This window comes from Flavobacterium tructae (assembly GCF_002217475.1).
In the GTDB taxonomy this organism is placed as follows: Bacteria; Bacteroidota; Bacteroidia; order Flavobacteriales; family Flavobacteriaceae; genus Flavobacterium; species Flavobacterium tructae.
Genome location: NZ_MUHH01000034.1, coordinates 1 through 106,037, shown reverse-complemented (window position 1 = coordinate 106,037; position 106,037 = coordinate 1). Strand labels below are relative to the sequence as shown.

The window sequence follows — 106,037 nt, the reverse complement described above, 5'->3', positions numbered from 1 at the left end:
TCAAATCTAAAAATTACCCTTTTTTATGGAAGACGATTATACTGAAGTTAGAAAAAGCTGGTGGGACAGAAACTGGAAATGGTTTGTTCCAACCGGATGTTTAAGTCTTGTGGTGCTGTTTGGTTTGTTTATAGCTGCACTTGTCTTTGGAGTTACCACCATGCTCAAAGAATCTGATTCTTATAAATCTGCCATGAACGAAGCGCAGCATAATGCAATAGTGCTGGAGAAATTGGGCAGTCCTATTGAAGACAACGGAGTTGCCTCAGGTAGTGTTAATTCAAGCAATAGTGTTGAACATTGCAACTTACAAATTCCAATAAGGGGGTCTAAAAGCAGAGGAACTTTATACGTCGTGGGAACCAAAAAAGGAACATGGAAATACGATGAAATGAGTCTTTATGTGGAAGACACTAAAGAAAAAATTGATTTGCTAAAAAAATAAAAAACAAACAAAATACCTTCACCTAAATCCCGTTTACGATACTACATTATGAATCTACGTCCGTTTTTTTTCTTGTTCTTTCTGAGTTTCTATTCCTGTACTTTCTCTCAGACATCTCCATCAAACACTGAAAAACAAAAACAAGAAATCAAAACAACTGCAAATCAGGTTGATTATGTTAAGATACTCTGGCTAGACAAAAAAGGCGTTCTAAAGCTCAATGAAGATTACATCAAAACGCTTACCGATCCACAACGGGCGGCACTTGGATTCACTACTACACGTGTTGGCAATGAGTGTCATTGGGATGGTGACAAAAAAGCCGATGAAAGCAATTTAAAATGTAAATTTCTTTGGGCGCTTAATTTAGGCTATCAATGCTCAGAAACTCATTTAAGTTATCTAAAGCAATGGTTCAAAGAGGATCCGGAAGTTCTAGAGAATTTACAAGGTTGTATCAAAATAGAAAGCTTACCACACTCTAAGCAATTCTTCCTCTGGCTAAAAATGGCTACTACCGAGAATAGCATAAAAATTATCTACTCGGCAGTTGGCATAGGTGGTGATACTAAACTTACCTGGAAATGGACGGAAGCGTCCAGCTATTCTTATACCGATACCGGAATTAAACGAATATCCCGAAAAAATCTTGATGGAGGTTTTTTCTAGAAAAAACACTGAGGCTCTGAAATCCTGAATTACTAAGGTGCTAAGTTTTATTTTCAGAAGAAATATTTTAATTCTAAAAAACTCCCTAGAGTCATTATCCTATTCAAATAAAACCTTTGCGCCTCTATTCCTTAGCACCTTAGTAACTCAGCATCTTAGAACCTCAAAAAAACTGTTAAACCTCCAACAAATTGTTTGTTCTCCGAAAATAAAATTGTGGCTTTATTTTTGAATAAGTAGTATTTTTGAAAACTTATAAAATTATACTTTAATGAAAAAGATTCTACTTCTGTTACTTACACTTACATTTTCTTTCACTTCTAATGCTCAGATACAAAAAACTTTAGATCAGTTATCTCAATTATCGTCAAAGATTAATGGCACCGGAAATGTTGATATTGCCTCGGGATTAAAAGAAGCCCTGAACAAAGGAATTACAAAGCAAGTAAGCAAATTAACCACTGAGGATGGTTTTTATAAAAATGAAGCGGTAAAAATTTTAATGCCGGAAGAACTGCAAAGGGTTGATGCTACCTTACGAAAAATTGGTTTATCCTCTCTTGCCGATGAAGGCATAAAAGCAATGAATCGTGCTGCTGAAGATGCCGTTAAAGAAGCTACACCAATCTTTGTTTCTGCGGTTAAAAACATGTCGTTTACCGATGCCAAAAACATTTTATTGGGGAACGAAAGTGCTGCAACCAGTTATTTACAAAACAGCACTACAACCGCTTTGTACAGCAAATTCAATCCCGTAATCAAAACTTCTTTTGAAAAAGTAGGTGCTGATGTAATCTGGACAAACATAATCAAGAAATACAACACCATTCCATTAGTTCGAAAAGTAAACCCGGATTTGACTGATTATACCACAAATCAGGCTTTAGCAGGTGTTTTTAAAATGATTGCTGTAGAAGAAAAAGACATTCGTACCAACATCAATGCAAGAACATCTCCTTTATTGAAGAAAGTATTTGCTATGCAGGACAAAAAATAGCTTTTGTTGTTAAATTGTTGATTGGTTAATCGCTTAATCGAATTAACCAATCAACGATTAACCGATTAACCAATAACCTAAACCAAAATGCAAAAAATAACCATTCTGATGCACTGCAAGGATCAAAAAGGAATCATTGCCGCAGTGACCACTTTTATTGCTAAAGTCGAAGGAAATATTACCTATATCGATCAGCATGTTGATGTAGAGCAAAATGTCTTTTTTATGCGACTGGAATGTGAGCTCACCAATCAACATGTGAGTGCCGAATCGATAAAAGAAGATTTTTCAAAAACGATTGCAACCGACTTTAATATGTCGTGGGAATTGTACAATCAGGAACACAAACCTAAAATGGCTTTGTTTGTCTCCAAATACGATCATTGTCTGTTTGATATTCTTGGGCGTTACAGTGCTAACGAATTAAATATAGAAATTCCTGTCATCATTAGTAATCATAACGAGTTGCGATCAGTTGCCGAACGATTTAATATTCCGTTTCACTGTGTTCCATTTACAAAAGACAATAAAGAAGAAGGTGAAGCCAAACAAATTGAACTGTTAAAAAAATACCAGATTAACTTCATTGTCCTGGCGCGTTATATGCAGATCGTTACGCCTAAATTGATTTCGCTTTACGAGAATAAAATCATTAATATCCATCATTCGTTTTTACCGGCCTTCCCGGGTGCCAAACCTTATCACTCGGCTTTTAAGCGAGGGGTAAAAATTATTGGAGCAACCAGCCACTACGTGACGGAACAACTGGATGAAGGGCCAATTATTGAACAGGATATTGCGAGAGTTTCACACATACATTCCGTTGAAGATTTTATTATGAAAGGGCGTGATTTAGAACGCATCGTTTTAGCCAGAGCCATAAAATTACATGCCGAAAGAAAAACAATAGTTTACAGTAACAAAACAGTTGTTTTTTCTTAAGTGCAAAGTTGCAAAGGCTCAAAGAAACAAAGATTTTCCTCTTAAATAAACAAACCCGACAGGTTTTAAAAACCTGTCGGGTTAATTTTTTAAAAATATACGTTCAAAACTCAGAACCTTTGTCCCTTTGTCTCTGAGAACCTCAGAAACTTAGAACCTTTATATTAACGTACATCAAATCGGTCCAGATTCATTACTTTAGTCCATGCTGAGACAAAATCTTTAACAAATTTCCCTTTGGCATCACTGCTTGCGTATACCTCAGCTAAAGCACGAAGTTCAGAATTAGAGCCAAATATAAGATCGGCACGGGTTGCTGTCCATTTAACCTCTCCCGTAGTACGATTACGTCCTTCAAAAACTTCACCGGTTTCATCACTGGCTTTCCAGGCCGTTCTTAAATCTAGCAGATTTATGAAGAAATCATTACTTAATGTTTCTTTATTTGCGGTAAACACACCATGTTTAGAACCGTCATAGTTAGCATTCAACACTCTCAAACCTCCCACCAACACTGTCATTTCAGGTACAGATAAGGTTAATAATTGTGCTTTGTCTATTAAAAGTTCTTCGGTAATGGCTCCTGTTTTTGCACTTTTATAGTTTCGGAATCCATCTGCTTTTGGCTCTAATACTTCAAACGAATGTACATCTGTCTGCTCTAAAGTAGCATCACCTCTTCCTTGTGTAAAAGGAACATCAACAGATAAACCGGCATTTGATGCTGCTTTTTCAATAGCAGCAGATCCTCCTAAAACAATTAAATCGGCAATCGATACTGATTTTCCTGAATTAGCAAAATCATTTTGTATGGCTTCTAAAGCAGCCAATACCTTTTTTACTTGTCCACCTCCATTAACTTCCCAGCTAATTTGCGGTTCAAAACGAATACGGGCGCCATTAGCTCCTCCACGTTTATCAGAACCTCGGAATGTAGAAGCTGATGCCCAAGCCGTATTTACCAATTCTGAAATAGAAAGTCCGCTGGAAAGAATTTTATCTTTTAAAGCAGCAATATCATTATAACTCAACTCGCCTTTAGCGGCAGGAATCGGGTCTTGCCAAATTAATATTTCACTTGGAACTTCAGGCCCTAAATAACGGGAAACAGGCCCCAAATCTCTGTGCGTCAGTTTGTACCATGCTCTCGCAAAAGCATCAGCAAATTTGTCGAAATTCTCGAAATAGTCTCTTGAAATTGGTGCGTAAATAGGATCTAATTTCAGTGCCATATCAGCTGTTGTCATCATCGGAGCATGTCGTTTGGCCGGATTGTGAGCATCTTCTACTGTTGTAGCAGCGCTTTCATCTGTTGGTGTCCACTGATGTGCTCCTGCAGGACTTTTGGTTAATTTCCAATCGTACTTAAACAACGTTTCAAAAAAACCATTATCCCAGGTAGTCGGATTTGGTTTCCAGGCTCCTTCAATCCCACTGGTAATAGCATCTCCGCCTACTCCGCTACCAAAACTGCTTTTCCAGCCCATTCCCATTTGTTCTATGCTGGCACCTTCCGGCTCAGCTCCGACTAATGCTGCATCACCGGCACCATGCGCTTTTCCGAATGTATGACCTCCCGCCACTAATGCCACAGTTTCTGCATCATCCATAGCCATTCTTGCAAAAGTCTCTCTAATATCTCTACCGGAACCTAGTGGATCCGGGTTACCATCCGGGCCTTCAGGGTTTACATATATTAATCCCATTTGTACAGCCGCAAGCGGATTCTCCAGATTTCTATCACCGGTATACCTGCTAAATGGTTTATCACTGGTAGCCAACCATTCTATTTCTGAGCCCCAGTTCACATCCTGTTCCGGTTCCCAAACATCTTCCCTTCCACCTGCAAATCCAAAAGTCTTAAATCCCATAGATTCTAAAGCGCAGTTACCTGTTAAGATCATCAAATCGGCCCAGGAGATTTTGTTCCCATACTTCTGTTTGATTGGCCAAAGTAAAAAACGTGCTTTATCTAAATTCCCGTTGTCCGGCCAGCTGTTTAGAGGAGCAAAACGCTGATTCCCCGAACTCGCACCTCCACGACCGTCTGATATACGATACGTTCCCGCGCTGTGCCAAGCCATACGAATAAATAAAGGACCATAATGACCATAATCTGCCGGCCACCAATCCTGCGAATCTTTCATCAGGTCAAAAAGATCTTTTTTAACTGCATTCAGATCTAACGTTTTAAATGCTTCCGCATAGTTAAAATCTTTTTCCATCGGATCCGACAAACTAGAATGCTGACGCAGTATATTTAAATTTAAACGATTTGGCCACCAATCTTTATTAGAGGTTCCTGTACCAGCAGTTTCTTTCATTTGTCCATTATGGAAAGGACATTTACTTTCGTTTGAATCACTCATTGTTTTCTGTTTTTTTTGATTAGAACTAACTGTTTTATATCAAATGCTAATTTTTTTAAGAAATCACACACCCTTGATATCTAACACTTTATCAAATATACAAACTTATCTTTGCGATATTAATAAACAAAATTGATTGTTTTTATATTTTAATAATCAAAAATTATTTAACACTACAGAAAGCTCAAAACGGCACATTAAAGAATCTTAACTTATGTCCAACAAAGTAATAACAAAACCTTAACAGCAAAACATCCATATAAGTTGGATCTTTGTAGTGTAATAAACTGGTTATTTATTATTTTGGTTTTGGTTAGTTAAATGATGCCGGCGTCTTCGAGATGCCGGCATTTTTTTTTGGCTAATTTGTTACCTTTTTTGTTTCAGGTTTCAGGTTTCAAGTTGCTACACTTTGAACATAGTTTAACCGCAAATTTGCTAAAGTTTTTGCGCCAAAATATACGCTCCAACAACTTGAAACAAAGAAAACCTGAAACTTGAAACCTGAAACTAATTTCTAAGTCTTTCGTGCAGTAATTTGAAGTATGGAAAAGCTTTTAACAATCGGCTTCCGTGCCAGGAGAACATTTCGCCATCGACGAAAATAGTTTTGGCATGATGGGTAAAACGTCCTATTTCAAAAGCATCTTCTTCTTTGAACGGATAAGGTTCTGAAGAAAGAAAAACCAAATCAGGATCGCCTTCCAGACGCATTTTTCTGAGTTCAATTTCCGGATAGCGGCCTTTATCACCGTAGATATTCTGAAAGTGATTGAGTTTTAATAACTCATTAATATAGGTATCATTTCCTGCTACCATATAAGGGTTCTTCCAAATAAAGTAAGCCGTTTTTTTCTCAGGAATGTCCTGAACGTATTTTTTAAAATCGTCTAAAGCGAAGAGCAGTTTATTGTTCCATTTCTGAGCTTCGGTTCTGCAATTGAAAAGCTGTCCGAAATCAGAAATCATTTGAAAATTATCCTCAATTGAAACAATATTGGTCACCCAAACCGGACAAATAGTACTTAACTGCGCTACAATCTCGGGCGTATTTTCTTCCTTGTTACAAATGATAATATCGGGTTGGAGTAGTTTTATTTTTTCAAAATGAATCTTCTTCGTTCCTCCAACCATTTTTTTAGTTGACTTAAAATGATACGGATGCACGCAGAACTTTGTTATCCCCACTATTTTTTCTTCTAAACCTAAATCGTATAGCAATTCAGTTTGAGAAGGAACTAACGAAATAATTCGTTTTGGAGCTGTTTCGAAAGTATGTAAGGTACCAAGCTGATCTTGTAACTGTTTCATGTTTATTTTGTTTCAGGTTTCAAGTTCTTTAACCGCAAAGTTCGCAAAGGATTACGCTGTGAACGCAAAGCTTTTTTTTTGCGAACCTTGCGAAAAACCTTTGCGAACTTTGCGGTTAATCTATTTATAAAGTTATTTAAACCTTAGAGTTAATAATCTCTTCCATTTCTTTTTGAACTTTCAGAGCTTCTTCTCTTGCTTTTTCAGCAAAGTCTGTTCCTTTTGAAGCATAGATAATGGCTCTCGCTGAATTGACCAATAAACCTACTTTATCATTCATTCCGTATTTGCAAACTTCAGATAAACTTCCGCCCTGGGCTCCAATTCCCGGTACCAGTAAGAAATTATCCGGGACAATTTTCCTGATTTCAGTAAAGTATTCCGCTTTTGTAGCGCCTACCACATACATAAGGTTGTGACTGTTTTTCCAGGTTTTAGACGTTTCCAAAACTTGTTTGTATAATTCTTTTCCGTTAACGTTTAACGTCTGAAAATCAAATGCTCCTTCGTTTGAAGTCAAAGCCAGCATAATCGTATGTTTGTTTTCAAAAGCCAGGAAAGGCTCTACCGAATCTTTCCCCATATAAGGAGCAACGGTTACACTGTCGAAATTCAAATCTTCAAAAAAAGCTTTGGCATACATGCTTGATGTATTACCTATATCACCACGTTTTGCATCGGCAATGGTAAACATTTCCGGAAAATTCTCGTTGATGTAGTTTATGGTTTTCTGAAGTGAAAGCCATCCTTTTAATCCGTAAGCCTCAAAAAAAGCAGTGTTCGGCTTATAGCCTACCGCTAAATCGTGCGTTGCATCAATTATTGCTTTATTGAACTCAAAAATTGGATCTTCGGTTTCTAATAAATGTGGCGGGATTTTAGTCAGATCAGGATCTAATCCAACGCATAAAAATGATTTTTTTAAAAGAATTTGTTCGTGTAGTTGTTGTGTTGTCATTCTTGATTTTTTAGTTCTCCAAACAGAGTAGAAATAATTCTATTTTAGAAGTATGCAAAAATAAAAAAAGCCATTCAATTACGAATGGCTTTTTGGTTTTATATTCTGTTTAGGCTTACAAATTACCTAAATATACAATTTCTGTTCTTCTGTTTTCTGCTCTTCCTTTAGCCGTTTTATTAGACTGAACCGGTTTTGCAGATCCAAATCCTTGTGAACTTAAGTTAGCCGGATTTACTCCTTTTTCAATCAAAGCATCCATTACTACTTTTGCTCTTGCCTCAGATAATTTCTTGTTGGCTTTTGGATTTCCTATGTTATCTGTATGTCCGTTGATTGCAAACTTAGCATTTGGATAGTTCTTCAGAATCTCTTTGATCGCATCTAATCTACCTGAAGTTTCTCCTTTTCTGGCATCACTTAAAGTTGCTTTTCCGGTTGTAAAGAAGATAGACTTCGCCTCTACTTTCAATTGTGCTAATGTTTCTTTTGTAACTTTAGGACAACCATTATTTTCTGCAGGACCATATACTAACGGACAAGCGTCATCTTTATCTAAAACTCCATCTTTATCAGCATCTAAAACAGGGCATCCTTTATTTTCTGCAGGACCAGCAACATCCGGACAAGCATCGTCTTTGTCTAAAACACCATCTTTGTCAGTATCCGGCCAAGGACAACCTTTGTTTTCTACCGGACCGGCAACTGCAGGACAAGCATCTACATTGTCTAATAAAGTATCTCCATCACTATCTTTCCAAGGGCATCCCTTATTTTCTGCAGGACCTGCAACACTTGGGCAAACATCATCTTTATCAAAAACTTTGTCTCCATCTGTATCCGGCCATGGACAACCGTTATTTTCTTCCGGACCTGCTACTTTTCGGCAAGAGTCTTCTTTATCAATTACTCCGTCTTCATCCGTATCTTTGAATTTCTTCTGATAAACCGGAATTTTTACCCCAAGATGAAAATCAACCGCTTTGGATTCTTTTGAAACCAGATTCGTCAAAACAGAACCTGAACCAATAAAGAAAGCTCCTAAACGAATTCCTGATCCTACCTGCATTCCGCTGTATTCCATCCAGGTCATCGGTACATAAAAGCTAAACCATCTGCTTTCGTAACGAGGCGTTAAACTCACACGATTGGCAATACTGCTTCCGTTTAATTTAGAGTCGCTCACCATACTGATATCTCCATTTAAATTTAAATAGAATTTTCTGTACATGTTCCAATCTACATCAGCGTGAATTGCTGTTGGTAAACTGGTTCTAACTCCTTTTGAAGTCGAAACTTTTGTATAATGCTCGTTTAGAAAATCATATAAGTTATCAGCATCGTTGATCATTTTCTCTGTTACCACTCCGGTAACATTATAGGTATCTAATTTTGAGTTCTTGTAATTGATCGAACCAATATCGGTAACCGAAAGACCAAAACGTACTTTGTATTTGTTCAAATCACGAAAGTTATTGTCGGCTCTAGTTGCCTTGTTTAAATCGTACTTTTTGTATTCAGGTCTCCATTCATAAACAAGTCCGAAATCAAAACCGAAACCATTTGAATTCGCGTCAAATTTGTAGTCTTTATTAGCATCAAAGTCCTGGCTTGCTCCTACAGTTACTTCTCCTTCAGAAAAAAGCGTGCTGGCTCTCGGATTGGCTTTGTTCTCCACAAATGCAACTTTCACACCTCTGCCCTGAGTATAACCGTTTACACCACCCTGAAGATATTTTGCTGTTAAACCTCCTTTTAAGAAATGTTGATCGTTCTGCCATAAAACTGCAGCATACGAAACACCAAGCTCTCCCCATGAATGCGAAACTGCATTTGGATTGCCTAAGTTGAAATTAAAGTTACTGGCATGATCTAAACCATCTTTCACTTCATTTACAAGGCTACCATTAACATTATAAGCATTAGTGACAGATCTGGCTCTTGTAAAAACAGCGATTGTATGTTTTGGAGCAATATTAAACATGAATGAAGGCCCCATGATATCAAAATTAACCAAACCATTGTTGGAGTTAGCTGGTGTCATGATCGACTGCTTGTCAAAATCATATCCTTTTTTATACACGTCAAAAAGGCGAACACCATACAGATCATTTGCTACTGTCCCACTGACTGAAAACAGATTAATATCGGTTTTAAAACGAGAATCGGCGATAGAAGCCGGATTAAAAAGAACGCTTTGAACCCCTGCATAATTATCATGCGTATATCCCAAATAAGACTGAGATTTGGCTGAAAAAGTAATCGCAATAAGTAATAAACTGAGTAAAGTTTTTTTCATTAAAATTTGTTTTGTTTTAGGTAAATTCGGCGGCAAAACTACACTATTTGAATTACAAACAGGTTACGTAAACATTGAATTCCTGTAACTTTTTTAACATTTTTTTCACATGAATCTAAAGACTCTCTTTCTGCTTTTCATAAGTACCCTTTAATCAAATAATTATAACAGTATAAATTAAATTTCTTTATCACCTTTAAAAGTGTAAAATGTGAATTATGCAACACTTCTTTAAATAGATATAACAGAAAAAAGGCAAATAATTCGCAATTTTACATTACTATTACTGCTTAATCATTTTGCAGTAATAGCATAAAAGCGGAATGAGTTTTAAAAGGAATACTGAAGCAAAATACGCAACTCTGAAGCATGATGATTTGATGTTTGCCGGAGCTAAAATGGATAGTAAACTTTAGCAAAAGCAGGGAAAAGCAGAAGAAGAAGAATTTCATCAGATCCGTTCAGATTTGTAACCCTTTCTGACTCAATCGGAATACCGTCTAGTATAAATATTAGACGGTATTTTTTTATACTAAAAACGATGTTTTGATGTGTCGGATATTATTTTTCCGGATTACACCCAACGAGTTAGTTTAAATATTTAGTAAATTTCTAACAATTGTTAAACGATATAACCAAAATTAAATTAAGTATCTTTAACCAAATTTTCATTAAATGAAACTATTTATAAAGTTCGACATTAACACCATTTGTTCGCTTTTTTTAAAACACAATCTGGACCAGCACAATGTAAGCTTTACCACTTTGGGTTTTGGTGAAATTGAGCTCAATAACAACCTTGACGCTGAGGCACTCGAGGCTTTAAAAGAGAAACTGAGCCCTTGTGGTTTTGAAGTGGTAGAAAACCAAAAAAGTGTTTTGGTACAGAAAATAAAGGATGCTATTATTGAACTTGTCTTTATGGAGGACAGTAACAATTACAAAAGTTCTGTGTTTTTGGCCGAAAAACTCAATCATAGCTATGGGTATCTATCGAATGTATTTTCGGAAGTAACCTATTCGTCTATCGAGAATTTTATTATTTTACAAAAAATTGAAAGAGCAAAACAATTAATTATTATCAACGAAATGAGCCTGACCGAAATTGCTTTTTTACTCAACTACTCCAGTGTAGCACACCTGAGTACACAGTTTAAAAACACCACCGGAATTACGCCATCGGCTTTTCAGCGAATTATTAAGAAACGAAGAGAGAATTTAAAATAAAATACAAATACCTATATTAAAATGCAAAAAAACGCATTACACATTTTATTGGCTGACGATGATGAGGACGATCGCCTTTTTTTTAAAGATGCTTTTGAAGAGATAAAGATTCAGACTAAAGTAGAATTTGCGCATGACGGAATGCAATTAATGGACCATTTGATGAATCCTGACAATGCTTTACCTGATATTTTATTTCTGGATTTGAACATGCCGAAAAAAACCGGAAAAGAATGCCTGATCGAGATTAAAAAAACAGAGCGTTTAAAAGATATTATCATTGCAATCTACTCTACTTCTTCTTCTGAAGAAGACATTGAAGATACTTTTATTCAGGGCGCCAATATTTACATTAAAAAACCAAGTGATTTTAACAATCTGAAAAAAATAATTAATGAAGTCGTTACTGTAAACTGGCACTATCATACCTCAGGGTTAAATCGTGATAATTTTCTGTTGCGACTAAAATAGTAGGAAATCAATGAAGTGGATCCCAAATTTTAATTCCTCAAACTCACTGAGAGTTATTTTTGTAATCGCAGTTTTCATTCTGTTATTTCTTTCTTCTATTGCTCACAAGCACAATCAGGACCTGAATGAGTCCAGTAAGCTGGTGATGCATACGTATGAAATTAACATTCAGTTAGAACGGTTAATGTCGGCTATTAAGGATGCCGAAACGGGACAGCGCGGCTATATCATCACCCGCAATGCCCGTTTCCTGACTCCTTACATTTATTCGCGCGACAAGGTAAACACTTCGTTCATTAATTTAAAAAAGTTAACAAAAGACAATCCGCGACAGCAGAAAAATCTTCAAAACTTATTCAAGCTCATCATTCAGCGTTTTGTTTCGTTTGAAAATTGCCTTAAATACAGCGATCCCAAAACCTACGATAAACGAAAACTCGACAATCATTTGTTTGGCGGACGAATTTTGATGGAAAACATTCGTTTTAAAGTAGACGAAATGAATGATATCGAAAAAACTGATTTGGCCAAAAGACTAAAAATCTACGATGCCGAAATTTCCCTGAGTCCGCTTTTTTCTATTTCACTGTTTCTGGTTGCTTTAAGCTTTATTCTATTGGCTTACCGACAAATTAGTCGTGATTTCGAACGTCTGAAAGTCTTCAACAAGCAGCTTTTAATCTCCGGAAAACTGATGGCTGAATCTGAAGCTATTGGTAAATTCAGTACCTGGCAATGGGATTTAGACACCAACAAAATAGACTATTCCGACAATCAATATCGCTTGCTGGGCTACGAACCTAATGCTTTTGTTCCCGAAAAAGGCACCTTTTTAAACTTTGTTCATCCGGATGATAAAGAAATAGTAGCGAAGTCGATGAAAGGAATCCTAAACTATAAACAACTGCCTTTTGTTTATTATAAAATTGTACTTCCTACCCAAGAAGTAAGACATTTTAAAACAACAGGGAAATTATTGACTGACGAACAGGGAAGTAAAATTTTGCTGGGAATCAACTTTGATATTACCGACGAGCACTTACTCAACATAGAACTTCAGGCACGAAACGTCGAACTCGAAAACAGTAATAAAGAACTGGCTTCTTTCAACCATGTTGCGAGTCACGATTTACAGGAACCTCTTCGAAAAATTCAGACTTTTATTTCCCGAATTTCAGATGCCGACAAAGCTGTTATGTCTCAAAATGCCAATGATTATATTGCTAAAATTGAGATTTCGGCCAAAAGAATGCGTGTTTTAATTGATGATTTATTGTTGTTTTCAAGAACAAATACCACCAAAAAAGAATTCATTAAATCAAATTTAAATGAATTACTTAAAAATGCCGAAGCTGAATTAACCGAAATGATCGACGAGAAAAAAGCGGTTATTACGTCTACAAAATTACCTAAACTGGCCGTCATTCCGTATCAAATCGAACAGCTTTTTATCAATCTCATCGGGAATTCTTTAAAATACAACCGTCCGAATGTTGCTCCCGAAATTACCATTGAAAGTCAAAAAGTATTTTCGGTAGATTATCGCGAACTATTGGATCCGAATGTAAAAAAATACCATAAAATAACTTTTACAGATAACGGAATGGGCTTTGACCCTCAGTTTAAGGAAACTATTTTTGTACTATTTCAGCGTCTTCATTCTAAAACAGATTATCCCGGAACAGGAATTGGTCTGGCCATTTGCAAAAAAATTGTAGACAATCACAAAGGATATATCATGGCCGACAGTCAACCTGACCAGGGTTCAATATTTACGATTTTTCTTCCGGATTAACCCCTCAAAAAAATCTTTAAAAACCACATAACAAACGTTATATAAATCTTTTATGGGAATTATATAACGTTTCTTTTTTTTGGTGTAAAGCAAAATCCTCCATTCGTTGCCATCTTTGTAAAGTAATACTTTATGAAGTAATAATGAAAGCAATTCCCCGAGTAAAAGCATTTTTTTTAAGAACAATATTCCTATTGTGTGTACTAGTTTTTGTTTCGTCCTGTAAAAAAAACTACCCAGTAGCAACTTCTTTAAAAAATGAGGCTTTTACCAAAAATGAAAAAGAAGAAATTGAAGCCTTTTTTTTTATCGCAGCGGCAAATGCAAGTCAAACCATTATTTCTAAAAGTCAAATTGCACAACAAAAAAGTTCTGACAACAACATACTGGAAGTAAGCAAACAAATCGAAATCAATCAAAATCAGCTGTTACAGGAGATCACAACTCTGGCCAATAAAAAGTTGATCATTATTACCGAAATCAATGCCACTCACAAGCGGGATTTATACGATTTAATCGATGCCAACGAAACCAATTTCAATGCGGCTTATCTGAATTCTATGAATGCCTCTTTAGAAGAAGAGATCAGATTGCTCGAATCGATTTCAAAGGAAACGAACGATCAGATTATTTTAGAAATGGTACTGCAATACCTGCCAAAACAATATGAGTTTGTCAGAGAAATTCAAAAATCAAGAATAGTAATCTAAACGCCTGTATACGCTATTATTAACTAAACTATCTAACTATGAAAATGTACCCAAATTTTTTATGCGCCTTAACCCTTTTCTTAACAGCATCATTTGGAATGCTGCACGCTCAGAACAATAATGTAAATCCTGAGTATGGAATCAAAGGAGGGTTCAACATGTCGAATTTGTACTCTAGTGATGCCAATGACGAAAACATATTATACGGTTTCAATGCCGGTCTTTACGCCACTTTACCCATCTCTGATTTCATTGCCATTCAGCCTGAAATCCTATTCACTACAAAAGGAGCCAAACTGGAATACAATAACGCTCTTGCCAGCGGAGAATCAAAATTCAGACTCAACTACATCGAAGTTCCTTTATTGGTTAGAGTAAATATCACCAGAAACTTTAACGTTCATGCCGGTGGTTATGCCTCTTATTTGGTAAGCTCAAAAGTAACCGGCAGGGGAGATTTTAACTTCGAACAAGAAATTGACACCAATGACCTGAACAAGTTTGACGCCGGTTTATCTGCGGGAGTTGGAGTCGATTTTGACCCAATAAGCATCGGATTACGTTACAACTACGGGCTAACTACTATTGGAAAAGAAAGAACGGTAGCCGGAACAACCTATACTTTTCCGGATGCCAAAAACAGCAACCTTACTTTATACCTTTCGTATAAATTAAACTAAGAAAACGATTCAATTAAACCTAAATACAAAAAATCATGTCAAATCTACTATACACAATCGCGTTGGTACTGGTCATTCTTTGGGCATTGGGCTTTTTTGTTTACAGCCTTGGAAGTATCATTCATATTTTATTGGTCATTGCAGTTATTGCCATATTATTGAGGCTCATTAAAGGCCGTGAAATTTAATAAACACTATTAAGCACTATATATTAATTACTAAATCGAATATTATGAAAACGAGCACCACAATTTTAGGAATATTAGGAGCCGCAGCAGCGGGAGCAGTTTTAGGAGTTTTATTTGCACCGGACAAAGGATCAAATACCAGAAAAAAAATATCAGACAAGTCTAAAGATTACGGAGATAATATAAAAACCAAATTTGACGGAATCGTTAGTACTATTAAGTCAAACGGGAAAGAAATTATCGAAGAGGGAAAGGCAAAATTCAGCCAGGCAAAAGAGGACTTCAACACCCTTAAGGACGAAGCCAAAGCGGTAAAATCGAACTATTAAAAGGTGAAATTTAAATCCTAAACACCCCCTTTATTATGGAATCAAATGCAACAACAAACGAGAACTTAAATCTTTACGAGAAAGCAGAGAACTATACCAAAACGAGTTTAGAATTAATTAAACTCAAAACGGTATCAGCATCGGCAGATGTTTTATCAACATTGACCTCCAGGATCGCAGTTGGCGCTGTTGTTGCATTTTTTACTTTGTTCCTTAATATTGGAATCAGTTTATGGATTGGAAAAAAACTTGGAGAAAGCTATTACGGTTTTTTTATACTGGCCCTGTTTTACTTAATTGTTGCCATTGTACTGCACAAATCGCATCACAAGCTTATTAAAACCCCTATCGGAAACATGATTGTTTCGAGCATTTTAAAAGAAACGAAACAAGAAGTTCCTTGTGATTCAGGTCAATCAAAAAACTAAAAAAGACTGTCATGGAAACTATTTACACCCTTGATTCACTAGACCGAAAAATTCAGCTTTTAGAACACCAACAAAATGCCGAGTGGTGCGCCATTAAAGACGAAATCGATGAAATTAACGAGCATTTAAAACCTCTTAACCTGATTCGTAGCACCGTTGAAGAAATCAACGAAACAGTTGGATTTAAGAGCGATCTCGCACAGTCGGCTATTAGTATCGGAATTGGTTATCTGGTCAAAAGATTTGTCGTTGGCAAAAGCACCTCGACTTTCAAAAACATCTTCGGGTCTGTGTTACAGCTTTTTGTGACCAATGTGGTTTCGAAATCGGGGAATTCCTAAGATACTGAGGTTCTGAGATGCTAAGATTCTAAGATCTGTGACCTATATTTTAGGTTCAAAGGGACAAAGGTTTTTTGGATGTGTTTACATCCTTCACGAAAAATGCTGAGAGACTTAGAAAACCTAATTTTCTGCTAAATCCCACAAATTATTTCATTTTACAGCAACAATTTTCAAGCTGTAATCCATATAAACAATAAAAAAAGGAGTGTTTCAAAAACAATGAAACACTCCTTTTTTATATATCTATTTTCAGAAACCTTTATATCTCTGCACCTAAAACCTTAGAAACTTAGCGTCTCAGAATCTTAGTATCTTAGAACACCTCCGACGCTTCCTTCAATTTCTCCATATTGTTTACCAATTGAAGCTCGGCAACAATTTTCTGAATATCACCATTCATGATGTTTCCTAAATCGTATAATGTTAGTCCCACACGATGATCGGTTACACGACCTTGTGCGTAGTTGTACGTACGAATCTTAGCCGAACGGTCACCCGAACTTACCTGAGAACTACGTTTTGTAGCGTCTTCCTCTTGTTTTTTAGCCAATTCCATTTCGTACAAACGAGAACGTAAAACTGTTAACGCTTTGTCTTTATTTTTATGCTGTGATTTCTGATCCTGACATTGCGCCACCAATCCTGTAGGAATGTGCGTTAAACGTACCGCCGATTTCGTCGTATTTACCGACTGTCCTCCAGGTCCTGACGAACAGAAGAAATCTACACGAACATCGTTCATATCAATCTGTACATCAAACTCTTCCGCTTCCGGTAAAACCATTACCGTTGCTGCCGAAGTATGCACACGACCTTGAGTTTCGGTTTGCGGAACACGCTGTACACGGTGCACACCTGCTTCAAATTTCAGGGTCCCGTATACATCTTCTCCGGTAACTTCAAAAATAACCTCTTTGAAACCTCCCGAAGTACCTTCGTTCATATCCACCACAGAAGTTCTCCAACCTTGTGACTCACAGTATTTCGTATACATTCTGAATAAATCCCCTGCAAAAATACTCGCTTCGTCCCCACCCGTTCCGGCGCGGATCTCCACCATGACATTTTTAGCATCTTCAGGATCTTTAGGAATCAACATAAATTTGATTTCCTCCTCCAGTTGCGGCAAGCGTTCTTTTGCTTCGTCCAATTGCATTTTGGCCATTTCAACCATATCTGCATCGCTTCCGTCAGCAATAATTTCGTTTGCTTCGTCAATATTCGCTAAAACAAGAATGTATTCTTCTCTTTTTTCAACCAAAGCTTTGATGCTTTTATATTCCTGGTTGAGTTGCACATAACGCTTTTGATCAGCAATAACATCCGGCTGAATAATCAAATCCGAAATCTCATCAAAACGCTGCTTTACATATTGAAGTCTATCTAACATTTTCTAATTCCTTTTATTGGACCGCAAAATTACAAAATTTTTACCGAAAATTCTAGTGTTGTTTTCTTGTGTTTTTTCAGATCGAAATTTAGCGGAATTAGGATGGTTTTTAGGAGCTTGTTCCTGCTATCCGCTATATCTTTTTAGGCAGAACTTTTACGGTTTAATTTTAGAAATTTTCGTTTGCCTAAAAAGGATGCCGCTGCTATCAGGGCTAGGGGTTTTATGTTTTTTGATTAGCTTTTATGGATTTCCGTAATATCAGTTACTTAGAACAATTTACTTTTATCAAAAATCAGGTGTTTTTACGTGGTGGCAAATTAAAATTAAAAACGATGTTTGTTTTTAGAGAGTTAATTCATGCTTTTAATTTATGCCTGAAACAGTTAAAACTAAAATTTCTCAAACAAAGAGAAACAAATAGTGCGATAAGTTGAAATATGATAATACCTATTGCAAGAATATCGCTAAAAAATATAAGTTCAAAACATATAAATATCAATACCAATGGAAGATTTAAAATTAAAATTGCAACAATTACATCAAAGAGTTGACTCTTTAAAGGATCAGATAAATACTGAGGAAGCCACAAAAAATGCTTTTGTAATGCCTTTTATACAAATTCTTGGTTATGATATTTTTAATCCGACAGAAGTAATTCCTGAGTTCATCTGTGATATTGGAACTAAAAAAGGAGAAAAAATAGATTACGTAATTAAAAAAAATGGTGAGCCAATTTTAATCATTGAATGCAAAAACTGGAAAGAAAATGTTGACGCTCATAATTCTCAGCTTCATAGATATTATCATCTTTCAAAATCACGTTTTGGTGTACTCACAAACGGGCATATTTATAACTTTTATGCAGATTTAGAGAAACCAAACATAATGGATGAAAAACCATTCTTTACTTTAGATATATCAAACCTGAAAGATACAAGTTTACAAATTTTAGAGAACTTCTCTAAAAACGGATATAATCTTGAAGAAATTTTGGATTCCGCAGAAGCTTTAAAATATATAAAAGCAATCAGAGCTGAATTTGAAAGAGAAATACAAGACCCTTCTGACGAAATAGTTCGTCTTTTAGTCAACAGATTTTTCAACAAGCCATTGACAGCACCTAGAATGGTAACCTTCAAAGAGTATACTAAAAAAGCCATTTCTAATTCAATAAATGAATCAATACATTTTCGTTTAAAAAATGCTTTAAACATAACTGACAACGTCCCTTCAAAAACAACTGAACAAATTACCGCAATTGATGATAATGCTGAAACACCAAAATTTATAACAACCGAAGAAGAAATTGAAGGCTCTCAAATAATCAAAGCCATTATAAGAGAGATTTTACCTGCTTCAAGGATCGCATTTAGAGATACACAGTCTTATTTTGGTATTTTACTAGATGATAACAATCGAAAACCTATTTGTCGTTTACATTTTAATTCATCAAATAAATACATTGAACTTTTCAACAATGGAAAAGATAATGGAGAGAAAAAGCTTATTTCCTCTTTAGATGATATTTATAACTATAAAACTGAATTGTTAACAACAATAAAAAACTATGACTAAAATTTGAAACATATCATGCAAATGATAGTCCCTTCCCCCGCTAGCGCTAGCATCTCACACGTAAACGCAATTCAAATAAAGTCTAACAATGAAAATAGTCACAAGCGGAACCCACACTCTAACAGATTAAAAAGATAAAAATATGCACGTAGTAAAAAATTATGACGAGTTAAAAGAAGTAGTTGGATATTCTTTTGAGCGTGAAAAGAATAATTCAAAAATCGTTGGGTTATTATTTGCACAACAGGACAGCTTCACTGAAGATGAAATTTTAAAAAAATTTGATTATTATAATAATCGTTCCGAAGAAACAATTGACTTTTTTTGTGCTGGCTATCAACCTCAAATACTTGAACCTACTCTCCCTGTTGCTACTACAGTTGATGGAGAAGCTTGGACATTTGATCCAAAAATATTTAATCAATTAAGGATTCAAACTGAGGAAGCAACAAATTGGGAATACTCCGGAAGTGTCGAATTAGTTTTATTCAATGCATATTTAGACGATTCAGACAATAAAGTTAAACTTGATTTTTCAGATGCAATTTCAATTGATTTATTAAAAGCAAAAAATGAAGATTTAATAAATAGTGTCAGCGAAATATTTGAAAGAATCTTTAAAATTTCTGAGACGCTAACAACTGATAATCCAACCAAAGAAATGAGTTTAAAATTAATAGGAAACACTGGCAGAAAATCTTTCGTCAATATACTTTTCAATCTTTTACCAGAAGCAATTAGAAAAGATACTAAGAAAGTCTATTTATATGGAACAAGTAATTATGGTAAATACCCCCCTGTCTCGTCCTGAAAAAAGTTTACATATTTAGACTTAATCCTAAAATAGATTTACATCTATATTTTAGCTCTCCATTTTAGAAAATCAGGTATTTTTACTTGCTCCTTTGTTAAAATTAAAAACGAGGTTTGTTCAATAAAACCAAAATAAATCATATGGACATCATCTTACAAACTACGACTGAAAACGAACAAATCTTAGAGCAAAATTTTACAACAGAAAGCATAGATTTTCAAAAAATTGAATCATCTTTATGGGATGGAGAAATCCTAACCAACTATATTATTCCTCTTTCTTCAACAATTATTGGTTCTTTAACGACAATCATAGTCCAAAACATACGCTCTCGAAAACATGTCAAAATTATTGACAATGGAGTTGAAGTACATGGTGTATCTGAGAAAAATGCAAAAGAAATTTTAGAAACTATTTATGCTAACAAATCTAAAAAAAAATCAAAATAATTTTCTAGAATATCTTTCTGATTCTATTACTTATATACACAAAAATATTTTTAATACAGCAGCATATAAGCAGTATAAAGTAGATGAACCATATCTGCAAAAATACATTGATACTTCTCGGTTACAAAAAGAAAATGCAAATATTAATCATATCTATTATGATAGTATTTATTTACATGTCAAAAATGCACTTAAAAAACATAATATACATGTTACTTTTCAGACCGTCTATTCGCTTAACCGTAAAAATGAAACATTAGAAATTAATAATAAAAACTTCATAATTTATGACCAATATTTAGGAAAGACAATAAACTTATTTAACAAAGCATTTTTACAATTAAACGATCCACATGTTATTAATCACTATTGCTTTCGATATTTAGTAGAGTCTTTTAGAGTTAAAGGAATGGGGATTGAAGCTGACATGTTTATTGAATTAGGAAAAAAAACTAATTCATTTGAAAAACTGAACTCTGCTTATAGGGCGGAAAGTCTTATATCTTCATACACATACATTCAGGAAACATTTATAATTTTTCATGAAATTGCTCATTTAATAGTAAAAAAAAATCCTAGATATTTAAATTTCAGATTTAATAAAATCAGCAAATATATTGATGATCAGACTTTTTCTATATTGAATAAGTTGAGCAAACAAAAAAATGAAAATATAGAAAATTTTGAATTCAATTTAGATGACAAAAGACGAAAAAATTTAGTCGAAGAAATTACTTGCGACTACATTGCTACTAAATATACTTTTGAAGCTTTATTGGAATTAAATTTATTAGAACCAGCACAATTTTGTGAAGCTATTTATTTAGGTTTACGTTCAATGAGATCTCTTAATTTATTAGATGGATATATCACATCATATTCAAATCGTAGAGATACAAAAAAGACAAATAATTTAAGTCAATTATTCAAAGAATCAAGCATTCGATTTTGGCTAATAAAGGATAGCATTTCATTGATGTATAAAGGAAAATATCGTAAGAAATTCTCCGAAGACCCTTTGCTAAGCTTACTGGAAAAAGACATGAAGGAATGCAGTAAATTTTATGAAGATCCTTTCCATAAAATTAATTCTATATTAGATGAGCTTTCAGAAATGATTACACCAGAAGTAATCGAAAAAGTTAGTTATGCAGAACAACAAGAAACTCTCGAATATGTTGACAAAGTACTTCAGAGGGTTTCAAATTAGAATAAATATAAACTAGCTCCCCCCAGTACGAGCATCTAAATCCAGATAAAACCTTAAAACAAACTCCAATCAAAAGATAAACCATCATGAAACATTTTCTTTTACTTTCTTTTTTATTCGTTTTCAATATCAGTTTTGCACAAGAAGCCAAAATAAAAAAAGAAAAATGGCATTGGAACAACGGACCCAAACAAGATACCGTTATTGGTTATGCTCAGGTTTTAAAAGTAGACAATGTGCTTTACATTTCGGGGGCTGTAACAACGGAACTAACTCCGGCAGGAATAACAACGGTCTATAACGATTTAAAGGCTTCGCTAGCGAGTTATGGTGCCACATTTGCCAATGTGGTAAAAGAAAATCTATATACAACCGATATTGAGACCATGAAAAAGTACAACAACGTTAGAAAAAAATTCTACAATGGTGACTTTCCTGCTGCTACATGGGTACAAATCGTACAATTATACATGCCAACTGCAAAATTAGAGGTTGAATTGGTCGCACATCTACCAAAATAAGTGGATTCCCTGTACGCATGAGCGAAACGCTCGCACTAACAAACGGGGTATATAATTATAAAGAAAAGAGATTTGAAGAAGATTTTTTTTTTATAACTTTTAATCTTATGGTTTGTAATTTATTATACAACAAAACTAAGATTAAATAAGCTAACCGCTAATACTAATATCCTGACTGCTAACAAAATCATATATATCAATCAAAATTAAATAACTCACGTAAAATGGCAAGTAAGATCTTTAACGCACTACTAGAAGAACAAACCGAAATATTTAAAAATGGCTTTCTGAATGTGTCAAAAGTAGTATTTTATAATGATGATCAGAAAAGAATGATCCATAACCAAGAGTATGGTGTATACAGAGAAAAAATATGTAAAGATTTTATAAAATTTTTTATTCCTCAAAACTATGCCATTTCAGATGGATTTGTAATTAATAATAATGACGAAGTAAGCCATCAATGTGATATCATTATTTATGATAAAAATTTTACACCTCTACTTCAAAGTGAAAATAAACAGCGCTTCTTCCCAGTAGAAACTATTGCTGCAGTTGGAGAAGTGAAATCTGACATGAATTTTTCGCAATTAAAAGAAGCATTAATTAAACTTTCCAATCTAAAAAAAATAAGAAAAAACATACTAAGTCCGGAAATATTTAGCAGACAGTTCAAGTCGGAAGATGACTATCAATATGCCCCTGACATACTCGGATTTGACCAAATAAACACATTTCTCATTTGCAGAAAATTCACTTTCGATCTAACAGATATAGAAAATAAAATGAATGAGATTTATGATGGAATTGAAGACAGTTTTAGACATAATCTTATACTTAGTATTGAAGATGGATTATTACATTATGCTGTACCTTCTGGATCAGACTTATGCTACCCAATTGGAATAAATGATGATAAGGATGAACTAGAACTTTCTAAAAATCAATTCATAACTCCGCATGAAAAAAATAATTCACATATAAATTTTTTCATTAACTCATTGTTTAAATCTGTATCACTTACTACCATACTACATCCTAATATTTTAAGTTATATTGAACCAAAAAATTTAGAACATAATTTATCTACAGAAAAAGAATTTTATTAATACTAACCAATATGATCATATTGCTTATTCCTCCGCTAGTGCAAGCATCTCGCTAGTTAACACAGGAAAGACTTATCTCGAACACACGCAATTTACCTGTAAGTTATTGAAATCAAGAGAAACAAAACTTATCCAATAATAATATGCAAAAAACTGTACAAAAACTCATTACTCCAGATGATAAAACTATTGAAGGAGTTTTTAATACTTCAAATTCTTACTATATTGATATCTATCAAAGAGAGTATAAATGGTCACATAAACAAGTTCAAACTTTATTAAATGATATACAAGTAAGATTTGATGTTGGAACGATAAAAGAAGATGATCCACCAAGAATTCGAGAAGACGTTTTAAGTAATTTTGAACCATATTTTGTAAATACATTCCTTACTAACGAAGTTCCTGGCAAAAAAAATATAGTTGATGGTCAACAGAGATTGACAACTTTTTTAATTATCTTAATTAAATTATACCAGATTGCTAAATCTGAAAAAGAGAAAAATCAAGATTTAAAAATCTATGAAGCAGGTTATATTGAGGATAGGATTTTTGAATCAGGCGCTTTTGGAGAAAAAAAATTTAAAATTCATAATGATAACAGAGAAAAAGCATTTGCAGCAATACTTGCTTTAAAACATGAAGGATTTATAAATGCAGACGAAACACAATATAGGATAATTGAAAACTATAAATTTATAAGCACATATTACGACAAATTGTTCTTTGAAGGCGACAATAAATTTGATGCAACAAAATTTAATTACTATTTGACATATTTATTAAACAGAATAAGTATAGTAGAAATTCAAATTACAAGCTCACATAATGTCGCAATGATTTTTGAAGTAGTTAATGATCGCGGACTTGGATTGAAGCCTTTCGAAATCTTAAAAGGAAAATTTCTAGGTATTCTTGATGAAAAACAAAAGGAAGGGGCAAATAAGGCTTGGTCGGAAATTTTAGATGATCATTACAAAGCTAATTCTGATGTAGATGATTTTTTTAAATTATATTTTCGTTCAAAATTCGCCAAAAACCTTAGCGAGTATGAAAGAATGGAAAATGAATATCATTATGAAGTATACAAAAACAGTAGTATTAGAAAATATTTAAATGACTTTAAGGATAAACAAAAATTATTTGACTTTGTAACTCAAGAACTGAAATTCTTTTCAGCATTATATTTAGAACTACAAAAAACAATAAATTATCGATTTGTATTATATAATAGAATGTTGGATCAAAAACAGCAATACATGTTAATAATGTCTGCCACAAAATACAATGATCCAACAAGAAGTGAAAAAATTGATTTGGTTTCTAAAAAATTTGACCAAATGCATATATTACTTAGACTAAAAAATTTATATGACTCGTCGTCTTTTTTACCAACATATATAATAGACATCTGTACACGAATAAGAGAATTAGATTTGGATAAAATTACCTCACAATTTGATGCTGTAGTAATTGGAAAAATGGAAGAAAATGAAACTATTCCTAAATCTACATTAACCAAGATTAGCGATCTATTTAGTACTTTTAACTACCAAAGTCTTATCCATCAAAATAAAAATTTATCTAAATATATTCTGTTACGTATCGATGAAACACTTTCGAAACTTATGGGTAGAGCTTCATTAGTTACAAATTCTACAATAGATATCGAAAATTTATTCAATCGAACTAATCGTAAATCGTACGAGTTACATCTTGAACATATGTACGCTCATAATGAAAAAAACGAATCATTGTTTTTAAATTCTGAAGGAGATTTTGATTATTATTTGTTTGATAAATTACGAAATCAATTTGGTGCCTTGCTAATTTTGAAAGATCAACATAATTTAAGTAGTGGAGCAGATATATACAAGGACAAGATGGAACTTTATGGTCAAAGTAACATCATTTGGAATGAAATGCTGGCTGGTCAAATTCCTGCTATTGATTTGAGAAAATTGCCATTTGATTTTACATTTTCAATTCATCAACCCAATAATGAAGGTTTACTTGAGATAGCAGCAATTGAAGAAAGACAAAAAGAACTATATGAACTTATAAAATATACATGGTCGCAAGCTTTTTAGAAAATGATCACTCGCTTTATCCTCGTTTCGTCCTGAAAAAAACACCTATTTACACTTAATCCTAAAAAGATTTACAAGGAAATTTTTGTTGTGACAAAATGAAAACAAAAAATTATTTTGTCACACTTTCTGTAACAAAATAAAAATAAATTCAACTTTGTAACAACTTCTGTAACAAAATGAAAATAAATTAAAATTTGTTACAGCTTTTGTGGCAAAACAAAAATATAAATCAAATTTGCCACAAGAATACAATGTGCTTCTCCTGACTATCGCGAGCGTACAAGTAATTGGCAATTAAAACAAAAATGCGCAAATGTCTCCAAAAGACATTTGCGCATTCTTACTATAAAAATTCTCTTTCGAGACTATTACTTTCCTTTAAGTACTTTCTCTAAATATTCGACTTTTTCTTTTTCGGCTTTCACCAATTCTTTTTCAGCCTGAACCAAACGTTCGTAAAATTCAACCACTTTATCTAGAGGATTGAAAGTACAGTGGTAATTACCTGTCGTAATTGAACCATGATCTTGAAAAGTATTCCCAATAATATTAAAAAATGCTTCTTCCGAAAAATTTTTAATTGCCTCTACACTTACCCCCAGTGCCTTTGCCACTGCTATTAGTTTTTCGTCATCAATAGTTTCGCTGTTTTCCATAATTGAAACGGCCTGTTGGTTGGTTCCTAAAGCCTGTGCCAAAGCTTCCTGCTTCATGTCTTTCAGTTCACGAATACGGCTAATTTTTCGCCCTATGTGATTTGGTTTTGTTGCTGTACTCATAATTCAAAGATATTTAAAATTCTTTTAAAAAATAATGATCTGTAAAAAACAGAATTGTTTCTGTAAGATACTATTTGAACTGCTTGTTAAAAAGGGCTTGAAAATACGCTTTTTCTTACACATCTTGCAAATGTGCTTTGTTTTTCTTGTACTAAAAATGCATCAACAAAATAAAGCAGCGGTACGGAACCTATAAAGACTGCAAATAGGTGTCGTTCCTATGGAACTTTGCAAAACGAAAATCCTTTTTTAAACGGATTAAAATCCGTCGCTACAAAATATTTCATTCCTAGCGGAATTAAAATTATGCAAAAAGACAGGTCTAAAACTCCTGTCTGCAAAGAAATTTAAAGACATATTATCAAGGTAAAGAGCCATAGGCTCGACCAATATTGTAGGGTTGGATTTTAATCCAATTTGAATATATGCGGTTACAAAAGAACCAGCGGTTCGAAACATATAAAAAACGATAAATATGTACCCTTCCTATGGAACTTTGTAAAAACGGAAATCCTTTTTTAAACGGATTAAAATCCGTTGCTACAAAATGAACCATTCCTAGCGGAATTAAAATTATGTAAAAAGACAGGTCTAAAACTCCTGCCTGCAAAGAAATTTAAAGACACATTATCAAGGTAAAGAGCCATAGGCCCGACCAATATTGTAGGGTTGGATTTTAATCCAATTTGAATACACGCGTTTACAAAATAGCCAGCGGTTCGGAACCTATAAAGACGATAAATATGTACCGTTCCTATGGAACTTTGTAAAACGGAAATCCTTTTTTCAACGGATTAAAATCCGTTGCTACAAAATATTTCATTCCTAGCGGAATTAAAATTATAAAAAATACAGACGTAAAAACTCCTGCCTCCAAAGGAATTAAAAAACACTACTCTCTCTTCCTTTTTTATCAAAACTTAGCTCAAAAAGTATTTTCTACTCTAAAATTATAATGCTTTTGGATTATTATCCTAATTACGGATTTCCGTAAAATAACTGAGTCATAAGAAGTTAGTTTTGGATAAATATTTAATTCTAAAACCAACTACCATGAGTAAAAAATCAATTAATGTTACAGACCTTTTCCTGGCAATACTTGCCTTTTTATTAATCAGTGTCAGTTTTTATCAAACCTGGCTTGGATTAGATCAAATTTTTGGTCCGGCATCCTTTATAATCGCTTTGGTCCTATCGCTTTTACTATTGTTTTTAGTTTGGATGATCCGATCTGCAAAAGCAAATGGTAAATCAACTTCCAGCTATGTGGGTATTTACATCTTCATAGCCTCATTTTGTTTCATCGCCAATTTTAATGCTTTGTATACCAGATTTATGAAAACAGACATTTATACTGCCGAATTGAGAGATATCAACGAACGTTTCAATAATCTGGAAGCCGACATTCAGTCCAAATTAAGCTATAAATACAATCGGGAGACTTCGCAAAACATTGAAATCAAGAAAAAACAAATGATGGAGCAAATTAAAGATCCCGGAAATAAAGGAATTGGAACAAGAGCACAAACCTTAATAAGAGATATAGAAGGATTAACAGGACAAAATGTTGATCTTCTGACTCCTGTTGCCAATGATTATGATGATTTGGCAGAACGAATGGGGCGCCAGATCGACAATATGATTTCTGATCTTTCTCCGGAAGAAAAAGCTTTAAAAACGGATGTAAACAATGCCGCCCTAAAATGGAATAAAAGGATTCAGGATTTATTACTGCTTTCTAAAAAAGAAAAGGATGATATCTCTCAAGGCTTAATTGATGAATCATTGGCCGAGTATAATAAACTGGGAAATCGCGCTCATACTGTACTGGGCGATACTAAATTTAAGTTTACACCTGAAATTTCAAAAACACAAGATGTTGGAAAAATAGGTTTTGCTTTTGACCATGCCGTTAAAAACTTTGGAATGTATCAATTTGTAGTATTAATGGGTTGTATTTTATTAGATTTTGTTATTGTTATCATAGTCTTATTAGCGACTACAAGCAATGAAAACAGCAACAATAGTTCGAGTGTCTTTAGTGGAAACAAAAGAAGTGGTAAAGTATTAATTGCAAAAAACTAAACTGAAATGAGCAGCGAGATCAAAAATCTGAAACCATTGTCTTTTGATGACGAAAAATTGAAACCTATTTCATTTGAAACAAAAAATGAAGTAAAACCTGACTTTGTTCCATTGGCAAATGCTAATACAAATGATATTAAAAATAAAGACAGCAATTTTGTTTTCTTTTTTGGTGTTGGAGAATCTGGTAAATCAGTTATTCTGTCTTCAATGCTTTATTATTTAAGTTCGCATGCCGGGGTTTTGCGTCCAAAACTAGGAACTCCCAATTCAAAAGAAGCGCAGGTTTTATTGTCTGATTTTTTTGAAAACATCAGACAAGGAATCTTACCAAACAGAACAACCCGCGATCAGGTAACCCGATTAGATTTAATATTTGAACCTAATAATAAATCTAAAAAAGTGCCCTCTATCAATTTAACTTTTTTAGAAACTTCCGGAGAGAATCACAAAGATATCAGCAAAGGCGGCACATATCACAGTAGCATCGAAGCTTATTTGAATGCAAACATACCGCTTACTTTTATCATTGTAACCAGTTTTGACAATGCACATCTGGAAGATACTTTAATAAATGAATTTCTTGATGAACTCGAAAGAAAAGGGAAAAATTTAAAATCAATAAATGTGATTTTAGTGATTTCTAAATGGGACAAATCAGGCCGAACAGATGTATCTAATGAAAATGAATTAGAAAATTTCATTAACGAAAGACTTCCCAGAACCAATAACCGAATAAATTCATATGAATTAAATAAAACCTATTTCACCATTGGCAGCATAGAAAATAACGGAAACGGAGAAAGGATAACACTATTAAATTTAGCGCAGGCAGAAGTCTTGTCTAATTGGCTTTATGAAAGTATTATAGGATATTCGTTAGATTATGAAGGCACTTTCTGGGAACGTTTAAAATTTAGCTTCTAAAACAAATGACACAAAACATATACTTGTTGGCCTTTGGTACATTTGGAAATCCGTACGGCTTCAGACAGACATTTTTTAAAATGGGAAATGAAAATGTTGCAAAATCAATCAAAACGTTTGATTTAAATACAAATGCCATAAAACTATTTGAGAACAGCTCCTTATACGCTATACGCAAAGAGTCGGCAAATGGATTAAACTCAATTTCATATTCAAAATATTCGTTTGCAAAAGAGAAGAATTCCGATAGAGGAGGAACTTTTATAGGGGCAAGTATTCTTTTTACAAATGAAATTGCAGAAGAAAATGTTACTATCAATAAATTAAATGAATTTCATAAAATACTAGTTAGTAAAAACATTGAAGACAAAACCCTGATGGTTAATCATTCGGATAATTTTACTGTAGATCTGCCTCAAGACTTTGATAAACTTAGTTATAATCTTAAAAGTTTTAACGAACCATCCAGCTTTTATGCGTCAAATTCTAATCTGGTTGTGTATTCTAAAATAAATATTGATAAACTACAGCATAACTTTAAAAAGTCTTTAGAGCTATTAAACCGTTTTGATACCATATTTTTTACGGATAATGAAGAAATTGCAAGCTTCAGTCACGGCAAAGGTCTCTATAGAACGACTAACGAAGAAGGATTTGATAATGAAATACAAATTGCAAAAGAAGAAAAAAAGAAACAATTACAGTTAATTCTAAATGATTACGAAAAAGAAATTTCTGAACTCGAAGAAAACAAGATAATCTCTATCAAGAAACTTAAAGAAAGTATCGAACAAAATGTGCGATTGCACCAGGAAAACGGCAGAAAAATTGAAGAATCTAAAAAACAGATTGCTGCTACTGAAAATAAATACGCTGAGTTTTCAAAAAAAATAAGAGAGGCTATAAATTTCATCAAATCGAATAGAAAAATTGACGAAGTAAAATCATTTCATCAGGAAAACAAACGTGAGTTTCTCAACTTCATTAATGAAAACACTAAACCGCAATATTTGAATCAATTGAATAATGTACAGCCAAAAACCAACATAACAACCCAATACGCGTCAGGCTATGATTTTCTGCAACCGAATGATACATTTCAAACGAGAGGATCAGAAAAGACAAGGAAAACGTATAAAATTTTCAAACCGCTGTCTATTTTGTTTTTCACTTTATGGATTTTAACCTTGCTTTATTTTTTATTTTCTGTCGAAATTTTAGAAATGCTAAGAATGAATTAATCTATAAACCTTGTTTTACTTTTTTCTTGTGCCAAAAATTACATTATAACAATAAAGAACCAAAAAAGACAACGAACAGTTCAGAACCTATAAAAACGGCAAATAGGTGTCATTCCTACGGAACTTTTAGAAACAACCTTTTTCTTTTCAACGGATTAAAATCCGTTGCTACACCGTATTTCATTTCTACGGAATTAAAGCATGCAACTTCTCATGATTTTTTTAATAAGAAATTATAGAGATAATGATTAAACTGTTTTGCTTATTGACATTAATTTATATTCTTTGCATACACAATCGGGATGCTGAAACCAAAGCTCTCAGTAGGATTTCCGCATTTTAAATCCTATAGTAAACAGTTAATACCATCAATAAAATAAACATGAAAAAACATTTTTTAACCAGCCTAGCATTATTTAGTTTCATTTTGACAGCTAATGCACAATGGAGCGGAACAACCTTTATTTATACAGATCTTTCTGTGGGTATTGGAACAAGTTCTGTCACTTCTCCTTTAACGATTAGCAAACCGACATGGAATTTAATCCCTACCGTTGAAATAAAACACATTTCCGGGAATTTTGGTTGCGACGGCTGTTTAAATGTAGCGCAAAAAATTTCAGTTTTAGACGATCAGGGAATTAATAAAAGTAATATTGGGCTTTGGGTAACTGCTAAAAATGCAACAAATAATTATGCCGCAATATTTGAAAATGGATATGTTGGCATCGGAACAACTACCCCTACCGCAAAACTGCACATAAACAACGGTGCCAATTCCGATGCCGCTGTATTAGCAACCAGTTCAGAAGATAATAAATTGGTAGTCAGTAGTGGTGTAACCCAACCTATAAATGTACCAACCTTTACAATAACTCAAGAGTTCGCGAACAATCGAAATAATGGCTATATAAGTTTTCATAGAGGGCATTCTGTACATGGTGGCTTTTTAACATTTGGGGCTTCCGGAAAGGAGAGGCTTCGAATAGACAGTGACGGGAATATAGGAATTGGAATAGCATCTCCTCTATATAAATTGGATGTTTGCGGAACAATAAGAGCAAGAGAAGTAAAAGTTGATTTACAAGGAACCTGTATCCCTGACTTTGTATTCAAAAAAGAGTACAAATTAATGACTTTAAACGAACTTGAAAAATTTGTAACAACCAACCATCATCTTCCTGAAATTGCATCTGAAAAGGAAATGCTTGAAAATGGACTCAATATGAAAGATTTTCAAATGAAATTGTTACAGAAAATGGAAGAAATGACGCTCTATATTATCGACCAAAATAAAAAGAATGAGAAGCAGGAACAAGAAATAAAATTACTCAAAGCCGAAATTAAGAAAATAAAATCAGCTAAAAAGTAAGACTCCTTATTCAGCAACTCTATTTCCGGCTCTGCGAAGCCTTAATTTTTCAAAGCCATGTGACTTCGTAAAGTAAATATAAACTCGTAGCCTTCGAACAACATAATTTTAATCCAATTTAAATAGGTACGTTTATAAAAAAAATCAGCGGTTCGGCACCAGTAAAGACGATAAATAGGTGTCGTTCCTATGGAACTTTGGAAACCCAAAATCTTTTCTTCAACGGATTAAAATCCGTTGCTACAAATGAATCATTCCTAGCGGAATTAAATTGATACGACAGCGAGAGCGCGATGCACACATTGTAATAGAAAAAACCTAAATAGATGGAAAAACATTCTCATTCTGGAATAATTTTTGTCTAACCAATTGAATTATCAATTTAAAATAACCATGGAAAATAAAATAACTGTACTAAAACCCTGTAATGAAAACTGGAACTCAATGTCACCCAATAAAAATGGTAGATTTTGTGGTTCGTGTAGTAAAACTGTAGTTGATTTTACAAAAATGAATACTACCGAAATTCAGAACTATTTTATTGAAAATTCGGGTAAAGAAAATATCTGTGGCTATTTTAAATCTACTCAAATAGAAACTGAAAAAAATACGAAATACGATCATTTAAAAAATCGATTTAACCGAATTAGAATCAAACCCATTAAAAAAATGGCTTTATTTTCTTTGAGTTTAGTTTTCTCCCTAACCAGTTGTATGGGAAAAGCTATGGTAAATGGTGAAACTGCCGTAATCGATAATGACACAATAAATGAAACCAAAGTAACTAAGCCGGAAGATACCATAAAACCAAAAGATTCTATAAAAACCGAAAACATTCGGTTAAAAGAAAAAAATACATCATCAAGGTAAAGAGCCATAGGCTCGGCCAATATTGTAGATTGGATTAAAATCCAATCTACAATATATTTGTTTACAAATAATCTAGATTTTATGAAAAAAGTATATATTTTTCTTTTACTTGGCTTTCTATCTATTAAATGCCATTCACAAGAATCGAATTGTGAAAAATTTAAAACTGGAAAATTTCTTTATACAAGCGAAGGACTTCCGGATACATTTATAACTCGAACCGAAACAACCCAAATTGAGACTATTAAAGAATCGAAAGACGAAATTCAAGGTAAAATTATCTGGAAATCAAACTGCAATTATGAATTTACCTTTACGAAATGTCAGAGACCTTATTTTTTAGGAAAAACTATAGCTGTCGAAATATTTGAGATAAATGGTAATACCTCTAAAGGAAAAGCTTTGTTTGAAGGAATGACTCTCGATTTCAAAATAGAAAAATTGAATTAATACTCTTTGCGCTTCTTTCTAAAAATCAAGCAACAGCACATTCCAAGTTTTTTTGCTCAACGATCTGCATGTCAATTATTTTTTGAGCAACTGTACCTCTTTCGAATAAACGAATGAATTTGAAAACGGCACTCACAAAATATCCCGGGTTCGAAACCAAGCGGGCTATTTCTGTTATTCTCACATCTCTTTCATGCGCACAGGTCACTCTTTTATCCTCGGGAACCGCTACAAATTCATTGGCAAATTTCCAAGCGCCGTCTCTGGCGGTTTCCATGCTAAAGTCAATAAAAAAGGTATCTGCTTTGCCTGTTAATTTTAATATCCAGGTAAGCGTTGGCCAAATTTTAATCAAACACTTTTCTACGCTTCCTACGAGACTGCTTAAAATGGTATTTATTTTATCGAAATCAGCTTTTAAACTTCCTATATCTTCAACCGTACTGATCTCTGCAGCGGCTATACCTAAGTCCAGGTTGATATGAGCATTCATTCCGAGTAATAGGTGTTGCAGTACTATTGGCCAAAACTTTTCGGCTTGTTCAAAGGCAAAACCCCAACATTCCGATGGTTTTTCTTTGGCTTTATATTCATAATAGGCCTTTAGATACCGATTGGCAAAAATGACATCCAATTTTTCCATTCGCTCCCCATTTTGAAAGGCTCCATTTTGAATACCTTCTTTTACCTTCACCGTCACTTCACGGTATAGCGTTGCAAATAAACCTATATTACTCTGTTCTATTTTTGATAACTCGATTATTTCATCTAATAGCTGAATGACTTCACCTATAGTTGCAGCTTGTTTCACACTCATGGTAGTTGACTTTGGTTGAATTAGTTACAAGCGAATATAATTATTTTAATCGTTAAAAAAAGGAATATTTTGAAGTATTATCTTGTTATTTATTCTGTTTTACTTTTAAAACCAATCCACTAACTAAATGAATACTTCTTCGCTTGAAATGACTCATCCAGATCAGCCGTCGACAAAAGTATCTCCCTCTGCAAAGTCTTTCTCATAAAATATAATTCTCCTTCTTGAATCCACAAATCTTTAGTACAAATTCATTTTCAAAAGTTCTACTTCTGTTCACCATCAAAAGCAATTGTTAAAACAATTTAATCCTTCAGACTCTAATCGCAAACTTTTTCTTATTTTTGATTTCATAAGAATCACATTTTCAACAGTATAACATACCTGAAAATGTAAATTTCAAAAACAATTTCATCATCATCAAAAAAAGTAAATTATGATTAAAAAAAACGTATTATCCGTTTTAGTTGTTTTGGCTGTTCTTTTAAGTTCGTGCAAACAGGAGCCAAAAGAAACACCTGCTCCATTGATTGACGTAAAAACATTCTTTAAAAATGGAGAAAAAAGCACCTTCCGAATTTCGCCCGATGGAAATTATTTTAGTTATCGTGCCGATTATAAAGGAAAATCAAACATTTTTGTTCAGAAAGTAGGCGAACAAAAGGCCGTTCGCGTTACCAACGATACTTTGCGAAGTATTTCCGGTTATTTCTGGAAAGGCGACAGAATTGTATATGCACAAGACATAGGCGGAGATGAAAATTTCCAGCTATTTTCGGTAAAAGCAGATGGAAAGGATTTAAAAGCACTAACCCCTTTCCCGGGTGTAAGAAGCGATATTACAGACGCGCTCATTGATATTAAAGGAAAAGAAAAAGAACTCATCGTACAGATCAACAAAAGAGTAAAAGAATATTTTGATCCTTATCTTCTTAATGTCGAAACAGGAACACTAACACTACTTTACGACAACAAAGAAAACTTCGATGGTTGGTTTACAGACAACAATGGTATAATTCGTCTGGCTTCAAAAACCGATGGCGTAAACATTACCTGGAACTACCGAAATTCAGAAAAAGAGCCTTTTACTCCTTTAGTTACAACCACTTTCAAAGATATTTTTACGCCTGCTTCTTTCGATAAAAACAATAAAAATATCTACGCGCTTAGCAATATCGGAAAAGACAAAGTAATCTTGGTTGAATACGATCCTGTTAGCAAGAAAAATGTAAAAGAATTATTTTCTGACCCTAATTACGATCTAAGTACTCTTGATTACGACAGAAAAAAACAAGTCTTAACTTCTGTTGGCTGGGAAGCAGAAAAACAGGAAAAACACTTTTTTGATAAAGACTGGGAAACCATTCAAAACAATCTTGAAAAGAAACTGGAAGGCTACGAAACCGAAATTGTAAGTTATGATGATGCCCGAACCAAAGCTATTGCCTGGGCGGGGAACGACCGAACTCCCGGGAAATTTTATCTGTATGATTTTAAAACTGCAGAAATTAAAGAAGTCGCAAATCCATATCCCTGGATTGAGGAAAAACAAATGAGCCACATCAAACCTGTTACTTATAAATCGAGAGACGGTCTGGAAATTCATGGTTATCTAACACTTCCCCTTGGAATTGAGCCTAAAAACCTGCCTGTTGTTATCAATCCGCATGGTGGACCTTGGGCAAGAGACGGCTGGTATTACAATCCGGAGGTTCAGTTTTTAGCGAATCGCGGTTATGCAGTTTTACAAATGAATTTCAGAGGAAGTACAGGCTACGGAAAGAAATTTTGGGAAGCAAGTTTTAAACAATGGGGGAAAACAATGCAGGACGATATTACCGATGGTGTGGAATGGCTGAAAAAAGAAGGCATTGCCGATGAAAAACGAATTGCTATTTATGGTGGCAGTTACGGCGGTTATGCAACTCTTGCAGGGGTTGCCTTTACACCCGATTTGTATGCCGCAGCGGTAGATTATGTTGGTGTAAGTAACCTATTTACGTTTATGAATACGATTCCGCCTTATTGGAAGCCTTACTTAGATCAATTTCACGAAATGGTAGGCGATCCTAAAAAAGACAGTTTACTGCTTGCATCGACATCACCGGCTTTACACGCAGACAAAATAAAAACGCCTTTATTTGTAGCACAGGGAGCTAACGATCCGAGGGTAAACAAAGCCGAAAGCGATCAGATGGTTGAAGCCTTAAAAAAACGCGGTGTTACTGTAGAATATATGGTAAAAAATGATGAAGGACATGGTTTCCATAATCAGAACAATCGTTATGATTTTTATGGTGCTATGGAAAAATTCCTTGACAAACATTTGAAACAGGCGAAATAATCGATAACTGAGAATCTAAAAAGCGGCAAGAATTTTTTTGCCGCTTTTTTAATTTAACGCTGTTTCATTTTTGTAATGAAGTAGTGACAGTCAATAAAATTAAGATCTCAACACTCTTAAATTCAAAGGTAAAAGTCCTGATTTAGATGATAAGCGGAACAATGAAAAACAAAACAAACCTCCTCATACTAATATTGACCTTTACATTTAGAACAAACCCTTAAAAACTTTGTCGCTTTGTTCCCAAGAACCTTTGCCCCTTTCTTATAAAAAATCGCTAATTTCGCTTTTCGAATAAGAAAGAGAAAAATGAAGGTCTGTATTGCTGAAAAACCAAGTGTCGCACGTGAAATCGCATCCGTTTTGGGAGCCAATACCAAACACGATGGTTATTTTGAAGGCAATGGTTATGCTGTAACCTACACTTTCGGGCATTTATGTACCTTAAAAGAACCCAACGATTACAAACCGCACTGGAAAAGCTGGGATTTGAACAATTTACCCATGCTTCCTGAGAAATTTGAAACCAAAGTAGTTCAAAATTCAGGAATCGAAAAGCAATTTAAAATCGTAAAAAGTCTGTTCGACAAAGCCGAAGTAGTCATCAACTGCGGGGATGCCGGGCAAGAAGGGGAACTTATTCAGCGATGGGTAATGAACGAGGCGAATTACAAAGGTGAAGTGCAGCGTTTGTGGATTTCGTCCCTAACCACCGAAGCTATCAAAGAAGGTTTTGAAAACCTGAAACCCTCTGAAAACTACGATAATTTATTCTATGCCGGATTCTCAAGAGCCATTGGCGACTGGTTACTCGGAATGAATGCTACACGTTTATATACCGTAAAACATGGCGGTTACAAGCAAGTCTTGTCTATTGGACGCGTACAAACACCAACATTGGCCATGGTTGTCGACCGATTTAAAGAAATCGAAAATTTTAAACCTCAGCCGTATTGGGAACTGCAGACTTTGTACCGAGAAACTCTTTTCAGTTATGAAGAAGGACGTTTTCTGAAAAAAGAAGACGGGGAACTTCTGGCCAATAAAGTCAAAGAAAGCGAATTCGAAATTGTTTCGGTTGAAAAAAAGAACGGAAACGAATACGCTCCAAAACTATTTGACTTAACTGGTCTGCAAGTATACTGCAATACCAAATTTGGATTTTCGGCAGATGAAACGCTTAAAATCGTACAAACTCTATACGAACAAAAAGTGGTCACGTATCCCAGAGTAGATACCACCTTTTTACCAAATGATATCTATCCAAAAGTACCCGGAATTCTGCAAAAATTAACTAAATATGCCGAGTTAACTCAACCGCTTTTAGAGAAAAAAATAAAAAAATCACCAAAGGTTTTCAACGATAAAAAAGTTACAGATCACCATGCGATTATCCCAACCGGAATAGAAGCTCATTTGCAATTCAACCAGCAGCAGGTCTATGACATTATTACCAAACGTTTTATTGCCGTATTTTATGACGACTGTCTCGTAGCCAATACCACAGTAATTGGTAAAGCAGCTGACGTAACTTTTAGAGCCACAGGAAAAGAGATCTTAAAAAAAGGATTTCGCATCGTATTCGAAGACCCGAACGCTAAAGAAAGAGAAGCGGATTTGTTACCCAGTTTTGTGGTGGGAGAAAAAGGCCCGCATGAACCTTCTTTTCTGCAAAAAGAAACCAAACCACCCAACCAGTTTACCGAAGCGACTTTACTGCGTGCCATGGAAACTGCCGGAAAACAAGTCGATGATGAAGATCTGCGCGAATTGATGAAGGAAAACGGTATTGGTCGTCCGTCAACAAGGGCTAATATTATCGAGACACTTTTCAAACGTCAGTATATCGTTCGAAACAAAAAACAGGTTTTGCCAACGCCTACTGGAATTCAGCTTATTGATACGATTCAGAACGAACTTATCAAATCGGCTGAGCTAACTGGTTCCTGGGAAAAGCAACTGAAAGATATCGAAAAAGGGACTTTTACTGCCGGAGCTTTTATTAAAAACATGAAACGCATGGTAGAAGCTTTGGTTACTGAAGTACGAAGCGAAACCAGACATGCTAACATTTCGCATGCAGCAACGGTTGAAAAACCAGTTGTAAAAGCAGAGAAAAAGAAAACTGCGGGAATTTTAGCCGAAACCTGTCCAAAATGCCAAAAAGCTACTTTAATAAAAGGAAAATCTGCTTTTGGGTGCGGTAATTATAAATCGGGCTGTGATTTTCTGCTGCCTTATACTTTTGCAGAGAAAAAAATATCAGAAAATCAATATTTAAGATTGGTTCAGAAAGGATCTACTGTAAATATAAAGGGGTTTAAAACCGAAGAAGGAACTGTTGAAGGTTTGATTCGCTTTGAAGAAAATTACAAACTTAAATTAGAGACGAAGAAAACCACTGCGAAAGCAAAATCAGTGACAACAGCGTCAGATGCCTTAACGTGTCCAAAATGTCAAAAAGGAACAATTCTCAAGGGTAAAACGGCCTACGGCTGCAGTGAATACAAATCAGGTTGTGATTTTAAAGTTACTTTTGACGATGTCCGAGCCAAATTAAAAGATCAGAAACCAACAAAGGAATTGGTTTATTCTATTTTACAGAACAATGTTTAATATTTAGCCACAGATTAAAAGGATTAGCGCAGATTTTTAGTTTTATAAAGATTTTGTTAATTTGAACAAATTTAATTTCAATTCTGAATTATAAAAATTTGCTTAAATCTTTATAAATCTCTGTGAAAAAAATCATTTAAATCCATTAATCTGTAGCAACTATTTTTTTTATACTTTAGTGCGATCAAAACTCAAAAATATGTTTCAGAAAATTACTCTTTTAGCTCTTGTTTTAGTTGCTGTTTCTTGTCAAAAAAAGGATTCTACCGAAAAAGATAAAATCAAAGTTGCAGACTGGCTCATTGGGAACTGGGAAAACAAATCTCCAGAGGGGGTTCTGACCGAAAACTGGCAAAAACTAAACGATAGTACTTTTAGTGCTTCCTCCTATTTCATAAAAGAAAAAGATACTATTCATTTAGAAAACATCGTGTTATCTCAAAAGGAAGAAACCTTAACTTATTTTGCTACCGTGAAAGGCCAGAATGATGATAAACCAGTAGCTTTTCAATCGACTGCTGAATCAGACAAACAATTGGTTTTTGAAAATCCTAAACACGATTATCCACAAAAAATAACGTATACAAAAGGAGCGAATAATACTTTAACTGCTGAGATTTCAGGGAATTTGAATGGGAAACCGAGTTCAGAGAAATTTGTGATGACGAAGAAATAGCCAATTAAGTTTTTTTCAAAAGTAAGCTAAGTTCAATTTGAAATATAAATACAACTATATAAAATCCACAATGATTTTTTGTGTCATTGGGTTTATTATTCCAGGTTTTACAGCAATCCTACTATTTGGAACCCAGTTTATTCTACAACGTTTAGGAGTTGAATGCACTACTACTTGGAAAGCACTTTGGCTACTTTCTTGGATAGGAATGCTCCTTTTACCTGTTTTATTTTACAAAAGTTTAAAGAAAAAAGAAACAGAAAGTTATGAAAAATTAAAAACTAATCTGATTTTCTTTAATTTTCTCGAATACATTTTTATGCAAACGGCACTGAGTATCTTTTTCACAAAAGCAAATACATTGTGCTACGTTTCAGATGGTCAGAATGGAATAGAACTTGTCTTTACTGCATGGCTTAGCTTACCAGTCCTTATGATCTTTAGTTACATTTTTGAGTATCATACTGAAACTACAATTTCTTCTGATAAATGAAAAATATATTTTTAATAATTTTATTTTCTATTTTAATAATAAGCTGTGAAAAAAAAACTCAAACTGTAATTAATAACATTTGGGATAACATTTCTTTTAATAATACATTATCAAATAGTACTCAAATTATAATAAAAGTGTACGATTCAACATTAACAAATAAAAGAATTAACGTGGAGTCATATACTCCAGTGAAAGAACTTAAAACTGTAATAAAAAAGCAAGTTGAAAACTTTGAAACTATCTTTATAAAATCCGAAAAAACAGGCTATTGTTGTTGTCCAAAAAGCACCTATTCTATTCATTTTCGTAATCAAAAAGAAGAACTCGATTTCTTTTATGTTGATACTCTTGAATTCAAAAATAAGATACGAATTTTCGAAAAAAGTTACCAATATTCATACATCATTGAAAAACAAAAATGGAAGAATTTTATAAACGAAATAGATAAAAAATGAATGTTCTTCTCAAATAATAAAACTTTATGCCTTCGTAAAAAAAACTCAGAACCTTAGCCCCTCAAAAAAAATCACTCCTTCTCTCCGATCTTATTCACCATAAAGATCATCAGTATCCCCAGAAGTGCCATTATTAAAAATGCCCATTTCATACTTAAATATTCAGAGATAAAACCAACCATAGGCGGAACCAGTAAAAATCCAAGATAACCAATAGTAGAGATAGACGTTAAGGCAGAACCGCTGCTTAATTTGGATGATCTTCCTGCAATACTAAATACAAGCGGAACGACACAGGAAACTCCAAATCCAATCAAGACATAACCAAAAATTGTTGGATAAGCATACGGCAGGGCAAAACAAATTGTAAAACCAGCTGTGATTAAAACTCCGCTGTAAAACAAAATCCGTTTTGTACCAAATTTCATTACACCATAATCCCCAAACAAACGTCCTAAAGTTACTGCTGTTGCAAAAAACACAAAGGCGGCGCTGGTTAGTTTTGGAGAAGCTTTTAGTATATTTTTAAAATAAATACCACTCCAATCGTACATGGTATTTTCACAGGCCATAGACACAAAACAAATGAGGGCAAACTTTATCAGATTTTTTTCCGGCATCGAAAAGAACTTCTTTTTTACCGGTACAGGCTCATTGTGAATACTCATCGGATAAAAGCAAGCGGTAAGTCCCATCATAAAAACACTAACGCCAAGTAAATGATGAACCGGTGCAATATGCTGTGTCACCATTACATAACCCAAGCCTGCTCCCGAAAAAACAGCTATACTCCATACGGCATGAAAACGGGTTATAATTGATTTTGGATACAATTTCTGAACCTCCAACGATTGTGCATTAATAGATAAGTTGAAAATATTCCTCGAAGCTCCGAAAATTAAAAGTATGACGACCAACTGCCATACAAAAGCTGCTAAACCGGGCAACGCCAGAGCAATATTAAACATGATGGCTCCCAAAAGCATAACATAACGACTGCTGTATTTATTTAACAGCATTCCTGTAAAAGGCATGGTCAGCATCAGGCCAATCGGAAAGGCAAATAAAACAGCTCCAAACTCAGCTTCAGACAGATGCAATTGTGCCTGTATATGCGGAATACGGGACACCCAGGAAGAATATCCAAATCCCGAAAGGAAAAAAAATACAGTATTAGCCAAACGGAATCCCTTAGGAGAATTCTGCAGTTTTTTCAAGAAAGGTAAAATCATGAGGAGGGTTTCAATTTGGATACAAAATTAAGGCTTTCAACATGTAACTTCTACTCTTTTTAACTTTTTTAATAAACGTCAGAAATTTAATTCATTCCGATCATTGCTCAAAGAAATTTTAAAAAAGTACCCCAGATTTAACTCAAAGTTCATGAAATCAAACTAAACATTATTTGTTAAAGAAATATTAATTTTTACATTTGCACTGTTTTTATTGATTCTAAATAAAAACAGTTACTTTAACCAAACTCAATGTAAAATGAAATATTCTATTATGAAAACCTATCGTTTTCTACTTACAATCAGTTTTCTTTTCTCTTTTTTCGGTTCGTTTGCCCAGCAAAACTTTGGAAAAATAAAAGGAACGATTACTACATCTGATGGCGATCCTGCTGCCGGTGTAAATGTCATTCTTAAAAACTCAAAATACGGTACCGTAACCAACGACGATGGCAGTTTTGATCTCAACAGAGTACGAACTAATACCTATACCTTACAAGTATCTTTAACCGGTTATGAAACTACTGAACAAGAGGTAGTGGTAACTGAAAGTGAAACAACAGTTCTCAATTTGCAATTAAAAGTTTCCAACAAAGAGCTGCATGAAGTTGTAGTAAACGGTAAGAAAAGCATCCTCTCTAAAAAAACAGATTATGTTGCGAGAATGCCGCTGAAAAATCTTGAAAACCCTCAAGTCTATAATGTGATTCCCAAAGAACTTTTGCAGGAACAAATTGCAATAGATATTAGAAGTGCAGCTGTAAATGCGCCTGGTGTCACCACAAAAATTTATCCATCAGGAGGGCTTGAAATTTCATTTAGAGGATTCAGTACCGGAGTTAATGCCCGAAACGGAATGGAAAATATGACAGGTCGAAGCTCTATTTCTATTGATAATGCCGAACGTATCGAAGTTCTAAAAGGACCTTCGGGAACTTTATTCGGGTCGTCTGTCTCTTCTTTTGGTGGTGTTGTGAATTTAGTTACCAAAAAACCTTTTGAGACTAAAAAAACAGAAGTATCCTATACCGGAGGAAGTTTTGGATTAAACCGACTAGCGCTTGATGTTAATACTCCACTAACAGCTGATAACAACGTATTGTTTCGATTAAACGCTGCGGTAAATACCGAAAAGAGTTTCTTAGACTATGGTTTTAGCAAAACATTCCTGATCGCGCCAAGCCTTACTTACAAAGCAACGGATAAATTAACCTTAAGTATTGATACCGAAATTTACAATGTAAACAACACACGTCCTACTTACGGACGTTCGTATGCTTCGGGAATTACAAACCCAACAGATTTAAAGGTAGACTATAGAAAAAGTTTGTTTCACGATGATCTTGATGCCAAAACTTCATCAACAAAAGTTTTTGTTCAGGCCGAATATCAATTGGCAGAAAACTGGAAATCTACTACTGTTTTCTCTTTTATTGATGAAAATGTAGATCGCAGTTATCAATATTACACACAATGGATTTCACCAACAGAAGTAAAAAGAAGCGTATCGCGTTTTGGCCCAATATTTAATCAGTTTACCAACATACAAGAAAATATTAACGGTCAGTTTTCTACCGGAAGTATCAAACATAAACTTTTATTAGGTACCAATTACAGATTTTCAAAAGGTACTTTTAATTATGGCGCAACGCCGGTTCTGGACACTATCGATGTCACAAAACCTTTTGATCCTATCCGAAAAAAACAAGTTGATGCCGTGGTATCTCAACTTACATGGGCAGTTCCGGACGAACAAATATTTAGTGTTTATGCCTCAGATGTGATAAGCTTTACAGACCGTTTATCAGCTATGCTAAGTCTTCGTTTAGACAACTTCGTTCAGAAAAAACTGGAAGACACAAAAGGCTACAATCAAACTGCCCTATCTCCTAAATTAGGTTTGGTTTATGAAGTGGTTAAAAATCAGGTTTCTTTATTTGGAAATTATATGAATGGTTTTCAAAATTCGGGTCCCGTAAATCAACCCGATGGAAGCTTGTTAGTATTAAAACCGGTTTATGCCAACCAATACGAAGGTGGGGTAAAAGTAGAAGCGTTCAATAAAAAATTAAGTACTACATTAAGTTACTACAACATTACGATTGATAATGCTACAAGAACAACTTCTGACGGTTTTAATGTTCAGGATGGTAAACAAGTGAGTAAAGGAATTGACTTTGAATTTATTGCCACTCCGGTTGCAGGTTTAAATGCTATGCTTGGGTATGCTTATAATGACAATCGCATCGTAAAATCATCAGATGCCGCTATTGAAGGAAATAAAGCCAGCGGAGCTCCGGAAAATGTAGTTAATTATTGGATATCGTATAAGTTTCAAAACAAATTAAAAGATTTAGGACTTGGTTTTGGAGGCAACTACGTAGACAAGCAATACAAGTTTGAAGATGAAAGTTTTTACAGCCCGTCTTATTCTGTTTACAATGCGACCCTATTTTATGATAAGCCAACATGGAGAATCGGCGTTAAATTCAACAACATAAACAATAAAAAATACTGGGATTCTTACGGAATGGCGCAAGCTCCTGCCAACTTGTTAGTAAACTTAACTCTTAAGTTTTAACAGCATCTGCAATAAAAAAACACCTCTGCTTTAGAGGTGTTTGCATTTAAAAGAAAATTAGTCGCTTATTATTTTCCTACAATTATTCACTGATAACATTAACCAATCAAAAAAATCATGAACTACTTTAAAAAACGAATTAAAAATTCGCAATTCGTAATCTATCTCTTTTTACTCTTTTCTTTCAGTGCTTTTGCTCAGCAAAACACCGGAAAAATTAAAGGAACGATAACAACATCAGATGGAGAACTGGCTGTTGGTGTTAACATTATCCTGAAAAGTTCAAAATACGGTACCACCAGTAATGAAGACGGCGCTTTTGAATTTAACAGGGTAAGACCAAACACCTATACTTTGCAAGTTTCTTTAGCCGGTTATGAAACTCTGGAACAGGTAGTAATTGTTTCGATCAATGAAACTACAACACTTAACTTACAGTTGAAGGTTTCAAACAAACAGTTAAAAGAGGTAATCATTACCAATAATCGAGGAAAAGCTTTTCCTAAGCAAAGTACTTATGTTTCAAAAATGCCTTTAAAAAATGTCGAAAATCCACAGGTTTACAACATTGTTTCATCTGAACTAATTAAGGAGCAAGCCATTACAAATTATGAGGATGCCTTAAAAAATGTACCCGGAATTCAAAAATTATGGGAATCTACAGGTCGTGGCGGTGATGGTGGTTCGTATTATAGCCTTCGTGGATTTGAAGTCCAGGCCAATATTGTAAACGGATTACCGGGTTTAACAAACGGAAGTTTAGATCCGGCAAACGTTGAACGCATCGAAGTCATAAAAGGTCCATCCGGAACTTTATTTGGCAGCAGTTTAGTGAGCTATGGCGGATTAATTAATACCGTTACCAAAAAACCATATAGTGGCTTTGGCGGTGAAGTATCTTATCTGGCCGGAAGTTTTGGATTAAACAGGGTCACTGCCGATATCAATACACCGCTAGACGATGCCGATAATGTTCTTTTTAGAATTAATACTGCTTATCAAACCGAAAACAGTTTTCAGGATGCCGGATTTCGTACTTCCTTTTTTGTAGCTCCTTCCCTTTCTTATAAAGTAAACGATAAGCTTTCCTTTTTGATCAATACGGAATTAATGCTGGAAGAAAAAACAACGCCGTCAATGCTATTTTTAGGCAGAGATTCCGCTTTGCAATATGCTAACTTGGCTGAATTAAACTATAATACCGATTTATCATTTTACAGCAACGATCTATCGATAAAAAATCCAAGATACAGTCTCCAGGGACAGATGACTTATAAAATTTCCGATCAATGGACTTCGCAAACGGTTTTATCCAGAAGTTCATCAAAATCAAGAGGTTATTACACTTATATCTATGACAATGAAGATGGAAATAAAGATTTTGGATTTAATATCACCAAAGAACAATCACAAACTGTAACAACTGATATTCAACAGAATTTCATTGGCGATTTTAAAATTGGATCAATGCGCAATCGTCTTGTTGCCGGTTTCGATTATTTTGAAAGAAATGTAATGTATGGCGGATCCGGTTATGGTAAACTTTACAACATCACAGCACAGGGTGAAGTGAGACAATTAAATGCTGCCAATCCTTACTATCTGACCCAAACATCTGTTGATAAACTTCTGGCAAATGAACCGGCCGGAAACTTCAATCCGCAGGATGCAACTTATAGCGTCTATGCGTCTGATGTGCTTAACATCACTTCTAAATTGTTGGCCATGGCTAGTTTAAGAATTGATTATTTTGATACGAAGGGTGACATCAAAAATAAAAATGACGATTATACACAAACGGCTTTATCGCCAAAATTCGGATTATTATACCAGCCAGTTGAAGATAAGTTAGCCGTATTTGCTAATTACATGAATGGCTTCAGAAACATTGCTCCAGCTGTAAGTTATGATACTGATGGCAATTTAATCGGTTCCAAAACTTTCGAAGCGGAACATGCCAATCAATTGGAATTTGGAGTTAAAGCAACTATTTTTGAAGATAAATTAAATGCTACTGTGAGTTACTATAATATTAATGTAGCCAATTTAGTGACCAGTAATCCACTGTACAGCTCGCAGGGCGGTGAAGCGCAAAGCAAAGGTTTTGAATTTGACCTGAATGCTGCACCAATAAAAGGATTAAGCATAATTGCCGGATACAGCTACAACGACAGTAAAATTACGAAAGGTGATGTTGGAAATGTTTGGCTGGAGCAAGGCAAAAGACCCTTTTGGTCAGGTCCTAAAAGCTTAGTAAACCTATGGGCAACTTATAAATTTGAAGAAGGTACATTAGAGAATTTCGGTATTGGTTTTGGAGGAAATTATGCCAGTGAAAATGCCATTCTGGACAGTTCTAAAACCGGAAAATTTGTATTGCCGGATTATACTGTAATCAATGGCTCGGTTTTCTATAATTCAAATAAATTCCGTGTAGCTTTTAACATTAACAATATTGCTAATAAAGATTATTTCAATGGTGGGTGGTCTACTCTAAATCCACAAAAACCCAGAAATGTAGTAGCCAGTTTCACGTACAAATTCTAATATAAACTATCCAATAAAGATAAAAAAGGGGCTAATTTAAGAGATTAGTCCCTTTTATTTTTTTAGTTTACTGGGCAGATATCCAAACGTTTTTTTGAAAGCCACTGTAAAATGGTGCGGGTTTTTATAACCTAATTCTTCAGAAACAACAGATATCGGGAGATCCTTTTCTAATATCATTTGTTTCGCATATTCCATTCTCACCTGCGTCAAATAATTAAAAACAGTAGCATTAAAAACCATCTTAAAATATTTTTTAATTTTAAAATTATTCAGCCCTACCTGCGATGCAATACTCGCTAAAGTATGTTTTTCTTTAAATTGTGTTTTTAAAATATTTTCGACTTCAAGGATTTTAACATAATCACATGCACTAAGTTCTACGCTTACTTTGGTATTTTCTTCTTCATTTATAATGGTAAATAAATACGAAAGAATCTCTACTACTTTTGATTCCAGAAAAGCTTTTTTAATGGCTCCGGAATACGAACATTGCAAGATATCTTCTATCAAAACATTCAGTTTAGGCGAAATACTTTTGCTTGTATCCCACATTGCATATGAGGTATGAGTAGCTATTGCTTCTGCCAAAAGCGGAATGGTGGTTTTTAAATTTGGATAAAACAGCTGCTCTAAATAGGATGCCGTAAACGTGATTTCGAGCGTTTTTCTTCTTTTAGTCCGATAATTTAAAATGCCTTTTATTTTGGGCAAATAAAACAAATTATAGTGTCCCTGCGGAATATAAATCCCTCTGTCTGATGTATTCTCGGGGCAGTATTCATTATCACCCTCCATTTCAATATGAAGCTTTATGAACGAAAAATCGTGCTCTACTTCAATCGAGTAAAATTCATTTTCTATTATTAGATCTCTTGCCACCAAATGAACCCCATCTAACATTATATCGGTAATGACACCTCTAATTCCTTTGTAATTATAATTGATTTTCTTCTCGACAAGATCTTCCTTATTAAACCGAATAGGATCATTTACAACAACCAGTTCTCGCTTAAAAATATCACTTCTCATCACTGTTTTCATCGCTAACATTCTATTTGCTGCAACAAGTTTAAATACATAATTATAGTCTATAACTTACTAACTACAAGACAATTTCATTTAAATCCTTATTGCGTTTATATTAATCCTTATTGCGTTTATTATGTTTTTATTAACATATTACTTTTGCGTAAAATTATCAATTTATAACCAATCTAAATAAATATAGTATGCTTTTTATTATACCAAGGGTAAAAAAGATGTTAAGCAACCCCATTTACATGCTTCTCCTCGTTTGTTTTTTCATTACAGATGCATTTTCCCAACAAAATACCGGTTCTGTAAAAGGAACTGTAATTACCTCGGATGACCACGTTGCTTCCGCCGTAAATATTGCCATACCAAAATTAAAAAAATCAGCTCTCACCGATGAAAATGGTATTTTTATCTTAAACCAGATACCTGCGGGAACACATGAAATCGAAATTAATATGATGGGACATATTCCGTCAAAACAGCAAATTACAGTCACAGCAAATGAAACCTCAACAGTTTCTTTTCAATTGGAATCTTCTTTAAAAGAGTTGCAGGAAGTTGTTGTTGTTTCTGCCGCCAAAAAATTCGCTAAAAAACAAAGTGAATATGTAGCGAGATTACCGATCTCAAATCTTGAAAACCCGCAAGTGTATACCGTCGTTCCCAAAGAACTTTTTGTAGAACAAATCGCGGTTGATTTTAGAAGTGCTTTAAACTCGGCTCCGGGATTAAACAACGTGACACAAAGCGTGGGTTCAGGAGGAGTTGGATTAAGTTTAAGAATGCGTGGTTTTAGCGGTTCATCGGCAGCGGGATCAATCCGTAACGGAATGAACACAAACTGGGTAACGATGAGTGATCCTGTAAACCTGGAAAGTATCGAAGTAATCAAAGGGCCATCGGCAACCTTGTTTGGTTCGTCCTTAACCACTTATGGCGGTCTTATCAACAGAGTGACTAAAAAGCCTTTTGACGTTATGAAAGGTGAAGTAAGTTATACGACCGGAAGCTGGGCTCTGAGTCGTACAACTATCGATTTTAATACACCTCTTAATGAGGAAAAAACAATGCTTTTTAGGGTTAACGCCGCTTTAGACAACCAAAAAACATGGCAGGATTATGGCAAAAGCCACACTTTTGTCGTGGCTCCTTCCTTTACTTATAAAGCCAGTGACCGTTTGACCTTTGACTTTGATTTAGAATTGTACCAGGGAAACCGTAATTCAACTTCTATTGGTTTAGGAAGCGGTACACCGCCAGTAAAAAGTCTGAATGATTTACATTTTGATTTCAAAAAATCGTATGCGACAGATGATTTACAGTCGGAAGCAAAAAACACCAACATTTTTGCAAAAGCCACCTATCAATTATCAGATCAATGGGTTTCACAAACTAATTTTTCTAATGCTTTTACCGACAACAAGGCCAATTATTTGTTCTTGCTGATCAATACGGCTGCGAACTCTGGTATTACTTTACAACGAAGATTGTACAACATCAACAGTACTTTTAAAACTTCACAAATTCAACAAAACTTCATCGGGAACTTCAATATTGGAAGCCTTAAAAACCGATTACTTTTAGGGATCGATTACACCTATATCAGTACAAACGATAACAGATGGCTCATTAATAATTATGATGCCGCTGTTGCAAATCCTGCTCTTACCATCAACGGAAATGCTGCTTTTATCAATATGGAAAAATACAAACAGCTTATTGCCAATATGACGGCGCCAACTGTAGTTAACACCAGAGATTTTAGAACATTAAGTTTTTATGCTTCGGATGTGATCAATATTACCGATCGATTTATTGCTATGGCCAGCGCGCGTTTTGATCATTACGAAAACAAAATTGCACAGTACAATCAGAATGCTGTTTCTCCAAAATTTGGTTTAGTGTATCAGGTTGTTAAAGACAAAGTTTCGGTTTTTGGAAATTATATGAACGGATTCAGCAATGTGTCGCCAGCACCAACTGCAGACAATCCAAATGGTTTGACAGAGTTTAAACCTGAAGAAGCAAACCAGTTAGAAGGTGGTGTAAAAATTGAATTACTGGGAGGAAAACTAAACGGTACTTTGAGCTACTATGATATTAAAGTAAAAAACAAATTGCGTACAGATCCTAACAATCCTTTATTTTCTGTTCAGGATGCAACGCAAAGCAGTAAAGGTTTTGAGGCCGATTTGATTGCAAATCCGTTTAGAGGTTTACACATTATTGTAGGTTACGGCTATAACCAAAGTGAATACACCAAAGCAAACCCAAGTCTTGAAGGAAAAAAACCTTACTCTACTCCTGCTAATGTTGCTAATTTTTGGATTAGTTATAAAATCTTAGACGGACAAGCCAAAGGAGTTGGTTTTGGTTTTGGCGGAAACACTCAAAGTGATAGCTATTTAAATGATGCCAATACTTTTACAGCAAACGGATACACTACATTAGATGCCAGTGTCTTCTATGAAAAACAAAAATTTAGATTAGGGCTAAAAGTCAATAATCTTGCGAACAAAGAATATTGGTCAGCAGATTATTGGGCTAATATGATGCCAACAAGACAATTAGTAGCTAATCTTACTTTTAAATTTTAATTCTTTTTAATTAGTTATAACCAAGCTATCATATCTTATCGATTGTAGCTTGGTTTTTATCGTTTTACAGTATGTCTGGAAATACAATCAAAAAAAACAAACAAAAAAGCAAATGGAGTAAACTGAATCATTGGCTCCACTTATGGTTAGGACTTACTTCCGGAATTATTGTATTTATTGTAGCGCTTACAGGAGTATTATTTATCTTTTGCGATAATATTATTGATGGACTGGCTTATGATTCCTTATATGTTTCTGAAGTAAAAGAACAAAAACTGACTCCGGAAGAAATTATAAGGGCTTTCAAAACGCAACTGCCAGATCGTAAACCCAGTTATTTTATTACCTATAGAGATCCCGAAAGAACCATTAAAATGGCTTCGTCGACCAAAGACCGAGATTTGCAATTTTCATGGATCGATCCCTACACAGGTAAAGTTCTGACTTCGGGAAAAGCTTATGATTTCTTTTATGTCATTGCCCACATTCACAGCGGTCATATTCCTTTTGGAGATATTGGAAATTTAGTTGTCGAAATTTCAGTTTGGATTTTTCTAATCGAATTAATTACGGGACTTATTTTATGGTGGCCCAAAAAATGGAATCGATCTACTAAACTACAAAGCTTTACTATTAAGAAAAATGCCAGTTTCAAGCGACTTAACTACGATTTACACAATGTTCCAGGGTTTTACAACCTATTGCCCGCCTTATTGATTACCATTACGGGTTTAATTATTGTCAACAAACCTTTAAACTCTGCGACGCAAAAAGCATTTGGAGGTATGCCGCGCGCTTACTCCAAATTTCGGGACATAAAACCTGAATATGACAGTACTAAAACATTTGCAGCATTAAACCCCATAATACAACGATTATTTGCAAAAGACAAAACGATCGAACAAGTCAAATTATCGATTGCCGCAAAAGACAGCATTACCAGTTTATTTGCAGTTACCGCCGAAGATATTGGTTTGAAAGGCGTTCAAAACGGGAAAACTTTTGTGCTTAATCGCTATACAGGCCAGGAATTTGAAATACCCGTAAAAGTAATGAACGGTTTAGATATTGATGACACAACTATGAACCTCCACATTGGTTTTTGGGCCGGATGGATTGGAAAAACACTGACTTTACTTGTGGGACTTGTATGCATGTTTCTTCCCGTGACAGGTTTTTTAATTTGGTACGGACGTCAGAATAAAAAGAAAAAAACACAATCAGTTTAAAAATGAAAAAAACAATTTTATTGCTATGCCTCTTTTGGTTTACGCCTTCCTTTTCGCAAGACAGCATCTCTATTGGCAGTAAACATCATCTATTCTCTAAAGCATTAAATGAAGAACGAAACTTCTGGGTTTATCTTCCCCCTGATTACAACAGTACTAAATATGCTCCTGCAAAATATCCTGTTGTTTATTTACTAGATGCCGAGAGTAATTTTCATTCCTTTACCGGACTTCAGCAATCACTTGCGCGAGGACCTTATGCCAGTATTCCTCAAATGATAGTTGTTGGAATAACCAATACCAACCGAACCAGAGATCTTACCCCTACCGAAGCAAATCGTCAGGCGTTTTTTGATAAAAAAAAGAAGATGTTTCAACAAAGCGGAGGCAATAAAAACTTCATCGCTTTTTTAGAGAAAGAGCTACGTCCTTACATCGACTCCAATTACAGAACTTCGGGATATAATGTTTTAAACGGACATTCTTTTGGAGGATTAACAGCCGTAAATATTCTGTTGAATCATACCTCATTATTTAATTCTTATATCATTATTGACCCAAGTCTTTGGTGGGATAATGAACTTATGAATAAAAAAGCGGATTCACTTTTTAATACAAAAAATTTTGAACAGCGCAGTATTTATTTAGCCATGGCCGATAAAAAAAGCATTCCTCAGGATACCACAACAGATATGGCAAGAGGCATCAGAAAATTTGAAAAATTGCTGAAAGATAAAAAGCCTAAAAACCTTCGCTGGGGTTTTAAATTTTATGACAATGAAGATCACGGAACCATTCCCATTCCGGCCGAATATGATGGTTTACGCTTCCTTTTTGAAGAACATCTGGTTCAGGTAAAACAAGCTGTTATTGATCCAACACTGGTCGAAAAACAATATGCTAAATTATCTCAGCAAACCGGTTTTACCTTCCTCCCAACCGAAAGTTATCTGGATTGGATTGGCAATTATTGTTTGGACATTGATAAACCGCAACAGGCCCTTATTTTCTTTAAATATGCCGAAAAGTATTATCCGAAAAGTAAAAATATACCTCTCGCACTAGAAAAAGCATATATAAAAAATGGAGACACAAAACGAGCTGACGATATTCGGAAGAAAATTCAAAATTAGATTTACGATTTATTATTCATAATTATTCTAAATAAATATTGTCAGACTAATATTAAATTTTACATTTGTGATACTAAATTATTAACTCATTAATTAAATATTATGAAATCTAAAACTTTAAAATCATTAACATTTTTACTTTTAATGTTAGTTGCGAGCCCTGCATTATTTGCCCATGCTTTATGGATTGAAACTAAAGCGACTGGTACTAAAGGGAAAGCACAGGAAATTTCAGTTTTCTTCGGGGAATTTTCAGACAATGATATTACAGCTTCAGCAAAATGGTTTTCGGATTTAAAAGATTTTTCACTGGTTGTAATTAGCCCGTCAAAAAAAGAAACAAAACTTACCGCTACAGCCTTAGAAAATAAATATCAGGCCTTTTTTACACCAGATGAGGATGGCGTTTATACAGTAGTGATGCATCATACTGTAAAAGATGTATACGGTACCATGAAATTAGATTACAACTCAAGCGCAACGGTTACCGTGGGCAATGCCGCAAAAGGAAATGATGCTGCCGCAAATACAAACATCATTAGTGTCTTTGCTAAAGAAGTGACAGCGGCTAAACAAAAAACAGTACTAAACATCAATGCTTTGTATGAAGGTGCAGCGGCTAAAAAACAAAAAATAAAAGTAATTGCTCCAAATGGCTGGGAAAAAGAATTATGGAGCAATGACAAAGGAGAAATCTCTTTTACACCACTTTGGTCAGGAAATTATATGGTAGAGTTTGCTTATACTGAAAAAGCAGCCGGAGAACATAATGGTAAAAATTACAACGAAATCTGGAAGATGGCAACTTATTTAATTGCCGTTAAATAATAGAGTCCATTCCTTATTTGATCATTTTATAGTTAGTTGGGCCTTGTTCATAATGAGCAAGGCTTTTTTTAACCTAAAATCTCTTTTACCTCCTCTACTTCATACTTAATAAAACTCAAAAAAGCAAAATCTTAAGCTAATCTTAAGACTATTCTAATGAAATTTTAATCTAGAAAAACTCTGAAAATTTTGTTAAGACCGTATCTCGATATTACATTTGCAAAAATTTATTTTTATTAAATCTAAATAAGCAACATGAAATATAATTTACTACTTGCATTATCCTTTATAAGTTTTGCTTCTTACAGCCAAAACTATTCAAGCGACGAGGCAGCCTCAACTGCCAATGACACGGTAAAAAACAAAAAAGGAGAAATACTAAATGAAGTATTAATTAAAACCAATAGAGAGCCTAAACCGGTTACTGCAGTTCGTTCGGGATTAAAACCAATGGACAATCCACAAAGCATACAGGTTATTAGTTCTGATGTAATCGAACAACAACAGGCTATTCGTTTAAGTGAAGTTATTAAAAACGCTAATGGTGTTTATGTAAGTTCTGCTCGTGGTGGTGCACAAGAATCTTTTTTCTCAAGAGGATATGACATGTCTGCCAATAATATGTTTAAAAACGGATTCCGTTACAATTCAGGTTCCATTCCTGATGTTTCCGGTCTGGAGAAAGTTGAATTCCTAAAAGGAGGTTCGGCTTTATTGTTCGGAAACGTTGCACCGGGAGGTATCTTAAACCTGGTAACCAAAACACCTTCATTTAAATCAGGTGGCGAGGTATCGATGCAAATTGGAAGTTATGCATTCTACAAACCTTCTTTCGATTTTTATGGTCCTCTTAGCAAGTCAATTGCTTTTAGAATAAACGGTTCTTACGAAAACTCTGAAAGCTTTAGAGATGTAGTAAAAAACGAACGTGTATATGTAAACCCGTCTTTACTTTTTATCATCAATCCAAAAACACAAATTACGGTACAAGGGGATTATTTAACAGCAGACTGGACTCCGGATTTTGGAACAGGACTTATTGGAAAACAAATTCTTGACTTACCTCGTAATGCATTCTACGGATCACTTTGGTCTAATGGTACTACAAAATCAGCAAGCGCTTCGGTTTTATTAAACCATGATTTCAATAAAAACTGGAAACTAAACTTTAATAGCTCTTTCCAAAGTTATGATAGAACTCAAAAGTCTACAGCTCAGATGTCCAATATAACCAATAGTGGCGACTGGACCAGAGCATTAGTTCAAAATAAAAATTTAGAGCAGATATTGGGCGACCAATTAAGTTTACAAGGAAATTTCAATACCGGATCAGTAAAACATCAGGTATATACAGGTGTTGATTGGGAAAATTCATTTGCTACCGGATACACTTATGCTTTTGATCCAGCAAATTATGACACTATCAATTTATTTACTTTTGATCCGTCAAAACAAAAAAATGATATTCCAAATGCAAGAGTGACTCAAATTCTAAAAACAGAAACCAATCGTTTTGGGGCTTATTTTCAGGATCTGATTTCGATTACAGAAAAAGTCAAAGTATTAGCAGGTATTCGTTGGTCATGGCAAGAAGGCCAAGCTACCACTTATAAAGAAACTTATAACACCGGTACAAAAGTTCAAACGGTCGCTCCGGAAAATGCAATTGCAGAAGTTGGTGCTAAAAAACTGGACAATGCCTTCTCACCAAAAGTGGGTATTATCTATCAACCGACAAAAAGCACTTCATTATTTGCCAGCTATTCAAACTCGTTTACACCAAATACAGGATTTACTGTTGACGGTCAAACAATTGAAGCATCGATCATTGACCAATACGAAGCAGGTATTAAAAAAGAATTCTTTGAGGGCTTGTTAAGTACAAACTTAACGGTTTACCAAATCTCAAACAGCAATTTGGCTCAAACTGCACCATTTCTAGCTGATGGTGTTACTGAAAATGTGAATTCAAACATAAAAGTATTGGGCGGAGCTACTAAAAGTAAAGGGGTTGAAATTGATGTTACTGCAACACCTATTGAAGGACTTAATATTATTGCCGGTTATAGCTATAATGATATGCGTTATACTAAAACTTCCGGAACAAGTGGAAGTTTTGTAGCCGGAGATCAGGTTGTAAGAACACCTAAAAACACAGCCAACCTAAGTTTCTTCTATAAAGTACCGGAAGGAATGTTTAAAGGAGTTTCATTTGGAGCAATTGCTAACTATATTGGTAACCGCTTAGGTGGTTGGAACGATGATTATCTATGGACAGCTGTTAAGCCTACACCTACCAATCCAAAACCAAATCCTGCTTACATTGTTACCATTAGAGACAGAGATATTCCTATCGAAGGTTACACTACTATTGATGCTTCTGTAGGTTACGAGTGGAGAAAATTCTCTGTTTTATGTAAATTATCTAATATTACAAATGAATTGAATTATACTGTTCACGAAAATTACAGTATCAACCCAATTGCACCTCGTCAAATTTTGACAAGCTTAAAATATAAATTCTAAAATTTTGAATTAGATTTTACCCTCCGGACTTTTGTCGTATTTCAATAACGAAAACAAAAAAGTTTGGTTTTAAACGAAAAACCTCATCTTACAATAGATGAGGTTTTTTGTTTTCACTAAAGAAAGTAATCCGATTGTATTACTTTTGTTCCACAAAAATTCTCACCAAAACAAAACTCCGATATATGTCAGATTCCAAAAAAAATCAATTGCAAAAAAGTCTTGGCCTAAGTTTTAATATTGCTGTATTAATTGGAGGAACGATTGGCGTTGGAATTCTTCGCACACCCGGCAGCATTGCTTCCCTACTAGACAATTATTGGCTCATTATTGCTTCATGGCTCTTTGGAGGTTTATATGTTTTGCTAGGAGCCAATTCTTATGCAGAACTTTCCACAATGTTACCCAAAGCAGGAGGTTCCTATAACTATATTAAAAGAGCTTTTGGTGAATATGCAGGCTTTCTTTCCGGCTGGTTTGATTTTATCGTCAATGTAACACCGCCTGCTTTTTATTGTATTGTAATTAGTGAGTACATTATTATTTTGTTTCCTGTACTCTCAAACTATTCTACCGTGATGGCAATTTCTTTATTACTTGCTTTTGTACTTATTCATTTAAGTGGTGTAAAAAACGGCAGCGTCATTCAGCAAATTACCAGTTTCTTAAAAGTAATATGTTTTGTAGCCTTGGTCATAGCCTGTTTTATGTACACAGGTACTGAAGTTCCTAAAATCAAAACGGACAATTCTTTCTTTCAAATTGGACTAATCTTCGGCTTTTTCAAATCATTACAGTTGATCATCGGGACTTACAACGGCTGGAACAGTGTTTGCTTTTTTGCCGAAGAAAATGATAACCCCAACAAAAATATTCCCAAATCATTGTACAGCGGTGTCTTTTTAGTTGTTGCCATTTATGTTTTAGTAAACGCCGCTTTCTTTCATGTTTTACCAATTGAAACCCTGGCAAAATCAAATTTAGCAGCAGCTGATGTTGCTAAGATCCTTTTTGGAGAAAACGGAGCTATTATTGTTACGGTAATTTCCATATTTTCATTAATCAGTATACTAAATGCTTTTATGATGATTCCACCAAGAATCCTTTACGGATTAAGTCGTGACGGGTTCTTTTTCAAACAAGGAACAACCGTAAATAAAGGAGGAACACCAATCGTAGCGCTTTTAGTTTCATCGTTTTTCAGTTTATTTTTAATTTGTATAGGATCTTTTGAAGTATTATTTTCTTTCGCAGCCTTTATCTCTATTATCGTTTGGGGACTGGCTTATCTTTCTCTCTTAAAACTAAGAGCCACCGAACCCAATTTACCTCGTCCGTATCATTCTTTTTGGTATCCGTGGACGACAATATTTGCCTTTGTAGCCTCGATTGCTTTGTTAATAGGATTTATTTTCAGCGATCCGAAAGGTTTTGCTATAATCGTTGTTCTCACTTTGATTTCTTATCCTGTATTTTTGGTTTTGAGGAAGAAAAAATAACGGCTTATTTTTAATCGCCACGAATTCTCGAATTTTATTTTTACCATCTATGAAAACAAACAATTCGTGAATTCGTGGCTATTTTTTTAAGAAAAAAGATCTAAAATATTTCTGCTGACATACTGTTGTCACCTTCTGTGATTTAATTTGTAATAAAACTAAAAAGATGAGCAAACTAGATTTAACAAAAACCGACAAAGTATACTACACTGCTAAAACTAATCCCGAGATAGTTTACATTGAAAAAACAAATTACCTATCGATTACAGGAAAAGGTGATCCTTCGGGACAAGAATTCTTAGAGAATATTCAGGCATTGTATGCCACTGCTTATGCTATTAAATTTATGCAGAAAGCCGTAAATAACGATTTTGTTGTTCCAAAACTGGAAGCCCTGTGGAGTTTTGATACTGAAAAATACAAAGGCATTTCTATGGATGAAGCTCCGCTAAAAATACCCCGAAGTGAGTGGGATTACAGAATTATGATCAGAATGCCGAATTTCGTAACTAAAGAGCAAACAGAAGAAGCCATTCAAAATACTGCCAATAAAAAACAAATCGAACGAGCGAAATCAATAGAGTTTTATGAGATGGCTGAAGGCAAAGTGATACAGGTTCTTCATATCGGACCTTTTGAAAATGAGCCTCAAACACTAAAAAAAATACAGGAGTTTTCTACAGCACACCAGCTGGAACAAAATGGCTTACACCATGAAATTTATCTATCAGACTTTAGAAAAACAGCTTCTGAGAAATTAAGAACAATACTTAGAGAACCTGTAAAGTAACTTACTTTTAATAGCCACGAATTCACGAATTTTATTTTTTACTATCTGTGAAAACAAATAATTCGTGAATTCGTGACGATTAAAAACAACAAACCCGACAGATTTTCAAAAATCTGTCGGGTTAAATATTAATTACAAAGCGAATTATTTCAATCCGGCAATACTTTGCTCGATTGTAGCAATTTTTGCTAAAGCATCAGCTTCTTTTTGTTTTTCATTAGCCAAAACTTTCTCCGGTGCTCCGGCAACAAATTTTTCGTTAGATAATTTTGCCTGAACAGATTTTAAGAAGCCTTGCGTGTATACCAGCTCTGCAGTCAGTTTGGCAATTTCTTCTTCTACATTGATGTTTCCAGAAATCGGGATGAAATATTCATTTGATTTTACACGGAAAGACAATGCTCCGTCTACTTTAGCTGTAACATATTCGAAAGCTGAAATGTTCCCTAACTTCGTAACGATAGAGTCAAAATAGGTCGTGATATTCTCACTGTTGATTGCTTTCAATTCGATCGCATCTTTAAACGGAATATTTTTATCCTTACGAATTGTTCTGATTCCTGAAATTACTTCAATTGTACTTTCAAAATCTGAAATTAAACTGGCGTTGAAAGGTTTTAATTCTGGCCAGGTAGAAACGATTAAAGCTTCTTCCGGAGTTCTGTCAGCAAGTAAATGCCAAATTTCTTCGGTTAAGAAAGGCATAAACGGATGCAGCAATTTCAAGTTGCTTTCTAACATTTCGATCGCTTTATCAAACGTTGCTTTATCAATTGGCTGTTGATAGGCCGGTTTAATCATTTCTAAAAACCACGAACAGAAATCATCCCACACCAATTTATAAATGGCCATCAACGAATCTGAAATTCTGTATTTTTCGAAATTATCTTCAATATCAACTAAGGTTTGCTGCAATTTTGCTTCGTACCACTCGATGGCTACTTTTGAAGATTCAGGTTGTGGAATCGTTTCAGAAACTTCCCATCCTTTGATTAATTTAAAAGCATTCCAGATTTTGTTTGAAAATGCTTTCCCCTGATTGCATAATTCTTCATCAAACATAATATCGTTTCCGGCAGAAGCACTTAAAAGCAATCCTACACGAACTCCATCTGCACTAAATTTATCGATCAAATCTAAAGGATCAGGTGAATTCCCTAATGATTTAGACATTTTACGACGTTGTTTATCACGAACTAAACCGGTTAAATACACATTTGTAAATGGTTTTTCACCTGCGTATTCGTAACCTGCAATGATCATTCTGGCTACCCAGAAGAATAAAATATCCGGACCTGTTACCAAGTCATTTGTTGGATAGTAATATTTATAATCTGCACTTTCCGGATCCATAATTCCACCAAAAACTGACATTGGCCAAAGCCATGATGAAAACCAGGTATCTAAGGCGTCAACATCTTGTTTTAAGTCAGCTGCTGTCAATGAGTTGTTAGATGTTCTCTCTTTAGCTAAAACTAAAGCTTCTTCAATAGTTTCAGCTACTACGAAGTCTTCTTTTCCATCTCCATAATAATAAGCCGGAATTTGTTGTCCCCACCATAATTGACGTGAGATATTCCAATCACGGATGTTGTTTAACCAATGCGCATAAGTGTTCTCGAAACGTTTTGGATGCAATTTGATATCTCCTGTTTCCAAAACGGACTTAATTGCAGGTTTTACCAACTCTTCCATTTTCAAAAACCATTGGTCAGATAATCTTGGTTCGATTACCGCTTTGGTTCTTTCGGAGGTTCCTACTTTATTCAAATGGATTTCGGTTTTAGCCAAAGCTCCGATTTCCTCTAATTCTTTTGCAATTTCAGTACGAACCACAAAACGGTCTTTGCCCTGATAATGTAATCCGAAACTATTTAATGTAGCATCTTCATTAAAGATATCAACGATTTCAAGATTGTGCTTCTCTCCTAACGTTTTATCATTCATATCGTGTGCCGGAGTTACTTTTAAACATCCGGTTCCGAATTCAACATCTACATATTCGTCTTCAATAATCGGAATAACTCTTCCACAAATTGGAACGATAGCTTTTTTCCCTTTTAGATGTGCAAAACGCTCATCATTTGGGTTAATACAGATCGCAGTGTCTCCAAAAATAGTTTCAGGACGTGTCGTGGCGATCGTCAGAAAATCTTCTGAACCTTCGATTTTATATTTTAAGAAAAATAATTTTCCTTGTTGTTCTTCATAGATTACTTCTTCGTCAGAAAGCGTTGTTTTTGCTTCCGGATCCCAGTTTACCATTCGGTATCCTCTGTAAATTAACCCTTTATTGTACAAATCTACAAACGAGCGAATTACAGATGCTGACATATCAGGATCCATTGTAAATTTAGTTCTTTCCCAATCACAGGAAGCTCCTAATTTTTTAAGCTGATCTAAGATTACACCGCCATATTTATCCGTCCATTCCCAGGCGTGTGCTAAAAATTCTTCACGGGTTAAATCATTCTTATTGATTCCTTCCGCTTTTAATTTCTGTACTACTTTTGCTTCTGTCGCGATAGAAGCATGATCCGTTCCCGGAACCCAACAGGCATTAAAACCTTTAAGACGCGCTCTACGAATTAAAACATCCTGAATAGTATTGTTCAGCATATGCCCCATGTGAAGGACTCCTGTGACGTTTGGTGGCGGAATTACAATTGTATATGGTGTTCTGTGATCAGGTTCTGAATGAAAATAGTTGTTCTTCATCCAGTAATCATACCATTTGTTCTCGATCGTCTTAGCGTCAAATTGTGCTGGAATTGTCATTTACTAGGGTTGTTTAATCGTTAATTTGCTTATTTGTTTAATCGTTTTATTACTGCAATTACATCTTTTGCTAATCATCAATCGATGAAGCAGATACACGTCTAAACAATTAAACAGAAAAACTGGTTCAATTTTTGTACTAATTATTGACAGCAAAAGTAAATAATTAAGTACACTATAAAAAGCGAATTAATAATTTGTGTGTTAATTAAAAGAATGTATATTTACTTACAACTTAAAAAAAATTTGAAATGAAAAATGTAGCCTCTTTTATTGCAGTCGTATTGTTTAGTACAATAAGTTATGCACAAAACGGCCCAAAAATTGAATTTGAAGCCCAAGACAATACAATTGATTATGGAAAAATTTCGAAAAGTGACAACGGAGTTCGCTCTTTTGAATTTACCAATACAGGTGATGCCCCACTTTTGATTACCGGTGCTGAATCTACTGTAAGTTCTATAGTTGTTACCAAACCGGCAGCAGCAGTTATGCCAGGAAAAAAAGGTAAAATTGATGTAAAATACAACATGGTTTCCGGTCCGATTCGTAAAACAATAACCGTTGAAACGAATGCCGTAAACTACCCTGACGGTAGAGTTGCCTTAAAAATCAAAGGTGAAGTTTTATAAAGAATTAAATCTAAAAAATAGTAAAGCCGCTTTCAGAAATTAAGAAGCGGCTTTTTTTATCTGTATTTTCAATCTAAATCCGAAAGGTTTTAAAAGTCTGTCGGATTTATTTTTTAGAGGTCATTATTTTGCTTTCTCAGTACACTCAACAGCATCAAATTTATATTTTACACGATCAAAATCGATTGGTTTATCTTTTACCAGGTAAGTAACTCCCATAGTAGTCTGCATCGTCCCGTTACCTAAAATAAGTCTTTTGTCTTTCTTTAAGAATGCCATTGGATTTTTAAAAGTTTTATTCTTGTTGGTTACCTCTTGGAAAGTATAATCGACAAATAAGGTGTCTCCGCGAAATTCTCCTGTAAGTTCTCCCACTCTTTCTGTTGCCGCGGAAACTTTCATAGTCATGTTACCACTTATCTTTCCATTTTTTAGCGTGTTTACTTTTAAATCGATAATATCTTTTTCATATATAGCTTTGTAACATTCTGTACTTACGATGGTCTCAGCATCTGCTTTAGCTGCTTCAGCTGCCTTCTGATTTTCATTGTTTTTACAGCTTTGAAGTCCGATACAAGTCACAAGCAAGCAGGATACAACTAGGTTTTTCATAATTATTTTTATTTTAATCGTTGTTATTTTATAAAATTAAATAAAAAAGAAGCCAAAAGAAAGGGTTCTCAACTAATTTTTTAAACATCAAACCCGACAAGGTTTTAAAAATCTGTCGAGTTGGTTTAACTCTTGCAATTATAAGTCCTTAATTACAAATTCACTTCTTCTGTTCAATTCGTGTTCTTCTTCTGAGCACGCTTCATCGGGATTACATTTCACAATAGGTACCGATTCCCCATATCCCTTAGCCGTCACCCTTTTGGCGTTAATACCTGACTCTATTATAAAGTCTCTGGTTGAATTGGCTCTTTTTTGAGATAAATTGGCATTAAACTTTTCATTTCCTCTCGAATCGGTATGTGATCCAATTTCGATTACCATGTCTGGATATTTCTTCATTAATTCGACCACACGCCCTAATACAACTTTAGATTCTTTTCGGATGTACCACAAATTATAATCAAAATAAATCGGATCAGTTTTAATGATTAATCTGCCTTTATTGTCTTTTACCACATCTTTTTCCTGTGCAAGAATCTGAGCAGTTTTCTCTTTCTTTCTAATGTCTTTTGCAATAATTTCGTCTGCCTTCGCCTTTTTATCGGCTTCTTTTAAAGCAATAGCAGCCAGTGCTTCTCTTTCTTTTCTTCGTTTCGTATCAATTTCTTCCTCCTGTTTTTTCTTTTCTGCAAGCTGCTGTTCTTCCCGTCTTTTCTTTTCAGCAGTTTGTAGCTCCTCTTGTTTAATAACCTCCAAAGATCTTAATGCCATCGAAGCATCATGGCTTGCGTCTCTGGTTTTTCCGGAAGATATGATTCTCGATTCGCTTGTATACTTTTCTTTGGAACTTAAAACTGTAAACGAACTTTCGCAATCAACAGTAAAACTAAACTTCCCATCTGTGGTGGTAATTGTTGTATTCAAAACCTTCTGATCTGAATTCTGTAAAATCACTGTTGCATTTTCTAAGGGTAGCTTAGTATCGACATCTGTAATAACTCCTGCGATGAATTGTTTACAATCTTCTACAATTAGATCTTTGATTTCTTTAATCTGATAAATATCATCGCTCCCTTTTCCTCCCTCTCTATTCGAAGCAAAATAACCTTCTTTGGTATCGGCATCGATATTAAAAGAGAAATCATCCCCATTTGAATTCAAAGGCTGTCCCACATTCACCGGCTTACTGTATTCGTTTCCTTTAATATCGGAAACAAAAACATCAAGTGACCCATAACCCAAATGTCCGTCAGAAGAAAAATAGAGTTTTTGGTCTGTCGAAACAAAAGGGAACTGCTCTCTTTTGTCGGTATTAATGGTTGGCCCTAAATTTCGAGGTGTATCAAATGCTCCTTTATTAATGTTTACCGAATAAATATCAAATGAACCCAAAGTTCCCGGCATATCTGATGCAAAGTACAACACTTTTTCATCCGGACTCAAAGCGGGATGTTCGACTGAATATTCTGAACTGTTAAACGGAAGAGACGTTACATTTTTCCATTTTCCTTCCACCAATTCAGCTTTAAAGATCTGAAGATTCGAAATTTTCTGCTCGTTTGTTTTCTTACTTTTATTTTTGGAATTGTTACGCGTAAAATAAATCGTTTTACCGTCTTTCGTAAAAACCGCGTTTGCCTCGTGCATCCCGCTTTTTAACTCTTTCGCAAAATAATGAACTATAGAATCCGCGGAATTGCTGTTTTTAAGAGGAATCGTCACCAGATTCAAATAGGTTTCATTGTCCCATTTGAATTTTTTATCCAACAATCCGGGCTTTAATTTTACTCCTGCAAAAACCAGGTTTTCATTATATTTTACTGCTCCAAACTCTGAATTAGGAGTGTTGATTGCCAGATTTTTAAGTTCATATCGTTTCCCTATTGCCGAAACATTCTCCAGAGTTTTTAACTCTTTCTCAAAATTAGAAACCGCATCACTATGATCTGATTTTGAATAATACTCCTTTAAAGCTGCATTGGCATCGTCGTAACTGTTGCTTGCTTTTAAAGTCTGTGCATATCTGAAATAATAATTCCGATCTAAACCATTTCCATAATTTTGGATCAAAAGTCGGTAATAACGCTGTGCTTTTATCAAATCGTTAGTGTAAAAATAAGAGTCTGCCAGATTCCTGATCACTTCCTGTGAAGGCTTATTTTCTGCTAATTTTTCATATAAAGTAATCGCTTCAGCATAATGCGTTTTATCAAAAAAACGTTTGGCTCTGGCCAATTCAAAATCCTGAGCCTGTATAAACTGTATTAAAAATACGAATACAATAACGAGTAATTTTTTCCTGTTTTTCATTTTAAAAGAATCTTGGCGATTTATCATATCCTTTTCCTAATAAGTCTAAATCAAAAAGCAGCATAATTTCGTGTGTACCAGAATTAAACCTTCCCATATTCGACAAAGTATGATCGTAAGCATAGCCCACTCTTAAAGTTGGCGTTACATTTATGTTCATTAAAGCACTTACAGCATCGTTTACTCTATAGGCTGCACCCAATTCAAATTTATTATTGTACAAAACATTGGCTGTCAGATCTAAAGTAATCGGCGTTCCCGGAACAAATTTTGACATAAAAGCGGGCTTTAATTTAACCTTATCATTGAGTTGGAAAACATATCCTGCCGTTAAAAAAGTATGTATGGCTTCTGATCCGTAAGCGTTGATTCCGGATTTCTCTTCAAGGTGTTTCGTGCCCAACAAATTGGGTACAGACAATCCGACATAAAAATTATCTCTGAAGTAATAGGCTCCCACTCCAATATTAGGCTTGGTGACATTTACATTTTCGGCGAAAGCCAAATCACTGGCCGCATTCCCGCTTTCTAATTTAAACCCGTTGAAATTACTTTGGAGCGATGTATAACCTGCTTTTAGTCCAAGCGAAAGTTTATTTTTTCCACCCAGATTTAAGACATAGGCAAAATCAGCATAAAAATTATTCTCTTTTTTTGCTCCGTCGCCAATATCATCTGAAACCAATGATAATCCCACTTCAATTTTATCGCTTAAAGCTGTATGTCCGAAAAAGGTAAAAGTTTTAGGCGCTCCAACGGCTCCAACCCATTGCGTTCTGTACAATCCTCCAAAATTCATCATAGCAGGAACTCCTGTCGCATAAGCAGGATTGACTACACTCATGTTGTACATATAATGGGTGTACTCAGGATCCTGTTGGGCTGAGGCTGATGTGATACAAAAGAGGAAACTTATAAAAAGTAGTACTTTTTTCATTTGAAACTTATCTTAAATACTATAAAAAGAAACTATCTGTTCAGGTAAAATCGGCCCTGCTGCGGACGTCTGTTGTCTTTATTAAAATTGACCACATAAAAATAGACTCCATTTGGCACAATTCCGTCACCAAAACCGGCCGATTCGGAATTTCTCCCATCCCAATTGGGTTTATTTCTATTTCCTTTAAACATTACATTTCCATATCTGTTGAAGATTTCAAGAGTATAATCCGGGTATAAAAATTCTATATCCGGAATCCTGAAAGTATCATTTACGTTATCTCCGTTTGGTGAAAATCCGTCCGGAATAAAAAAAGCATATTCATCCGGATTACAATCGAATAAAGAAACTGTAACGCCTAAATAATCATCAGAAATACAACTGGTTACAATCGAAAGATCGAAACCGTAATAAGTTGCCTTATCGCGAAGCAAAGTTGTTGAAGTCAATAAATTACCGTTATTTTCGGCATCATACCACGCAACTGTCGAAGATACATTGGTCGCTTTTGATAAATCTGCAATCGTCGGATTTTTTAAACCACAAAAATTTTCCCCACCTGAATTCAGAGTTGGAGCCGGCGTATCGTTTACCACAACTGAAACGGGAGTGGGCGCAGAAAGGCAATTTGCAGCAGAAATCTCTCTTACATAAAGCTGTTCTGTTTTTAAAACATAAGTGTCTGCAAGTGGCGTAGTTACCGTTGCAGAACTATACCATTTGTACTGAGTTCCTCGTGGTGTTAAATTTGTGATTACCGCTCCCTCTACTTTACAAAAAATCTGCGGACTAGCTGCAAGCGGAGCGTCAGGAATTGCATTTAACATAAAAGTGTCCGACACATTAACCAAATCAATATCACAGGATGTCACATTGTTCTTCACATTAAGAGCTTTAATTCTTGTTGAACCTGTATTTAAAAGCAATTCCTGAGGAATAACAAAAGTAGCTTTCCCGTTTGTAACTGCTAAAACAATGGTCTGTAATGCAGAAGAATTACTATCAGAAAGCGTGTAAGAGAGCGTAATGTCTGTTAAATTTCCTAATCCGGAAACAGCTACAGGAACTGGCTCTCCAAAACAAAAGTTTTCGACCTGTACGACAATAGTTGTCCCATCTGGCAAAGGATTAATAATCTGATTCCCTTTTACATTGGCTACATTCGCACATTGGGGAGATGGATTCGTTATGTTTGTAATACTTGTTATCGTAATTGCTGACGATCCGCTTTTTACATTTAAACTCGCCGGAATTACAAAGTTTGCATTCCCACCGGAAACTGTAATATTTACTGTTCTTCCGGTAACAACATTATCTCCTGTCAGATTATAAGTAATTCTGTAAGTTCCATTAGCCAATAACGAAGCATTTGAAAGCTGAATTATTGCTGCCTCATTTTGACAAATTGGACTAGTGGTTAAAATGGCTCCATCTAAACGCGGCAACGGACTAATAATTAAATCGTCTGATAAATTATTAATTATATTGGTACATAATTTTTTACTGGATGTAGCTATAATGCTAGTCACAGTAAGCGTAAATGTGCCTATTTGCTTAAAATAAGCAGAGCTAAGCGGAAATATCAATATCCCATTAGTAAAATTAGCCTTTACAGTTGCTGATGCAACGGTAGGCCCTGTAATAGTGTACTGAACTTCATATTCTCCGTTCGGAATTACTTGCGGCCCTTGCATAATTCTTGCGGTATAGGATGCCGTTGCAATTTTATCTTCACAAATATCTGAATCAACCAACACCCTTGCGCCGGTAAAATCTAATCTTTTTTCCAGTGTAATTTTTACCGTTTCACTATCATTTTCACAGATATTCTGATCCGGAACCGCAAAAACAGTGTAGGTATAGGTGTACTCTCCCGCTCCGGATGTAGCAAACAATGTCTGAAGATTAACGGTATGACCTGTTGACGCGGTAATACCGGGACCACTCCACTTACCTCCCATATCTTCCCCTGAAAGCAGGTCGTGCAGGTCAAAATTAGCATAAGGTCCTAAGTCAGTCGTGCCGCATAATTCTTTATCAGTTGGATCTCCGGCTTCCGGCTTCCTTACAACCGTTATCTTCACTGCAGAAGTAAGTGGTACCGATTCGCATGCCAGTACGGGCGGCACTGTGTACGTAAAATTATAAGTGGTCTTCACTTGTACCTTTGGTACCGTGAACGTAGATCTTACAATCCTACCGCTACTATCCCTCCATGTTCCGTTGGAATGCGGCCCCATAATAACACTATTAAATGCCGTAAAAAGGTTATACTCTCCTCTGTCATTACAGATTGTAGCTTCAGTTCCAATTCCCGAATATGCGCCAATAGTTAAGGTTACGGTTGCTTTATCTACCACACATCCCGGCGTTGTTACGGTATAGGTGTATTGGTAAGTTCCCCCACTTGAAATAAGCTGGGCATTTAACATTCCTGTAGCAGAATCAAGACCTCTCAGATTATTATTATCCGTCCAGGTGCCTCCCGGAGTTGGTGTACCTCCCAATAACGAAAACAAAGAAATTGATTGATTGACCGGATTTTCAATATCACAAATTATTATTTGCGCATCGGTTCCCGCACACTGCGCATGAATTTTTGACGTACAAATCAGTAAGACAATAAAGGATAATAAAAATCGAAAGAAATTAGCGTTTTTTTTAACCATAAACCTCCAATTATTTTTTTACAAACATAACAAAATAATAATGTTTATTAAACAGTTAAAGCTTACTTTAATAATTAAATCTTTACAAAAGATCCCTGTAATAAAAAGCAACATTTAATTTTTTCTACAATTCATCTTCCAGTTTAAATCTAAATTTTAAAAGAAGACTGTTTCTTTCTATTTCTAAATCTATCCAAACGTCTTCTTCTGACTTTAAAAGTGAATTGATCTGCTGTAAGGTATATTTGTATGGAAGTGCGTGATTAATTCGAACAATGACATCTCCAGCTTTCAACCCACAACGTTCTGCGGCTGAATTTTTACGGATGTTTACAATTTCATAAATTGGTTTTAATGAAAACTTATATCTGAAATTGTTATCTTTTTTAGCGGTATAACCCGCTTCCTGAATTGAATTAACAACCTGTACAGTCTCCAAATGAACCGTCTCCTGAACCCATTGAAGCCCATTGTGCTGCACAGTAATTCCGCTCTTGTTATACGTGAAAGGTTCTAAAAATTTACTATTTTTCTTGAGATACAATGTTTTATCCGCATAATCCAATACAACTGTAAATCGTTTTAAAACTTCCCCGCCAACAGAACCAATTCGTCCCGGTACCATCTTTACATTTCGAATCGAAGTTGAATCCGGAAAAGCCACGATAGGATTTTTAAAATCAAACTCACCGATAGAAAACTTTTCAATTTTGGCACGATGTCCTTCGATATCACCACTGAAACCTTTCCCCAGAAAATCAGGGAAATTTTTATTCGGCAGTTTTATAATATCATTCTTAAAAATCCAAAAAGCGTCACTATTACCAATATCGATTAACATTTTTGCGGGTACAGCAACATTGTCCACAAATGCGGTTGTGTACAGATACGGTTTAGCTCTTTCGATCGTAATCGGGACTGCTTTAAATTTTTTATTCAGTCTTTTAAGAGTTTCTTCATTATTCTGATAAACAACAATTTTCTTCTTTTGATAGTTTAACTCAACGAGGTTGTTTTTGAAAAATTTATATCCGATAATGCCATTCACCGGAATTCCAATGTGTGATGATAAATTAAAAGTTTGGTCCAAAATAACATAAAGTAAATGGTTATTTGATTTTAAACCATGAGTTTCTAAGACATTATTCGTCGATTTCAAACCTTCAATTTCGTTTTCACTTCCTAAACCTCTCAGCTTAATTTTCTGAACATTTTTAAAACTAACTTCCTGCTTTTCTTCCATACTGAACAAAATGGTTTCTTCAACACCGGAATCCAGTAAGAAATTCAGTTCTGCTCCATTTACTTTTATAGGAATAAAAACCAGATTATTAATTAACGTAAAAGGTATGGTAACCTTAGAGGCACGATTTCCTATTTGAAAATCTTCTTGCGCCTGAAGTGTAAAAGCTATGAAAAGCCCAAAAAACAACATGAAATGTTTTCTCATTGATAAAATTTTAAGATAAAATTACTAAAAATATCGATAATTACTACAAATTAATAAGTACCTGTAATGTTTACGTTAAATTCGAAAAAAAAATGCAAATTTGCACTTCAATAAATAAAACCCATGCCAACAATCTCACACAAAGGCAGAAACATGCCCGAATCACCGATACGTAAACTTGCTCCTTTTGCTGATTTAGCAAAGAAAAAAGGACACAAAGTGTATCATTTAAACATTGGTCAACCGGATATCAAGACACCCGAAGTGGCCATCGAGGCGGTAAAAAATATTGACTTAACCCTTATAGAATATAGTCCGTCAGCCGGATACGAAAGCTATAGAAAAAAATTAGCTCAATTTTACCAGCGTCAAAATGTAAACGTTAACACAGAAGACATCATTGTTACAACTGGTGGTTCTGAAGCCTTACTATTTGCGCTGGCCACAATTACAGATCCGGGAGATGAAATTATCATTCCGGAACCTTTTTATGCTAATTACCATGCATTTGCCTCTTCAACAAGTGCAACTGTCGTTCCTTTGGTTTCGACTATCGAAACAGCATTTGCTTTACCAAGTATTGAAGAAGTTGAAAAACTCATTACCAAAAAAACAAAAGCCATATTAATTTGCAATCCCGGCAATCCAACCGGATATTTATATTCTGAAGAAGAAATCAGACAATTGGCAGCCTTAATCAAAAAACACGATCTATACCTGATTGCTGACGAAGTCTATCGTGAGTTTTTATACGACGGAGACGACAAACATTTTTCTGTAATGAATCTGGAAGATGTTCAGCAAAACGTGATCATGGTCGATTCTGTTTCTAAACGCTATAGTATGTGTGGCGCCAGAATTGGATGCCTGGTAACCAAAAATAAAGAGGTATTGGCAACTGTAATGAAGTTTGCACAGGCACGTCTGAGTCCTCCTACGATCGAGCAAATTGCATGTGAAGCGGCAATAGATACTCCGCAAAGTTACTTTGACGAGGTAATTTCCGAATATAAAGAACGTCGCGACACTTTAATCGCAGAACTGAATAAAATTGAAGGCGTTATTGTGACGAAACCAAAAGGAGCATTTTACTGCATCGCACAATTGCCTATCGACAATTCTGAAGATTTTGCGCAATGGCTTTTAGAAAGTTACGATCTGAATGGAGAAACGGTTATGGTTGCTCCTGCTGCCGGATTTTACTCAACGCCGGGAATGGGACTGAATCAGGTTCGAATTGCGTACGTTTTAAACAAAAAAGATTTAGTTACTGCTGTAAACATTTTAAAAGAAGCTCTTTTGGTTTACAACAAGAAGTAAGATTCGAATATAAAATTTTAAAAAGACAATAACATGCTGTGTTATTGTCTTTTGTATTTAAAAGAAACCTCATTTTCTCTACAATTTGAATTTTATAGCAAAAGCCGCAATTAAATAGTAAAAACCATAGAAAAGGTTTACCATTTATTAATTATCTTTACCGCCTTAAAAAGAAATACCCATACTAATAGTAAGTTTTTAATGATAAATAACGAAGATTTTTTAGACGAAATAGGAGACAATCACTTTAGCAGTAACGCAAAAAATCCTTTAAGACCGGATGCTTTTGACTTAAGTGATGACGAAAAAATAGAAAAAATAAAAAAAGATGTTGAAAACATCCTTCAAACCTTAGGAATGGATTTGACGGATGACAGTATCAAAGGGACTCCAAACCGAGTGGCCAAAATGTTTGTAAAAGAAATTTTTGGAGGTCTTAATCCTTCAAAACAGCCAAAAGCTTCTACTTTTGACAACAACTACAAATATGGTGAAATGCTGGTAGAAAAAAATATTACGGTTTATTCTACTTGTGAGCACCATTTATTGCCAATTATCGGAAGAGCTCACGTGGCTTATATCTCTAACGGAAGAGTTATTGGTTTATCCAAAATGAACCGTATTGTAGAATATTATGCCAAAAGACCTCAGGTTCAGGAGCGTCTAACCATGCAAATTGTTCAGGAATTACAAAAAGCACTTGGAACCGAAGATGTAGCCTGCGTGATCGACGCGAAGCATCTTTGCGTAAATTCCAGAGGAATCAAAGATATCGAAAGCAGCACAGTAACCTCTGAATTTGGTGGTAGATTTAAAGATCCGCAAATTAAAAGAGAACTTTTGGATTATATTAAATTGGATACGCAGTTTTAAAAGTTTGTTGTTTTTGGTTGATAGTTTGTTGTTCTTATGGCAAAAATAGAGAAATTTGAAGATCTGGAAATCTGGAGACTTGCCAGAGAAATTTGTCAGCAAATTGAGTATTTGATTCAAAATACCAACTTAAAAACAAATTATTCACTGACAAATCAAATTGACAGAAGTTCAGGTTCAATAATGGACAATATTGCTGAAGGTTTTGAGCGAAATGGAAATAGAGAATTCATTAATTTTCTAAGTATCGCAAAAGGTTCAGCCGGAGAAGTAAAATCACAATCCTACAGAGCGTTCGACAAAAAACTAATTAATAAAGAACAGCATTTAGAACTAAATGAAAAAGTTGAACTGGTAAAAAATAAAATAGGGGCTATGATGAATTATTTAAATAAATGTGAAATCAAAGGCCTCAAATTCAAATAACATTTTTCCAACAAACAACAAACAATAAACAATAAACAATAAACAATAAACAATAAAGTAAAAATATGCCTTTATACACAGCTCAACCTCTAAAAATATACAATTCACTTTCGGGTGAAAAAGAAAGTTTCAACCCTATACATGAAGGAAACGTTGGAATGTATGTTTGCGGACCTACGGTTTATAGCAATGTACACTTAGGAAACGTTAGAACTTTCATGTCTTTTGACGTGATATTCAGGTATTTTTTACACCTAGATTACAAAGTGCGATATGTGCGTAACATTACTGATGTGGGGCATATTGTAGACGATGTAGATGAAGGTGAAGATAAGATTGCCAAAAAAGCACGATTGGAGCAATTAGAGCCTATGGAAATTGTTCAGCGCTATACCGTTGATTTTCATAATATATTGAAATCCTTCAATTTCTTACCGCCAAGCATTGAACCAACTGCTACCGGACACATTATTGAGCAAATCGAAATCATCAAAAAAATTATCGATACCGGAATTGGTTATGAAGCAAACGGATCGGTTTATTTTGACGTTGTGAAATACAACGAAACCAATAATTACGGAATTTTAAGCGGTAGAAATATCGAAGATATGCTGGCAAACACTCGTGATCTTGACGGACAATCTGACAAAAGAAACCCACAGGATTTTGCGCTTTGGAAAAAAGCAGAACCGGAACATATTATGAGATGGCCTTCGCCATGGAGTGATGGTTTCCCGGGCTGGCACTTAGAATGTACCGCCATGAGTACCAAATATCTTGGAAATCATTTCGATATTCACGGAGGTGGAATGGACTTGAAGTTCCCACATCACGAATGTGAAATCGCACAAAACGAAGCATGTACAGGTCAGTCTCCGGTAAACTACTGGATGCATGCCAATATGCTGACTTTAAACGGAAAGAAAATGGCAAAATCGACCGGAAACAATATTTTACCGGGAGAAATTCTAAGCGGAGACAATAACATTCTTAGCAAAGCTTTTTCGGCGTCTGTAACCCGCTTTTTCATGTTGCAGGCACACTATAGAAGCATCCTGGATTTTTCTGATGATGCTATTGTGGCTGCCGAAAAAGGATATAAAAGATTAATGGAAGCTGTAGATGCTTTACCTACAATTTCAGCAGGTACAACAAGTTCTATAGACATTGCAGCATGGAAACAATTGTGCTACGATGCTATGAATGATGATTTCAATACGCCAATTCTGATTGCGCAATTGTTTGAAGCGGTTCGTTATATCAATTTACTGAAAGACGGAAAAGAAACAATCTCAGCAGAAGATTTAAACACCTTCACAACTGCAATTAATGCTTTTGTTTTTGATGTTTTAGGCTTAGCCAATGACAAAGCTGCTGACGGAAATACCGACAAACTGGAAGGAACTGTAAACATGCTTATCGCTATGAGAAATCAGGCCAGAGCTGATAAAAACTTTGCCCTTTCAGACCAGATTCGCGATCAATTGATTGGCCTGGGAATTCAGTTGAAAGACGGAAAAGAAGGAACCAGCTTCTCTATATAAATCACTCATTTTCTAATAAATCATGAAAGTAATCACTCCATTTGTTTTATTAGTCCGCTTTTATCAATCTGCAATATCGCCTTTTACGCCGGCGAGTTGCAGATTTGAACCTACATGCTCCACTTACATGATCCAGGCCTTGCAGACTCATGGTTTATTTTATGGAGGCTATCTGGGCATGAAAAGAATCTTAAGCTGTCACCCTTGGGGAAGAACCGGTTACGACCCCGTTCCTGAGAAGAAATGTTCACACAAACATTAACTTTTTATAAAGAGCAACACTACTTTAAATATCTATTTTTACAAAATACAAAAAACAACAGCACATGACACAGCCCTTAAATATCGTTTGGAATCCTTCAGAAGGAATCGATCTAGGATTTTTTATGATTCGTTATTACAGTTTAATGTTCGTAATTGCTTTCGGACTAGGGTGGTTTTTAATGAAAAAGATCTTCGAACGCGAAAACGAATCTATCGACAAATTAGATTCTTTATTTGTCTGGACTGTTTTAGCTACGTTAATAGGTGCCCGTTTAGGACATGTTTTATTTTACGATTGGGAATATTTTAGAAATCATTTACTTGAGATATTCTTACCTGTTAGATTCGAGCCAAAATTTGAATTTACCGGATTTCAGGGATTAGCGAGCCATGGTGCGGCTATTGCCATCATTGCTGCCATGTATTATTACAGCAAAATGATTTTGAAACGTCCATTATTATGGATTTTAGACCGTGTTGTAATTCCGGTTGCCAGTGGTGCTATTTTTGTTCGTTTAGGGAATTTTTTCAATTCCGAGATTATCGGACATGAAACAAAATCTGCCTTTGGAATTCGTTTTTTACACGATCAATTCAGTAAAAACGAAGCTGTAAATGCTACTCAAATCGCAGATCCTAAGGCTGCGTACACTGCTATCGCAACAGATCCTAAATTTGCCGATTTACTGGCTCAGGTTCCTGCAAAACATCCAACACAATTATATGAAGCTATCAGCTATGTATTTGTTTTTGCGATTTTGTTTTTCTTATACTGGAAAACGAACGCAAGATTAAAATCAGGATTATTGTTCGGACTGTTCCTTGTACTTTTATTTGCAGTACGTTTTGTGGTAGAATTTGTAAAAGAAAGTCAGGGTGGATTTGAAAACGAATTAGGTCTTTTTTCTACCGGACAGTGGCTAAGCATTCCGTTTATCATTATTGGACTTTTCTTCATCATTAGAGCGCAAAGAAATCCTCTAGCAGAATCTTAATCCATTCGATAAAAAACTATAAAAAAGCGTCCGATAATTCAATTTATCGGACACTTTTTTTTGCATTAGGAACAAAAGTTGAGAAAGAATAGGACTGAAAGTCCTAAAAGCAAAAGCATAGTGCGAAGCACTATAAATTAGATTAAGATGTAAAATTGCCCTGAAAGGGCAAAAGCAATTTTCGCACCTAAATCTCAACAAAAAAACATTCAGATTCTTAGAGAATCTCATACAAAATATGCTGAAAGATTTTCTCTGCCATCAGGCTTTTGCCCTTTCAGGGCGTAGCTCATAATTGCCATCATCATTCATAGTGCTACGCACTATACTATTGCTATAGCTCTTTCAGAGCAAATTCCAATTTCATAGATTCGTTTTTATTTACAGGAAATACGAAATCCCTAATTCAATGTTTCTGGTATTATATCCCGCATTTTCACTATTTAGACCTCCATTTGAAACGTGCCGAATGTTACCACGAGCATCCAGCTGTAAGCGATTCATTTTAAACGAAAAGCCCATCGCAAAAACATCTGCAAAAGCAAAACCTTTAGACATTCTTTCTGTTTCCGTATCTGTAATCATTGGTCCAATACTTCCTAAAGCATAAACAGAGAAAACTTTTCCAATTGGTTTCCTGACCAAAAAACCAAGATTCAGCACGTACTCATGCACGTCCTTCAACTTCGTATACTCTTCCCTCTTTTCAAGATAATCAGGTCTGTCCGGCTTTACAAAGTAAAAATTCAACAATTGATGTCTTCCAAAATTAACTTCCGACTGAACTAAAACCTCATATTTAAAATACTTTGATTCATTAACCCGATAACGCAATTCTACTTTATAAAAATGATTGGTAAACGTGTAATTTCTATTATTAAATTCACTCCCAAAACCATGATTGATTCCTATGGCCAGCTTTTCGTTTTTAGTCTGCCCCGAGGCTTTAAATGCGCCAAAAACAATAATTAGAATCAATAGTAATTTTCTACCCATAAATTTTTTTTTACTACCCTAAATATAGCACAAAAAAAGATCCGGCTTACACCGGATCTTTTTCTATAACTTAAGCATTTAATTATGCGTTGTGCTTGTCTTCGATTGTGTGTTTGTCATCACTTGAAATTGTGTCAACCAATACCGGTGTAGCAATAAATAATGATGAATAAGTTCCTACCACAATACCAATTAACATAGCAAAGATAAATCCTCTGATAGATTCTCCACCAAAGATAAACATCGTTAATAATACAATGATCATCATTAATGACGTATTCAACGTTCTTGATAATGTAGTGTTAATAGAAGCGTTTACGATATCTTCAAAACTTCCTTTACGGTTTCCGATGATGAACTCTCTAATTCTGTCAAATACAATTACAGTATCGTTCATAGAGTAACCAATTACAGTAAGGATAGCTGCAATAAAGTGCTGATCCATTTCCATGTGGAAAGGCATGAATTTGTAGCATAAAGAGTAGATTCCTAATACAAAGATAACGTCGTGTGCTACCGCTGCAATCGCACCTAATGAATATTGCCATTTACGGAAAGAGATCATTAAGTATAAGAAAATAACCGCCATTGCACCTAATACAGCCCAGTAAGAGTTTGTTTTGATATCCTCAGAAATAGAAGCTCCAACTTTAGATTGTTGTACAACACCAATTCTTTTACCATCAAATGAGTTGATGAATTTTTCGTAAGAAGTGTTAGGGAAATATTTCGTTAACGACTTGTATAAAATTTGGTTCACTTCTTCATCGATAGCTACACCGTCTTCTTTAATTTTATATTTAGTTGTGATTTTCAACTGATCGTCATCACCTAAAATTTTCGCCTCAACCGGAGTACCGAAAGCAGCAGACAATTCATCTGATACTACAGTAGCATCAACAGGTTTTTCAAATTTCACCTGGAATGTTCTTCCTCCAACAAAATCAACACCTTCATCTAATCCGTTTACGAAAAAGATAGAAACTAAACTCACAACTACTACAATTGAAGAGAAGATGTATGTGAATTTTTTGATTTTAATAAAGTCAAAGTGGAAGTTTGTAAACCAGTTTTTAGTAACACTTGTAGAGAAAGTTAAATCTCCTTTTCCAGCAATGTTTCTGTCAATAAAAATTCTTGCGATAAAGATTGATGTAAACAATGAAGTTACGATACCAATCAATAATGTTAATGCAAAACCTTTAATTGGTCCTGTACCAAAAATAAACAAGATTGCTCCAGTTAAAACGTGCGTTACGTTTGCATCAATAATAGAACGCATTGCTCCGTGCCATCCGTAAGAAGCTACAACCGCATCAGACAACGATTTACCTTCACGCAATTCTTCTTTTGCTCTTTCAAATATAATAATGTTCGCATCTACCGCAGTACCTAATGTTAATACGATACCTGCAATACCTGGCAATGTCAATACAAAACCAAAACTTGCCATAATTCCGAAAAGGAAAAGTAAGTTTAATAATAATGCAAGGTTAGCATACCAACCAGCTTTACCATAATAGAATACCATCCATAAACAAACCAATAAGAATCCTAATACAGAAGAAATTGTACCTGCATCAATTGCTGCCTGACCTAAAGATGGTCCTACAACTGTTGACTGAATAATATCTGCAGAAGCCGGTAATTTACCTGCATTTAACACGTTAGCTAAATCTTTAGTTTCAGCAACATCAAAAGATCCGGTGATCTCAGATCTACCTCCGGCAATTGGTCCGCTTGTAACACCTGGTGCAGAGTAAACAATATTATCTAAAACGATAGCAATGTATCCTTTTTGAGAGAAAGCTCTTCCTGTTAATTCTTCCCAAACTTTAGCTCCCTGGCTGTTCATTTGCATAGAAACAGCTGGTTTTCCTAATTGGTCAAAAGTATCTTTTGCATCTGTAACTACTCCACCGCTCATCGCAGGAACGTTGTCTCTATTTCCTTTTAAAGCATATAATTCAACTGCTTCAATATCTTTTCCTTTTGCATCTTTAATTGTAGTTGGTTTACTCCAAACAAATTTTGCATTGTGTTGGTCAGCACCCAATAAAACTCTGATATCTGCTCTTTTAAAGTAAGCATTTACAGCAGCAGTATCTTTAGGAGCAAAATATCCTAAAACTGGTCCACCACCCTGACCTAACATTTTGTCAAATAATGGGTTGTTTCCTTTTTTAGTATCAACTGAATCTTTAGCATTATCTGTTAACAATGCATTCAATGAATCTTTAGCAACAGCTTTAGTTTCTTTTACTTTAACTTCAGTCTTTTTTAAAGCCTCGTTAGAAGCTACTAAGAAGTTACCAATTTCTTCGATTTTAAAAGTTTCCCAAAACTCTAATTGAGCTTTTCCACCTAATAATTTCTTAATTCTATCTACATCCTTAGCACCTGGAAGCTCTACTAAGATTCTTCCTGTTTCTCCTAATTTTTGGATGTTTGGTTGCGTTACACCAAATTTGTCGATACGCTCTCTAAGTACTTTGTAAGCACTTTCGATAGATTCGTCAACTTTTTTCTTAATTACTTTTTGAACTTGTGCATCAGACATTTGAAAATCTACACCACCTTCTCCTTGTAAACTTCTGTTTGCAAAAATATCAGGTGAAGCTAATTTTACTGATCCTTTTGAGTTAGCCTCAAAAGCTTCAAAGAACTTATTTAAATAGGTTTTATTTCCTTCTAAATTTGCAGTTGCATCAGCTAATGATTTATTAAATACCGGATTTTTAGAATTGTTTGCTAATCCTTTCAAAACGTCTTTAACAGAGATTTGAAGAATCACGTTGATTCCACCTTCTAAGTCAAGACCTTTATTAAGTTGTTTGTTTTTTACTTCGTTATAAGTAAAATCAGTAAAACCAAGGTTTAACACTTTTTCTTTTCCAATAGAATCTAAGTATTTTAATTCTTTATCAGGATTATCTCCTGCAAAAGCTTTAGCTTCACTTTTGACACTATTGGCCACAAAAGTGAACGAGAGTTGGTAAATACTTACCAATGCAAATAGAATTGCGAAAAATTTAATAAGTCCTTTATTCTGCATTATTACTAAAAATTAATTATTTTTTATTGTTTGTTTTTGTTTTAAAGTCCCATAGAATAAGCCCTGATATGATTTTTTAGCACTAAAAAATCAAGATCACGAATTACAACATTTTTTTTAACCCGAGCAAATATATAATTAACGAAAAGATTAACCAATTTATTTATTAATTAATCTCAAAAAAAAGACTGCAAAAGTGCAGCCTTTTCCTCTTTTTACGAAATTCGTTATACTAAAATCGATTTTAAAGCGTCATTCATGCTTCTCACCGCATCTGCACTTTTCGCAAATAAGGCTTTTTCATGATCGTTTAACTGAATGTCTAATATTTCTTCCACTCCGTTTTTACCAATTATACAAGGTACACCTATACAGATATCATTTTGTCCATACTCTCCTTCAACAAAAACAGAGCAGGCGATCATTTTTTTCTGATCATTCAAAATACTATCTACCAGATAAGCCACAGAAGCTCCTGGCGCATACCATGCTGACGTTCCCAAAAGACCTGTAAGTGTTGCTCCACCCACCATAGTATCAGCAGCTACTTTTTGCAATACTTCTTCTGAAAGAAATTCAGTTACCGGAATTCCATTATAAGAGGCCAGACGGGTTAATGGAATCATAGTAGTATCACCATGTCCTCCTATAACCATTGCCGAGATATCGTTTGCCGGTTTATCTAAAGCTAATGAAAGATAGGTTCTGAAACGAGAACTGTCTAACGCTCCACCCATACCAATAATTCTGTTTTTTGGTACTCCGGTCGATTTCAATGCCAAATACGTCATCGTATCCATTGGATTAGAAACTACAACTATTATAGTGTCCGGAGAATATTTCAGTACGTTTTCGGCAACTGTTTTTACAATTCCTGCATTTATGCCTATTAATTCTTCACGGGTCATTCCTGGTTTTCTTGGAATTCCAGATGTAATAACTACTACATCACTTCCGGCAGTTTTAGAATAATCATTGGTCACCCCAGATACTTTGGTATTAAAACCTGTATTTGTGGCACATTGCATAATATCCAACGCTTTCCCTTCGGCAAAACCTTCTTTAATATCCAACAACACTACTTCGCTTGCAATTCCTCTATAAGAAATAACATCTGCACAGGTAGCTCCAACATTTCCTGCTCCTACAATGGTAACTTTCATATTTTATACTTTATCGGTTATTAATTAATTTGTTTGTTTGATAAATCGACAATTCGTTTAATCGTTTAAGTAAATTTAAACAATTAAACGAATTGATGATTAAAATTTATTACGCATCGATATTAGCGTAAACTGCATTTTTCTCGATAAATTCTCTACGCGGCGGAACTTCATCTCCCATTAACATAGAGAAAACTCTGTCAGCTTCAGCCAAACTATCAATGGTTACCTGACGCAGAGTTCTGAAATTCGGATCCATTGTTGTTTCCCACAATTGCTCCGCGTTCATCTCTCCAAGACCTTTATAACGCTGAATTGCGGCGCTTCCACCCATTCTCTCGTTGGCCTGATCACGCTGAACATCATTCCACGCATATTCTTTCTTGTTTCCTTTTTTAACCAAGTACAAAGGTGGTGCAGCGATATAAACGTGACCTTCTTCGATCAGTTCTTTCATGAAACGGAAGAAGAACGTTAATATTAAGGTAGAGATGTGACTACCATCGACATCCGCATCACACATGATGATTACCTTGTGGTATCTTAATTTTTCAATATTTAAGGCTTTACTATCTTCTGCGGTACCCACTGTTACCCCTAAAGCAGTAAAGATATTTCGAATCTCTTCGTTTTCGAATACTTTATGGTGCATCGCTTTCTCCACATTCAAAATCTTACCACGCAAGGGTAAAATTGCCTGAAAATTTCTGTCACGACCTTGTTTAGCAGTTCCACCCGCCGAGTCTCCCTCGACAAGGTAAACCTCACATCTTGCAGGATCCTGCTCTGAACAATCTGAAAGTTTTCCCGGTAATCCACCACCGCCCATAACGGTTTTACGCTGTACCATTTCACGGGCTTTCTTAGCCGCGTGACGTGCCTGAGCAGCCAAGATTACTTTTTGAATAATGACTCTGGCGTCATTTGGATTTTCTTCCAGATAATTCTCTAACATCTCTCCAACAGCCTGAGAAACCGGAGAAACTACTTCTCTGTTTCCTAGCTTTGTTTTGGTCTGACCTTCGAATTGAGGCTCTGCAACTTTTACCGAGATAATAGCAGTTAATCCCTCACGGAAATCATCTCCTGCAATTTCGAATTTCAATTTATCCAACATTCCGGATGCATCAGCATATTTTTTAAGGGTTCTTGTTAAACCACTTCTAAAACCTTGTAAATGCGTTCCTCCTTCGTGTGTATTGATGTTATTTACGTAAGAGAAAATATTTTCTGTATAACTTGTATTGTAAATCAGCGCCACTTCAACCGGAATTTCTCCTTTATCGTGATCCATACTGATTACATGCGAAACAATTGGCTCGCGGTTACCGTCTAAATAACGAATATACTCTTTTAGTCCTTCTGTAGAATGAAAAACTTCGCTTCTGAATTCTCCTTTTTCATTTACTTCTCTTTTATCTATGAAAGTGATTGTAATTCCTTTGTTCAGAAAAGAAAGCTCACGCATACGAGCGGATAAAGTATCATAAGAGAACTCTGTAGTTTGTGTAAAAATGGTATTATCAGGGTAAAAAGTCTGACGTGTACCTCTTTTTTCCGTTTCTCCTATTTGTTTTACCGGATATAATGATTTACCTCTCTCGTACTCTTGTTCGTAGATTTTTCCTTCTCTAAAAACGGTAGATTTCATGTGAACAGAAAGGGCATTTACAACCGAAACCCCTACTCCGTGCAAACCTCCGGAAACCTTATAAGAATCTTTATCAAATTTACCTCCGGCTCCAATTTTAGTCATTACAACTTCAAGTGCCGAAACGCCTTCTTTTTTATGTAAATCAACCGGAATACCACGACCATTATCCTCAACTGTTACTGATCCGTCTTCGTTTATTGCAACACCGATGGTATCACAATGTCCTCCCATCGCCTCATCAATAGAGTTATCTACAACTTCATAAACCAAATGATGAAGCCCTCGAACTCCCACATCTCCAATATACATCGATGGACGCATTCTTACGTGCTCCATTCCTTCTAATGCCTGAATACTATCTGCTGAATAATTGTTCTTCTTGATTTCTTCGCTCATATAATTTATTCTAAAAAATGTATTTATTGTCTAACACGCAAATATATAAAAACGCAAATTATATATCCGTAAAATTCCGATTTAAAGCACTTAAGTTATCAACACAATTGTCTGAAAAACCTAAAAATATGCTTAAAAGAACACTTAAATTCCAATTTTCTTAAATTCCAATTTGCAAAATTTTAGAATGCAATAAAAAATCAATTGATTTTATAAAGTCTAAATTGCAAAACGCCTATTTTTTAAACTGTATAAAAAAACCGAAATAACATTATAAAAATGCATTTCGGTTTTTATGAATTCCCCCTAAATTGGAATTTGGGTTTTGGAATTTTTATATTAATTTTTATTGTTTTTTATTAAAATCTCCAACATAAACAGAAGTCATTTTATCTAAACTTAAGTACTTTTTCGCAACCGCATTTACCTCTTCGATTTTCAAGGCTTTAACTTTAGCTTCAAGAGTATCATAATCTTCCAAAGGAACTCCGTATTGCAGATAAACATTGGTCAAATCCATTAAAGTTCCGTCATCACCCAATCGTGTTTTTCTTTCATTAAGCCAGCTCACAAGATTTGATTTTAATTCTTCTGCTGTGAAGCCATCTTTTAATGCTTTTGCAATTTCTTCTTTTGCAGCAATCTCAACGGCATTTTTCTTCGTTGGATTTAAAAATGCATAATAAGCCCAATACGAAACATCATTGGTGATGGGTACATTTACGAACGACCCTGCTCCGTAGCTGATTCCTTCTTTTTCTCTCAATCGCATCGGTATTCTTGCGCTTAGAAAACCTCCGCTTCCTAACATTTCATTGGCCATCACAAAAGCAGGATAATCAGCATCTTTCTGAGTCATTTTAAAACTGATTTTACCCACAGCAACCGCATTTTCTTTATCAGGAGTAATGTACTCTTTATCGGCTTTCTGTGTTTCAAAATAAGTCGGTATTGCTCTTTCATATTTTGATTTAGAATTCCATTTACCAAAAGTACTCTCTAAAATCTGAGCTGTAGATTTCGCTTCTAAATCTCCCACTACAGTCCCTACTCCATTATTTCCTCCTAAAATATTTTTATAGAAATCAATAAGTTCCGGCTGTTTTATCTTTTTGTAAGCATCAATTTGTTCCTGAACGGTCGCAGTGTAAAAAATACTCTCTTTTGGATATTTAGAGGTTTGTCTTGAAACTTCGATAAATGCCAGAGAATTAGGATCATTTAAACTCGATTCTAAGTAGGTGTTATATTCACTGATTGTTTTGGTTAACTCATTTTGCGGAAAAGTAGCATTAGTCAATAAATCTCCTAAAATTTCCATTACTTCCTTAAAACTTTCTTTATAGGTACTAACATTCACAGTTAATGTTTGTCCTGAAAAACCAAATGACAAACTTGATTTCAGAACATCTAAACGATCACTAATTTGTTCTTTTGTACGGGTAGTTGTTCCGGTCTTTAACAATTGAGCCAAAATAGCACCAACATCTGATTTTCCGGATAAATCCTTTTCATTACTTACCGGAAATTTAAACGCTGCCTGAACTTTTCCTCCTTTAATTTCTTTTTTAATCAAGCCATACTTAGCGCCATTACTTAACTTTCCTTCAACAAAATTTTGTTTCAGATTTTTAATAGAAGCTTCAAACGGAGCTGTTTCTTTTTCAAGTGCTTTTCCTTTGTAATCTTTAGTAAAAGCTGCTAATTGCTCGTCAGTATATTCGACTGGCTTAACTCTTTGTTCGTCTTTCGAAGGAATAAACACTCCCACAGTTCTGTTGTTACTTTTAAAATACTTTTCAGCAACTCTTTGTATATCTTCTTTTGTAAGTTTTTCGATTGCATCTCTATACAGGAAACCTAATCTGTAATCACCTGCACCAATAATTTCGGTAAGATTTATGGCAAAAGAAATAGTGTTATTTTTAACCCCTTCAATTTGCTTGATAATTTTAGCTTTAGCTCTGCTTACGTCTTCATCCGTGTATTTGGTTGATCCAATTTTATCCAGTTCAGCTCTTACCAGTTCTTTTGTTGCTACAACATCTTTATCGTTTGGAACGGCTACTCCAAAGTACACAAAACTGGCATCTCTGGTGGTTGGCTGCCAATAATAAATACTGGAAATCTTTTGAGTTTCTACCAGTGATTTGTACAAATAACCAGATGGATCGGCTGTTAAAATTTCCCCCAGAGCATCAATGGCTGCATAGTCTTTATCTGCATAGGCTGCGGTGTGGTACAATGCCCCGATATTTTTGCTGTCACCGGCTCTTTTCAGCTCCACAAACTTTTCACCATCCTGCGCCGGCTCTATCGTATACGTTTTATCCAAAACTCTCTTAGGTTTTGCAATGCTTCCAAAATATTGACCTACATACTGCAATGCTTTTTTCTCATCAAATTTTCCGGCAATTATCAAGGTTGAATTATCCGGCTGATAATATTTCTCATAGAAAACTCTTAATCTGTTTGCTTTTACACGTTCAATATCTTCTTTACTACCAATGGTGCTCTTTCCGTAATTGTGCCACAAATAGGCCGAAGAAAGTATTCTTTCCTGTAAAACACCGTCAGGGTTGTTTTCTCCTATTTCGAACTCGTTTCTAACTACAGAAAATTCTTTATCTAAATCGGTCTGTAAAATAGTCGCATTGATCATTCGGTCTGCTTCCATTTCAATACTCCATTTCAAATTTTCATCATTCGATGGAAAAACTTCATAATAATTGGTACGGTCCAGCCAGGTTGTACCATTAGCAGCACCTCCTTTTTCAGAAAGCATTTTTTTAATATCTCCTAAGTTTTTAGTACTCTTAAAAAGCATGTGCTCTAACAAGTGAGCCATTCCTTTTTCTCCGTAACCTTCGTTTCTGGAGCCAACATTGTAAACAATATTTACCACCATATTACTTTGGGAAGCATCCGGAATCAAGAGCACTTTCAATCCGTTATTCAGGGAATATTCTTTTACTCCTTCGACATTTTTAATATATTTTGGCACGTCAGTTTTTTGTGCGCACACCGGACTTAATGAAGCTAGCGAGCAGCACAAAACACTGCTAAGCAATAAGTTTCTCATAGATAAAGTTTAAAATGGTTAGTTATTAATGGTAACCAAATATAATATTTTTCCTAAACACGATGAGCGATAATTAACTTAGTTTTTAGAAATGTTCAAGGATTCAAATCTTAATTTTCAAATTACAAGTTTCAGGTTTCAAGTTTCAAGTTTCAAGTTTTGAAATTTGGAATTTGGAATTTAGAATTTGAGTTTTAATAACTAAAAGTTTTCCTTCTTTCAAATCATAAAAAAATCCGGAACTACATTTGACATGTTTTTCCGGATTTTTTTTAAAACTTATTTTCAATAATGATTTTGTTCCCTCTATTAAGAAACAACACTCCTTGCCTATTTTAAGCAATAATTCCTGCTTTCGATTCAACACCTGCTTTGACGTGCGCTGCATTAGCTCTTCCGCTAGGATCCTGATTTTCCTGCCATTTCGGTATCCATTTTCTAACGGTTTGTGCTGAACTAACTTGTGGATAGAATTTATGGAAAATTGATCTGTACAGATAAGCTTCCTTAGTTGTCGGTGAATTATATGGAAATTCTACGCTTGCACCTGCAAGCTGTTCGTCTGAAACCTGTGCGGCGCAGAATTCAATCAATTCATCTACCCAGTTATATCCCACTCCATCCGAAAACTGTTCTTTTTGTCTCCATAAAACTTCCTCTGGCAAATAAGGATCGTCTGGTATATCAAAAGCTTTTCTTAAAATGTATTTTTCAATTCCATCGTAGGTTTTTGGTTGTTTTTCTATGGTTTTAATTCGGATTGACGCCTCTAAAAATTCTTTGTCCAAAAACGGAATTCTCGCTTCCAGTCCATGTGCCATTGGTATTTTATCGGCACGCAATAAATCAGCAGTAAACAATTTTTGTACTCTTTCGATCGTTTCATCCTGAAATTCCTCTGCTGATGGTGCATTTCTAAAATACAAATGACCTCCAAAAACCTCATCGGCACCTTCACCGGAAAGAATTACTTTAATTCCTTTATCAGCAATTACCTTTGACAACAGATACAAGGGCACCCCTGATCGCACCGAGATGATGTCATAAGTTTCAATATGATAGATTACTTTTTCTAAAACCTCGATTCCTTCTTCAATTGTAAAATAGATTTCGTGATGCTCTGTCCCTAAAAATGCTGCCGCAGATCTAGCTGCTTTATTATCAGGTGCATCAGCATCTAATCCGATAGAAAACGAATGCAGTTTTTCTCCGTTTTCTTTCAATAATCGAGCAGCAATTGCTGACGTTAATGAAGAATCTAATCCTCCTGAAAGTAATACTCCCACAGGAACTTCGCTCATTAAACGTTTACGGGTTGCTTCAATTAAAGTATTTCGAATTAAATCTAAATCTAATTTTTGATTGGCTTTGGAGTGGTCTTCATATTCGGGATTGTAGTATTTTACAAAACCGGTTTTACCTGTATAATAGTGTCCCGGAGGAAAAGTTGAAAAGGATTTGCACTGATCTGAAATGGACTTCATTTCTGATGAAAAATAAATTCTCCCTCTCTCATCCAGTCCATAATACAACGGTTTTACACCAACTGCATCTCTGGCTGCTATGTAATTATCTCCGTCAACAATTACAAAAGCAAAATCACCATCCAGCATATGACAAAACTTATGCCCAAATTCTTCGTACAAATGCACGATAACTTCTGAATCTGATTTTGTTCTGAAGCTATGCTCTTTTAAGACTGTATCTTTTAGTTCCTGATAATTGTAAATCTCTCCATCATGCACCATCCAGGCCTTGTTAGTTCCCTGAATAGGCTGCTTACCTGATTTTAAATCAATAATCGACAAACTTTCATGGCAAATGATACTGCCATTTTCCATAATATGCAAATCACTTTCATCAGGACCACGATGCGACATTCTTGCAGAAAGCTCTTTTACGAGTTGCGGGTCTTTACCTTTACCTATAACAGCTAATAATCCAGACATACTGTTCTATATTTTTTATTATTCTCTTTATTTTTTTTGGATATTAAATACGTTAATCCAATATTTAATATTTTTCTAATGTTTGGCTAAGCTAAATATTATTTCTGAATTTTATGTACTTATTCAGCTACATTTTTAGTTGTTTCCATTTTTATTTCGACAAATGCCAAATATAAAAAAGTAAAATCAGATCATTGCTTAAAAAAACCTTTAACTAACTGAAATAACACAATTTAACATTCTAAGACAAGAAAAACGTTCCCAGTACTGAGAACGTCTTTCGAAAATATATATACTAATTCTAAAAATACTTTTTATGCTTTAGCGTATGCATCATCATGCACACTGGCTACAGCTCTTCCTGAAGGGTCATTCATGTTTTTGAAAGCCTCATCCCATTCTAAAGCAATTTTTGTACTACACGCTACACTTGCTTCCTGAGGTACGCATAATGCAGCGGCATCACTTGGAAAATGTTCTGCAAAAATAGAACGATAGTAATATTCTTCTTTAGACGTTGGTGTCTGCAATGGGAACTTATACTTTGCATTGGCTAATTGTTCGTCTGAAACTTCTTGGGCTACCACTTCTTTCAAAGTATCAATCCAGCTGTATCCAACACCGTCTGAAAATTGTTCTTTTTGTCTCCAGGCAACACTTTCAGGTAACATGTCTTCAAATGCTTTACGAACTACCCATTTTTCCATTGGATGCTCTTTGTTGATCATTTTATCTTGTGGGTTGATTCTCATGGCAACATCCATAAATTCTTTATCCAAAAACGGAACACGTCCTTCAATTCCCCAGGCTGCTAAACTCTTATTGGCACGTAAACAATCGTACATGTGTAATTTACCTAATTTACGAACGTTTTCTTCGTGGAATTCTCTCGCGTTTGGTGCTTTATGGAAATACAGATACCCTCCGAACAATTCGTCTGCTCCTTCTCCTGACAATACCATTTTGATTCCCATTGATTTGATCACTCTCGCCATTAACCACATGGGTGTCGAGGCTCTAACGGTTGTTACATCATAAGTTTCTAAGTTGTAAATCACGTCACGAACAGCGTCCAATCCTTCCTGAATAGTAAATTTAATTTCATGGTGAATGGTTCCGATGTGTTTTGCTACAACCTGCGCTGCTGCTAAATCAGGTGATCCTTCTAAACCCACTGAAAAAGAGTGCAATTGCGGATACCACGCATCTGTTGTATCATCTGACTCGATACGTTTTTGTGCAAATTTTTTGGCTACAGCCGAAGTAATAGACGAGTCCAAACCTCCTGAAAGTAAAACTCCGTAAGGAACATCACTCATTAATTGTCTGTGAACTGCTGCTTCAAGCGCTTTTTTGATTTCAGGAATACTGGTTTCATTGTCTTTTACAGCTTCATATTCTGTCCAGTCTCTTTTGTACCATTGTACAAATTCGCCATCTTTACTGGTCATATAATGTCCCGGAGGAAACAGTTGGATTTTTGTACAGTACCCTTCCAAAGCTTTTAATTCAGAAGCAACATAGAACGTTCCGTGCTGGTCCCAACCAATGTACAATGGAATAATTCCCATGTGATCACGAGCTATAAAATACTCATCTTTCTCTACATCATAGATTGCAAATCCAAAGATTCCATTCATTTCATCTACAAAATGAGGTCCTTTTTCTCTGTAAAGTGCTAAGATTACCTCACAGTCACTTTCGGTCTGAAAGTTGTATTTTCCCTGAAATTGTTTACGTAATTCTCTGTGGTTATAAATTTCACCGTTTGCAGCCAAAACCAGTTTTTTATCTTCAGTAAATAATGGCTGTTTTCCTGAGGCCGGATCTACAATCGCCAAACGCTCGTGTGATAAAATTGCTTTATCATTACTATATATTCCGCTCCAATCCGGTCCGCGGTGACGGATAATTTTAGACATTTCCAAAACCTGAGGTCTTAAAGTCTCAGCTTTTTGCTTTAGATCAAAGGCGCATACGATTCCACACATAACTATATATTTTTAATTATAAAATTTTAACTTGATGAAGCAAAGATGCGATATCAGTTACAATTGAAAAACACATAAGTTATTTTTAATTACAATTTAAAATCAAAAATCGATTTTTACATACAAAACATAAAATTTAAGCATTTAAAAAAGCCTCAAACTTAAAAATTTCAATTTTAAGCTTCATAAAAGAAAAAAAAGCAAACTAACAGAGAAATATTTAAGTTAAATCACAGCAAATATCAGAATCATTAACAGATTCTCAAAGGGAAGAATAAATACTGTTCTGAAATTATTGTTTCAATCAACCCCGAAGTTTAGGGAGAAATTATCTAAAGATTGATAAACTTTATATTGATCGTTCCTAAGGAACTTATTAATTGGTATTCATGCCTCTTCAACGGATTAAAATCCGTTGCTCCAAAATAAACCGTTCCTCCGGAACTTGTATATAAAAGCCTTGATCTTTACATATATTGTAACAACGGATTTCAATCTATTGAAAAAAGTAATTAACAATACATAATTTCTAAAGAGCAAGGTATAAGAGCCTTGGACTCGACATATATTGTAGCAACGGATTTTAATCCGTTGAAAAAAAATCATCAAAGCAAAGTTCCGGAGGAACGACACATTTAGATTAAAAAAATTAAGCAAAAAAAAACAGCCCCAAACAAAGAGAAACTGCATATTAAATAAAGAGAATCCATTTAACTAATTTCCTGAATTAGATATTTCGTTCCGTTAATTTCAAAAGTAAACCCCACTTGATTTCCCATCAAGTGTGCTCCCAAAGGAGATTGAGGTGAAAGTGCAATAACATTTGTGCCTTCAATATTAATTTTAGGAAGCGCCACACTTACATACAAAAAGATTCCATTGGCTTTTACCAAACTTCCCGAAATGATATTTTCGGTTGTTTTTGAAGCATCAATTTTGTCTAAAACTGCTTTTTGAGTCATTGCTTCTTTCAATTTATTCGTCAATTTTTCCTGTTCGATATGCATCATAGACAAAGCAGTTTCATGTTTGTCTCCGGCAGAACCCTTTGCATCGTTTTTAGAATCTTCGGTCAAAGCCGAAATCATATCTCTAAAAACGTCAATTCGATCCTGAACCATTTGCTGGTAATGTGTATGTATTTTTTGTTTGAAAGTCATTTTTTTTGAGGTACTGAGGTTCTGAGTTGCAAAGGTTAAAATTAGAAATGAAAAAAAAATACGCTTAACCTATTATTTCATCAGGAATCCATCCTTCATCATTATTTATAATTTTTCTTACCCAAGTCCAGCCGTTCAAACTCTTAATTTTTAGAATCTCATCGTCTTTGTCAACGTCGAGTTCTTTTGCAGTGTAATATTCTAAAACTTTAGCCTCCTTGTTATCCTCAGAAATTTCAAGTATCTGAATGGGTACCCAGCCTCCATTAATTCCGTTATCTGCCCAAATCCACCCTTTCCACTTTTCTTCTGTTTCCTCTTCTCCTAATTTTACAATCTCACCCTTATCGAGAGTAATAGGATTTTCATATTGTGTTTTATAGGTTTCAAGAATTTTAAATACTTCTGTCATTATACAGCTCTTTTAATGAAATGAGTTTTTTTGGAGGTACTGAGGTTCTAAGTTGCAAAGGTGCAAAGTTTTTTTCTCTTTGTTTTATTTTTTATTCAAAGAAAGCCGATGGATAAACTACTTTTCCGCTTACTCCTGACAATCCATTTTCGGTTAAAGGAATCACCATACAATTTTCTGCCGGAACATCAAAAGGCATTTCGATATTGTATTTTTCACAAAGTTCATAACCAAATCTCGGATAATAATCGGGATGTCCTAATAAGATAACTGATTTATATCCTAATTCTTTCGCGACTTCATGAGCGTGCACGATAAGTTTCGAACCAATTCCCTTTCCTTGAAATTTTGGTAACACTGAAACGGGAGCCAATGCCAAAGATTCAAAAGATTCTGTATCGTTTTTAATTTCTAATTTCGTCAATAAGATATGTCCTGCGATTTCATTCTCCACTTCGGCAACAATAGATAATTCCGGAATAAAAGCAGCTGATTTTCTTAACCTTTCAACTAAAAACTGTTCTTTATGATCGCTGTATTCTTCTTTTTCAAAAGCTTTTTCAATTAAGTCAAAAACACTTTTGTGGTCCTTTTCATTTTCTTGTCTGAGTTTAATTTTCATCTTAATTATTTTAATTATCTGTCTATTTAACCGCAAAGCACGCAAAAGTTTTTATCATGAATCGCGCTTAGCAAACGCAAAGTTCGCAAAGCTTTATGTTGAAATAGCTTTGCGAACTTTGTATTTTATCTGCGTAACGCAAAATAAAAAACTTTTGCGTGCTTTGCGGTTAAAAAAAACTTAAAAATCGAATTTGTAGTTTGCTCCAACTACTACCTGAAATCCTTGTACCGGGTAATTCAGCCATTTTTCATAGGCCTGATTCCCTATATTATTCAATTTCAGGAAACAGGTCAAACGCTCGTTGTATTTATACCCGAGATGAGCATTGGCATCAAAATAGCTTTTTAGTGTTGTAATTACCGGATCGGTTCCTAAGTTTACATTCGACTGCATGTCTTTTCGTTCTCCCACAAAGAAAACATTCAGTCCCGCATACCATTGTTTGGTGATATTTACATCCAGATTAGAACTCAATTTCATGGAAGGCAAATTCCACGCTTCTATACCGTCATATTTGTAACTATTGAAGGTTCCATTAATTCCGAAAGAAACATTTTGAGAAAAATCAGCTTTTAATTCCCCATAAAAACGGAAGGTTCTGATATCATCATAAATCACTCCAAAAGAGTTTCCAAAGCCATAATTTTGATTAGAAAAATCTTCTGTGTAATCGTTGCTTCTGTATAGTGCTTTATCTTTTTCATTTAAATAAGAACCGGTAAGATTGTAACTAACATTGTTGGCTAACTTTCCTTTTAAACCTGCAAAAACAGTATACTGATTATTAGTTGGTTTCACTAAAAGTGTTGGAGATAAAAACGGGTTTTCAGTCACAAAATCAGCATAGGAATTTTGATTCAAACCTCCATTTACTCCTGTATAAAAAATCATCAAATCTCCTACCAGCTTATAGGAAGCATTTACTTTTGGATAAATATAAAATTTGTTTCCGCTGTTTTCAGAATCCAAGCCATAAAACAAGCCTGCTCCCAACTCCAGTGTCCAATCATTTTCTAACATTACAAAGCTTGGTTCAATTCCAAAATTAGTCAGACTGTATTTCAAAGGCTTTGTATTATCATACGCATAATTATGTTCGAAAGATCCGCTTACGTGATCTACAATAATATTGGTATTGATAGCCTGGTCCATTATATCTACCTTAAAAGAAGGTTTTACATAAAAACGGTTTTCTGATGACGAAAAACTATCTGAAAAATGCGTAAACTTTGTCGAAATCTTACTGAAAACACCTTCTGTAAAAACTACGTTACCGCCTAAAGAAATGGTATTGTACGAATGATTTGGATTAATTCCTCTTATTAAATCATCACGCATTTGTCCTGCTAAAGTTGACCCAAAATCAGCCGGTAAACCGTACCAGTTGTACAATTGATTCTGATAGCCCAGATCGACATTCCATGACATATCACGATTGTTTACCCCATATCCTACATTCAATGCTGTATCATAAAACTCATCATTTAATTCTACACCTTTAATTCCTCCCTGAGAAGAATGGTGACGAAACATACCTGCCACATAATCGTTGTTTCCTAAATCCTGATTAACAAACAATTCAGCGTTTAAAGTTCCGTAATTCCCTACTCCTAACGTAGCATAATTGTTAAATAATTTTTCTTTTTTAGATTTCTCAACACCTTCCGCTTTTCCTTTTGAAGGCGTAAAGGTAGAGGCGACAGGAACAGATAAAATACTGTACTTTATCGTTTCTTTGGGCTGATTACCACTATCGTCAAGCGAAGGAGTTTCCTTTACTTTGAAAGCATCTGAAATCGTTGGCGAATAGGGCTTTACTACGTTTACTGTCTCTGTACCGATTGTTTCATTCTTCTTTTGCGAAAATGAAAGCTGCACAACAAACAATACTAGTAAGATGATGATTTTATTCTGGCAATTAATTTTCATATATCTTTTTTTTGAGAGTAAAGAGAATAGAATAAAGAGTATAGACTTCCCTCCTTTTCTTAATTTTCTTTTTACTCTATAATTCTATCTTCTTTATTTTATTCTATTCTCTTTACTCTTTACTCTATTCTCTTTACTCTATTCTCTTAAACTTCCCATTCTCCTTTTGCGACAAACTGAGCTTTCCCTCCTATTTTGATATCAAATCGATTTTCGGTTAATTTCCCTTTAAAATAAATTTGAGACGGACGATTGATATAATCTCCCTGGTAATTGATCATTTCAAATTGCGGTAAATGATATTTTAAAAGAAAAGCCTGTAAACAAGTACTTGCGCTTCCGGTTGCTGCATCTTCAACCAATTGATTGTGCTCAATACACAACATTCTGCTAAACAATTTTGAGTCTTCCAAATAATAAAAATATAAGGCTCTGTGAGCTGTTTTGCAGTTGTTTTTCATCCATTCATCTGCTTTATCTTTATCTAAAACCAAATTTTCCAATGCTCTTTTATTGCTCAGTCCAACCATCACAAAAGCACTTCCGGTCGTTACTTCCTGAATTGGGAATTGATTCTCGAAATCTTCTTTTTTCAGATTGCTGAATAAGGTGAAATCTTCCTTTGCATAAATATCCCAAAACTTAGGCTGCGCAGCTTTTAACCAAATTAAATCTTCAGACTGATGAATCGAAATTGGCCCAATAGGAACTTCTAATGTGATATTCTCAGGGGAATTATCAAATATTTTGTTGATTAAAACCCATGAAGTTCCAATTATAGGATGTCCTGCAAACTGCATTTCATGAGCAGGAGTAAATATTCTGATCTCTGCTTTGTTTTTTTCTCTGTCAAGCTTTGTTATAAATGTGCTTTCTGCAAAATTAATCTCGCGTGCCATCTGCTGCATTTCTTCAGTACTTAGATTCTCTGCTTCCGTAAAAACGGCTAACTGATTTCCTGTATATTTTTTATCGGCAAAAACATCAACTATATAAAATGGTAAACTCATAAACTATTTCTTTTTTTATTTAGATGAAAGAGTCAAGATACAAGACTTCTACTCTATATTCTTGCATCTTTACTCTTGCATCTATTCCCTTTTCTCTTTAAAACACTTACTTCGTGATCGACGAATTTGTTTTCGACTCTTCCAGTTTTATGGCACTTAACTCTTTCTTAGCTTCTTCAACAACATCCGGATAATCGGTAAAATTATTAATGACGTTGTCTAAAATATAAGTTGCCTGATAACTGTCTTTTAATCCGTAAAAATTCTTTGCCATTAGCACCAAACTTTTCGCTCCGTAATATTTGTAAGCCGAATAGTTTTTAGCCAGCTTTTGTACTGAAACATTTGAAGCCTCAAATTTTCCTTCTTTGGTTTTAAAATAAGCATCATAGTACAATGCTTCCGCTGCTAATTCTCCTTTCGAAGTTGCCGATAATTTAGCATAGGCCGTTTTGGCTTTGTCTTCGTTTCCGGTTTGCATTGCCGCACGTGCCACGATAATTTGTGCATCGGCCTTTACATTTGCATCGGCTTTTGCGTTTTGCAATACTTTATCAGCATACACTACAGAATTGTCATAATCTTTTTTGTCATAGTAACATTTCATCAGGTTGGCCTGTGCAAAGTTTTTATTCTGAGGGAAATCAGCTTCGTTTTCTAAACGTACTAAAACCGGAATCGATTGATCACAATCTTTTGCTTTCAGGAAAATCTGTGCAAGTCTGCTCAACGATTGCTCCGTAAATTCACTTCTTGGCTGATCAGTCACATACTGATAATTTGCCACTGATTTTGTTTCTGACCCTTCGGCAAAATACAATTGTGCTAAATAAAAGTTGGCTTCCAGCGCATGCATTCCTTTCGGGAATTTGCTCACATAACCTGTAAAACCAGTTATGGCTTGCTTACTGTTGTTCTGACTATATTGTTTGAAAGCCGCATCATAAGTATCATTATCCAGCTCGGCATCAGTAACCGCCACAAAATCTAAGGTACGTACCCAGGTCGCATATTCATCCACCTTTCCTGAGTCGACATAAATCAATCTGGCTGTCGAAACGGCTTCTAAAGCTTCGGGAGTTTTAGGAAACTCTGCTGCTACTTTTTTAAACTTCACCAAAGCCTGATCATCACGATCTGAATTGTAATAAATCAATCCTTGTTTTAAAATGGCTTTCGAAGTAAACGAACCGTTTTTAAATTCTGAAATCAACTGATCATAAGTTTTAAGTGCCTGATCGTTCTTTTTCTCCGCAACATAAGTGTTCCCTAATTCGTATAAAGCATCATCGCGATAAGACGACTTTTTATACATTTGAAGAAAATGGCTCAACTCCTCGGCTTTTTTATCATTTTTAGACATAAATCCGTAAGAAATTGCTTTTTGAAACTGCGCATAATCGGCGTCAACACCTTTTGCTTCAATGGCTTTGGAGTACGCTTCATTTGCCGCACTGTACTTCGAACTCACAAATCGGCAATCGCCCAAACGCAAATACGAATCGTTCAAACGTACTTTATCTTCTTTCGAATTGTCAATTTGTGCCTGAAAAGAATTCCCTGCCTGATCGTATTCTTTTTGTTTAAAATAAGCATAACCAATATTATAATTGATGTTTTTATACTCATTAGTAGTTTTTGCCGCAGCTAATCCTGCAAATTGCTTGTAGCTTAGTAAAGCATTCTGAAAATCATCGGTCATATATTCCGTTTCGGCTTTCCAAAAAGTCGCACGGGCTGTAAATTCAGGAGTCTTTTGTTCGCTGACAGCATTTTTGAACATTTTCCCTGCCTCGGGATAATTAGATTCATTGTACAATTCTACACCTCGGTAGAAAAGCACTTTTTGATAAGCCGCTTTATTCTCTGCCGACCTGTTTTTTTCTAATAACGAAAGTGCTTCTTTGTAGTTTTTAGAAGAAATATAAGAATCAACCAATAATTTTTCTACTTCAGATCTGCTTGAATTATTTGGATATTTCTTTAAAAAATCGAGCAAAATCCCTGGTACCGTTTGATAGGCATTCCCAATTTCATAACTCAGTTTTGCATAATTTAACGCCGCGTCTTCCTGAATTTGCGCATTGAAATCCATTTCAGAAGCATTTTTAAACGCATTTAAAGCTTCCTGTTTTTTACCCGTGTTTAAGTAAGCCAGACCTAAATGATAATACGCATTTTGAGCTACAAAGTCTTTTCCTTCAATAATTTTATTGAATTGGGAAATTGCTTTTTCATACTCTTTTTGTTCGTAATATGCATATCCCAATTGATAAAAATCGGTGTTATTCCACTTTCCTTTTTTACCGGCATATTGCTCTAAAAACGGAATTGCTTTACCATATTGCTTTAAATTGAAATAACTTTCTCCAATAATTTTATTCAGTTCTGACTTTTCCAAATCATTCGATTTACTCATGGCTTTTTGCCCCAAATCAATTGCTTTTTGGAAACTCCCCAACTTAAAATTCATGTCGGCCTGATAATACGAAAGCTTTTCTTTGTACTTTTCTTCGCCTGAAACTTCATCAAAATATTTCGTTGCTTCTTTATAATCATCACCTTCATACGCCATAAATCCCAAGTAATATTTGGCCTGAGAACCAAAATCAGCAGAATTTACCACTTTGTTAAAATAAGTAGTTGCTTCCTTTTTCTTTTTAGCACTGAAATAACTATATCCTTTTTGAAAATTAAATTTATCCGAGTCTGATTTGCTCATGTAAGTTTCGTCTACTTTATCAAACCATTGCAACGCTTTCGGATAATTTCCCTGCTCAAAAAAATACTGAGCCACTTCAATATACGCCTGATTTTGTTTTGTACTTGTCGGATAATCGTGTACAAATTTCTCCATCAGCGCATCGGCATTTACTTTATTTGTTCGAATGGCACAATTGGCAATATAATAAGCACAATCGGATTGAACTTCCTCAGTTGTTGCATTATTTTTTACATATTCGAAAATAAGTTGAGCCGAAGCATATTGTTTATCATTGTATAAAGCCAGTGCTTTGTCAAAATCCTTTAAGTCGTAAGTATAAATAGCTGATTTTTGTGCCGAAACTATGGTTGAGAAAAGGATAATTGGGAGTAAAAAGAACCAGGAAAGTTTACGCATTTTAATTATATTTAGTATTCAAATGTATCATTTTATACCGTTTATAACGAAACGTTCCTTGAATTTATTATGAATAAATATTTTAATCGCAATTATTAAACTACATAGTAAACGCCAAAAGATTGGTTCTCAAACTTTACAGAAATATTTTTCTGTTTTACAATTGAAACAACAATTCTGTTAGGTTTGACAAAGATTTCACCCCTTTTCACAGATTGAAAAATTAACTTTAGCAAAAGGAATAAAATCATTCTAATTCATTAATCTGTGGCCGTTTTTTTGAAATTCCTCACAGAAATGATTAAAATTTATTTTGAATCCAAGCGTTATCTTATTACTTTTACCATTCAAATTAATTTTATTATGTCGCAAACCGTACTGTCTCTTAAAGAAGTCACTATATATCAGGAAGGAAAGAAAATTTTATCTCACATTAATTTAGATGTTCAGCATGGTGAATTTATCTATATAATTGGAAAAACCGGTTCCGGAAAGAGTAGTTTCATGAAAACGCTTTATGGTGATTTGCCTTTAACTGAGGGGGAAGGACATATCGTTGAATTTGATCTGGCGACTTTAAAAGAAAGTGAAATCCCTTATTTGAGACGTAAAATCGGAATTGTGTTTCAGGATTTTAAATTACTTCCGGACCGTTCGGTAAAAGACAATATGCTTTTTGTTTTAAAAGCCACAGGTTGGTCTGAAAAAGAAGCCATGGAGCATAAAATCGATGAAGTTCTGGATAAGGTAGGCATGAAAGAATTCCTAAACAAAATGCCACATCAACTTTCAGGAGGCGAACAACAGCGTGTCGCCATTGCAAGAGCCTTACTAAACGATCCTGAATTTATCTTAGCCGATGAGCCAACCGGAAATCTTGATCCGCAAACCAGCTCAGAGGTTCTTGAAGTACTTAAAAAAATCAATGCCAACGGTAAAACAGTGATCATGGTAACCCACGATTATGCTTTACTGATGAAGTTCCCGTCTAAAACCCTAAAATGTGAAGACGAAAGAATTTTTGAAGTGGTGCAACGCAGCGTATAGTGCTTTCTATTTTAATTCCGGTTTATAATTATGATGTTTTGCCACTTGTTTTGGAACTTAAACATCAGGCAGATAATTTAGGAATTGTATATGAAATCATCGCTCAGGATGATGCCAGTGGTAAAATTATTGATAAAAACAACCAAATCAATCACTTAGAAAACTGCTCTTTTTTCATTAATAAAGAAAATTTAGGAAGAGGTCAAAACATCAATTCTTTAGCCCATAAATCAAAATACGAATATGTTTTGATTATGGAGGCTGATGCTTTACCAAAGAATGAGTCTTATCTCAAAAATTATATTCATTTATTATCAAAAGCACCTAAAGTCATCTTTGGAGGTGTCGAATATCCGGATACAGTTCCTCCCAAAGAAAAATTACTTCGATGGAAATATGGAATAAATAGGGAAATCAAACTTTTAGAGCACAGATTTAAAGACAATTATGATTTTGTATTTACTTGGAATCTGCTTTTAAAAAGGGAAATCCTTTTGCAGTTTCCTTTTCCTGAATTCGTAAATGAATATGGTTATGAAGATTCTATTTTTATACAAAAACTTCGATTGAATTCTGTTCCGATTACTCATATTGAAAATATATTAATTCATCACAATCAAGAAGATAACATTGATTTCATAAGAAAAACTGAAAGAGCAGTCAAAAATCTTCATAACCTGATTTCTTCTCAAAAAATAGATTCAAAAGACATTAAACTAAGCAGGATTTATTCCTCTTTAAAAAAGTTTCATCTAACAGGAGTTTCAAGGTTAATTTATGAAAAAAGCAAAAACACAGTACTCGCTAATTTAATATCAAAAAAGCCTAATCTGTACGTACTGGATTTCTATAAATTAGGTTATTATTGCACTTTAAAAACCAAGTAACATGGCATTTTTCTCTATTGTCATTCCATTATACAATAAAGCTGATTATATCGAAAATACTATAAAAAGTATTCTCGATCAAACTTTTGCAGATTTTGAAATTATTGTAATAAATGATGGATCTACAGACAATAGCATGGCAAAAGTCCAAGGGTTTAATGATGACCGCATACAACTTTACAACGAAAAAAATCAGGGAGCCTCTATAGCAAGAAATCTCGGAATTGAAAAAGCAAAATGTAATTACATTGCTTTTTTAGACGCAGATGATTTATGGGCACCTAATCACCTCGAAACTTTAAAAACTTTAATAGAAAAATTTCCGGATGCGGGTATTTTTGCTTCTCGTTACGAGTTAGTATTTAGTAATGGAAAAAATTATATTCCAAAGTTTAAAGAAATCTCTACTGCTTTTGAAGGCATTATTCCGGATTACTTTAAAACCAGTTTACCTTATCCTATAGCTACCTCATCTTCAATTGTAATTCCGAAAAACATATTTAAAGAAATAGGTGACTTTAAGCCAAGCATATCCAGTGGCCAGGATGTGGATATGTGGATTCGAATTGCATTAAGATATTCCGTTGCATTGAGCAATAAAGTTACGGCATCTTACCTGCATTACATCGAAAACAGTCTTTCGAAAACCCCAATACTGGAAAAAAACTTAAAGAATTTTGAGGACTATGAACAAGAAGAAAAAAGCAATCCAAGCTTAAAAAAATATCTTGACGTTTATAGAATAGAATATGCTTTACAATATAAAATTGCCGGTGAAAACAAAAAATCGAAAGAATTGCTTAAAACCATCTTAAAAGAAAATATTTCTTTTAAAACTAAAGTTATATACTGTCTGCCCAGATACGTGTTAATACCATTACTCAAAATAAAAAAACTTTTAAGGCGAAAAGGTTTTAACTTTTCTATTTATCAATAGTCTTTTTCGAGCACATAAATTCATCAAAATCTCTAATGTAATCATCTTCTATATAAACTTCTGAAGCTACAACCAGGCAAATTGAACCCGAAGAAAAATTTTGAAGTTCACGCCAAATTCCCGGATTGATTAACAAACCTTCATACGGTTTATTTAAAGTAACAATCTTCTCTTCTTTTCCATCGTTTAAAACAACATCAAAACTGCCGCTTAAAGCAACCAAAAACTGTCGAAGATCTTTGTGCGCATGCCCGCCTCGTTCTGATCCTGCCGGAACATCATATAAATAATACACTCTTTTGATACTGAAAGGAATAATATCATTTTCAATTACTGAAAGATTCCCTCTTCGCTCTTCTATTTTAGGGATCGATAAGATTTGTACATTCATTTATTTTTCATTTTTGTATTGTATGCTTTCAAACTTTTTATATCCCTCGTATGTCCAATTAAGAGCTTTTTTAATACCCGTGAATTTCAAATTCTTTTGCTTCAAGTCAAAAAATAGCTTGATAAATAACCAAAGAATAGCTTTCTTTTTTAAAATTCGGAAAAATAATGCTCCATTGATGTAATATCTTTCTATTACCTCTTTTTTATCCGAAGAAGTCTGCTGATGATGTTTTACAATTACTTCGGGCACAAAGACAAGCTGTTTATTTTCCTTCCTCAAATCTGACAGAAAAATTGCTTCTTCTCCTAACTCGAAAATCCCTCCCAGTCCAAAATTCTCATCAAATCTACTTTTAGAAGTATCAAGAATCTTTTTATTTAGCGTAATTTCTATTGAGCTTGTCTTAAAAATATCAAAAATATTTAAATTATTTTTTAAACGAGAAGGATATTTTTTCATTAGATCTCCTTTTGAATTTACAGCACAAAAACTTATAACTGATGCCTCAGGAAATTTATTATATGCTTTAACAATATTAGTACTAAATCCTTCTTCATAAGTTATATCATCATCAGCAATTAAAAGAATTTTTCCCGTCGCATTTTTAAAGGCTAAATTTCTACTTTTTGACAACCCTTTTTCAAACGAATTTACAACTCTGACATTGGAATAAGCAGATGTCAGAATTGTATCATTTTGGGTTTGATTAACAATCAAAAGGTGAAAGTGAGAAAAATGAGAAAAAGGAAACATTGGCACTAGAAAATCTAATGAATCTCTGTTCATTGTAGAAATTAAAATTTCAATATTATCAATAGTATAGATCTCTTTCAAGTGGTTTTCATTCTTAAACAAATGTAATTTTTTTTCTCCTTGAAATACAAAATGCAGTTCTGTTTTGTTTTAAAAAGGAAAAATAACACCTTTACTATATTTGATCTATTTCAATAACCAAATTGTTTTACATTTACTTTTTTTTCTTTTTACTAATTAAAATATATGCGAATTTTACTAATTGGAGAATATAGTCTTTTACATAATTCTTTAAAAAAAGGACTAGTAGAACTTGGACATGAGGTTCTTTTGATAGGAAATAGGAATGGCTACAGATGTTATCCTGTAGATTACAATCATGAACCAACATTTTTTAAAAGAAAAATTTTCACTATACCCAGAAAAATAATTTATAGGCTGTTCAAATTTGATTTAGCAAGTTTAGAATCTGGTATTCGTTTCTATTTATTTCTTCCTAAATTAAAAAACTATGATATCGTACAATTTGTTAACGAATCATCAATAAAAACAACGAGAAAAATAGAACTCTATTTGATAAAAAAAATAACACAAAATAATAAGCGTTCTTTTCTATTATCTTGTGGATTAGATTATATGACTCTTAAGTTTTATATTGAGAATAAGGACTATAAATCTATTTATCAACCTTCATTAGAAAAATCAAAACCCTCAAAAGAGTTCAACTGGTTTAATGAATACTTAAAAAAAGGGCATATTAAAATCCATGAATATATTATGAGTACTTTCGATGGGTTAATTGCTACTGATTTCGATTATTTAGATGCTACAAAGAATTATCCTATTTTTTCTAAATTTATACCCTATCCGGTAGATTGCACTAAACTAATTTTCAAAGATCTAATCATTCAAGATAAAGTAATTATTTTTTTAGGCATTAACAAATACAGCTATCATCAAAAGGGGATACCGTATTTTGAAAAAGCACTAAAAATTATAAAAGAAAAATATAACGATAAAGTAGAAATTATAATTACCAATACAGTACCCTATCCTATTTACATTAATTTATACAACAAATCTCATATTCTCCTAGATCAAGCCTTTAGCCAAGACCAAGGATATAATGCTCTCGAAGCAATGGCAAAAGGAAAAGTAGTATTTACTGGTGCTGAAGATGATTTCGTAAATTATTATAAATTGAAAGAGAGAGTTTGCATAAATGCCATTCCTGATGTAGATTATCTAGTAAATGAATTGTCATATTTAATAGAAAATCCTAACGAAATAATAGCAATAGGAAAACGTGCCAGAGCCTTTGTTGAAAAAGAACATGATTACCTCAAAATTGCGGAAGAATATTTAAAAAGTTGGAAAATTAGCTAATAAGATAAATTGCCTAGAATAATAACTTCTTGGCAACTACGAAAATTATGCTTAAAACTATATGTATTACTTTTTCTCCAATAGGATTTTTATTTGAGTTTTTAATTCCTGAAGATCCCTATTTTGCTCTTCAATCCTTTTATTCTGCTCAATCAGATAAAGCGTTAATTCTTCTATTTTTTCTTGTTGAATCTTAATCATTTCTCCAAGTTCTAAGCCATTTTTCGTAATTTCCTTTGCTGAAGGTACATTTTTTAAATGTCCATTTTTAGCAATGTATTTTTCAACTTCTTTTAAATCTGGTAACTCGTAATCTTTACTAAAAACGTAATCGGCCCAAGTATTGTAAACTTTTACCTCTTCGGCTCGAATTTTTCCTTTTACAGAAAGTTTGTAACTATCAGCTCCATCTGTAAAATTTGAAGTCCCAATACCTATTGCTGAAGCAAAATAACCGGTACCATTGACAGCAAGTGTATTGACATTCGCAGTGTCAGGAACCCACTGGTCATATCCAATTTGCAATCTGCTGTTGATTTGAGAAACACCATCTGTTAAGGCTGCCGGAATAGAACAAAGCCAAATGTTTTGTTTGTTGTCTCTGCCTAAATTCAACGAAGGATATGGCATACCTGAAATATCATTTGATATTCGTAATCCAACATCCGTAATACCACTTAAATTAGAACCCGTTACTGTCCCCCACCCTTTTAGCAATTCAAAGACTTTCCCTGATCCAACCGTTTTTCCATTTATGGCGAGACTATAAAATATGGTGTTAGCGGTGGATATGGCCACAGGGTCAGAAGAAATACTATTCTTAAATGTTTTTTGCCCAGAAAACGTTTGGTTATCAGTCGTAATTAATCCCGTTGCTATTGAGCTAGCATACGGAATATTCAATGTTATAATGGGAGTTGTTGTACTGTTTGTTACGGCAGAATTCACATTTGTCCCTGAAGTACCAATAGCTAAGGCACCAACCGAAGTGACTGTCCCTGTTTGGCTAAAAGAGAACATGGTTCCTAAAAATAATACGGATGCTAAAACTATTTTTTTCATAACTAATTGTTCTTTATTTTTTTTTACCACTTAAAAAATGACTATATCTCTAAGTTTATTTTTGATAATTAATTGTAAATACTCTTGTTTCATAAATACCTGCAGCCGTTGTTTCAGGTTTATTAATTTGATGTACAAAATGATTCTATCCGAAAACTACAAGTCCTGTAACTGCCTCTTGCCAGAAATTACCTCCTGTAAGTGCAGCACCAGTTCCTCCTGAAACAGTTCCAAAAGCAATCATCCCCACAATCCTGAATTTGCAAAACTTCCTCCAAGGCCGCTCATTCCGGTATTCGTTACTGCAGCACCTTTTTTGCCTTTAAAAACCTTTAAAATTCAATTCTAACTCCTATTTGATTACCACTTGCTACTAAAGTGGTTTTAGTCCCTGGTTTATAATTTTCTACCAAACCTTCATTATATTTCGCAATGGCAGATTTAATCTTTCTGGTATACCCCATCTTAATAGGGATAGAGGCGATAATCATCGCACCACCAATAATCGCAGCTGTAAAACTGGTAGGTTCGGACTTAACTGTAGGTCCGTAACCATTACTAGCATAGGAAACAGTAGTATTATCTTGAGTTAAACCCACTATTAAATTGGCAACCACAAGACCACTGCCTCCATAAAAAAGTACATTCCCCCATGTTTTTTTGTTACGCCCGGCATTATAAAGTGCTAATGCTTCCGCATTGGTGTCCAAATAGGCACGAACCACATTGGATGATAGTTTTTTATTTTCGGCATCGTTGTAAACGACTCCTCCGCTTCTGTAACTCAGTTGTTGCGAGAATACTGATACGGATAGTACTAAAAATAAAGTGGTAATTATTGATTTCATGATTCTAGATTCTACTATTTATTATTACTTTTTTGTCCCAATATGGCAAACACATAAAAACATCCTTAAACAAAAACTGTCACATGTTAGACATTACATGAGATACAAAGTTTTACAACTTTACGACTACTTGCTACACTTTTTACAAAACCTACTTCTTTATAAACCTTTGTCGCTACAAAGTCGGGAGAAACGAAATTTTTCCCGCTATTGATATTGCTCGTAAAATTGCCAATATTCTTGAAGTTTCCTTAGACTATCTTACAGGCAGAAAAGATGTGCAAATTGATAAAAACACCAGTAGCCTTATTCTTGAAGTGGCAAAGTTTGAAGAAACCGACCACAATCATATTTTCTCCATTATCGATACCTTTATCACTAAAAGAAAAATTCAAAGTATTTTGTAAAACAATAAAACCTAGCATCGCTCGGCTTTTGTTTATGTTTGACTAATTATTAATATCAATTCTTTTCCCGTCATTTACTAGATTACTCAGAATTTTTATATATTCTTTTGTTTCTCCTGCTGGCGCGAGCGTCCCGCTCGTAGACAAATCCGCTTTCTTTTCGAACCATCAACTCCTCCCCTTTATATAATTTATTTTTTCCATCGCAGAAACTAACTTTACATGCTTTCACGAACGGGACGCTCGCGCCAGTAGACGAGTTAAAATGGTCAATACCTTTTTAACCCCAAAGAAATTTAAAGACTTCTTTGCTAAAAATATAGCAACCCTATAAAACAAGAAACCCAGCCTTTTAAATAAATTATCTCATTATCAAATAAACATACAAAACACCTAAAGTCAATAAAATATTCATAGAATAAATAAATAATGTTTCTATTTTACTAGATATTTTAAATATAAGGTTGTAAATCATTAGAAAAATAAAATTAAAGAAAATCATA

The 106,037-nt window shown here is 34.6% G+C and carries 83 protein-coding genes; 51 read left to right on the top strand and 32 right to left on the bottom strand.

Features of this window, described 5'->3' with window-relative positions; translation table 11 throughout:
• The first annotated feature begins 25 nt into the window (after positions 1–25).
• The 4 genes from B0A80_RS15830 to purU all read left to right on the top strand — a co-directional run bounded on the left by B0A80_RS15830 (position 26) and on the right by purU (position 3,053).
• Positions 26–445: a cytochrome c oxidase assembly factor Coa1 family protein gene (locus B0A80_RS15830; protein WP_089077889.1), complete on the top strand. Its 420-nt coding sequence runs from the start codon at positions 26–28 to the stop codon at positions 443–445.
• A 48-nt stretch (positions 446–493) separates the two neighbouring features.
• Complete coding sequence (locus B0A80_RS15825) at positions 494–1,114, top strand: hypothetical protein (protein ID WP_089077888.1); 621 nt, start codon at positions 494–496, stop codon at positions 1,112–1,114.
• Between the two features lie 271 nt (positions 1,115–1,385).
• Positions 1,386–2,111 carry a DUF4197 domain-containing protein gene (locus B0A80_RS15820; protein ID WP_089077887.1) on the top strand — a complete coding sequence of 242 codons (726 nt, stop codon included), beginning with the start codon at positions 1,386–1,388 and terminating at the stop codon, positions 2,109–2,111.
• Between the two features lie 87 nt (positions 2,112–2,198).
• Positions 2,199–3,053 carry a formyltetrahydrofolate deformylase gene (gene purU, locus B0A80_RS15815; protein WP_070906922.1) on the top strand — a complete coding sequence of 285 codons (855 nt, stop codon included), beginning with the start codon at positions 2,199–2,201 and terminating at the stop codon, positions 3,051–3,053.
• Positions 3,054–3,217: 164 nt separating this feature from the next.
• Here the strand turns inward: purU and katG are convergent, their stop codons facing one another.
• The 4 genes from katG to B0A80_RS15795 all read right to left on the bottom strand — a co-directional run bounded on the left by katG (position 3,218) and on the right by B0A80_RS15795 (position 9,990).
• Complete coding sequence (katG, locus tag B0A80_RS15810) at positions 3,218–5,422, bottom strand: catalase/peroxidase HPI (RefSeq protein ID WP_089077886.1); 2,205 nt, start codon at positions 5,420–5,422, stop codon at positions 3,218–3,220.
• 510 nt (positions 5,423–5,932) lie between these two features.
• Positions 5,933–6,733, bottom strand: a complete 801-nt coding sequence (locus tag B0A80_RS15805) for an ABC transporter substrate-binding protein (RefSeq protein ID WP_089077885.1) — start codon at positions 6,731–6,733, stop codon at positions 5,933–5,935.
• A gap of 136 nt (positions 6,734–6,869) precedes the next feature.
• Complete coding sequence (pyrF, locus tag B0A80_RS15800; RefSeq protein WP_017498554.1) at positions 6,870–7,691, bottom strand: orotidine-5'-phosphate decarboxylase; 822 nt, start codon at positions 7,689–7,691, stop codon at positions 6,870–6,872.
• A 115-nt stretch (positions 7,692–7,806) separates the two neighbouring features.
• Positions 7,807–9,990 carry a DUF5723 family protein gene (locus B0A80_RS15795; protein ID WP_089077894.1) on the bottom strand — a complete coding sequence of 728 codons (2,184 nt, stop codon included), beginning with the start codon at positions 9,988–9,990 and terminating at the stop codon, positions 7,807–7,809.
• Between the two features lie 675 nt (positions 9,991–10,665).
• Here B0A80_RS15795 and B0A80_RS15790 point away from each other — a divergent pair.
• The 9 genes from B0A80_RS15790 (at position 10,666) to B0A80_RS15755 (ending at position 16,159) form a co-directional block, all read left to right on the top strand.
• Entirely contained in the window at positions 10,666–11,217 is a 552-nt protein-coding gene (locus B0A80_RS15790) for a helix-turn-helix domain-containing protein (RefSeq protein ID WP_017498551.1), read from the top strand.
• A gap of 21 nt (positions 11,218–11,238) precedes the next feature.
• Positions 11,239–11,688 (top strand): response regulator, encoded by a 450-nt coding sequence (locus tag B0A80_RS15785; RefSeq protein WP_017498550.1) that lies wholly within the window; start codon positions 11,239–11,241, stop codon positions 11,686–11,688.
• 10 nt (positions 11,689–11,698) lie between these two features.
• Positions 11,699–13,483 carry a sensor histidine kinase gene (locus B0A80_RS15780; protein ID WP_089077884.1) on the top strand — a complete coding sequence of 595 codons (1,785 nt, stop codon included), beginning with the start codon at positions 11,699–11,701 and terminating at the stop codon, positions 13,481–13,483.
• 143 nt (positions 13,484–13,626) lie between these two features.
• Entirely contained in the window at positions 13,627–14,193 is a 567-nt protein-coding gene (locus B0A80_RS15775) for a DUF4142 domain-containing protein (protein ID WP_089077883.1), read from the top strand.
• 38 nt (positions 14,194–14,231) lie between these two features.
• On the top strand, positions 14,232–14,873 hold the full coding sequence (locus tag B0A80_RS15770) for a porin family protein (protein ID WP_089077882.1): 642 nt from the start codon (positions 14,232–14,234) through the stop codon (positions 14,871–14,873).
• Between the two features lie 35 nt (positions 14,874–14,908).
• Positions 14,909–15,061, top strand: a complete 153-nt coding sequence (locus B0A80_RS20710) for a lmo0937 family membrane protein (RefSeq protein WP_123923494.1) — start codon at positions 14,909–14,911, stop codon at positions 15,059–15,061.
• 44 nt (positions 15,062–15,105) lie between these two features.
• On the top strand, positions 15,106–15,390 hold the full coding sequence (locus tag B0A80_RS15765) for a YtxH domain-containing protein (RefSeq protein ID WP_017498545.1): 285 nt from the start codon (positions 15,106–15,108) through the stop codon (positions 15,388–15,390).
• 35 nt (positions 15,391–15,425) lie between these two features.
• Positions 15,426–15,818 (top strand): hypothetical protein, encoded by a 393-nt coding sequence (locus B0A80_RS15760; protein ID WP_089077881.1) that lies wholly within the window; start codon positions 15,426–15,428, stop codon positions 15,816–15,818.
• Between the two features lie 11 nt (positions 15,819–15,829).
• Positions 15,830–16,159 (top strand): hypothetical protein, encoded by a 330-nt coding sequence (locus tag B0A80_RS15755; protein ID WP_089077880.1) that lies wholly within the window; start codon positions 15,830–15,832, stop codon positions 16,157–16,159.
• 316 nt (positions 16,160–16,475) lie between these two features.
• Here the strand turns inward: B0A80_RS15755 and prfA are convergent, their stop codons facing one another.
• A complete protein-coding gene (gene prfA / locus B0A80_RS15750) occupies positions 16,476–17,552 on the bottom strand; it encodes a peptide chain release factor 1 (RefSeq protein ID WP_017498542.1) in 1,077 nt (358 codons plus the stop codon).
• A 507-nt stretch (positions 17,553–18,059) separates the two neighbouring features.
• On the opposite strand from prfA, the gene B0A80_RS15740 reads away from it, so the two are divergent.
• The 7 genes from B0A80_RS15740 (at position 18,060) to B0A80_RS15710 (ending at position 25,323) form a co-directional block, all read left to right on the top strand.
• Entirely contained in the window at positions 18,060–19,130 is a 1,071-nt protein-coding gene (locus B0A80_RS15740; RefSeq protein WP_089077878.1) for a type I restriction endonuclease, read from the top strand.
• 142 nt (positions 19,131–19,272) lie between these two features.
• Positions 19,273–19,941, top strand: coding sequence for a hypothetical protein (locus B0A80_RS15735; RefSeq protein ID WP_089077877.1), 669 nt, complete (start codon positions 19,273–19,275; stop codon positions 19,939–19,941).
• A gap of 143 nt (positions 19,942–20,084) precedes the next feature.
• A complete protein-coding gene (locus B0A80_RS15730) occupies positions 20,085–20,393 on the top strand; it encodes a hypothetical protein (RefSeq protein ID WP_089077876.1) in 309 nt (102 codons plus the stop codon).
• Positions 20,362–21,603 (top strand): hypothetical protein, encoded by a 1,242-nt coding sequence (locus B0A80_RS15725; protein ID WP_089077875.1) that lies wholly within the window; start codon positions 20,362–20,364, stop codon positions 21,601–21,603. The genes B0A80_RS15730 and B0A80_RS15725 overlap by 32 nt, the downstream gene beginning before the upstream one ends.
• An 86-nt stretch (positions 21,604–21,689) precedes the next feature.
• Positions 21,690–22,124, top strand: a complete 435-nt coding sequence (locus tag B0A80_RS15720) for a RidA family protein (protein ID WP_089077874.1) — start codon at positions 21,690–21,692, stop codon at positions 22,122–22,124.
• 224 nt (positions 22,125–22,348) lie between these two features.
• Positions 22,349–23,233, top strand: coding sequence for a DUF6602 domain-containing protein (locus B0A80_RS15715; protein ID WP_089077873.1), 885 nt, complete (start codon positions 22,349–22,351; stop codon positions 23,231–23,233).
• Between the two features lie 143 nt (positions 23,234–23,376).
• A complete protein-coding gene (locus tag B0A80_RS15710) occupies positions 23,377–25,323 on the top strand; it encodes a DUF262 domain-containing protein (RefSeq protein WP_089077872.1) in 1,947 nt (648 codons plus the stop codon).
• Positions 25,324–25,694: 371 nt separating this feature from the next.
• Here B0A80_RS15710 and B0A80_RS15705 read toward each other — a convergent pair whose 3' ends face one another.
• The gene (locus B0A80_RS15705) at positions 25,695–26,105 is read right to left on the bottom strand and encodes a helix-turn-helix domain-containing protein (protein ID WP_089077871.1); all 411 of its coding nucleotides are present in this window, start codon (positions 26,103–26,105) and stop codon (positions 25,695–25,697) included.
• Positions 26,106–27,158: 1,053 nt separating this feature from the next.
• Between B0A80_RS15705 and B0A80_RS15695 the strand changes: the two genes are divergently transcribed.
• The 6 genes from B0A80_RS15695 to B0A80_RS15665 all read left to right on the top strand — a co-directional run bounded on the left by B0A80_RS15695 (position 27,159) and on the right by B0A80_RS15665 (position 33,050).
• Positions 27,159–28,190 (top strand): hypothetical protein, encoded by a 1,032-nt coding sequence (locus B0A80_RS15695; RefSeq protein ID WP_089077869.1) that lies wholly within the window; start codon positions 27,159–27,161, stop codon positions 28,188–28,190.
• A gap of 6 nt (positions 28,191–28,196) precedes the next feature.
• Positions 28,197–29,117, top strand: a complete 921-nt coding sequence (locus tag B0A80_RS15690; protein WP_089077868.1) for a hypothetical protein — start codon at positions 28,197–28,199, stop codon at positions 29,115–29,117.
• A 5-nt stretch (positions 29,118–29,122) separates the two neighbouring features.
• On the top strand, positions 29,123–30,358 hold the full coding sequence (locus B0A80_RS15685) for a hypothetical protein (RefSeq protein ID WP_089077867.1): 1,236 nt from the start codon (positions 29,123–29,125) through the stop codon (positions 30,356–30,358).
• 382 nt (positions 30,359–30,740) lie between these two features.
• Positions 30,741–31,730, top strand: a complete 990-nt coding sequence (locus tag B0A80_RS15675; protein ID WP_089077865.1) for a hypothetical protein — start codon at positions 30,741–30,743, stop codon at positions 31,728–31,730.
• A 393-nt stretch (positions 31,731–32,123) separates the two neighbouring features.
• A complete protein-coding gene (locus B0A80_RS15670; protein ID WP_089077864.1) occupies positions 32,124–32,600 on the top strand; it encodes a hypothetical protein in 477 nt (158 codons plus the stop codon).
• A gap of 81 nt (positions 32,601–32,681) precedes the next feature.
• Positions 32,682–33,050, top strand: coding sequence for a hypothetical protein (locus B0A80_RS15665; protein ID WP_070906950.1), 369 nt, complete (start codon positions 32,682–32,684; stop codon positions 33,048–33,050).
• A gap of 25 nt (positions 33,051–33,075) precedes the next feature.
• Here B0A80_RS15665 and B0A80_RS15660 read toward each other — a convergent pair whose 3' ends face one another.
• Entirely contained in the window at positions 33,076–33,867 is a 792-nt protein-coding gene (locus B0A80_RS15660; RefSeq protein WP_089077863.1) for a DUF5995 family protein, read from the bottom strand.
• A 436-nt stretch (positions 33,868–34,303) separates the two neighbouring features.
• Between B0A80_RS15660 and B0A80_RS15655 the strand changes: the two genes are divergently transcribed.
• From B0A80_RS15655 to B0A80_RS15635, 5 genes are all read left to right on the top strand, one after another.
• Positions 34,304–36,211 (top strand): S9 family peptidase, encoded by a 1,908-nt coding sequence (locus B0A80_RS15655; protein ID WP_089077862.1) that lies wholly within the window; start codon positions 34,304–34,306, stop codon positions 36,209–36,211.
• Between the two features lie 309 nt (positions 36,212–36,520).
• Positions 36,521–38,827: a type IA DNA topoisomerase gene (locus B0A80_RS15650; RefSeq protein WP_089077861.1), complete on the top strand. Its 2,307-nt coding sequence runs from the start codon at positions 36,521–36,523 to the stop codon at positions 38,825–38,827.
• A gap of 199 nt (positions 38,828–39,026) precedes the next feature.
• Positions 39,027–39,503, top strand: a complete 477-nt coding sequence (locus B0A80_RS15645; RefSeq protein WP_070906954.1) for a DUF6265 family protein — start codon at positions 39,027–39,029, stop codon at positions 39,501–39,503.
• 70 nt (positions 39,504–39,573) lie between these two features.
• Positions 39,574–39,996: a hypothetical protein gene (locus B0A80_RS15640; RefSeq protein ID WP_089077860.1), complete on the top strand. Its 423-nt coding sequence runs from the start codon at positions 39,574–39,576 to the stop codon at positions 39,994–39,996.
• The gene (locus tag B0A80_RS15635) at positions 39,993–40,454 is read left to right on the top strand and encodes a hypothetical protein (protein ID WP_089077859.1); all 462 of its coding nucleotides are present in this window, start codon (positions 39,993–39,995) and stop codon (positions 40,452–40,454) included. The genes B0A80_RS15640 and B0A80_RS15635 overlap by 4 nt, the downstream gene beginning before the upstream one ends.
• Before the next feature lie 71 nt (positions 40,455–40,525).
• On the opposite strand, the gene B0A80_RS15630 is transcribed toward B0A80_RS15635, so the two are convergent.
• Positions 40,526–41,686 (bottom strand): MFS transporter, encoded by a 1,161-nt coding sequence (locus tag B0A80_RS15630; protein ID WP_089077858.1) that lies wholly within the window; start codon positions 41,684–41,686, stop codon positions 40,526–40,528.
• A gap of 259 nt (positions 41,687–41,945) precedes the next feature.
• On the opposite strand from B0A80_RS15630, the gene B0A80_RS15625 reads away from it, so the two are divergent.
• Together B0A80_RS15625 and B0A80_RS15620 are read left to right on the top strand one after the other, a co-directional pair.
• Positions 41,946–44,267, top strand: coding sequence for a TonB-dependent receptor (locus B0A80_RS15625; protein ID WP_165769267.1), 2,322 nt, complete (start codon positions 41,946–41,948; stop codon positions 44,265–44,267).
• Between the two features lie 117 nt (positions 44,268–44,384).
• Entirely contained in the window at positions 44,385–46,814 is a 2,430-nt protein-coding gene (locus B0A80_RS15620) for a TonB-dependent receptor (RefSeq protein ID WP_089077857.1), read from the top strand.
• Positions 46,815–46,868: 54 nt separating this feature from the next.
• On the opposite strand, the gene B0A80_RS15615 is transcribed toward B0A80_RS15620, so the two are convergent.
• Positions 46,869–47,858 (bottom strand): helix-turn-helix domain-containing protein, encoded by a 990-nt coding sequence (locus B0A80_RS15615; RefSeq protein ID WP_165607919.1) that lies wholly within the window; start codon positions 47,856–47,858, stop codon positions 46,869–46,871.
• Between the two features lie 188 nt (positions 47,859–48,046).
• On the opposite strand from B0A80_RS15615, the gene B0A80_RS15610 reads away from it, so the two are divergent.
• From B0A80_RS15610 to B0A80_RS15580, 7 genes are all read left to right on the top strand, one after another.
• Positions 48,047–50,449 (top strand): TonB-dependent receptor, encoded by a 2,403-nt coding sequence (locus B0A80_RS15610; protein WP_089077856.1) that lies wholly within the window; start codon positions 48,047–48,049, stop codon positions 50,447–50,449.
• Between the two features lie 71 nt (positions 50,450–50,520).
• Positions 50,521–51,678 (top strand): PepSY-associated TM helix domain-containing protein, encoded by a 1,158-nt coding sequence (locus B0A80_RS15605; RefSeq protein WP_089077855.1) that lies wholly within the window; start codon positions 50,521–50,523, stop codon positions 51,676–51,678.
• 2 nt (positions 51,679–51,680) lie between these two features.
• Positions 51,681–52,811: an alpha/beta hydrolase gene (locus tag B0A80_RS15600; protein ID WP_070906960.1), complete on the top strand. Its 1,131-nt coding sequence runs from the start codon at positions 51,681–51,683 to the stop codon at positions 52,809–52,811.
• A 102-nt stretch (positions 52,812–52,913) separates the two neighbouring features.
• Entirely contained in the window at positions 52,914–53,639 is a 726-nt protein-coding gene (locus tag B0A80_RS15595) for a hypothetical protein (RefSeq protein ID WP_089077854.1), read from the top strand.
• 255 nt (positions 53,640–53,894) lie between these two features.
• Positions 53,895–56,165, top strand: coding sequence for a TonB-dependent siderophore receptor (locus B0A80_RS15590; RefSeq protein ID WP_089077853.1), 2,271 nt, complete (start codon positions 53,895–53,897; stop codon positions 56,163–56,165).
• Between the two features lie 185 nt (positions 56,166–56,350).
• Complete coding sequence (locus tag B0A80_RS15585) at positions 56,351–57,664, top strand: APC family permease (RefSeq protein WP_089077852.1); 1,314 nt, start codon at positions 56,351–56,353, stop codon at positions 57,662–57,664.
• 166 nt (positions 57,665–57,830) lie between these two features.
• Positions 57,831–58,454: a GyrI-like domain-containing protein gene (locus B0A80_RS15580; protein ID WP_089077851.1), complete on the top strand. Its 624-nt coding sequence runs from the start codon at positions 57,831–57,833 to the stop codon at positions 58,452–58,454.
• A 144-nt stretch (positions 58,455–58,598) separates the two neighbouring features.
• Here the strand turns inward: B0A80_RS15580 and B0A80_RS15575 are convergent, their stop codons facing one another.
• A complete protein-coding gene (locus tag B0A80_RS15575) occupies positions 58,599–61,232 on the bottom strand; it encodes a valine--tRNA ligase (protein ID WP_089077850.1) in 2,634 nt (877 codons plus the stop codon).
• 251 nt (positions 61,233–61,483) lie between these two features.
• Between B0A80_RS15575 and B0A80_RS15570 the strand changes: the two genes are divergently transcribed.
• Positions 61,484–61,864, top strand: a complete 381-nt coding sequence (locus B0A80_RS15570) for a DUF1573 domain-containing protein (protein WP_017498202.1) — start codon at positions 61,484–61,486, stop codon at positions 61,862–61,864.
• A gap of 123 nt (positions 61,865–61,987) precedes the next feature.
• On the opposite strand, the gene B0A80_RS15565 is transcribed toward B0A80_RS15570, so the two are convergent.
• The 5 genes from B0A80_RS15565 to B0A80_RS15545 form a co-directional block, all read right to left on the bottom strand.
• Positions 61,988–62,476 carry a hypothetical protein gene (locus tag B0A80_RS15565; protein ID WP_089077849.1) on the bottom strand — a complete coding sequence of 163 codons (489 nt, stop codon included), beginning with the start codon at positions 62,474–62,476 and terminating at the stop codon, positions 61,988–61,990.
• Between the two features lie 138 nt (positions 62,477–62,614).
• On the bottom strand, positions 62,615–64,789 hold the full coding sequence (locus B0A80_RS15560; RefSeq protein WP_233430757.1) for an OmpA family protein: 2,175 nt from the start codon (positions 64,787–64,789) through the stop codon (positions 62,615–62,617).
• A gap of 1 nt (position 64,790) precedes the next feature.
• Positions 64,791–65,726 carry a PorP/SprF family type IX secretion system membrane protein gene (locus B0A80_RS15555; RefSeq protein ID WP_070906968.1) on the bottom strand — a complete coding sequence of 312 codons (936 nt, stop codon included), beginning with the start codon at positions 65,724–65,726 and terminating at the stop codon, positions 64,791–64,793.
• A gap of 32 nt (positions 65,727–65,758) precedes the next feature.
• Positions 65,759–68,398, bottom strand: a complete 2,640-nt coding sequence (locus tag B0A80_RS15550; protein ID WP_089077847.1) for a gliding motility-associated C-terminal domain-containing protein — start codon at positions 68,396–68,398, stop codon at positions 65,759–65,761.
• Between the two features lie 124 nt (positions 68,399–68,522).
• Entirely contained in the window at positions 68,523–69,848 is a 1,326-nt protein-coding gene (locus B0A80_RS15545) for a PDZ domain-containing protein (protein ID WP_017498207.1), read from the bottom strand.
• Positions 69,849–69,971: 123 nt separating this feature from the next.
• Between B0A80_RS15545 and B0A80_RS15540 the strand changes: the two genes are divergently transcribed.
• The 6 genes from B0A80_RS15540 (at position 69,972) to lgt (ending at position 75,270) form a co-directional block, all read left to right on the top strand.
• Positions 69,972–71,168: a pyridoxal phosphate-dependent aminotransferase gene (locus B0A80_RS15540; RefSeq protein WP_070906971.1), complete on the top strand. Its 1,197-nt coding sequence runs from the start codon at positions 69,972–69,974 to the stop codon at positions 71,166–71,168.
• 201 nt (positions 71,169–71,369) lie between these two features.
• On the top strand, positions 71,370–72,041 hold the full coding sequence (folE, locus tag B0A80_RS15535) for a GTP cyclohydrolase I FolE (RefSeq protein WP_017498209.1): 672 nt from the start codon (positions 71,370–71,372) through the stop codon (positions 72,039–72,041).
• A gap of 36 nt (positions 72,042–72,077) precedes the next feature.
• A complete protein-coding gene (locus B0A80_RS15530; RefSeq protein WP_070906972.1) occupies positions 72,078–72,467 on the top strand; it encodes a four helix bundle protein in 390 nt (129 codons plus the stop codon).
• Between the two features lie 65 nt (positions 72,468–72,532).
• Positions 72,533–74,011 carry a cysteine--tRNA ligase gene (gene cysS / locus B0A80_RS15525; protein ID WP_017498212.1) on the top strand — a complete coding sequence of 493 codons (1,479 nt, stop codon included), beginning with the start codon at positions 72,533–72,535 and terminating at the stop codon, positions 74,009–74,011.
• A gap of 22 nt (positions 74,012–74,033) precedes the next feature.
• A complete protein-coding gene (yidD, locus tag B0A80_RS15520; protein ID WP_070906973.1) occupies positions 74,034–74,273 on the top strand; it encodes a membrane protein insertion efficiency factor YidD in 240 nt (79 codons plus the stop codon).
• Between the two features lie 64 nt (positions 74,274–74,337).
• Entirely contained in the window at positions 74,338–75,270 is a 933-nt protein-coding gene (gene lgt, locus B0A80_RS15515; protein ID WP_070906974.1) for a prolipoprotein diacylglyceryl transferase, read from the top strand.
• Between the two features lie 381 nt (positions 75,271–75,651).
• On the opposite strand, the gene B0A80_RS15510 is transcribed toward lgt, so the two are convergent.
• From B0A80_RS15510 to B0A80_RS15450, 13 genes are all read right to left on the bottom strand, one after another.
• Entirely contained in the window at positions 75,652–76,266 is a 615-nt protein-coding gene (locus B0A80_RS15510; RefSeq protein ID WP_089077846.1) for an acyloxyacyl hydrolase, read from the bottom strand.
• 82 nt (positions 76,267–76,348) lie between these two features.
• Positions 76,349–79,321 carry a protein translocase subunit SecDF gene (secDF, locus tag B0A80_RS15505; RefSeq protein ID WP_070906976.1) on the bottom strand — a complete coding sequence of 991 codons (2,973 nt, stop codon included), beginning with the start codon at positions 79,319–79,321 and terminating at the stop codon, positions 76,349–76,351.
• Between the two features lie 227 nt (positions 79,322–79,548).
• A complete protein-coding gene (mdh, locus tag B0A80_RS15500) occupies positions 79,549–80,484 on the bottom strand; it encodes a malate dehydrogenase (RefSeq protein ID WP_017495355.1) in 936 nt (311 codons plus the stop codon).
• Between the two features lie 109 nt (positions 80,485–80,593).
• Positions 80,594–82,534 (bottom strand): DNA topoisomerase (ATP-hydrolyzing) subunit B, encoded by a 1,941-nt coding sequence (gyrB, locus tag B0A80_RS15495; protein WP_089077845.1) that lies wholly within the window; start codon positions 82,532–82,534, stop codon positions 80,594–80,596.
• A gap of 346 nt (positions 82,535–82,880) precedes the next feature.
• Entirely contained in the window at positions 82,881–85,616 is a 2,736-nt protein-coding gene (locus B0A80_RS15490) for a M16 family metallopeptidase (protein WP_089077844.1), read from the bottom strand.
• Positions 85,617–85,951: 335 nt separating this feature from the next.
• A complete protein-coding gene (asnB, locus tag B0A80_RS15485) occupies positions 85,952–87,565 on the bottom strand; it encodes an asparagine synthase B (protein WP_089077843.1) in 1,614 nt (537 codons plus the stop codon).
• Positions 87,566–87,879: 314 nt separating this feature from the next.
• Positions 87,880–89,556, bottom strand: coding sequence for an asparagine synthase B (gene asnB, locus B0A80_RS15480; RefSeq protein WP_070906979.1), 1,677 nt, complete (start codon positions 89,554–89,556; stop codon positions 87,880–87,882).
• Positions 89,557–90,266: 710 nt separating this feature from the next.
• Positions 90,267–90,716 carry a hypothetical protein gene (locus B0A80_RS15475; RefSeq protein ID WP_089077842.1) on the bottom strand — a complete coding sequence of 150 codons (450 nt, stop codon included), beginning with the start codon at positions 90,714–90,716 and terminating at the stop codon, positions 90,267–90,269.
• 64 nt (positions 90,717–90,780) lie between these two features.
• A complete protein-coding gene (locus tag B0A80_RS15470; protein ID WP_017495362.1) occupies positions 90,781–91,128 on the bottom strand; it encodes an SH3 domain-containing protein in 348 nt (115 codons plus the stop codon).
• A gap of 91 nt (positions 91,129–91,219) precedes the next feature.
• Positions 91,220–91,750, bottom strand: coding sequence for a GNAT family N-acetyltransferase (locus tag B0A80_RS15465; protein ID WP_089077841.1), 531 nt, complete (start codon positions 91,748–91,750; stop codon positions 91,220–91,222).
• Positions 91,751–91,930: 180 nt separating this feature from the next.
• Positions 91,931–93,682 carry a TonB-dependent receptor gene (locus tag B0A80_RS15460; protein ID WP_089077840.1) on the bottom strand — a complete coding sequence of 584 codons (1,752 nt, stop codon included), beginning with the start codon at positions 93,680–93,682 and terminating at the stop codon, positions 91,931–91,933.
• 146 nt (positions 93,683–93,828) lie between these two features.
• Positions 93,829–94,692: a PhzF family phenazine biosynthesis protein gene (locus B0A80_RS15455; RefSeq protein ID WP_089077839.1), complete on the bottom strand. Its 864-nt coding sequence runs from the start codon at positions 94,690–94,692 to the stop codon at positions 93,829–93,831.
• A gap of 106 nt (positions 94,693–94,798) precedes the next feature.
• Complete coding sequence (locus B0A80_RS15450; protein WP_089077838.1) at positions 94,799–97,813, bottom strand: tetratricopeptide repeat protein; 3,015 nt, start codon at positions 97,811–97,813, stop codon at positions 94,799–94,801.
• 363 nt (positions 97,814–98,176) lie between these two features.
• On the opposite strand from B0A80_RS15450, the gene B0A80_RS15445 reads away from it, so the two are divergent.
• Genes B0A80_RS15445 through B0A80_RS15435 form a run of 3 tightly spaced genes read left to right on the top strand, consistent with a single transcriptional unit; the run spans position 98,177 to position 100,684 of the window.
• Positions 98,177–98,860, top strand: coding sequence for a cell division ATP-binding protein FtsE (locus B0A80_RS15445; RefSeq protein WP_026109865.1), 684 nt, complete (start codon positions 98,177–98,179; stop codon positions 98,858–98,860).
• The gene (locus B0A80_RS15440; RefSeq protein ID WP_089077837.1) at positions 98,860–99,747 is read left to right on the top strand and encodes a glycosyltransferase family 2 protein; all 888 of its coding nucleotides are present in this window, start codon (positions 98,860–98,862) and stop codon (positions 99,745–99,747) included. The genes B0A80_RS15445 and B0A80_RS15440 overlap by 1 nt, the downstream gene beginning before the upstream one ends.
• Before the next feature lies 1 nt (position 99,748).
• Entirely contained in the window at positions 99,749–100,684 is a 936-nt protein-coding gene (locus B0A80_RS15435) for a glycosyltransferase family 2 protein (RefSeq protein ID WP_089077836.1), read from the top strand.
• Here the strand turns inward: B0A80_RS15435 and B0A80_RS15430 are convergent.
• Together B0A80_RS15430 and B0A80_RS15425 are read right to left on the bottom strand one after the other, a co-directional pair.
• Entirely contained in the window at positions 100,671–101,075 is a 405-nt protein-coding gene (locus B0A80_RS15430) for a sugar 3,4-ketoisomerase (RefSeq protein WP_089077835.1), read from the bottom strand. The genes B0A80_RS15435 and B0A80_RS15430 overlap by 14 nt on opposite strands.
• Positions 101,076–101,912, bottom strand: coding sequence for a glycosyltransferase family 2 protein (locus tag B0A80_RS15425; RefSeq protein WP_124020577.1), 837 nt, complete (start codon positions 101,910–101,912; stop codon positions 101,076–101,078).
• 165 nt (positions 101,913–102,077) lie between these two features.
• On the opposite strand from B0A80_RS15425, the gene B0A80_RS15420 reads away from it, so the two are divergent.
• Positions 102,078–103,217, top strand: a complete 1,140-nt coding sequence (locus B0A80_RS15420; RefSeq protein WP_089077833.1) for a glycosyltransferase family protein — start codon at positions 102,078–102,080, stop codon at positions 103,215–103,217.
• Positions 103,218–103,283: 66 nt separating this feature from the next.
• On the opposite strand, the gene B0A80_RS15415 is transcribed toward B0A80_RS15420, so the two are convergent.
• Together B0A80_RS15415 and B0A80_RS15410 are read right to left on the bottom strand one after the other, a co-directional pair.
• Positions 103,284–104,279 (bottom strand): hypothetical protein, encoded by a 996-nt coding sequence (locus B0A80_RS15415; protein WP_124020576.1) that lies wholly within the window; start codon positions 104,277–104,279, stop codon positions 103,284–103,286.
• Positions 104,280–104,611: 332 nt separating this feature from the next.
• The gene (locus tag B0A80_RS15410; protein WP_017495374.1) at positions 104,612–105,127 is read right to left on the bottom strand and encodes a hypothetical protein; all 516 of its coding nucleotides are present in this window, start codon (positions 105,125–105,127) and stop codon (positions 104,612–104,614) included.
• Positions 105,128–106,037: the final 910 nt, after the last annotated feature.

Coding starts and splice junctions, on each gene's coding strand:
- B0A80_RS15690 (WP_089077868.1), top strand. CDS start 28,197: ATGAGCAGCGAGATCAAAAATCTGAAACCATTGTCTTTTGATGACGAA.
- B0A80_RS15825 (WP_089077888.1), top strand. CDS start 494: ATGAATCTACGTCCGTTTTTTTTCTTGTTCTTTCTGAGTTTCTATTCC.
- B0A80_RS15610 (WP_089077856.1), top strand. CDS start 48,047: ATGCTTTTTATTATACCAAGGGTAAAAAAGATGTTAAGCAACCCCATT.
- lgt (WP_070906974.1), top strand. CDS start 74,338: ATGACACAGCCCTTAAATATCGTTTGGAATCCTTCAGAAGGAATCGAT.
- B0A80_RS15735 (WP_089077877.1), top strand. CDS start 19,273: ATGCACGTAGTAAAAAATTATGACGAGTTAAAAGAAGTAGTTGGATAT.
- B0A80_RS15465 (WP_089077841.1), bottom strand. CDS start 91,750: ATGAAAATTAAACTCAGACAAGAAAATGAAAAGGACCACAAAAGTGTT.
- B0A80_RS15545 (WP_017498207.1), bottom strand. CDS start 69,848: ATGAGAAAACATTTCATGTTGTTTTTTGGGCTTTTCATAGCTTTTACA.
- B0A80_RS15565 (WP_089077849.1), bottom strand. CDS start 62,476: ATGAAAAACCTAGTTGTATCCTGCTTGCTTGTGACTTGTATCGGACTT.
- B0A80_RS15420 (WP_089077833.1), top strand. CDS start 102,078: ATGCGAATTTTACTAATTGGAGAATATAGTCTTTTACATAATTCTTTA.
- B0A80_RS15560 (WP_233430757.1), bottom strand. CDS start 64,789: ATGAAAAACAGGAAAAAATTACTCGTTATTGTATTCGTATTTTTAATA.
- purU (WP_070906922.1), top strand. CDS start 2,199: ATGCAAAAAATAACCATTCTGATGCACTGCAAGGATCAAAAAGGAATC.
- B0A80_RS15755 (WP_089077880.1), top strand. CDS start 15,830: ATGGAAACTATTTACACCCTTGATTCACTAGACCGAAAAATTCAGCTT.
- yidD (WP_070906973.1), top strand. CDS start 74,034: ATGAAAGTAATCACTCCATTTGTTTTATTAGTCCGCTTTTATCAATCT.
- B0A80_RS15510 (WP_089077846.1), bottom strand. CDS start 76,266: ATGGGTAGAAAATTACTATTGATTCTAATTATTGTTTTTGGCGCATTT.
- B0A80_RS15645 (WP_070906954.1), top strand. CDS start 39,027: ATGTTTCAGAAAATTACTCTTTTAGCTCTTGTTTTAGTTGCTGTTTCT.
- B0A80_RS15555 (WP_070906968.1), bottom strand. CDS start 65,726: ATGAAAAAAGTACTACTTTTTATAAGTTTCCTCTTTTGTATCACATCA.
- B0A80_RS15725 (WP_089077875.1), top strand. CDS start 20,362: ATGCTAACAAATCTAAAAAAAAATCAAAATAATTTTCTAGAATATCTT.
- B0A80_RS15530 (WP_070906972.1), top strand. CDS start 72,078: ATGGCAAAAATAGAGAAATTTGAAGATCTGGAAATCTGGAGACTTGCC.
- B0A80_RS15705 (WP_089077871.1), bottom strand. CDS start 26,105: ATGAGTACAGCAACAAAACCAAATCACATAGGGCGAAAAATTAGCCGT.
- B0A80_RS15670 (WP_089077864.1), top strand. CDS start 32,124: ATGGAAAATAAAATAACTGTACTAAAACCCTGTAATGAAAACTGGAAC.
- B0A80_RS15415 (WP_124020576.1), bottom strand. CDS start 104,279: ATGAAAAAAATAGTTTTAGCATCCGTATTATTTTTAGGAACCATGTTC.
- B0A80_RS15785 (WP_017498550.1), top strand. CDS start 11,239: ATGCAAAAAAACGCATTACACATTTTATTGGCTGACGATGATGAGGAC.
- B0A80_RS15595 (WP_089077854.1), top strand. CDS start 52,914: ATGAAATCTAAAACTTTAAAATCATTAACATTTTTACTTTTAATGTTA.
- prfA (WP_017498542.1), bottom strand. CDS start 17,552: ATGTTAGATAGACTTCAATATGTAAAGCAGCGTTTTGATGAGATTTCG.
- B0A80_RS15770 (WP_089077882.1), top strand. CDS start 14,232: ATGAAAATGTACCCAAATTTTTTATGCGCCTTAACCCTTTTCTTAACA.
- B0A80_RS15760 (WP_089077881.1), top strand. CDS start 15,426: ATGGAATCAAATGCAACAACAAACGAGAACTTAAATCTTTACGAGAAA.
- B0A80_RS15615 (WP_165607919.1), bottom strand. CDS start 47,858: ATGAAAACAGTGATGAGAAGTGATATTTTTAAGCGAGAACTGGTTGTT.
- B0A80_RS15730 (WP_089077876.1), top strand. CDS start 20,085: ATGGACATCATCTTACAAACTACGACTGAAAACGAACAAATCTTAGAG.
- B0A80_RS15675 (WP_089077865.1), top strand. CDS start 30,741: ATGAAAAAACATTTTTTAACCAGCCTAGCATTATTTAGTTTCATTTTG.
- B0A80_RS15590 (WP_089077853.1), top strand. CDS start 53,895: ATGAAATATAATTTACTACTTGCATTATCCTTTATAAGTTTTGCTTCT.
- B0A80_RS15655 (WP_089077862.1), top strand. CDS start 34,304: ATGATTAAAAAAAACGTATTATCCGTTTTAGTTGTTTTGGCTGTTCTT.
- B0A80_RS15475 (WP_089077842.1), bottom strand. CDS start 90,716: ATGACTTTCAAACAAAAAATACATACACATTACCAGCAAATGGTTCAG.
- B0A80_RS15470 (WP_017495362.1), bottom strand. CDS start 91,128: ATGACAGAAGTATTTAAAATTCTTGAAACCTATAAAACACAATATGAA.
- B0A80_RS15715 (WP_089077873.1), top strand. CDS start 22,349: ATGGCAAGTAAGATCTTTAACGCACTACTAGAAGAACAAACCGAAATA.
- B0A80_RS15650 (WP_089077861.1), top strand. CDS start 36,521: ATGAAGGTCTGTATTGCTGAAAAACCAAGTGTCGCACGTGAAATCGCA.
- B0A80_RS15410 (WP_017495374.1), bottom strand. CDS start 105,127: ATGAAATCAATAATTACCACTTTATTTTTAGTACTATCCGTATCAGTA.
- B0A80_RS15765 (WP_017498545.1), top strand. CDS start 15,106: ATGAAAACGAGCACCACAATTTTAGGAATATTAGGAGCCGCAGCAGCG.
- B0A80_RS15665 (WP_070906950.1), top strand. CDS start 32,682: ATGAAAAAAGTATATATTTTTCTTTTACTTGGCTTTCTATCTATTAAA.
- B0A80_RS15805 (WP_089077885.1), bottom strand. CDS start 6,733: ATGAAACAGTTACAAGATCAGCTTGGTACCTTACATACTTTCGAAACA.
- pyrF (WP_017498554.1), bottom strand. CDS start 7,691: ATGACAACACAACAACTACACGAACAAATTCTTTTAAAAAAATCATTT.
- B0A80_RS15710 (WP_089077872.1), top strand. CDS start 23,377: ATGCAAAAAACTGTACAAAAACTCATTACTCCAGATGATAAAACTATT.
- B0A80_RS15740 (WP_089077878.1), top strand. CDS start 18,060: ATGGAAGATTTAAAATTAAAATTGCAACAATTACATCAAAGAGTTGAC.
- B0A80_RS15540 (WP_070906971.1), top strand. CDS start 69,972: ATGCCAACAATCTCACACAAAGGCAGAAACATGCCCGAATCACCGATA.
- B0A80_RS15630 (WP_089077858.1), bottom strand. CDS start 41,686: ATGATTTTACCTTTCTTGAAAAAACTGCAGAATTCTCCTAAGGGATTC.
- B0A80_RS15430 (WP_089077835.1), bottom strand. CDS start 101,075: ATGAATGTACAAATCTTATCGATCCCTAAAATAGAAGAGCGAAGAGGG.
- asnB (WP_070906979.1), bottom strand. CDS start 89,556: ATGTGTGGAATCGTATGCGCCTTTGATCTAAAGCAAAAAGCTGAGACT.
- secDF (WP_070906976.1), bottom strand. CDS start 79,321: ATGCAGAATAAAGGACTTATTAAATTTTTCGCAATTCTATTTGCATTG.
- B0A80_RS15830 (WP_089077889.1), top strand. CDS start 26: ATGGAAGACGATTATACTGAAGTTAGAAAAAGCTGGTGGGACAGAAAC.
- B0A80_RS15635 (WP_089077859.1), top strand. CDS start 39,993: ATGAAAAATATATTTTTAATAATTTTATTTTCTATTTTAATAATAAGC.
- B0A80_RS15550 (WP_089077847.1), bottom strand. CDS start 68,398: ATGGTTAAAAAAAACGCTAATTTCTTTCGATTTTTATTATCCTTTATT.
- B0A80_RS15585 (WP_089077852.1), top strand. CDS start 56,351: ATGTCAGATTCCAAAAAAAATCAATTGCAAAAAAGTCTTGGCCTAAGT.
- B0A80_RS15780 (WP_089077884.1), top strand. CDS start 11,699: ATGAAGTGGATCCCAAATTTTAATTCCTCAAACTCACTGAGAGTTATT.
- B0A80_RS15490 (WP_089077844.1), bottom strand. CDS start 85,616: ATGAGAAACTTATTGCTTAGCAGTGTTTTGTGCTGCTCGCTAGCTTCA.
- B0A80_RS15795 (WP_089077894.1), bottom strand. CDS start 9,990: ATGAAAAAAACTTTACTCAGTTTATTACTTATTGCGATTACTTTTTCA.
- B0A80_RS15695 (WP_089077869.1), top strand. CDS start 27,159: ATGAGTAAAAAATCAATTAATGTTACAGACCTTTTCCTGGCAATACTT.
- B0A80_RS15620 (WP_089077857.1), top strand. CDS start 44,385: ATGAACTACTTTAAAAAACGAATTAAAAATTCGCAATTCGTAATCTAT.
- B0A80_RS15575 (WP_089077850.1), bottom strand. CDS start 61,232: ATGACAATTCCAGCACAATTTGACGCTAAGACGATCGAGAACAAATGG.
- B0A80_RS15435 (WP_089077836.1), top strand. CDS start 99,749: ATGGCATTTTTCTCTATTGTCATTCCATTATACAATAAAGCTGATTAT.
- B0A80_RS15640 (WP_089077860.1), top strand. CDS start 39,574: ATGATTTTTTGTGTCATTGGGTTTATTATTCCAGGTTTTACAGCAATC.
- B0A80_RS15605 (WP_089077855.1), top strand. CDS start 50,521: ATGTCTGGAAATACAATCAAAAAAAACAAACAAAAAAGCAAATGGAGT.
- folE (WP_017498209.1), top strand. CDS start 71,370: ATGATAAATAACGAAGATTTTTTAGACGAAATAGGAGACAATCACTTT.
- B0A80_RS15660 (WP_089077863.1), bottom strand. CDS start 33,867: ATGAGTGTGAAACAAGCTGCAACTATAGGTGAAGTCATTCAGCTATTA.
- mdh (WP_017495355.1), bottom strand. CDS start 80,484: ATGAAAGTTACCATTGTAGGAGCAGGAAATGTTGGAGCTACCTGTGCA.
- B0A80_RS15685 (WP_089077867.1), top strand. CDS start 29,123: ATGACACAAAACATATACTTGTTGGCCTTTGGTACATTTGGAAATCCG.
- B0A80_RS15445 (WP_026109865.1), top strand. CDS start 98,177: ATGTCGCAAACCGTACTGTCTCTTAAAGAAGTCACTATATATCAGGAA.
- katG (WP_089077886.1), bottom strand. CDS start 5,422: ATGAGTGATTCAAACGAAAGTAAATGTCCTTTCCATAATGGACAAATG.
- B0A80_RS15820 (WP_089077887.1), top strand. CDS start 1,386: ATGAAAAAGATTCTACTTCTGTTACTTACACTTACATTTTCTTTCACT.
- B0A80_RS15450 (WP_089077838.1), bottom strand. CDS start 97,813: ATGCGTAAACTTTCCTGGTTCTTTTTACTCCCAATTATCCTTTTCTCA.
- asnB (WP_089077843.1), bottom strand. CDS start 87,565: ATGTCTGGATTATTAGCTGTTATAGGTAAAGGTAAAGACCCGCAACTC.
- B0A80_RS15600 (WP_070906960.1), top strand. CDS start 51,681: ATGAAAAAAACAATTTTATTGCTATGCCTCTTTTGGTTTACGCCTTCC.
- B0A80_RS15455 (WP_089077839.1), bottom strand. CDS start 94,692: ATGAGTTTACCATTTTATATAGTTGATGTTTTTGCCGATAAAAAATAT.
- B0A80_RS15625 (WP_165769267.1), top strand. CDS start 41,946: ATGAAATATTCTATTATGAAAACCTATCGTTTTCTACTTACAATCAGT.
- B0A80_RS15790 (WP_017498551.1), top strand. CDS start 10,666: ATGAAACTATTTATAAAGTTCGACATTAACACCATTTGTTCGCTTTTT.
- B0A80_RS15460 (WP_089077840.1), bottom strand. CDS start 93,682: ATGAAAATTAATTGCCAGAATAAAATCATCATCTTACTAGTATTGTTT.
- B0A80_RS15570 (WP_017498202.1), top strand. CDS start 61,484: ATGAAAAATGTAGCCTCTTTTATTGCAGTCGTATTGTTTAGTACAATA.
- B0A80_RS20710 (WP_123923494.1), top strand. CDS start 14,909: ATGTCAAATCTACTATACACAATCGCGTTGGTACTGGTCATTCTTTGG.
- gyrB (WP_089077845.1), bottom strand. CDS start 82,534: ATGAGCGAAGAAATCAAGAAGAACAATTATTCAGCAGATAGTATTCAG.
- B0A80_RS15720 (WP_089077874.1), top strand. CDS start 21,690: ATGAAACATTTTCTTTTACTTTCTTTTTTATTCGTTTTCAATATCAGT.
- B0A80_RS15580 (WP_089077851.1), top strand. CDS start 57,831: ATGAGCAAACTAGATTTAACAAAAACCGACAAAGTATACTACACTGCT.
- cysS (WP_017498212.1), top strand. CDS start 72,533: ATGCCTTTATACACAGCTCAACCTCTAAAAATATACAATTCACTTTCG.
- B0A80_RS15775 (WP_089077883.1), top strand. CDS start 13,627: ATGAAAGCAATTCCCCGAGTAAAAGCATTTTTTTTAAGAACAATATTC.